General features: G+C 70.7%; 97 protein-coding genes (1 of these 97 cut by a window edge). 43 read left to right on the forward strand and 54 right to left on the reverse strand.

Annotation, left to right across the window (positions count from 1 at the left end; translation table 11 throughout):
- On the forward strand, window positions 1-1,075 hold the 3' portion of the coding sequence (locus tag POL25_RS31425) for an acyl-CoA dehydrogenase family protein (protein WP_272089961.1). It extends 86 nt beyond the left edge of the window; the window shows 1,075 of its 1,161 coding nt (coding positions 87-1,161); the start codon falls outside the window, past its left edge; the stop codon is at window positions 1,073-1,075.
- A 70-nt stretch (window positions 1,076-1,145) separates the two neighbouring features.
- Here the strand turns inward: POL25_RS31425 and map are convergent, their stop codons facing one another.
- Complete coding sequence (map, locus tag POL25_RS31430; RefSeq protein WP_272089962.1) at window positions 1,146-1,907, reverse strand: type I methionyl aminopeptidase; 762 nt, start codon at window positions 1,905-1,907, stop codon at window positions 1,146-1,148.
- A 310-nt stretch (window positions 1,908-2,217) separates the two neighbouring features.
- Between map and POL25_RS31435 the strand changes: the two genes are divergently transcribed.
- Window positions 2,218-2,541 (forward strand): LysR family transcriptional regulator, encoded by a 324-nt coding sequence (locus POL25_RS31435; RefSeq protein WP_272089963.1) that lies wholly within the window; start codon window positions 2,218-2,220, stop codon window positions 2,539-2,541.
- A 76-nt stretch (window positions 2,542-2,617) separates the two neighbouring features.
- Here POL25_RS31435 and POL25_RS31440 read toward each other — a convergent pair whose 3' ends face one another.
- Window positions 2,618-3,388: an EF-hand domain-containing protein gene (locus POL25_RS31440; protein ID WP_272089964.1), complete on the reverse strand. Its 771-nt coding sequence runs from the start codon at window positions 3,386-3,388 to the stop codon at window positions 2,618-2,620.
- A 402-nt stretch (window positions 3,389-3,790) separates the two neighbouring features.
- Window positions 3,791-4,333 (reverse strand): hypothetical protein, encoded by a 543-nt coding sequence (locus tag POL25_RS31445; RefSeq protein ID WP_272089965.1) that lies wholly within the window; start codon window positions 4,331-4,333, stop codon window positions 3,791-3,793.
- Window positions 4,334-5,098: 765 nt separating this feature from the next.
- Between POL25_RS31445 and POL25_RS31450 the strand changes: the two genes are divergently transcribed.
- On the forward strand, window positions 5,099-5,857 hold the full coding sequence (locus tag POL25_RS31450; protein WP_272089966.1) for a lysophospholipid acyltransferase family protein: 759 nt from the start codon (window positions 5,099-5,101) through the stop codon (window positions 5,855-5,857).
- A 63-nt stretch (window positions 5,858-5,920) separates the two neighbouring features.
- On the opposite strand, the gene POL25_RS31455 is transcribed toward POL25_RS31450, so the two are convergent.
- Window positions 5,921-6,799 carry an SDR family NAD(P)-dependent oxidoreductase gene (locus POL25_RS31455; protein WP_272089967.1) on the reverse strand — a complete coding sequence of 293 codons (879 nt, stop codon included), beginning with the start codon at window positions 6,797-6,799 and terminating at the stop codon, window positions 5,921-5,923.
- Between the two features lie 71 nt (window positions 6,800-6,870).
- Between POL25_RS31455 and POL25_RS44615 the strand changes: the two genes are divergently transcribed.
- The gene (locus POL25_RS44615; RefSeq protein WP_272089968.1) at window positions 6,871-7,512 is read left to right on the forward strand and encodes a TetR/AcrR family transcriptional regulator; all 642 of its coding nucleotides are present in this window, start codon (window positions 6,871-6,873) and stop codon (window positions 7,510-7,512) included.
- Window positions 7,513-7,545: 33 nt separating this feature from the next.
- Here the strand turns inward: POL25_RS44615 and POL25_RS31465 are convergent, their stop codons facing one another.
- The 6 genes from POL25_RS31465 to POL25_RS31490 form a co-directional block, all read right to left on the reverse strand.
- Window positions 7,546-10,623, reverse strand: coding sequence for an efflux RND transporter permease subunit (locus tag POL25_RS31465; RefSeq protein WP_272089969.1), 3,078 nt, complete (start codon window positions 10,621-10,623; stop codon window positions 7,546-7,548).
- A complete protein-coding gene (locus POL25_RS31470) occupies window positions 10,623-12,191 on the reverse strand; it encodes an efflux RND transporter periplasmic adaptor subunit (protein ID WP_272089970.1) in 1,569 nt (522 codons plus the stop codon). Before POL25_RS31470 ends, POL25_RS31465 begins: the two co-directional genes overlap by 1 nt.
- Before the next feature lie 143 nt (window positions 12,192-12,334).
- Complete coding sequence (locus POL25_RS31475; protein WP_272089971.1) at window positions 12,335-12,688, reverse strand: hypothetical protein; 354 nt, start codon at window positions 12,686-12,688, stop codon at window positions 12,335-12,337.
- Window positions 12,689-12,812: 124 nt separating this feature from the next.
- Window positions 12,813-13,430, reverse strand: a complete 618-nt coding sequence (locus tag POL25_RS31480; protein ID WP_272089972.1) for a cation efflux transmembrane domain-containing protein — start codon at window positions 13,428-13,430, stop codon at window positions 12,813-12,815.
- 318 nt (window positions 13,431-13,748) lie between these two features.
- Entirely contained in the window at window positions 13,749-14,210 is a 462-nt protein-coding gene (locus POL25_RS31485) for a hypothetical protein (protein ID WP_272089973.1), read from the reverse strand.
- A 187-nt stretch (window positions 14,211-14,397) separates the two neighbouring features.
- A complete protein-coding gene (locus tag POL25_RS31490) occupies window positions 14,398-15,657 on the reverse strand; it encodes a hypothetical protein (protein WP_272089974.1) in 1,260 nt (419 codons plus the stop codon).
- Between the two features lie 185 nt (window positions 15,658-15,842).
- On the opposite strand from POL25_RS31490, the gene POL25_RS31495 reads away from it, so the two are divergent.
- From POL25_RS31495 to POL25_RS31505, 3 genes are all read left to right on the forward strand, one after another.
- A complete protein-coding gene (locus POL25_RS31495) occupies window positions 15,843-17,276 on the forward strand; it encodes a monooxygenase (RefSeq protein WP_272089975.1) in 1,434 nt (477 codons plus the stop codon).
- A gap of 124 nt (window positions 17,277-17,400) precedes the next feature.
- Window positions 17,401-18,009 (forward strand): TetR/AcrR family transcriptional regulator, encoded by a 609-nt coding sequence (locus POL25_RS31500; protein WP_272089976.1) that lies wholly within the window; start codon window positions 17,401-17,403, stop codon window positions 18,007-18,009.
- 179 nt (window positions 18,010-18,188) lie between these two features.
- A complete protein-coding gene (locus POL25_RS31505; protein WP_272089977.1) occupies window positions 18,189-18,659 on the forward strand; it encodes a hypothetical protein in 471 nt (156 codons plus the stop codon).
- Window positions 18,660-18,705: 46 nt separating this feature from the next.
- Here the strand turns inward: POL25_RS31505 and POL25_RS31510 are convergent, their stop codons facing one another.
- Window positions 18,706-20,892: a 3-hydroxyacyl-CoA dehydrogenase NAD-binding domain-containing protein gene (locus POL25_RS31510; protein WP_272089978.1), complete on the reverse strand. Its 2,187-nt coding sequence runs from the start codon at window positions 20,890-20,892 to the stop codon at window positions 18,706-18,708.
- Between the two features lie 22 nt (window positions 20,893-20,914).
- Window positions 20,915-22,126: an acetyl-CoA C-acetyltransferase gene (locus POL25_RS31515; protein ID WP_272089979.1), complete on the reverse strand. Its 1,212-nt coding sequence runs from the start codon at window positions 22,124-22,126 to the stop codon at window positions 20,915-20,917.
- A 112-nt stretch (window positions 22,127-22,238) separates the two neighbouring features.
- Here POL25_RS31515 and POL25_RS31520 point away from each other — a divergent pair, with 112 nt between their 5' ends.
- A complete protein-coding gene (locus POL25_RS31520) occupies window positions 22,239-23,444 on the forward strand; it encodes an acyl-CoA dehydrogenase family protein (protein WP_272089980.1) in 1,206 nt (401 codons plus the stop codon).
- Window positions 23,441-24,457 (forward strand): phosphotransferase family protein, encoded by a 1,017-nt coding sequence (locus POL25_RS31525; protein ID WP_272089981.1) that lies wholly within the window; start codon window positions 23,441-23,443, stop codon window positions 24,455-24,457. The genes POL25_RS31520 and POL25_RS31525 overlap by 4 nt, the downstream gene beginning before the upstream one ends.
- A 3-nt stretch (window positions 24,458-24,460) precedes the next feature.
- Here POL25_RS31525 and POL25_RS31530 read toward each other — a convergent pair whose 3' ends face one another.
- The 11 genes from POL25_RS31530 to roxA form a co-directional block, all read right to left on the reverse strand.
- A complete protein-coding gene (locus POL25_RS31530) occupies window positions 24,461-25,396 on the reverse strand; it encodes a hypothetical protein (protein ID WP_272089982.1) in 936 nt (311 codons plus the stop codon).
- Complete coding sequence (locus POL25_RS31535; RefSeq protein ID WP_272089983.1) at window positions 25,357-25,641, reverse strand: hypothetical protein; 285 nt, start codon at window positions 25,639-25,641, stop codon at window positions 25,357-25,359. The genes POL25_RS31530 and POL25_RS31535 overlap by 40 nt, the downstream gene beginning before the upstream one ends.
- Window positions 25,634-26,602, reverse strand: a complete 969-nt coding sequence (locus POL25_RS31540) for a PD-(D/E)XK nuclease domain-containing protein (RefSeq protein WP_506417453.1) — start codon at window positions 26,600-26,602, stop codon at window positions 25,634-25,636. Before POL25_RS31540 ends, POL25_RS31535 begins: the two co-directional genes overlap by 8 nt.
- Before the next feature lie 89 nt (window positions 26,603-26,691).
- Window positions 26,692-28,140 (reverse strand): coniferyl aldehyde dehydrogenase, encoded by a 1,449-nt coding sequence (locus POL25_RS31545; protein ID WP_272089985.1) that lies wholly within the window; start codon window positions 28,138-28,140, stop codon window positions 26,692-26,694.
- Window positions 28,141-28,264: 124 nt separating this feature from the next.
- Window positions 28,265-29,821, reverse strand: coding sequence for a long-chain-fatty-acid--CoA ligase (locus tag POL25_RS31550; protein ID WP_272089986.1), 1,557 nt, complete (start codon window positions 29,819-29,821; stop codon window positions 28,265-28,267).
- Window positions 29,822-29,834: 13 nt separating this feature from the next.
- Window positions 29,835-30,290, reverse strand: a complete 456-nt coding sequence (locus POL25_RS31555) for a DUF4334 domain-containing protein (protein WP_272089987.1) — start codon at window positions 30,288-30,290, stop codon at window positions 29,835-29,837.
- Between the two features lie 14 nt (window positions 30,291-30,304).
- Window positions 30,305-31,396, reverse strand: a complete 1,092-nt coding sequence (locus POL25_RS31560; protein ID WP_272089988.1) for an NAD(P)-dependent alcohol dehydrogenase — start codon at window positions 31,394-31,396, stop codon at window positions 30,305-30,307.
- Entirely contained in the window at window positions 31,393-32,541 is a 1,149-nt protein-coding gene (locus POL25_RS31565) for an acyl-CoA dehydrogenase family protein (RefSeq protein WP_272089989.1), read from the reverse strand. Before POL25_RS31565 ends, POL25_RS31560 begins: the two co-directional genes overlap by 4 nt.
- Window positions 32,542-32,552: 11 nt before the next feature.
- The gene (locus POL25_RS31570; protein ID WP_272089990.1) at window positions 32,553-33,785 is read right to left on the reverse strand and encodes an acyl-CoA dehydrogenase family protein; all 1,233 of its coding nucleotides are present in this window, start codon (window positions 33,783-33,785) and stop codon (window positions 32,553-32,555) included.
- Window positions 33,782-34,945 carry an acyl-CoA dehydrogenase family protein gene (locus POL25_RS31575; RefSeq protein ID WP_272089991.1) on the reverse strand — a complete coding sequence of 388 codons (1,164 nt, stop codon included), beginning with the start codon at window positions 34,943-34,945 and terminating at the stop codon, window positions 33,782-33,784. Before POL25_RS31575 ends, POL25_RS31570 begins: the two co-directional genes overlap by 4 nt.
- A gap of 10 nt (window positions 34,946-34,955) precedes the next feature.
- The gene (gene roxA / locus POL25_RS31580; RefSeq protein ID WP_444547409.1) at window positions 34,956-36,980 is read right to left on the reverse strand and encodes a rubber dioxygenase RoxA; all 2,025 of its coding nucleotides are present in this window, start codon (window positions 36,978-36,980) and stop codon (window positions 34,956-34,958) included.
- A gap of 370 nt (window positions 36,981-37,350) precedes the next feature.
- Between roxA and POL25_RS31585 the strand changes: the two genes are divergently transcribed.
- The 4 genes from POL25_RS31585 to POL25_RS31600 all read left to right on the forward strand — a co-directional run bounded on the left by POL25_RS31585 (window position 37,351) and on the right by POL25_RS31600 (window position 42,459).
- The gene (locus tag POL25_RS31585) at window positions 37,351-39,033 is read left to right on the forward strand and encodes a DUF3556 domain-containing protein (RefSeq protein ID WP_272089993.1); all 1,683 of its coding nucleotides are present in this window, start codon (window positions 37,351-37,353) and stop codon (window positions 39,031-39,033) included.
- A 215-nt stretch (window positions 39,034-39,248) separates the two neighbouring features.
- Window positions 39,249-40,541, forward strand: a complete 1,293-nt coding sequence (locus POL25_RS31590) for a serine/threonine-protein kinase (protein ID WP_272089994.1) — start codon at window positions 39,249-39,251, stop codon at window positions 40,539-40,541.
- A complete protein-coding gene (locus POL25_RS31595) occupies window positions 40,519-41,529 on the forward strand; it encodes a peptidase associated/transthyretin-like domain-containing protein (RefSeq protein ID WP_272089995.1) in 1,011 nt (336 codons plus the stop codon). The genes POL25_RS31590 and POL25_RS31595 overlap by 23 nt, the downstream gene beginning before the upstream one ends.
- Before the next feature lie 105 nt (window positions 41,530-41,634).
- A complete protein-coding gene (locus POL25_RS31600; RefSeq protein ID WP_272089996.1) occupies window positions 41,635-42,459 on the forward strand; it encodes a formylglycine-generating enzyme family protein in 825 nt (274 codons plus the stop codon).
- A gap of 43 nt (window positions 42,460-42,502) precedes the next feature.
- Here the strand turns inward: POL25_RS31600 and POL25_RS31605 are convergent, their stop codons facing one another.
- The 5 genes from POL25_RS31605 to POL25_RS31625 are packed head-to-tail and all read right to left on the reverse strand — an operon-like array spanning window position 42,503 to window position 48,351.
- Window positions 42,503-43,942 (reverse strand): serine/threonine-protein kinase, encoded by a 1,440-nt coding sequence (locus POL25_RS31605; protein WP_272089997.1) that lies wholly within the window; start codon window positions 43,940-43,942, stop codon window positions 42,503-42,505.
- The gene (locus POL25_RS31610) at window positions 43,939-44,688 is read right to left on the reverse strand and encodes an SMI1/KNR4 family protein (RefSeq protein WP_272089998.1); all 750 of its coding nucleotides are present in this window, start codon (window positions 44,686-44,688) and stop codon (window positions 43,939-43,941) included. Before POL25_RS31610 ends, POL25_RS31605 begins: the two co-directional genes overlap by 4 nt.
- A gap of 47 nt (window positions 44,689-44,735) precedes the next feature.
- Window positions 44,736-46,349, reverse strand: coding sequence for a PAAR-like domain-containing protein (locus POL25_RS31615; protein WP_272089999.1), 1,614 nt, complete (start codon window positions 46,347-46,349; stop codon window positions 44,736-44,738).
- Window positions 46,346-47,383, reverse strand: a complete 1,038-nt coding sequence (locus POL25_RS31620) for a 3-oxoacyl-ACP synthase (protein WP_272090000.1) — start codon at window positions 47,381-47,383, stop codon at window positions 46,346-46,348. Before POL25_RS31620 ends, POL25_RS31615 begins: the two co-directional genes overlap by 4 nt.
- Window positions 47,368-48,351 carry a DUF2169 family type VI secretion system accessory protein gene (locus tag POL25_RS31625; protein ID WP_272090001.1) on the reverse strand — a complete coding sequence of 328 codons (984 nt, stop codon included), beginning with the start codon at window positions 48,349-48,351 and terminating at the stop codon, window positions 47,368-47,370. The genes POL25_RS31620 and POL25_RS31625 overlap by 16 nt, the downstream gene beginning before the upstream one ends.
- Window positions 48,352-48,659: 308 nt before the next feature.
- Between POL25_RS31625 and POL25_RS31630 the strand changes: the two genes are divergently transcribed.
- Both POL25_RS31630 and POL25_RS31635 read left to right on the forward strand, forming a co-directional pair.
- Window positions 48,660-50,834, forward strand: a complete 2,175-nt coding sequence (locus POL25_RS31630; protein WP_272090002.1) for a type VI secretion system Vgr family protein — start codon at window positions 48,660-48,662, stop codon at window positions 50,832-50,834.
- Window positions 50,835-50,851: 17 nt separating this feature from the next.
- Window positions 50,852-52,093, forward strand: a complete 1,242-nt coding sequence (locus tag POL25_RS31635) for a TIGR02270 family protein (RefSeq protein ID WP_272090003.1) — start codon at window positions 50,852-50,854, stop codon at window positions 52,091-52,093.
- 9 nt (window positions 52,094-52,102) lie between these two features.
- Here POL25_RS31635 and POL25_RS44620 read toward each other — a convergent pair whose 3' ends face one another.
- From POL25_RS44620 to POL25_RS31680, 9 genes are all read right to left on the reverse strand, one after another.
- Window positions 52,103-53,221, reverse strand: coding sequence for an STAS domain-containing protein (locus POL25_RS44620; protein WP_272090004.1), 1,119 nt, complete (start codon window positions 53,219-53,221; stop codon window positions 52,103-52,105).
- Window positions 53,222-53,432: 211 nt separating this feature from the next.
- Window positions 53,433-54,533, reverse strand: a complete 1,101-nt coding sequence (locus POL25_RS31645) for a hypothetical protein (protein WP_272090005.1) — start codon at window positions 54,531-54,533, stop codon at window positions 53,433-53,435.
- Between the two features lie 48 nt (window positions 54,534-54,581).
- Window positions 54,582-56,711, reverse strand: coding sequence for a hypothetical protein (locus tag POL25_RS31650; RefSeq protein ID WP_272090006.1), 2,130 nt, complete (start codon window positions 56,709-56,711; stop codon window positions 54,582-54,584).
- A gap of 65 nt (window positions 56,712-56,776) precedes the next feature.
- A complete protein-coding gene (locus POL25_RS31655; RefSeq protein WP_272090007.1) occupies window positions 56,777-57,430 on the reverse strand; it encodes a hypothetical protein in 654 nt (217 codons plus the stop codon).
- A gap of 3 nt (window positions 57,431-57,433) precedes the next feature.
- Complete coding sequence (gene hxsC, locus POL25_RS31660) at window positions 57,434-58,630, reverse strand: His-Xaa-Ser system radical SAM maturase HxsC (RefSeq protein WP_272090008.1); 1,197 nt, start codon at window positions 58,628-58,630, stop codon at window positions 57,434-57,436.
- 4 nt (window positions 58,631-58,634) lie between these two features.
- Window positions 58,635-60,095, reverse strand: coding sequence for a His-Xaa-Ser system radical SAM maturase HxsB (hxsB, locus tag POL25_RS31665; RefSeq protein WP_272090009.1), 1,461 nt, complete (start codon window positions 60,093-60,095; stop codon window positions 58,635-58,637).
- On the reverse strand, window positions 60,095-60,406 hold the full coding sequence (gene hxsD, locus POL25_RS31670) for a His-Xaa-Ser system protein HxsD (RefSeq protein ID WP_272090010.1): 312 nt from the start codon (window positions 60,404-60,406) through the stop codon (window positions 60,095-60,097). Before hxsD ends, hxsB begins: the two co-directional genes overlap by 1 nt.
- Before the next feature lie 280 nt (window positions 60,407-60,686).
- On the reverse strand, window positions 60,687-62,273 hold the full coding sequence (locus POL25_RS31675) for a c-type cytochrome (protein ID WP_272090011.1): 1,587 nt from the start codon (window positions 62,271-62,273) through the stop codon (window positions 60,687-60,689).
- A gap of 289 nt (window positions 62,274-62,562) precedes the next feature.
- Window positions 62,563-63,141: a TetR/AcrR family transcriptional regulator gene (locus tag POL25_RS31680; protein ID WP_272090012.1), complete on the reverse strand. Its 579-nt coding sequence runs from the start codon at window positions 63,139-63,141 to the stop codon at window positions 62,563-62,565.
- A 610-nt stretch (window positions 63,142-63,751) separates the two neighbouring features.
- Between POL25_RS31680 and POL25_RS31685 the strand changes: the two genes are divergently transcribed.
- The 3 genes from POL25_RS31685 to POL25_RS31695 all read left to right on the forward strand — a co-directional run bounded on the left by POL25_RS31685 (window position 63,752) and on the right by POL25_RS31695 (window position 66,398).
- Complete coding sequence (locus POL25_RS31685) at window positions 63,752-64,324, forward strand: superoxide dismutase family protein (RefSeq protein WP_272090013.1); 573 nt, start codon at window positions 63,752-63,754, stop codon at window positions 64,322-64,324.
- 18 nt (window positions 64,325-64,342) lie between these two features.
- Window positions 64,343-64,813, forward strand: a complete 471-nt coding sequence (locus POL25_RS31690; RefSeq protein ID WP_272090014.1) for a hemerythrin domain-containing protein — start codon at window positions 64,343-64,345, stop codon at window positions 64,811-64,813.
- Window positions 64,814-64,892: 79 nt separating this feature from the next.
- A complete protein-coding gene (locus tag POL25_RS31695) occupies window positions 64,893-66,398 on the forward strand; it encodes an FAD-dependent oxidoreductase (RefSeq protein WP_272090015.1) in 1,506 nt (501 codons plus the stop codon).
- 55 nt (window positions 66,399-66,453) lie between these two features.
- Here the strand turns inward: POL25_RS31695 and POL25_RS31700 are convergent, their stop codons facing one another.
- Both POL25_RS31700 and POL25_RS31705 read right to left on the reverse strand, forming a co-directional pair.
- A complete protein-coding gene (locus tag POL25_RS31700) occupies window positions 66,454-68,511 on the reverse strand; it encodes an FUSC family protein (RefSeq protein ID WP_272090016.1) in 2,058 nt (685 codons plus the stop codon).
- Window positions 68,512-68,737: 226 nt separating this feature from the next.
- Window positions 68,738-69,304 carry a prolyl hydroxylase family protein gene (locus POL25_RS31705; protein WP_272090017.1) on the reverse strand — a complete coding sequence of 189 codons (567 nt, stop codon included), beginning with the start codon at window positions 69,302-69,304 and terminating at the stop codon, window positions 68,738-68,740.
- Between the two features lie 231 nt (window positions 69,305-69,535).
- Between POL25_RS31705 and POL25_RS31710 the strand changes: the two genes are divergently transcribed.
- Both POL25_RS31710 and POL25_RS31715 read left to right on the forward strand, forming a co-directional pair.
- Window positions 69,536-71,356 carry a TlpA family protein disulfide reductase gene (locus POL25_RS31710; protein ID WP_272090018.1) on the forward strand — a complete coding sequence of 607 codons (1,821 nt, stop codon included), beginning with the start codon at window positions 69,536-69,538 and terminating at the stop codon, window positions 71,354-71,356.
- 212 nt (window positions 71,357-71,568) lie between these two features.
- Window positions 71,569-72,060, forward strand: a complete 492-nt coding sequence (locus tag POL25_RS31715) for a hypothetical protein (RefSeq protein ID WP_272090019.1) — start codon at window positions 71,569-71,571, stop codon at window positions 72,058-72,060.
- Between the two features lie 24 nt (window positions 72,061-72,084).
- Here POL25_RS31715 and POL25_RS31720 read toward each other — a convergent pair whose 3' ends face one another.
- Window positions 72,085-72,885: a hypothetical protein gene (locus tag POL25_RS31720; RefSeq protein WP_272090020.1), complete on the reverse strand. Its 801-nt coding sequence runs from the start codon at window positions 72,883-72,885 to the stop codon at window positions 72,085-72,087.
- A gap of 243 nt (window positions 72,886-73,128) precedes the next feature.
- Between POL25_RS31720 and POL25_RS44625 the strand changes: the two genes are divergently transcribed.
- The 11 genes from POL25_RS44625 to POL25_RS31775 all read left to right on the forward strand — a co-directional run bounded on the left by POL25_RS44625 (window position 73,129) and on the right by POL25_RS31775 (window position 83,975).
- Entirely contained in the window at window positions 73,129-73,761 is a 633-nt protein-coding gene (locus POL25_RS44625; protein ID WP_272090021.1) for a cytochrome c3 family protein, read from the forward strand.
- Complete coding sequence (locus POL25_RS31730) at window positions 73,758-76,550, forward strand: 4Fe-4S dicluster domain-containing protein (RefSeq protein ID WP_272090022.1); 2,793 nt, start codon at window positions 73,758-73,760, stop codon at window positions 76,548-76,550. Before POL25_RS44625 ends, POL25_RS31730 begins: the two co-directional genes overlap by 4 nt.
- A 1-nt stretch (window position 76,551) precedes the next feature.
- Window positions 76,552-77,904: an NrfD/PsrC family molybdoenzyme membrane anchor subunit gene (nrfD, locus tag POL25_RS31735; RefSeq protein WP_272090023.1), complete on the forward strand. Its 1,353-nt coding sequence runs from the start codon at window positions 76,552-76,554 to the stop codon at window positions 77,902-77,904.
- A complete protein-coding gene (locus tag POL25_RS31740; RefSeq protein ID WP_272090024.1) occupies window positions 77,901-78,428 on the forward strand; it encodes a DUF3341 domain-containing protein in 528 nt (175 codons plus the stop codon). The genes nrfD and POL25_RS31740 overlap by 4 nt, the downstream gene beginning before the upstream one ends.
- Complete coding sequence (locus POL25_RS31745; RefSeq protein WP_272090025.1) at window positions 78,415-78,981, forward strand: c-type cytochrome; 567 nt, start codon at window positions 78,415-78,417, stop codon at window positions 78,979-78,981. The genes POL25_RS31740 and POL25_RS31745 overlap by 14 nt, the downstream gene beginning before the upstream one ends.
- Window positions 78,978-80,048: a hypothetical protein gene (locus POL25_RS31750; RefSeq protein WP_272090026.1), complete on the forward strand. Its 1,071-nt coding sequence runs from the start codon at window positions 78,978-78,980 to the stop codon at window positions 80,046-80,048. The genes POL25_RS31745 and POL25_RS31750 overlap by 4 nt, the downstream gene beginning before the upstream one ends.
- The gene (locus tag POL25_RS31755) at window positions 80,041-80,403 is read left to right on the forward strand and encodes a hypothetical protein (protein WP_272090027.1); all 363 of its coding nucleotides are present in this window, start codon (window positions 80,041-80,043) and stop codon (window positions 80,401-80,403) included. Before POL25_RS31750 ends, POL25_RS31755 begins: the two co-directional genes overlap by 8 nt.
- Entirely contained in the window at window positions 80,400-81,365 is a 966-nt protein-coding gene (locus POL25_RS31760) for a cytochrome c oxidase subunit II (RefSeq protein ID WP_272090028.1), read from the forward strand. The genes POL25_RS31755 and POL25_RS31760 overlap by 4 nt, the downstream gene beginning before the upstream one ends.
- Window positions 81,362-82,945, forward strand: coding sequence for a cytochrome c oxidase subunit I (locus tag POL25_RS31765; RefSeq protein WP_272090029.1), 1,584 nt, complete (start codon window positions 81,362-81,364; stop codon window positions 82,943-82,945). The genes POL25_RS31760 and POL25_RS31765 overlap by 4 nt, the downstream gene beginning before the upstream one ends.
- 92 nt (window positions 82,946-83,037) lie before the next feature.
- Entirely contained in the window at window positions 83,038-83,676 is a 639-nt protein-coding gene (locus POL25_RS31770) for a cytochrome c oxidase subunit 3 (RefSeq protein ID WP_272090030.1), read from the forward strand.
- Window positions 83,673-83,975: a cytochrome C oxidase subunit IV family protein gene (locus tag POL25_RS31775; RefSeq protein ID WP_272090031.1), complete on the forward strand. Its 303-nt coding sequence runs from the start codon at window positions 83,673-83,675 to the stop codon at window positions 83,973-83,975. The genes POL25_RS31770 and POL25_RS31775 overlap by 4 nt, the downstream gene beginning before the upstream one ends.
- 61 nt (window positions 83,976-84,036) lie before the next feature.
- Here POL25_RS31775 and POL25_RS31780 read toward each other — a convergent pair whose 3' ends face one another.
- The gene (locus tag POL25_RS31780; protein WP_272090032.1) at window positions 84,037-84,753 is read right to left on the reverse strand and encodes a hypothetical protein; all 717 of its coding nucleotides are present in this window, start codon (window positions 84,751-84,753) and stop codon (window positions 84,037-84,039) included.
- An 89-nt stretch (window positions 84,754-84,842) separates the two neighbouring features.
- Between POL25_RS31780 and POL25_RS31785 the strand changes: the two genes are divergently transcribed.
- Both POL25_RS31785 and POL25_RS31790 read left to right on the forward strand, forming a co-directional pair.
- Window positions 84,843-85,949: a hypothetical protein gene (locus POL25_RS31785; protein ID WP_272090033.1), complete on the forward strand. Its 1,107-nt coding sequence runs from the start codon at window positions 84,843-84,845 to the stop codon at window positions 85,947-85,949.
- Between the two features lie 112 nt (window positions 85,950-86,061).
- Complete coding sequence (locus POL25_RS31790) at window positions 86,062-87,150, forward strand: hypothetical protein (protein WP_272090034.1); 1,089 nt, start codon at window positions 86,062-86,064, stop codon at window positions 87,148-87,150.
- 3 nt (window positions 87,151-87,153) lie between these two features.
- Here POL25_RS31790 and POL25_RS31795 read toward each other — a convergent pair whose 3' ends face one another.
- From POL25_RS31795 to POL25_RS31825, 7 genes are all read right to left on the reverse strand, one after another.
- On the reverse strand, window positions 87,154-88,803 hold the full coding sequence (locus POL25_RS31795; RefSeq protein WP_272090035.1) for a hypothetical protein: 1,650 nt from the start codon (window positions 88,801-88,803) through the stop codon (window positions 87,154-87,156).
- Window positions 88,804-88,825: 22 nt separating this feature from the next.
- Entirely contained in the window at window positions 88,826-89,821 is a 996-nt protein-coding gene (locus tag POL25_RS31800) for a hypothetical protein (RefSeq protein ID WP_272090036.1), read from the reverse strand.
- Complete coding sequence (locus tag POL25_RS31805; RefSeq protein WP_272090037.1) at window positions 89,818-92,130, reverse strand: protein kinase domain-containing protein; 2,313 nt, start codon at window positions 92,128-92,130, stop codon at window positions 89,818-89,820. Before POL25_RS31805 ends, POL25_RS31800 begins: the two co-directional genes overlap by 4 nt.
- A gap of 154 nt (window positions 92,131-92,284) precedes the next feature.
- A complete protein-coding gene (locus POL25_RS31810; RefSeq protein ID WP_272090038.1) occupies window positions 92,285-92,857 on the reverse strand; it encodes a hypothetical protein in 573 nt (190 codons plus the stop codon).
- Between the two features lie 131 nt (window positions 92,858-92,988).
- Complete coding sequence (locus tag POL25_RS31815) at window positions 92,989-93,672, reverse strand: TetR/AcrR family transcriptional regulator (protein ID WP_272090039.1); 684 nt, start codon at window positions 93,670-93,672, stop codon at window positions 92,989-92,991.
- A gap of 31 nt (window positions 93,673-93,703) precedes the next feature.
- Window positions 93,704-94,339 (reverse strand): NAD(P)-dependent oxidoreductase, encoded by a 636-nt coding sequence (locus POL25_RS31820; protein WP_272090041.1) that lies wholly within the window; start codon window positions 94,337-94,339, stop codon window positions 93,704-93,706.
- Window positions 94,339-94,821, reverse strand: a complete 483-nt coding sequence (locus POL25_RS31825) for an ester cyclase (RefSeq protein WP_272090042.1) — start codon at window positions 94,819-94,821, stop codon at window positions 94,339-94,341. Before POL25_RS31825 ends, POL25_RS31820 begins: the two co-directional genes overlap by 1 nt.
- A gap of 280 nt (window positions 94,822-95,101) precedes the next feature.
- Between POL25_RS31825 and POL25_RS31830 the strand changes: the two genes are divergently transcribed.
- The 5 genes from POL25_RS31830 (at window position 95,102) to POL25_RS31850 (ending at window position 100,319) form a co-directional block, all read left to right on the forward strand.
- Window positions 95,102-95,434 (forward strand): ArsR/SmtB family transcription factor, encoded by a 333-nt coding sequence (locus POL25_RS31830; protein WP_272090043.1) that lies wholly within the window; start codon window positions 95,102-95,104, stop codon window positions 95,432-95,434.
- Complete coding sequence (locus POL25_RS31835) at window positions 95,431-96,462, forward strand: SRPBCC family protein (protein ID WP_272090044.1); 1,032 nt, start codon at window positions 95,431-95,433, stop codon at window positions 96,460-96,462. The genes POL25_RS31830 and POL25_RS31835 overlap by 4 nt, the downstream gene beginning before the upstream one ends.
- Window positions 96,463-96,757: 295 nt before the next feature.
- Entirely contained in the window at window positions 96,758-98,443 is a 1,686-nt protein-coding gene (locus POL25_RS31840) for an IgGFc-binding protein (RefSeq protein WP_272090045.1), read from the forward strand.
- Window positions 98,444-98,598: 155 nt separating this feature from the next.
- Complete coding sequence (locus POL25_RS31845) at window positions 98,599-98,988, forward strand: hypothetical protein (protein ID WP_272090046.1); 390 nt, start codon at window positions 98,599-98,601, stop codon at window positions 98,986-98,988.
- A 65-nt stretch (window positions 98,989-99,053) separates the two neighbouring features.
- Complete coding sequence (locus POL25_RS31850) at window positions 99,054-100,319, forward strand: ferritin-like domain-containing protein (RefSeq protein ID WP_272090047.1); 1,266 nt, start codon at window positions 99,054-99,056, stop codon at window positions 100,317-100,319.
- 185 nt (window positions 100,320-100,504) lie between these two features.
- Here POL25_RS31850 and POL25_RS31855 read toward each other — a convergent pair whose 3' ends face one another.
- Window positions 100,505-101,026 (reverse strand): hypothetical protein, encoded by a 522-nt coding sequence (locus tag POL25_RS31855; protein ID WP_272090048.1) that lies wholly within the window; start codon window positions 101,024-101,026, stop codon window positions 100,505-100,507.
- A gap of 167 nt (window positions 101,027-101,193) precedes the next feature.
- Between POL25_RS31855 and POL25_RS31860 the strand changes: the two genes are divergently transcribed.
- Window positions 101,194-102,927, forward strand: a complete 1,734-nt coding sequence (locus POL25_RS31860; protein ID WP_272090049.1) for an MXAN_6577-like cysteine-rich protein — start codon at window positions 101,194-101,196, stop codon at window positions 102,925-102,927.
- A 120-nt stretch (window positions 102,928-103,047) separates the two neighbouring features.
- Here POL25_RS31860 and POL25_RS31865 read toward each other — a convergent pair whose 3' ends face one another.
- Entirely contained in the window at window positions 103,048-104,070 is a 1,023-nt protein-coding gene (locus POL25_RS31865) for a YdcF family protein (RefSeq protein WP_272090050.1), read from the reverse strand.
- A gap of 265 nt (window positions 104,071-104,335) precedes the next feature.
- Here POL25_RS31865 and POL25_RS31870 point away from each other — a divergent pair, with 265 nt between their 5' ends.
- Window positions 104,336-106,144, forward strand: a complete 1,809-nt coding sequence (locus POL25_RS31870) for an IgGFc-binding protein (protein ID WP_272090051.1) — start codon at window positions 104,336-104,338, stop codon at window positions 106,142-106,144.
- 94 nt (window positions 106,145-106,238) lie between these two features.
- On the opposite strand, the gene POL25_RS31875 is transcribed toward POL25_RS31870, so the two are convergent.
- From POL25_RS31875 to POL25_RS31890, 4 genes are all read right to left on the reverse strand, one after another.
- A complete protein-coding gene (locus tag POL25_RS31875) occupies window positions 106,239-107,597 on the reverse strand; it encodes a hypothetical protein (protein WP_272090052.1) in 1,359 nt (452 codons plus the stop codon).
- On the reverse strand, window positions 107,594-108,469 hold the full coding sequence (locus POL25_RS31880; RefSeq protein WP_272090053.1) for a Kazal-type serine protease inhibitor family protein: 876 nt from the start codon (window positions 108,467-108,469) through the stop codon (window positions 107,594-107,596). The genes POL25_RS31875 and POL25_RS31880 overlap by 4 nt, the downstream gene beginning before the upstream one ends.
- A gap of 31 nt (window positions 108,470-108,500) precedes the next feature.
- On the reverse strand, window positions 108,501-110,495 hold the full coding sequence (locus POL25_RS31885; RefSeq protein ID WP_272091146.1) for a hypothetical protein: 1,995 nt from the start codon (window positions 110,493-110,495) through the stop codon (window positions 108,501-108,503).
- Between the two features lie 388 nt (window positions 110,496-110,883).
- Window positions 110,884-111,297 (reverse strand): sporulation protein, encoded by a 414-nt coding sequence (locus POL25_RS31890; protein WP_272090054.1) that lies wholly within the window; start codon window positions 111,295-111,297, stop codon window positions 110,884-110,886.
- A 138-nt stretch (window positions 111,298-111,435) separates the two neighbouring features.
- Here POL25_RS31890 and POL25_RS31895 point away from each other — a divergent pair, with 138 nt between their 5' ends.
- The 3 genes from POL25_RS31895 (at window position 111,436) to POL25_RS31905 (ending at window position 114,714) form a co-directional block, all read left to right on the forward strand.
- Window positions 111,436-113,010, forward strand: a complete 1,575-nt coding sequence (locus POL25_RS31895) for a SulP family inorganic anion transporter (protein WP_272090055.1) — start codon at window positions 111,436-111,438, stop codon at window positions 113,008-113,010.
- Window positions 113,007-113,624 (forward strand): carbonic anhydrase, encoded by a 618-nt coding sequence (locus tag POL25_RS31900; RefSeq protein ID WP_272090056.1) that lies wholly within the window; start codon window positions 113,007-113,009, stop codon window positions 113,622-113,624. The genes POL25_RS31895 and POL25_RS31900 overlap by 4 nt, the downstream gene beginning before the upstream one ends.
- A 199-nt stretch (window positions 113,625-113,823) precedes the next feature.
- Entirely contained in the window at window positions 113,824-114,714 is an 891-nt protein-coding gene (locus tag POL25_RS31905; protein ID WP_272090057.1) for a hypothetical protein, read from the forward strand.
- Window positions 114,715-114,917: the final 203 nt, after the last annotated feature.

Here is a 114,917-nt window from a genome sequence, read left to right on the forward strand (position 1 = left end):
CGAAGTCGAGCCGCAGGCCGCCGCGCACGATCACAAGGGCGAACTCAACGTCCCGCTGTTCCGCCGCCTCGGCGACCTCGGCCTGCTCGGCATCACCATCCCCGAGGCCGACGGCGGCGCCGGCATGGACGCGGTCGCGGCCGTCATCGTCCACCACGAGCTCGCCAAGCACGACCCCGGCTTCACGCTGGCGTACCTGGCCCACTCGATGTTGTTCGTCAACAACTTCTACCACTGCTCGAACGCCGAGCAGCGCGCGCGCTACCTGCCGCGCGTGCTGTCGGGCGAGTGGGTCGCCGGCATGGGCATGACCGAGCCGGGCGCCGGCACCGACGTGCTCGGCATGACCACCACCGCCGTGCGCGACGGCGACGGCTGGGTCCTGAACGGCACCAAGACGTACATCACCAACGGCTGCGAGGGCCACTGCTTCCTCGTCTACGCCAAGGTCGAGGGCCGGATCACCGCCTTCGTGGTCGACCGCGACTGCCCCGGCTTCCGCAGCAGCAATCACATCGACAAGCTCGGCATGCGCGCGTCGACCATGTCGGAGCTGATCTTCGAGGACTGCAAGGTGCCCGGCGCCAACGTCCTCGGCGAGGTCGGCAGCGGCCTCACGCACATGATGCGCAACCTCGAGATCGAGCGCACCACGCTGGCCGCCATGAGCGTCGGCATCGCCGACCGCTGCGTCGACATCATGGTCCGCTACGCCGAGGAGCGCCACGCATTCCGCCAGAGCCTGAACCGCTTCGGGCAGATCCAGCGCTACCTGGCTGACGGCTACGCGATGACCGAGGCCGCCAAGTGCCTGGTCTACAACGTCGCCCGCGACATCGGCCCCGACGTGCGCAACCGCGTCGGCTCCGACGCCGCCAAGCTGTTCGCCGCCCCCGTCGGCAAGCAGGTCGCCGACTTCGCCATGCAGGTCATGGGCGGCGCCGGCTACTGCAAGGAGTTCCCCGTCGAGCGCCTGTGGCGCGACGCCAAGCTGCTCGAGATCGGCGGCGGCACCATCGAGGCCCACCAGAAGAACCTGACGAAGGACCTCACCGCCCTGCTCGCCCGCGGTTGAGGCTGTCCTGCGGGGCATGTCCCCGAGGACCTGCGCCATCGGGCATGTCCTCACGGACATGCCCCTTCGTTCACGTCAGCACCCGCGACCCGTCGGCCGTCACGCAGAGGGTGTGCTCGAACTGGGCGCTCCACTTGCGGTCGGCGGTGACCACCGTCCAGCCGTCCTTCAGCACCTCGACCTCCGGGGTCCCGACGGTCAGCATCGGCTCGATCGTGAACACCATCCCCTCGCGCAGGCGCAGTCCCGTGCCGGCGCGGCCGACGTGGGCGATGTGCGGCGCCTCGTGCATGTGGCGGCCGATCCCGTGGCCGCCGAAGTCGCTGACCACCCCGTAGCCGCCGCGCCGCGCGACCTCGACGATCGCCGCGCCGATGTCGCCGAGCCGCGCCCCTGGCCGCACCGCCGCGATCCCGGCGTCGCGGGCCGCTCGCGTGGTCGTGACCAGCCGCTCCGCCTCCGCCGAGACCGCGCCGATGCAGAACGTCGCCGAGGTGTCGCCGTGGAACCCGTCGAGCTCGGTCGTCACGTCGACGTTGACGATGTCGCCGTCCTGCAGCACCACGTCGGCCCGCGGCACCCCGTGACACACCACCTCGTTGCGGCTCGTGCACACGCTCGCCGGAAACGGCCCCGGCCCCGCCCCGCGGTAGCCCAGCTGACTCGGCCGCCCGCCCCGCCGCGCGGTGTCCTCGCGCACCCACCCGTCGATCTGCCCCGTCGTCACCCCCGCGCGCAGCCGCTCCGCCACGTACGCCAGCGTACCTGCCGCCGCCGCCCCCGCGCGCTCGATCGCCGCGATCTCCCGCGGCCCGTAAATCGTCACCGACATGCCCGCGAGCCTGCGCCGGACCGCCCGCGGCGGTCCAATACCGTTTCGGTATGACGCGCCGCGAAAGCCCGGCAACGGCGACCCTTTCGCCTCGCCGGCCCCGGCGGTGTTCGTGATCGGATCGCCGACGCGCTCGCGGCCACGCGCGCCAGCATCTCGGCCGCGCCTGACACCCTCGCTCGTCCTCCGCCGACGCCATGCCCCGAGTCCGGGCGACCCGAATGGCAACCCCTGCCTCTGCCACCGGCGCGCAGTCTCCGGCGCTGACCCGGGCTTGCCTGGCGCCGGCGCTCGCGCGTAGCCTGGGCCCGTGAGCCTGACCCAGATCAGCTACTTCGTCGCCGTCGCCGAGGAGCAGCACGTCGGTCGCGCGGCGCAGCGGCTGCACGTCTCGCAGCCGCCCGTGACCCGGCAGATCCACCAGCTCGAGGACGAACTCGGCACTCGCCTGTTCGACCGCACCCCTCGCGGCGTCCGCCTCCTGCCCGCCGGCGAGCGCTTCCTCGCCCACGCCCGGGCGATCCTCGCCCAGGTCGACGCTGCCCGCCGGGCCGTCTCCGGACCTGCCTCGAACGACATGGACGATGGGACATGTGCTTCGAGCCATGTCCCGAACGCTCTCGGCCGTGACTGAGAGCCGACGACGCGAACAGCGCCGCCGCCCGTGAGGGCAGCGGCGCTCCGCGTTCCCGGCCTGCTTGAAGCTCGGCTCACTCGCCGCGCGGGCCCTTGTCGCCGTAGTCACCGCGCGGGCCGTGGCCCCGGTCGCCGTGGTCGCCGCGCGGGCCGTGGCCCCGGTCGCCGTGGTGGGCTTGCTTGAACGCCACCAGCTCCTCGCGGGACAGCTTGCCGTCGCTGTTGCTGTCGGCCTCGGCGAACTTCTCGGCCAGCTTCGGGTGCTGGGCCACCTCGTCGGCGGACAGCGCGTTGTCGCTGTTCGCGTCGAGCTTCGCCATCATCATCGCCGCGCGCTCGGCCGGGTCCTTGTGCGACCCGTCGCCGTGCTTGCCGCGGCCCTTGAGCGCCTTCAGCTCCTCGCGGGTCAGCTTGCCGTCGCTGTCCGCGTCGGCCTCGGCGAACTTGTGCGCCAGCGGCCCCTCGGTCACCTCCTCGCGGGACAGCGCGCCGTCGCTGTTGGCGTCGAACTTGGCCAGCAGCTTGATCGCCCGCTCCTCCGGGTCCTTCGGCCCGCCGTGACCACCGCGGCGGCCCTTCATCGCCTTCAGCTCCTCGCCGCTCAGCTTGCCGTCGCCGTCGACGTCGAGCTCGGCGAACTTGGCCTCGAAGCGGTGACCCTTGGCCTCTTCGCGGGAGATCGAGCCATCGCCGTCGGCGTCGAACTTGGCCATGAACCCGCCCTTGTGGTGCCCGCCCTCGACCTCCGCGAGCTCCTGCTCGGTCGGCTCCGCGGTCTCCTCCTTGTCGCAGGCGACGAACATGAGGGAAAGGGACAGGAAGGCGGCCTTGGTGATGCGTGTCATGGTGTGTCTCCTCGAAACCGGTGGCGGCCATCGCCGCGCAGGTCATGTCCCCGGCTCGCATCCTGATATTGGTCGCCCCCGGGCTCCTTGCACGCCGGATTACCGTCGCTTTACAGAGGCCCCCGCCCGCCCCGGTCGCACGAGCCGCCAGACCCCCCTGCGCGGGCTTCGGAGGCCGTTGCGCGGCTTCGCTCCGAGCCCCCGGTTACGTCCCGCCAACAATCTTTCGGGGCACCTCCGCGCAGACACGACCTCGACTTCGTAACACGCACGCCGCCAGCAGCTCGCGCGCACGATCCCCACGTCCCACCGCGCGAAGTGGCCTCGAGCCTCGCGCATCTCGCTACCCCTGCCGGCGCGGCGGCCGGGACTCGCAGCGAGTCCCAGCAAAAGCCTCGAGGTTCAGGGACCGCAGCCGGTGTCCGCAAAGATGTCGCACTCGACGACGATGATGCCGTCCTCCGCCAGGTGGAAGCCATTCGTTCCGCCGTCGAAGCACACGTTCGCCGCGCACTTCTCGACCGTCGTCGTCGGGCACTGCGCCGGCGCGGCGAAGCATACCATGCACGTCGGGTCGTCCGTCTCGACGCACTCGGTCGACCCGCACGCCGGGATGTCCGAGTCGAACCAGCGGCAGAACTGCCCCGCCCGGCACGTCCCGCACGGGTTCACGCCGCCGGGCTCGGGCGGCTCGGTATCCGAGACGGTCCCGGGCTCGCTCGTGCTGCCCGAGCTCGTGTCGGTCGTCGAGGTCGAAGTCGTGCTCGTGCTCGTCGTCGCGGTGGACGTCGAGGTCGGCTGGTCGGTCTCCGACGACCCGGACGACTCGGTCGCTCCCGTCGGGTCCGTCGCCGTCGCATCCGAATCCGTCTCCTTCGATTTGTCGTGACAGCCGAGCAGTAAGAGCCCGAACAACAAGCAAGGCAAGCGGTGCAAATAAAGCATGCACCCAGCTTACCACCGCCGCGGCGGCTCGAAAAGCTCCTGCGTGCCCCGGCCCGGTGCCCGCCGAGCCGGCCGCGCGTGCTCCCGCTCGGCTCGTCTCTCCTCCCGGGCGACCATGGGAACCCCGCCGATGCGCCCTCGGTCTCGCGCTCACGCCGATGCTCCTGTACTCCCCCGCGCACCGACGCCGGCCATCTCACGCGATTGTCCATTCCCTACACAACTCATAGACATGTCTCAAAGGACATATCATCATTGCTTCAATCACGCGAGCAACCCAGCCGCGCCACGAAGCCCGCCCTCCGGCCAGCTCTCGGCTCGACCTCACGGCCCCGCGGCTCGACGAAGACGGCAGCGTGCACGGACCGGAAGCCCGTCGTCCGTAGCCCGATCTCCCAGGCCGCCGAGCATCCCGTCGTCATGGTTTCTGAGTCGCTCGTCGTCCGCCAGCTGCACCCCGGGGCGCGTCTTCATCCGGCCGAGCCAAAACACACGCCGAGCAGGCGAGCGTGGCGCTCGTGCCGACGCCGTTCGCGCGCACGCGGTCGTCCGCCGTTTCGACGCCATCTTCGCGCTGCGGCGGGCGCGTCGCCGTCACGTCACCTGCCTCAACCTCGCGTTTGCCGCTCTCCTCGCTCACGACCTCGCACCACCCCTTCATCGGTCGACCGCGTTCGCAAGGGCTTCCTCTGGTAAAAGCACGCACCGAGCCCGGGCTCCGCATGCTCGTCCGTCCGGGCCTCGCCTTGCTCTCGACAGGTGCCCATGTCCTTCCCAGCGCGGGTCATCCGCTACATCACCTCGATCCTCGTCTGGACTCTCGGGTTTGCATGGATGACCGTGACCATCCTCTTCCTCGTGGTCTTCGGGCTGGTCCGCGGCGGAGGTCCCGAGCTCAACCGCAGGGCAGCGCAGTGGATGTCGCACGTCACCCGCCTCGCGTACCCGCGCTTTCGCGTGATCTACGACCCTGATTTCGACCCGACGCGGCCGAGCGTGTTCTGTCAGAACCACGTCAACTTCATGGACGCCCACGTCGCCTGTCGCGTGATCCCGGGGCCGTTCTGCGGGTTGATGCTCGCCTCGCACTTCAAGATCCCCGCGTACGGCTGGATCATGCGGATCACCAGCGGGATCCCCGTGCCCTCCGCCAAGGGCGGACGCACGACCGCGCTCATGCTCGCCGCTCGCGATCGCATCGCTCGCGGGATCTCCATCCTCGTGTTTCCGGAGGCCCACCGGACCCTCGATGGCCACCTCCAGCCGTTCAAGCAAGGCGTCTTCTTCATGGCCCGCGACGCCGGCGCCCCGGTGGTCCCGATCGCCGTCCATGGCGCCTACGAGGTCAATCACAAGGGCACCTGGCTGTTCAGGCGCGGGCCCGTGACCGTGTGGGTCGGGCCCCAGGTCGAGACCGAGGGCCTCGACGACGAAGCCCTCGCCGTCGTGATCGAGGAGATGCGGGCGGACATCCACGAGTTCGTCGAGACCGGCTTCGTCCGCGAGCGACCCGCGGCGGCGTGACGGCGGCCCTGCCGCTCGCGGAGCTCCCGCGCAATCCACCGACATGTCCTCGCGGACATGTCCTCATGCATGCGGCGTCGCGGGCAGCACCAGCCCGCGCTCGCGCGCCAGCCGATCGGACAGCTCCCAGGTGCGCCGCGCCAGCTCGGCCTCGAGACATAGCGGCGTCGGCTCGAAGCGCCCGGGGTCGAAGCAGATCGCCCCGTTCGCCGGTCGGGCATCCGCCATCGTCAGCAGCCGCACCACGTTGGCCGCCGAGCGCTCCGTCGAGGCCCCGAACAGGCGATACAGCGCGCGGATGAACCACGGCCACTCGCGCGCCGTGTCGGTGCGGGTCATGCCGACGCAGGCGATGCTCGCGGTGACCGGCAGGTCGCGCCAGCGCTGCGCTGCCGCTTGCACGTGCAGGTAGCCCAGCACCTGCGACGACATCAGCGCCGCCAGCAGCCGCCAGCGGCGGCGCTCGAACTGCAGATCGTCGAGGTCGGGCACCAGCCCTGCCGGCGCCTTCGCCCCCACGTGCACGACGCGCCCGTCGCCCGAGCGGGCCAGCTGCGCCAGCGCTCCGCGGTTGAGCGCGTAGCGGGCCAGGTACTGCAAGGCGAACGCGCGCTCGAACCCGTCGGCCGTGTCGACCCGCCGCATCGACGCCGTCATCGCCGTGTGCACCAGCCCGTGCAGCGCCGGTCGCCACCCCGCGATCGTCTCGATCGCCCGGCCCACTCCCGCCATCGTCGTGAGGTCGGCCGCGCGGTACTCCGCCACCGCAGCCCCCGCCGCGCGTACCGTCGCCGCCGCTCGCTCCCCGCGCTCGCCGTCGCGCCCGAGCAGCAAGATCGCCGCGCCCCGGCGGGCCATCGCCGTGGCCGCCGTCAGCCCGATCCCCGCCGTCCCGCCGCTGAACACGAAGTTGAGGCCACGGACCCGTCGCTCGTCTTTCATCACGTCCATCACATTTTCAAAAATATAAGCAATTGCTTGCCTCGTCAGCTTGCGTTCGCTAGCCCTCTCCGGTGGCCGTCAAGCGTCGCATCGAGCCCCGTCGCCGCCCCGTTCAGGACCGTTCGCAGGCCACCGTCGCCGCCGTCCTCCAAGCTGCAGCTTATATTTTGGTGCGCGAAGGCTACGCCCGCCTCACGACCAACCGGATCGCCGAGCGCGCCGGGGTCAACATCGCCTCGCTCTACCAGTTCTTCCCCAACAAGGAGGCCATCGTCGTCGAGCTCGAGCGGCGCCACGGCGAGCGCACCGACGCGGCGATGAAGGCCGCGCTCGCTCGCCCGCGCGGCGGCGATCTCGAGTCGACCCTGCGCGCGCTGGTCGAGGCCTACGTCGCCGCGCAGACGATCGAGCCGGCCCTGCAGCGGGCCTTCACCGAGGAGGTGCCGCGGCTCCGCGGCCGCCGCTCGGCCACCGGCGGCGAGCGCTGCGGCGCCGACGTCACCCAGCTCCTGGCCGCGTTCGGCGTCCGCTCGCAGCGGCTCGAGCTGGCCGGCTGGATGCTGGCGACGATCTGCCGCGAGGTCGTCTACCACGGCGTGCTCGAGCGCGGCGCCGACACCCGCTCCGGCGCCCTCGTCGACGAGTTGGTCGGCATGCTCGCCGGGTGGCTGCGCGACGGCCGGGACGAAGCCCCGGGACGACCCAAAGCGTGACCTCGGGCGGACTGTCCCGCGACGCGCCTCGCTTCACGCCGTCCCGTCGCGCTCGGGCCGGCGGGCGCCGAACGCCGCGTAGAGCACGGGCAGCACGAACAGCGTGGCGACGGTCGAGGTGAGCACGCCGCCGATGACCACGGTCGCGAGCGGGCGTTGGACCTCCGCGCCCACACCGGTGGCCAGGGCCATCGGCACGAAGCCGACCGCGGCCACCGTCGCGGTCATGAGCACCGGCCGCAGTCGCGTCTCCGCCGCCTCGCGGATCGCCTCGACCGGCGCCCGACCTCGCGCGAGCAGCTGCATGACGCGCGACACCAGCACCATGTCGCCCAGCACGGCGATGCCCGACAGCGCGATGAAGCCGACCCCGGCCGAGATCGAAAACGGCATGTCGCGCACCCACAGCGCGGCGATCCCCCCGACCGCGCCGAAGGGCACGCCGGTGAACACGCGGATCGCATCGATCGCGCGGCCGTAGGTCAGGTAAAGCAGTGAGAACACCAGCAACAGGGCGATCGGCACCACCACCAGCAAGCGGCGCTGGGCTCGTTCGAGGTTCTCGAACTGACCGCCGAGCGTCGTGTAGTAGCCGTCGGGCAGCGTCACGTCCTCGCCCAGCGTTCGCCGCACGTCCGCCACGAACGACCCCAGATCGCGGCCGCGCACGTTCGCTTGCACGATCACCCGCCGCTTGGCCCACTCGCGCTGGATCGTCGAGGGCCCTTCGACCACCTCGATCCGCGCGACCCGTGACAGCGGGATCTGGGCCCCCGACGCCGTGGTGATCAGCACACCGCCGATGCGTTCGGCCGAGCCGCGGGCGTCGTCGCTCAGGCGGAGCACGAGATCGAAGCGCCGCTGACCTTCGACGACCTCGCCCACCTTGCGGGTCCCCAGCGACTCGATGACCTCGAGGATCTCCCCGACCGGGATGCCATGGCGGCCGGCGGCCAGCCGATCGACCTCGATGACGAGCATCGCCTGGCCCGTCAGCTGCTCGACGGTCACGTCGCTGGCGCCCGGCAGCGCCTCGACGGCCCGGCGGATCGCGTCTGCCTGCTCGCGCAGGACCTCGAAGTCGTCGCCGAACAGCTTGATCCCGACATCGGCCCGGACCCCCGCGACCATCTCGTTCACGCGCATCTCGATCGGCTGGGTGAAGACGCTGCGCATCCCCGGCATGCCCTCGAGCTCGGTCGCCATCGCCTGCACGAGCGCGTCCTGGGTCGCGCCGCGGGTCCATCGCTCGCGCGGCGTGAGCGTGATGAACACGTCCGACACCTCGAGGCCCATCGGATCGGTGGCGACCTCGGCGGTGCCGGTGCGTGTCCAGACGTGCTCGACCTCGTCCGGGAACCGCTCGAGCAGCCGCCGCTCGAGCTGCGTCCCGTAGCGGACCGACTCGTCGAGCGAGATGCCGGCCACGCGCACGGTGTTGATCACGACCGCCTGCTCGCCGAGCCGCGGCACGAACTCCGAGCCGAGCCGGGTCGCCGCGGCCGCGGCCAGGAGCACGAGCAAACTCGCGAGCACCAGCACACGCTTGCGCCGGTCGAGCGCCCACCCGAGCGCGCGGCGGTAGCGGCCCTTCAGCCAGCGCACCAGGCGATTGTCATGACCCCCGCCGCCCTTCTTCAGCGCCAGGCTGGCGAGCACCGGCATCAGCGTGACCGAGAGCAGCATCGAGCCGGCCAGGGCGAAGATCACCGTGAGCGCCATCGGCTGGAACAGCTTGCCCTCCACCCCCTCGAGCGCGAGGATCGGCAGATAGACGATCGCGATGATCAGCTCGCCGAACAGCGTCGGCTTTCGGACCTCGACCGCGGCGTCGCGCACGATCTCGCGGACGCTGCGGTCGCTGTCGTCCTCCTCCAATCGCCGGGCCGCGTTCTCGACCAGAATCACCGAGCTGTCGACGACCAGGCCGAAATCGATCGCGCCCAGGCTCATCAGGCTGCCGGCGATCCCGTACTGCAGCATCGCGTTGAACGCGAACAGCATCGACAGCGGGATCGCCAGCGCGACGATCAGCCCCGCGCGGAGGTTGCCGAGGAACACGAACAACACCGCGATGACGAGCAGCGCGCCCTCGAGCAGGTTGTCGCGGACCGTGTGAAGCACCGCGCCGACCAGGTCGGTGCGGCTGTAGACCGGCGTCACCGCGACGTCCTCGGGCAGGCTGTGGCGGACCTGTTCGAGCCGCGCCTCGAGCTGCTGGGTGATCTCGCGGCTGTTCTCGCCCATCAACATGAAGCCGAGCCCGAGCACCGCCTCGCCTCGACCCTCCGCCGTCACCGCCCCGCGACGGATCTCGTGGCCCTCGCGGACCTCCGCGATGTCACTCACCCGGATCACCTTGCCGTCGACGTGGGCGACCACCATCGCCTCGATCTCCGCGACGCTGCCGACGAGCCCCTGCCCCTGGATCAGCTGCGACTCACCGGCTTGCTCGAGCACGCCGCCGCCGGCGTTGCGATTGCTTCGCTCGAGGACGCGGGCGACGTCGTCGAGGGTCAGCCCGTGCTTGACCAGCCGGCGCGGGTCGACGACCACGTGAAACTGCCGCTCGTGGCCGCCCCAGGTGTTGATCTCCGCGACGCCCGGCACCTGCACCATCTGCGGGCGGATCTCCCAGCGATGCAGCGTCCGCAGCTCGGTGGGCGAGCGCGTCTCGCTGTGGACGAGGTACTGGAACACCTCGCCGAGGCCGGTCGCCACCGGGCCCAACGCCGGACGTCCGACGCGGTCCGGCAGATCCGCGGTGGCCAGCCGCTCGCTCACCACCTGGCGCGCGAGATAGATGTTGGTGTCGTCGTCGAAGATCGCGGTGACCTGCGAGAAGCCGAACTTCGAGACCGACCGCACCGTGGTCAGCCCGGGCAAGCCCGAGATCGACTGCTCGATGGGAAACGTGATCTGCCGCTCCACCTCGAGGGGCGAGAGCGCGGGCGCGGTCGTGTTGACCTGGACCTGGACCGGCGTGGTGTCCGGGAACGCGTCGAACGGCAGCCGCTGGAAGCTGACCAGGCCGACGGCGATCAACACCACGGTCGCCAGCACCACGATCGGTCGGTGACGCAGGCAGAGGTCGATCAGCGCGGTCAGCATCAACGACCCCCGGGCGGCTCGACCTCGCAGCAGCCGGCGCCGATGCTGCCCGGCATGATCTCGGTGCGCAGCAGGACCGCGCCGGTGGTGACCACGGCCTCGCCGCTGCGCAGGCGCCCCTTCACGGCGACCACCTCGCCGTCGCCCGACCGCTTCACGACCCGCGGCTCGTACACGCCCGGCCCGGTCCGCACGAACACCACGTCGAGCTTGCCGACCCGCTGCACGGCCTCGCGCGGGACCGAGACCGCGGATTTCGCGGCGCTCGTGTCGATCCGCGCCAGCCCGAATTGATTGGCCCGCAGCTTCCCGCCCGGGTTCGGCATCTCCGCCTGCGCGGTGACGGTGCGGGTGCGCGGATCGACCTCGGCGGCGATCCACGTGATCTCGCCCTCGAAGCTCGACGCGGTGTCGGCGTCGATCGAGAGCTGCAGGGTCTGCCCGAGAGCGATGTCCGACGCCGCCGTCTCCGGCACGTCGCACAGCGCCCACATCACCGAGGTGTCCGCGATCGTCGCCAGCGAAATCTCCTCGGTGGCGAGGATGCCGAGCACGGCCGGACGACGCACCACGGTGCCCGCGAGCGGAGCGACCAGGACGTAGCGGCCCGAGGCGCTCGCCTTGCCGGCGCCGAGCAGCCGCAGGCCGGCCTGAGCGGCGTTGGCGTGCGCCTGGGCGGTGATCAGCTCCTGCTCGGCGAGGTCGACCTGACGCCTCGAGGTGATCTCGCTGGCGAGCAGCTCGCGCTTGCGCTCGAGGTTGGCCTGCGCCGTCCGAATCCCTTCACGCGCGGTCTGCAGCTCGGCCTGGATCTCGCCGACGTGGATGCTCTGGAGCTCGAAGAGATCACCACCCGCCTCCACGCGGTCACCCAGCTCGACGCGAACCTTGCGGACGATGCCCGGCACGACCGCGTGGATCTCCGCCACCCGATCGCCGTGAAACGCCAGCCGCGCCGTGCATGCGACCGACGAGGTCGCGGCCTCGACTCGCTGGACCATGACGGTCGCTATGCCCGCGGCCGCCTCGATGTCCGGCGACTTGAAGCGGACGGTGCGAGCTTCGAGCGCGGCCTCCTCGGCGCCCGCTGGGGGCTTCACCGGCTTGCAGACCGGGCACACCGACTCCGGGAAACCATGCGCGTCGCAGTAGTCGCCCGCGGCCCGATACTCCTGGACGAGCGAGGGATTGCACTTCGTGCACTTCGACTCGGGCAGCCCGTGCTCCACGCACCAATCGCCCGCGGCCGCCGAGGTCGGTGGTGTCTGCGGGTTGCAGATCGGGCACACCGAATCAGGGAACCCGTGCTCCTCGCACCAATCGCCCGCAGCCTTGAATTGCGCGACGAGCGAAGGGTTGCACTTGGTGCATTTCGACTCGGGCAGGCCATGGCCGCCGCACCAGTCGGCCGGCGCGGCCACGGGCGGGCCCACGTCCGGGAGCTTCACGTCGGGCTTGCAGATCGGGCACAGCGACCCGGGGAAGCCGTGCTCGTGGCACCAGTCGCCCTTGGACTGATAGACCGCCGCGAGCGCGGGGTTGCACTTGGGACAGATCGGGCGAGTCATGCCGTGTTCGCACCGGTCCACAGCCGGCGGCGAGACGGCCGAAGGCGCCGTCGCGCTCGCGGCCGACCGCGGAGCCTGGCCGCGCTCGCCGCAGGCCGCGACGAGCATCCCGACCACCGCGCTGACGAGCCCGAGCTTCCGCTTCACGGCTTCGCCTCGCCGGCGGGCGGCGGTCGGACGATCTTCAGCTCGGGGTTGCAGAGCCGGCACTGCGACTCGGGGAGGTCGTGCTCGACGCACCAGTCGTTGCTGGCCTTGAACGCGGCGATCAGGGCGGGATTGCAGCGAGTGCACAACGACTCGGGGACCTCGTGCTCGCCGCACCAGTCCTCGTGAGAACCAGGCTTCACGCCGGCAGCCGCGTGCTCGGGGCCTGACGCCGGAGCCGGGGCGGCAGGTCGGGCCTTCTGCTCCGCGTCCTGCTTCGGCGAATCACAACCAGACGCGAACAGGACGATGAGGGACAGGAAGACGGAGCGAGCCAATGTGTGGACCATGAACGAACCCTCAGGGGCGCTGTGTGCGAGTTGCTGGGAGGTGGATGCGGCCGATCGCCTGCGAGCGACGACGCCACGACGAGGGACTCCAAGGGACGAGGCGCGGCATGGGGTACGTGGGTGGTCAGCCGCTCGCGCGCGACTGTCGCTGCTCGCGGCGCGCCTGGGCGAGGACCTGGACGGCGCTGACGAGCGCGAGCCCGGAGATCAGGACGGCGACCAGCAGGTCGGGCCAGCGCGAGCCGAAGGCGAGCACGCCACCGGCCGCCAGCAACACCGCGAGGTTGCCGAGCGCATCGTTGCGCGTGCACAGCCACACCGAGCGCATGTTGCTGTCGCCGTCGCGATAACGGTACAAAAGCACCGCGACGGCGAGGTTGGCGATCAGCGCGACGACGCCGGTCGCGCCCATCACCTCGGCGTGCGGCAGCTCGCCGCCGGCGAGGCTGAGCACCGCGCGCCCGAGCACCCACAGGCCGAACAGGCCCATCGTCACGCCCTTCACGGTGGCGACGCGGGCTCGCACGCCCAGCGCCCGCGAGGCGGCCCACAGGCTCAGGGCGTAGTTGCCGGCGTCGCCGAGGAAATCGAGCGCGTCCGCCTGCAGCGACAGCGAGCCCGCGAACAGCCCCGCGACCACCTCGACCACGAACATGCCACCGTTGACGGCCAGCGCGATCCACAGCGCCCGGCTGTAGCCAGGCGCGACCTGAATCGGCGTTCCGCAGCACTTTGCGCTCATACCGGTCCTCCGGGGTGACGGTCAACGTAGACCCTGTAGCGACTACAGGGTCAAGCGAGGCCCGTCGGCGGACACGTGCGAGTCCCCGCACGTGTGGGTCTCGGGGAGCGCGAAGGTGCCGTCAGAGCGCCCCCAGCACGGTTCAGCCCCGGCGCCTCGAGCGCCCACACGAGGCCGCGCGCCGACGTGATCGGCCTCATCGCTCGCCGTGGTCCTCGCGCACTCCGGCTGCTCCGACCCGAACCATCGCGGCCGCCCGCGAGGCGTGACTCTCACTCGTGGCGCTCGCGCTGCGAGGCCTCGCAGACGCGACGCTCGCTACAGCCGCTCGATCTCGTGGGCGCGGGCGTCGACCTCGAGCGGCGCATCGCGGTACCCGACGGTGGCGATCTGCTGCAAGTAGCTCCCGAGGAACGCCGCGATCGAGCCCGCCTGCTCATATTGATGGACGTGCCGGCATTCGTGCGACAGCAGCCGGGTGGAGACGGGGCGCTTGCGGACATAGATGCCATGGCCCAGGGTCAGGCCGATCGTCTCGGGACCCAGCATGCCGAGGCTCACTGCTGCCTGGCGGAGCTCGGGATCCTCCGGGAGCGGGATGCGGGCGACCACGGCGATCCGCACCCGCTCCGGCTCTCGGACCCCGACCGAGCGGGCGACCGCTTGCATCTTCGCGTCGAGCGCCAGCCCGTTGCGCAAGATCTCCGCCTCGCGGGCCTCGGCCCAGCGCACTACCGCGGGCCCGAGCGAGGCGAGGCGAGACAGCAGATCGCTGCGCATGCCTGCGAGCATACGACGCCATCCAGGCGAGCACCAGCCGCTCCCTCCGCGAGAGCGACGCCATCGCCGGCGATTCTTCCTGCTCGCCGCGCCCGACCAGCTCGCGCCTGCGGCAGCCCGACCTCGCGGACAGATCGTGCAAACCCCGACCGCCTCGCCTCGGTGGTCGTCGCCGCGAACTCGACGATCACCTCTTGCGCTTCGCGGCCCCGAGTCGCTTCGCCTTCAGCCCTCGCTGCTTGAACCATCCGCCGGCCTCGAGCGCGCTCACGGCCGCGGGCGGCGCGATCAGCAGCGTCACCGTCTGATCGCCGGTGCCGAGCACATACAGCGGCGCGACCCCGGCGACGAGGGCGACCGCGCGGAACAGCAGCGCGACGTCGACCCAATCGTCGACCTCCGCGAGCGGCGACTCGAGCGTGTGCTGCTCCCCTGCCGTGAATACCAGCCGCCAGCCGCGGCCCTCGACGAAACAATCCTCGTCGATCGAGATCGTCCGCCCCAACCTGCCTGCGATCGCCGTCAGCAGGGCACCGTGCTCGCGGTGCGGCGCGAACCCGGTCTCGGCGTCGAACTGCAGCAGCCAGCCGCGACGCTCGAACGGAAACCATGCCGGCCGCCCGTCCAGCGCCGCCTCGTCGATCGCCGTCGGGGTCGCGAACCCGGCCTCCACCAGCGTCGCCTCGAGCGCTGCCGCGGTCGGGTCGCGCTCGCGCAGCTCGATCCGCTCCTGGCGGCGCCGCGCCTGCTCGGCCGCCGCGACCTCGGGCAAACCATTGCGCGCCCTCGCCAGCGCCTCCGAGGCCCCGTCGATCTGCGCCAGCTCGTCGACGATCGCACGCACCCACGCGACCGTCTGCGGCTCTCCGGGCCGCATGTCGCTGACCAGCGTGGCCAGGTCTGCTGCCAGCGCCGCGTAGACGACCCGCCGCCCCCGATCGGCCCCGGCGAACGCTCGCACGCGGGCGAGCTCTTCGCCCAGCGCATCGAACTCTCGATACGCCGTGATCGCCATCGACTCGCCGTAATTGCGAATCACCGCGCCCGCGAACTCCGGCCCGAACCGCTCGGCGAGCCGCTCCGAGCGCGCCAGCAATTCCATCCGACCCGCGCGCGACAGCTTGGCCAGCACCATGCGCACCGCCATCGTCCACGCCACCCCGATCCGCGGCTCCGGGTGACGCACCGCGACCTCCTCGAGGTCGTTCACGACGCTCTCCAGATCGGCGAACTGCGCCTCCGCGGCGAGCGCCACCAGCAAATGCTTGCCGGCGCGCAGCGCCTCGAACGCGAGGTTCGGCGCCGACCGGCCGCCGAGCTCGCCGCGGATCTCCGCATAGTTGCGCAGCGCCGCCGCGATGCGCGAGGAGGAGAGACTGGCTTCGCCGAGCGCGAGCATCGGCGCGACTCTACGCGAGGTCGCGGGCAGGTCGTGGGGGGCGAGCATGAGGACGTCGTACCTCCGAAGTTGCCGGCGTGGCCCCGGACCTTCACCTCGCCCGCAGACGCCTGCGCACCCGGGCGCCGCCTCGCGACCCCGACGGACCGGCCGCCTCGGCGCGTGAGCCTGCCGCTACCGCGCTCGGCTTCGCCATCTCCCGGGTCTGGCCCGCCCGCGATATCCTGGCCGCCATGTCTCGCGCGCGCTCGCTCGTGGTCTCGCTCGTCGCCCTCACCGCCTGCAACGAATCGGCGAGCCCGCCGACGACCGGCACCGACAGCACCACGGCCGCGACCGACCCTGGCACCGCGGCCACCGACGCCAGCACCGACGGCCCCGCGACCGCGACCTCGACCGGCGATGAGCCGACCACCACCTCGCCGACCGGCACCACCGGCGAGCCCGCGGGCCCGACCTACTACCGCGACATCAAGGCGATCCTCGACGCCAAGTGTGCCACTTGCCATCGCCCCGGCGACATCGCCCCGTTCTCGCTGACGAACTACGACGAGGCCGGCATGTTCGCCAAGATCCTCGGCCCCGCGATCGAGGACCGCACCATGCCCCCGTGGCCGCCCGGCGCCGACTGCAATCAGTTCGCCCACGACCGCGGCCTCTCGGACGGAGAGCGCGAGCTGGTGCTCGCGTGGATCGCCGCCGACGCGCCCGCGGGCGACCCGGACGACGCCCCGCCGCCGGTCGACGACGACGCGCCGCCGATCGCCTACGACGTGCAGATCGGGATCTCCGAGCCGTTCACGCCGGCGGAGGGGCTGGCCGACGATTATCGCTGCTTCCTGCTCGACTGGCCCAAAGACCAGGAGACCTACGCGACGGCCTTCACGATCGAGCCGGGGGCGCGGGAGATCGTGCATCACGTGATCGCCTTCATCATCCCGCCGGACGAGCTCGCGGAGTTCGAGGCGCTCGACGCCGCCGACCCCGGGCCCGGTTATCCGTGCTACGGCGGCCCCGGCGGCGAGGCCAGCCCGCGCGCGCAGTGGCTCGGCGCGTGGGTCCCGGGCGCCAGCTCGGGCGCGCTGCCCGAGGGCACCGGCATCCGCGTCAAGCCCGGCTCGAAGATCGCCATGCAGATGCACTACCACCCGAACGGGGTCCCGACCGCCGACCAGTCGACGATCATGGTCCGCACCGCCGACACCGTCGCGCGCCCCGCCCTGCTGCTGCCGGTCGCCCACCCCGGCTGGATGGTCGACGCCCCGCCCATGACGATCCCCGCCGGCGAGGCCGACGTCATGCACTCGTTCACCATCGACCTCGGCTCCATCATTCAGTACCTCTACAAGGACGAGGCGATCGGCGTCGGCAAGCCGATGCTGGCCCACATGGCCGGCGTGCACATGCACACCCGCGGCGCCCGGGCCAGCCTGGCCGTCGAGAGCGGCGGCGCCCCCGAGGCCTGCCTCGTCGACGTACCCCGCTGGGACTTCAACTGGCAGGGCATCTACGAGTTCGCCGCGCCGATCACCGTCGAGCCGTCCGACGTCGTCCGCCTCGAGTGCCACTTCGATAATTCCGCGGGCGACTCCGCGATCAAGTGGGGCGAGGGCACCGGCGACGAGATGTGCCTCGGCATGATCTACGTCAGCACCGACGCCCCGTGACATGTCCCTTTCGACATGCTCCTCGGGGCATGTCGTGAGGGCCAGCCGACCGCCGCGCCCGCGCGCGGACGCACGAGCCCGGCGGCTGCGGCGGCGGGCGCGAGCGGTTATACTCGCCGGCGGCATGGCGAGCGAAGACACCAAGTCGGCCCGGACGCGCGAGCGGATCCTCGACGCGGCCGCGCGCGTGCTCAGCCGCAAGGGCTACGCCGGCACCCGCCTGGCCGACGTGGCCGAGGCCGCCGAGGTCCAGGCGCCGGCGATCTACTACTACTTCGAGTCGCGCGACGCGCTGATCGAGGAGGTCATGTGGGTCGGGGCCCACCGCGTGCGCATGCACGTCGAGGAGGTGCTGGCCGCCCTGCCCGCCGACACCAGCCCGTTCGACAAGCTGCTCGAGGCGGTCGCCGCCCACCTCCGCTACGAGCTCCACATCTCCGATTACACCACCGCGTCGATCCGCAACGCCAACCAGGTCCCCGAGCAGCTGCGCGTGCGCCCGGCCGCCGAGGAGGCCACCTACAGCCGCCTGTGGCGCGACCTGTTCGCCCAGGCCCAGGCCGCCGGCCAGCTGCGCCCGGGCCTCGACATCAACGTCTCGCGCCTGCTCCTGCTCGGCTCGATGAATTGGGCCGCCGAGTGGTGGAACCCGCGCATGCGCTCGCTCGCCGACCTCGTCAAGGCGACGCAAGAATTCGTCCGCTTCGGCATGGGCAACCCGGCGCAGTTCTGACGGGTCACCCCGTCGAGGCCCGGCCCGCTCGCGCGACACACACCGCGACGACAGCGGGAGCGATGCTGCTCCGAACATCGAGCCATCATGCTCCAGGCACCACGGTCCGGACGGCATCTCCTCGCCGCACGCTCGGCCATGGTCGTCGCTGACGGCCGCGGCGATGGTAGAGTGCACGCATGCGCCTCGCCTGCGTGCTCGTCACCGTGCTGGCCGCTTGCCAGGGCATCGAGCCTCCACCGGCCGAGTGCCCGCGCGACAGCCTGCTCGACGACCGCCTTCCGCTCTACCCCGACATGGAGGTGCGGTCGACCGGCGCGACGACCCGCGGCCGGCAGGACCACAACGGCTACGCCGCGACCGTGGCCGCGCCGTTCGCCCGCGTGCGCGAGTTCTACGCCCGCTGCCTGCGCGCCGAGCCGCTCGGCAACGACGACCACGCGCTGTTCCGCCGGACCGTCGTCGGCGCGTGGAGCGACCCGGGCGTCGACATCAAGGGGCCCGTCTTTCGTCCCGAAGACATGACCGACGTCATCCGCCTCCACCGCGCCGACGACGGAACCACTCGCATGACCCTGTCGGTGTCGTTGCCGTGGGGCCGCGGCGACCCGCGCAACGACGCCTACCGCCGCTCGTGGCCCGACTATTGAGGCGGCGAACCGACCGGGAGCGCTCCGCTCCCGGTCGGGCCGCGAATCACTCGTAGCGTTCGCCGCGCTCGGCCTTCGCCACCAGCGACGCCGGCGGCTCGAAGTGCGGCCCGTACGCCGCAGCCAGCGCGCGCGCCCGCTGCACGAACCCGCGCAGCCCGCCCTCGTATTGATTGATGTACTGCAACACCCCGCCGGTCCACGCCGGGAAGCCGATGCCGTAGATCGAGCCGATGTTGGCGTCGGCCGCCGAGGTCAGCACATTGTCGTCGACGCAGCGCACCGTGTCGATCGCCTCGGCGAACAGCATCCGCTCCTGCAAGTCGATGAACGGCAGCTCCTTGCTGCCCGAGGCGAACGCCTCGCGCACCCCCGGCCAGATGCCGACGCGCTTGCCCGCCGCGTCGTACTCGTAGAACCCGCCGCCGGTCGAGCGGCCCTTGCGACCGAGCTCGTCGATCATGCGGTCGACCACCGCCTCGGCCCCGTGCGCGACCCACGTCTTGCCCTGCGCCTCCTCGGCCTTGCGCGTCTCCTGGCGGATCTTCTGCGTCAGCGTGATCGTCAGCTCGTCGAGCAGCTGCAGCGCCCCCGCCGGATAGCCGGCTTGCAGCGCCGCCTGCTCGATCGTCGCCGGCTCCACGCCCTCGCCGACGGCCGCCACCGCCTCGTTGATGAACTTGCCGATCACCCGCGACGTGAAGAACCCGCGCGCGTCGTTGACCACGATCGGCGTCTTGCGGATCTGCAGCACGAAGTCGAACACCTTGGCCAGCACCGCGTCCGACGTGTTCTTGCCGCGCACGATCTCGACCAGCTGCATCTTGTCGACCGGCGAGAAGAAGTGGATCCCGATGAAATCGGCCGGCCGCTGCACCCCCTCGGCCAGCAGCGCGATCGGCAGCGTCGAAGTGTTCGAGCCCAGCACCGCGGTCGGCTCCACGTACGGCTCGATCTCTTTGAAGACTTTGTGCTTGAGCTCGACGCTCTCGAACACCGCCTCGATCACGAAATCGACCCCCGTGAAGTCCTGCGGGTCCTCGGTCGCGTGGATGCGGGCCAGCAGCGCGTCGGCCTTGTCCTGGGTGGTCTTGCCGCGCTCGACCGCCTTCTGCTCGAGCTTGACCGCGTAGCTCTTGCCCTTCTGGGCCCCTGCCAGCGTCACGTCCTTGAGCACCACCTCGATCCCCGCCTTGGCCGCGACGTAGGCGATCGCCGCGCCCATCATGCCGGCGCCGATCACCCCGACCTTCTTGGCCTGGAACTTGGGGAACCCCGCCGGTCGGCTGGCGCCAGCGTTGATCTTCTGCAGGTCGAAGAAGAACGCCCCGATCATGTTCTTCGCCACCTGGCCGGTCGTGAGGCTGACCAGATAGCGGGTCTCGATCAGCGACGCCGTGTCGAAATCGACCAGCGAGCCCTCGACCGCCGCCGCGAGGGCGGCCCGCGGCGCCGGCATCGGCGCGCCCTTGACCTGCTTGCGCAGGTTGGCCGCCATCGCCGGCAGGATGCTCGCCAGCGCCGGGCTGGCCGCGCTGCCGCCGGGGATCTCGAAGCCCTTCCTGTCCCACGGCTTTGCAGCCTCCGGGTTCGCGGCGATCCACGCCTTGGCTTGCGGGATCAGCCGATCGACCGACGGCACCACCGCGTCGACCAGCCCGAGCTCGAGCGCCTCGCGCGGCTTGAACTTGGTGCCCGGCAGGATCACCTGCGTCAGCGCCTTTTGCAGCCCGAGCATGCGGACGATGCGGGTGATGCCGCCGCCGCCGGGCAATAGGCCCAGCGTGACCTCGGGCTGGCCGATCTGGCAGCCCGGCACGTCGGCGGCGATCCGGTGATGCGCGGCCAGGGCGACCTCGAGGCCGCCGCCGAGCGCGGTGCCGTTGATGGCGGCGACCACCGGCCGGCCGAGCTTCTCGAGCCGGCGCAGGTGATCCTTGACGCGCTCGATGTGGGCCGTCTGTTCGGCCGCGCGCGAACCATCGTAGTTGCGCAGGCGGTTGAGGTCGCCGCCGGCGAAGAAGCTCTTCTTGGCGCTGGTCACGATCACCCCGGTGATCGTCGCTCGCTCCGCCTCGAGCCGCTCGACGCTGGCCGCCATCGACTCGGTGTAGGCGTCGTTCATCGTGTTGACGCTCGCGCCCGGGTCGTCGATCGTCAGGATCACGATCCCGTCGTCGTCGCGCTTCCAGTGGATCGCAGGGGCCTTGTGGGTGTTCGAATCGCTCGTCATCTCGGTGCCCTCGGTGAAGCGCTCACACGCGCTCGATGATGGTGGCGATGCCCATGCCCGCGCCGACGCACAGCGTCGCCAGGCCGTAGCGCAGGTTGCGGCGCTCGAGCTCGTCGAGCAGCGTCCCGAGGATGATGCAGCCGGTCGCGCCGAGCGGGTGGCCCATGGCGATCGCCCCGCCGTTGACGTTGACCTTGTCGGCCGGGACCTCGAGGTCGCGCTGCCACTTGAGCACCACCGACGCGAACGCCTCGTTGAGCTCGAACAGGTCGATGTCGCCGATCGTCAGGCCCGCGCGCGCGAGCACCTTTTTGGTCGCCGGCGTCGGCCCCGTCAGCATGATCGTCGGCTCGCTGCCGGTCGCCGCCATCGCCACGATCCGCCCGCGCGGCTTCAGCCCGAGCTGCTTGCCGGCCTCCTCGCTGCCGAGCAGCATCAGCGCCGCGCCGTCGACGATGCCCGACGAGTTGGCCGCCGTGTGCACGTGGTGGATCTTCTCGACCCGGTGGTACTTCTGCAGCGCCACCGCGTCGAAGCCCCCGAGCTCGCCCATCTTGACGAACGACGCCGGCAACGCGCCCAGCGACTGCACCGTCGACTCGGGCCGCCGGTGCTCGTCGTGGTCGAGCACGAGCACCCCGTTCATGTCCTTGACCGGCACCACCGAGCGCGCGAAGTGGCCGCTCTTCCACGCGTGCTCGGCCTTGCGCTGCGAGCCGACCGCGAACGCGTCGACGTCTTCGCGGCTGAAGCCCTCGAGCGTGGCGATGAGGTCGGCGCCGATGCCCTGCGGCACGAAGTAAGCGTCGTACGCGGTGGTCGGGTCCTGATGATAGGCCCCGCCGTCGGCCCCGATCGGCACGCGCGACATCGACTCGACGCCGCCCGCGAGCACGAGGTCGTCCGACCCCCCCGCGATCTTGGCCGCGGCCGTGTTGACGGCCTCGAGCCCCGAGGCGCAGAAGCGGTTGAGCTGCACGCCGGCGACCGTCTCCGGCAGCCCGGCGACCAGCGCCGCGGTGCGGGCGATGCACCCGCCCTGCTCGCCCACCGGCGACACCACCCCGAGGACGATGTCGTCGATGCGACCCAGCTGCAGCCCCGGGTTGCGCGGCACCAGCTCGTGGATCAGGCCGACGACGAGGTCGACCGGCTTGATGCTGTGCAGCGCTCCGCCCTTCAGCTTGCCCCGCGGGGTCCGCATCGCGTCGTAGATGAACGCGCTCTTGGCCATGGCAGCAATCTAGACACGGCCCCAAATTTTTACAACGAATTAAAAAAGAACGCCCGCAGACTTGACTCACGGCCGGTGTACGCGCCATCCTCGATGCGAAGGTAGGCGACCCATGGCCATCCGCTTCGACCTCGATCCGGAGCTCGCCGCGCTGGTCCAGCGCACCCGCGAGTTCGTCCGCGATGTCGTCATCCCCGTCGAGCTCGCGTGCGGCGGCTCGCTCCACGACGCGCGCGACGCCGAGGACATCCGGCGCACGCTGCAGTCGCAGGCGCGCGCCGCCGGCCTGCTCGCGCCGCACGTCGGCGCGCAGTTCGGCGGCCGCGGCCTCGACGTGCGCGGGCAGGCGAGCGTGTTCGAGGAGGCCGGTTACTCCTTGCTCGGCCCGCTCGCGCTCAACATCTCGGCGCCCGACGAGGGCAACATGCACCTGCTCGAGCGCGTGGCCACGCCGGCGCAGCAGGCCAAGTATCTGGCGCCGCTCGCGGCCGGTGAGGTCCGCAGCTGCTTCGCCATGACCGAACCGCCGCCCGGCGCCGGCTCCGACCCACGCGCCCTGAGCACCCGCGCCACCCGCGTCGCCGAGGGCTGGCGCATCGAGGGCCGCAAGTGGTTCATCACCGGCGCGCGCGGGGCCGCGTTCGCCATCGTCATGGCCCGCACCTCCGGCGCGCCCGGCGACCGCGGCGGCGCGACCATGTTCCTGGTCGCCGGCGACAACCCGGGCCTGCAGATCGTCCGCGACCTCGACACCCTCGACCACGCGCTGTTCGCCGGCCACAGCGAGGTCGTGTTCGCCGATTGCATCGTCGGCGACGACGCGATCCTCGGCGAGGTCGACCGCGGCTTCGAATACGCGCAGGTCCGCCTGGCCCCGGCGCGCCTCACCCATTGCATGCGCTGGCTCGGCCTCGCGCGCCGCGCCCACGACCTCGCGCTCGCCCACGTGACCACGCGCGAGGCCTTCGGCGGCCGCCTCGCCGAGCTCGGGATGATCCAGCAGCAGCTCGCCGACAACGAGATCGAGCTCGCGGCCAGCCGCTCGTTGATCCTTCACACCGCGTGGGTCCTCGACACCGGCGGCGACGCCGGCACGGCGTCGTCGATCGCCAAGACCTTCGTGTCGGAGGCGGTCGGGCGGATCGTCGATCGGGCGATGCAGATGACCGGCGCCGTCGGCACGTCCGGCGATCTGCTGCTGTCCCGCTACTGGCGTGAGGTCCGACCGTTCCGCATCTACGACGGCCCGAGCGAGACGCACCGGTGGTCGATCGCCAAGCGCAGCGTGTCGGCCTTCAAGAAGCGAGGCCACGGATGAACCCGCCCGGCCTCGACCTGGCGGCGCTGCACCGCTACTTCGAGCAGCATGTGCCCGACTACGGCGGCCGGCTCGACGCGCAGCTGCTCGCCGGCGGCAAGTCGAACCTCACCTATCGCCTGCGCGACGGCGTGCACGACTGGGTGCTGCGCCGGCCGCCGCTCGGCACGCTCACGCCCAGCGCCCACGACATGGCCCGCGAGTATCGAGTCGTCGCCGCGCTCGGCCCGACGCCCGTGCCCGTCGCCCCGGCCGTGCTGCTGTGCGAGGACACCGCGGTGCTCGGCGTGCCGTTCGCAGTCACCGCCTTCGTCGCGGGCCGCGTGATCCAGAGCGCCGCGGACGCGACTTTATTAAATCCCGACGAGCAGCGACTGTGTGGATTCGAGCTGATCGATCGGCTTTGTCAATTGCACGCGATCGATCCGTCGAACGTCGGTCTCGACAACTTCGGCCGCGCCGCGGGTTACCTCGAGCGGCAGATCCGTCGCTGGACCGACCAGTGGGAGCGCGTGCACACCCGCGACCTCGCCGAGCCCGTCGAGCTGGCCGGCCGCCTGCGCCTGGCCCTGCCCGCGCGCAGCGATCGCAGCATCGTGCACGGTGATTTTCGCCTCGACAACGTCATCCTCGCGCCCGACCGCATCGAGGTGGCCGCGATCGTCGACTGGGAGATGTGCACGCTCGGCGACCCGCTGGCCGACCTCGGCCTGGCGCTGGTCTACTGGGACCCGCTCACCGAGCCCGTGCTCGGCGTGCCGCACATCCGCCGGGATACCGCGAATCATTTTCCAAACGCCGAGGCGCTGGTCGAGCGCTATTCACGGCAGTCCGGCCGCGAGCTCGGCGAGCTCGACTTCTACGTGGCCCTCGGATTTTTTAAACTGGCGGTGATCGCCGAGGGCATCCATCAGCGCTACCGCGCCGGCCTGACCGTCGGGGACGGCTTCGCCACCACCGGCGACGCCGTCCTGCCGCTGCTGCGCGCGGGCATCGAACGCCTCGCGCCGTGAGCATCACTTAGTTCCCCCGCGCCCTCTCTTGCGAGGTGGCGGGGGCGGTGTCTCCGATAAATTGTTACTTGTGGCTCGGTCTACAATGGTATTCGCAGGCCCTAGTGCTGAGAAAATTTGCTGCTGAGCCCGCATCGCGGCCGCTTCCAGTACTTTACTCAATGTTCGCTGTCGATCGCCTTTTGCCCGCTGATAACTCTTCTTAAATTCACCATCCGTACCGCGCTCCCAAAATCTCTTCACAGAATAATAGAAATGCTGAGCAGACTCATCAGCGGCAAACCCAGCCTCAAATTCCACCTTAATCCCGTTCTTGCGCTCATCGATGGCAATCCACGTCATTTCGCTCACAAAAAAACGAGACTCCGTAAAGCGCTTGTACTCCGGGGAGTGGTCAACTTTTCTTCCCGTTAGGATGATCTTCTTTACAGCAGCGGAAAAGTCTTCCTTAATGAGGTCTTCATCGCCCAGTTCATCTTCATTTGTTACGGACATACGGCTCCCTCGCACACTGAGGGTTTCGTGCATGTTGAACCCTTCCATGTTGTGTCCGAGGTTGATGAAGAAGTTGGTACGAGATTCTGGATCCAGGATCGTCGAGAGATCAATAATAGTAGCGTTGACAGGCTCGCCCTTAGATTTCTGCAGACTTGCGACCATACTCTGAAGAATCTCTGTCCCACGATCTTGAGCACTGTGACGCACCTGAAGCCCAGAGCTGCTTTTCTCGATCTCGACCGAGACCTCACGCAAAGTCCTCTGAGCTAGGCGTGTCTTCCCAGGATCCACTTCCATATAGGTTGCGACAACGTGAAAGTGATTTTTGCCGGATTGCGCTACAGACCATTGCTCCCCCGCCGTTTCGGTTCTCTCTTCCTTCAAGAGATCCAGAACCGAACTTACCTCATCGATGGTGAAATCTCCAGCAATTGCCGCCATCGCACGCTTTCGCTACGTTCTAAAGTGCTAGTCTGGTCAAGAATTTCAGACAGCTGAATCCAGCTGTGCGACATGCGAGCAATCGCTGCAATGATCTGTTCGCGGCTATCCTCTTTGGGCAAAATAATTCCACGACCTTGGGCAAGTTGTAGCAGCCGTTGCTTGCCAAGCTTGGAAGAAAGCAAAAGATCCTTGACGTCCTTATCGTCAGCAAAAATCATTCCTTCCGCAACTCGCTTACCCATCGCGCCACCCCAGTTCCGTCTCATCAAACCTGCGCATAACGTCTGGCACAGATCCGTAAGTGACCCGCTCCAGTCGCTCGCGCGGAAAATTATAAAAACGTGACGCGTACTGTACTTTCGCTCGCTCAAAGCGAGAGCGAGCATCCGACATCGGCGACACAACGCGGACATTTATGGATGTCGACTTGTCTACCAAAAGCTGATGACGAAAAAAACTATCGAACAGGTAACCAAACTCTTCAGAAGTCCCTCCGTCTTGGCGGTACCAAAATGTATAGTGCACAGATTCGCCATTTCGAGACCTCATTGCAATCCAAGGCCCTGTCAGCATTTCGATACTTGCCGCTCGTGGTTCTGCGTCTTGAAGGCGAACCGAGACAAGTTCTGGATACCAGAAGCGGCAAAATTCCATACTTGGAAGGCCGCCATCTTGTCGCAACGTCTGCATGTCGCGCGCGATGCCATACAATGCCACGATTGACTGAGGTCCCAGCACCATGACCTTAGTGCGGGGAGGAAGCATAAAATCTGAAGGGTCCACTTCTGAAAACAGACTGGTAAAAAGATCCTTCTCGTAGCTTAGCGAGTGATCATAAACGAACAGCATACCCGCGATGTTATTCTCGGCGATTTCCGCCACGTACTTCTCTTTCCAACCTGAGCCCCGACTCGCACATTTAATCGTATCGCACAGGTTATTCAACGCGCCCTTGATCTTTGCCTTCTGGATCGTTGACGCGGCATAGCTTTTTAGATCCGTAATGACATACACTTCGCGATCTCGATTATAGGGATCATCATATTTGAATACGACATCAGTCGGGTGCTCGTCGCGGTTATGGCTCTCGGTGACACAAGCCCAGTGGCTATCAACGGGTCCAATCCTCTCCCATCCGAATCGCGAAAAAATCTCGGCCGAGATTTTTTCGGCCATGAGAGCGATATTGCTGGTTTCTCCCACCCTGGGGGCGAGATTACCCAGGTTCAGGTCAGCAGGTCAAGACGGTAGGGAGTGGGCCTGATTTCGCACCGCCTCCCCCGTCGAGCTCGCTACCCGCCGATCTCGCGCTTGAGCGTCTTCCGCGTCTTCTCGCCGTACGGCGGCTTCAGCCCTGCCAGCCCCGCGATGTCCAGCTTCGGCTGGCGGTAGATCCCCTTCGCGTGGCTGAATGTTTTAAAGCCGTCGAAGCCGTGGTAGCTGCCCATGCCTGACGGGCCGATGCCGCCGAACGGCAGGTCTTCGGGGACCCCGTGGAAGATGACGTCGTTGAGCGTCACCCCGCCCGAGACCGTGCGCTCGACCACCCGGCGCTCCTCGTCGGCGTCGTCGCCGAAGTAGTAGAGGGCCAGCGGCCGCTCGCCCGCGTTCACGTACGCGATCGCCTCCTCCACGCGGTCGTACGGCACGATCGGCAGGATCGGCCCGAAGATCTCCTCGCGGGTCAGCCGCATCTCCGGCTTCGTGTTGCGGACCAGGTGCAGCGGCATCTTGTTGCTGCCCGCGCTGGCGAAGTCCTCGTTGGCCGGGTTGATGGCGATCACCTCGGCGCCCTGGGCCCTCGCGTCCTCGAGCAGGCCCTGCAGGCGCTCGCGGTGGCGGCCGTCGACGATCGACGTGTAATCGTCGTTGCTGAGCATCGTCGGGTACAGGCGCGCGACCGCCTGCTGCAGCGCGGCGACGATCGCCGGCTCCTTGCTGCGCGGCACCAGCATGTAGTCGGGCGCGAGGCAGACCTGGCCGGCGTTGAGCAGCTTGCCCGTGACCACGCGCTCGCTCGCGCGGGCGACGTCGGCGGTCTCGCCGACGATCACGGGCGACTTGCCGCCCAGCTCGAGCGTCGTCGGCACCAGGTTGTCGGCAGCGGCGTGGAGGATGTGGCGGGCGATGCCGGTGCCGCCGGTGAAGATCAGGTGGTCGAACGGCAGGCCGGCGAACGCCTTGCCGATGTCGGTGCCGCCGAGGATGAACGCGAGCTCGTGCTCGGGGAAGAACTTGGTCGCCAGCTCGCGCATCAGCTCGGCGGTGCGCGGCGTGTGCTCCGACGGCTTGACCATCGCTCGGTTGCCGGCGGCGAAGATCTGCGCCAGCGGATCGAAGGTCAGGTAGACCGGGAAATTCCACGGCGAGATGACGCCGACCACGCCCTTCGGCTGGTGCTCGACGTGGGCCCGCGCGCCCAGCAGGCCGAGCGGGAAGTCGAGCTTGCGCTTCTCCGGCTTCATCCACCGGTCGACGTGGGCCAGCGCGTGCCGCAGCGCCTTCACCGACGCCATGATGTCGGTGATCGTCGACTGCGTGGCCGAGCGGTGGCCGAAGTCGGCCGACAGCGCCTGCGTCAGCCGGTCCTGATTGCCGACCACGAGGTCGATCGCGCGCCGCAGCCGGTCCTTGCGGATCGCCGCGCTCACCGGCAGCTCGGCGGTGAACGCCTCGCGCTGGCGTCGCAGGACGTCGCGCATGTGCGCCAGGATCGTTTCGTCGCTCGAGTGATTCTCCATGGTGCTCTCCTCGCTGCTTCAGGTCCGACGCCCGCGTCGCGCGGTCGGGGTCCCCAGGGTCTCGCGCCGCCGCGACGACTTCAACCACTGTTCACCGCGCCGCGGCGCGTTCGCCTCCGCCACCTCAGCTGACCGCCCGCTCGCGCCCGTGCCAGAACGGCGCCCGCAGCTCGCGCTTGAGCAGCTTGCCGGTCGGCGTGCGCGGCAGCGCGGCGACCACCGACACGCCGACGGGGACCTTGAACTTGGCCAGGTGCTGGCGCGCGAACGCCTGCAGCTCCTGCGGGTCGACCGTCGCGCCGGGCCTGGCGACGACCACCGCGAACGGCGACTCGCCCCACACGTCCGACGGGACGCCGATCACCGCCGCGTCGGCGACGGCCGGGTGCTTCATCAGGATGTTCTCGACCTCGGCCGGATAGATGTTTTCGCCGCCCGAGATGATCATGTCCTTGACGCGGTCGTGGATGTAGACATAACCGTCGTCGTCGAAGTAGCCGATGTCGCCGGTCCGCAGCCAGCCGTCGACGTTGATCGCCGCCGCGGTGCCCTCGGCGTTGCGCCAATAGCCGACCATGTTCTGCTGCGATCGGGTCCAGATCTCCCCCGGCACCCCGACCGGCATCTCGGCCCCGCTGTCGGGCGCGACGATCTTCAGCTCGACCCCGTCGTGCGGCTTGCCGGCCGCGCGCAGGCGGTGGCGATGCGGCCCCTGCGGATCGTGGTCCTCCGGCGGCAGCGTCACGATCGCCCCGGTCGTCTCGGTCAGCCCGTACGCCTGGGCGAACTTGCAGCCCATCCGCCGCACCGCCCCGGCCAGCACCGACTCGCTGATCGGCGACGCGCCGTAGACGATCAGCTCGAGGCTCGAGAAGTCGCCGGTGGCCGCCGCCGGCACCTGCTGCATGAAGTGCAGCAGCACCGGCACGAGGAACGCGTGGCTGATCCTGTGCTCGCCGATCACGCGAATCAGGCCCGTCGGATCGACGTCGCGCACCACCACCGACTTGCAGCCGTGGAACATGCCGACCATCGCCCAGCCGCCGCCGCCGACGTGGAACAGCGGCAGCGCGATCAGGTTGACCGAGCCGGCGTCGACGCCCCACTTCTGCGACGAAGTCGGCAGCAGGCCGAACACGTTGTCGTGGCTGAGCAGCACGCCCTTCGGGTCGCCGGTCGTGCCCGAGGAGTAGAACTGGAACGCGACGTCGCTGCCGCGGATCGTCACATCCGGGTCGACGTCGGCGCCGCCGTCGCGCCAGGCCGCGTACGACGGCTGCGCCGCGTCGCCGCCGATCACCAGCAGCGTGTGCACCGTCTCGAGCGCGCCGGCCAGCTCCGCCGCCAGCGGCAGGAACTCGGCGCCGACCACGAACACCCGCGCCTCGGCGTCGTTGACGATGAAGCCGACCTCGCGCGCGGTCAGGCGAAAGTTGACCGCGACCAGCACCGCCCCGAGCTTGGCGGTGGCGAACAGCAGCTCGAAGTACTCGAGCCCGTTCTTGTCGAGGAAGGCGACGCGGTCGCCGAAGCCGACCCCGACCCGGCGCAAGGCGTCGGCGACCCGGTTCGAGCGCGCGTGCAGCTCGGCCCAGGTCAGGCTCTGCGCGCCGCACACGAGCGCGACCGCGTCGGGGCGCTCGGCGGCGTGGGTACGGATCACGGACGAGATCGTGGTCATGTCGAACCTCCATTCACGGCGACGGCAGCCGGCGCAGGAAGAAGAACAGCGGCGCCGCGTCGCCCTTGCGGTCCATGACGCCGAGCACCCGGCCTTCGTCGATCTTTCGGAAGTGATCGAAGATCGGGTGCCGGTCGTAGATCATGGTAGCGGTCACGACCCCGCGGTAGACCACGCGCCGCAGCGAGGCCTTGCCGAGGACCGCATTGGCCACACGCCGCCCGCCCTCGTCGCGGCTGACGATCGGGTCGACGTCGTTATCATGGTGGAACGTCTTGCCGACCCAGCCGACCGCCGTCAGTTGCTGCTCACCCGGGTGGCCGGTGTGCAGCACCCCGCCCTCCCAGTCGCCGCGCAGGAACGCGGTGTCGTCGATCGGCGGCAGGGCGTCGAACAGCGCGTGCAGGGCGTCGGCGGTGCTATCACCGCCGCCGGCGATCAGCTCGTCGAGCGCGCTCGTGGCATTCATGGCAGTCTCCCTCGTCATGTCATTCGCAGGACCGGCTTGATGACCCGCCCGGCCAGCATGTCGGCCGCGGCCTCGTTGATCTGTTCAAAAGGATAGGTGGTGACGAGCTGCTCGAGCGGCAGCTCGCCGCGCCGGTACCAGTCGTAGAGCCGCGGGATGAAGGTGCGCGGGTCGGCGTCGCCCTCGATGGTGCCGCGCAGGCTGCGGCCGCTGGCCATCAGGCGATTGAGGTCGAGCGTCAGGCTGGCCCCCCGCGCGCTCAACCCGGCCAGCACGATCCGCCCGCGCGGACGCAGCGCCCCGTAAGCGGCCTCGATCACCTCCGGCCGCCCGGTGTTGTCGAACGCCAGCGTCAACCCGCCGAGCCGCTTGAGCGCCGCCACGAGGTCGCCCTGCGCGCTGTCGACGACCTCGGTGGCCCCGAGCGCGCGCGCCGTGTCGAGCCGCCCGGCGCGCACGTCGACGGCGACGATGCGCTCGCAGCCGACGATCCTGGCCGCCATGATCGCCGCCAGGCCGACGGTGCCGCAGCCGAACACGCCGATCGTATCGTCCGGCTCGGCCCTCAGCACGTTGACCACCGCCCCGGCGCCCGTCTGCACGCCGCACCCGAGCGAGGTCATGAGCGGGCCCGGGAGGTCGTCGCCGAGGCTCACGAGGTTGTGCGCGGCCGCGATCGCGTGGCTGGCGAACGCCGACTGGCCGAAAAAATGCCCGGTGAGCGGAAGGCCCGCCTGCGAGGCCGGCGAGGAGCCGTCGAGGCGGCGGCCGAACAGGTTGAAGTCGCGCGAATGTCGACAGTACGCCGGCGCCTCGCTCGCGCAACTGGTGCAGCGACCGCACGCGCCGAAGCTCATCACCACCCGCTCGCCGACGGCGAAGCGGGTGACGCCGTCGCCGAGCGCGACGATCCGGCCGACGCCCTCGTGCCCGAGCACGGCCGGCAGCGGGGTGCCGTAGTCGTGATCCTTGGCAGAGAGGTCGGTGTGGCAGATCCCACAAGCCTCGACCTCGACCAAAACTTCATCGGCGCGCGGCCCGTCGAGCTCGACCTCTTCGATGCGGAACGGCTCGCGCGCACGCGCGACGGCGGCGCGGATCTTCATGCGGTAGCACCGATCCTGCCGAGCAGCCGATCGGCCAGCACGGCCCGCTGATGGGCCGCGTCGCCGTAAAGCACCTCGTTGTGCCGCTGCCGCTTGAACCACAGCTGAACGAAACACTCCCAGGTGAAGCCGATCCCGCCGTGCAGCTGCACCGACCGGTCCGAGCAATACGCCGCCGCGTCGCTCGCCGCCGCCTTGGCCATGCGCGCGCACACCTCCGCGCTCTCGGGCTCGTGGTCGAACGCGCAGGCCGCGTCGTAGACCAGCGAGCGGGCCGCGTCGAGCTGGACCATCATGTCGACGAGCGGGTGCTTGACCGCCTGAAAGAACCCGATCGGCCGCTCGAACTGGACCCGCGTGCGCGCATACTCGGCCGTGGTCTGCAGCTGCCACTCGCCCGCGCCGACCATGTCGGCGGCGATGATCGTCAAGATCGCCGGCTCGGCCGCGACCAGCGCGCGCGCACCATCGCCGGGGCTCGCCAGCACCTGGGCGGGCACGACCTCGCGCAGCACGACGTGGGCCTGATCGCGCGTGAGGTCGAGGATCGCGTCCTGCACGATCGTCACGCCGGTGGCGTCGACCTCGACGAGGTAGAGCCCGAGCCCCTGCGCCGACCTGGCCTTGACGATCAGCGCCCCGACCTTGCCGGCGTCCTGCACGAACCACGCGGTGCCGCTCAATCGACCGTTCGCGTCGACGGTGACCTCGGTGTGCTCCGCCTCCCACGAGCCGCGCCGGTCGGTCCCGGCCAGGCTGACCGAAAGGCCAGCCGCGATCCGCCGCAACAATTCGTCGGCCGCCGGCCCGCAGGCGAGCGCGACGTAGGTGGCGCACAGGGTCACGATCAGGGGCGACGGCGCCGCCGCGCGCCCGAGCTCTTCGACCAGCCCGGCGATCGCCACCAGGCCCATGCCGAACCCGCCGAGGCGCTCGGGCACCGCCACGGCCGTCCAGCCGAGGTCGAGCATGCGGCGCCACAGCGCCTCGTCCCACACGCACTCCGAGGCGCGCGCCGGCCCGGCGTCGAGGGCCACCAGCCGGTGCAGGGCCTCGGGCGCGCAATGGTCTTGCAGCAATCGCCGCGCCGTGCCCTTGAGGATCTGCGCCGTCTCGTCGAAGCCGAAGTCGTGCGGTCGGGTCATCGTGGCTCTTTTCACTTCGACTTGGCCAGGCGGAGCACGCGCTCGCCGAGGATGTTGCGCTGGACCTCGTTCGAGCCGGCGGCGATCGTGAAGCCGAACGAGTTCATGTAGGCGTGCGGCCAGCGACCGCCGGCCGGCGCGTTCGGATCGGTCTGGTGCAGCGTCGCCGCCATGCCCTCGATCTCGCAGGCCAGCCGCGCGGTGTCTTGCAACAATTCGGAGAGCGTCAACTTGTGCTGCAGCGGCAGCCGCAGCGGGTGATCGACCAGCGCCGGCACGGCCGCGCGCCGCTCGTTCTGCGCGAACGCCCGCTCGCGGATCAGCATCTTCACGATCGCGTCGCGCAGCCGCGGATCGTCGCTCGCCGGCTTGCCGTGGCGATACGATCGCTTCGCCAATTCGACCAGCCCCGCCGCGCCGAGCGTCGTCTCACTGTCGTCACCGAGCCCGCCGCCGGCCGACGGCGTCACCAGCGAGCCGGCCCCGCGCTCGTGCAGCAGCGTCGTCATCGCCACCGCCCAGCCGCGCCCGACCTCGTCGAGCCGCAGGTCGTCGGCGATCGGGTAGTCCTCGAAGAAGACCTCGTTGAAGCCGAGCTCGCCGGTCATCTTGACCAGCGGGCGGATCGTGACCCCGCGGCCGACGCCGTCGCGGATCGGCGCAACGAAGTAGGTCATGCCGTCGTGCTTGCGCGCGCGGTCGGTGCGGCACAGCAAGATCATCCACGTGGCAAAGTGCGCCAGCGTCGTCCACACCTTGTGGCCGTTGACGCGCCAGCCCTCGCCGTCGCGTTCGGCCAGCGCCTGCACGTTGGCGAGGTCGGAGCCGGCCCCCGGCTCGCTGAAGCCCTGACACCAGATCTCGTCGGCCGCGAACAGCGGCGGCAACAGGCGCCGCTTCTGCGCCTCGGTGCCGTGGTGGAAGATCGTCGGCGCCGCCATGCCGAGGCCGACGATGTTGGGGAAGAACGGCGCGCCGGCGGCCTTGAGCTCGTGATTGGCGATCCACTGGCAATCGCGCAGGCCACCGCCGCCGTACTCGCGCGGATAGTCGCAGCCGACCAGCCCGGCCGCGTGGGCCGCCTTTTGCCAGGCGCACAGGTACTCGAGCTGCTCGCGCGTGGCGATCTCGAGCGGCCCGAGCGGCAGGCGAAAGCCCGGCCGCGGCGGCAGGCCGCTGGCCAGCCACGCCTTGCAGTGGGCGCGGAAGGCCGCCTGTTCGGAGCTCTCGCTGGATTGGTTCATCGGCTCAGCCTGCGGTCGTCGAGTCCCAGTCGTCGGCCGATGATCTCGGCCATGATCTCGCTGGTGCCGCCGAAGATGCGGGTCACCCGCGCGTCGCGGTACATGCGACTGATGCGGTACTCCTCCATGTAACCGGCGCCGCCGTGCAGCTGCAGGCAGTCGTCGATCACCCGGCCTTCGAGCTCGGTCGCCAGCATCTTCGCCCCGCTGGCGACCTCGGCCGACAGCGCCCCCGCGTTGGCCAGCATCACGCAGTGGTCGACGTGGCTCTGCATCGCGTCGAGCTCGGCGCGCATGCGGGCCATGCGAAACCGCGGGTCCTGGAACGTGCCGATCGGTCGACCGAACGCGGTGCGCTGCTTGACGAACTCGAGCGTCACGTCGAAGGCGACCTGGGCGTGGGCGATCGCGCCGATGGCGATCTGCAGCCGCTCGACCGCCAGCGCCTGCATCAAATAGCGAAAGCCCTGGCCCGGGTCGCCGAGCACGTTGTGCTTCGGCACGACCACGCCTTCAAAGAACATCTCCGCGGTGTCCTGGGCGTCGAGGCCCAGCTTGTCGAGCTTGCGTCCGCGCCCGAACCCCGCCATTCCCTCTTCTACCACGAACAGCCCGATCGCGCGGTCCGAGCCGCGGCCGGTCCTGGCGGCGACGATCACCACGTCCGCCAGCAGCCCGTTCGAGATGTACGTCTTCGAGCCGCTCAGGACCCAGTGGCCTGCGTGCTCCTCGGCGCGGGCCTGCATGCCCGCGAGGTCGGAGCCGGCGGCCGGCTCCGACATCGCCACCGCCAGGATCGTCTCGCCGCGGACCGCCGGCGGCAGCCACCGCGCCTTTTGCTCGGCGGTCCCGTGCTGACCGATGTACGGCGCCACCACCCGCGAGTGCAGCGTCAGACACAGCCCCGGGTCGCCGTGCAGGAAGTTCTCCTCCTGCACGATCTGCTCGTAGCGCATGTCCTCGAGCCCGAGCCCGCCGTACTGCTCGGGCGCCCACATCAGCAAGTAACCCTGTTCACCGGCCTTGTGGAAGATCGCGCGGTCGACCATGCCTTGCCGGCGCCAGCGTTCGACGTGGGGGGTCGCCTCCGCGCGGAAGAACTTGCGGACCGCCGCGCGGAAGATCTCGTGTTCGGGCTCGAAGATCGTTCTTGGGGTCATCGCACCGCACTCACAGCGTCTTCATGTACTCGAGCAGCGCCCACCGCTCGTCGTCGTCCAGCGACTGCGTGAAGTCGTGGCCGTGGTTGCCCATGCCATAGAGGTGGCTGTTGAAGATCATGCGCGAGCGGATCTGCTTCTGCGTGATCGGCGGGGGCGACTGATAGGCCAGCGAGTTGTACTGCGCGACCGCGTTGGCGATGTTGGCGAACAGCACGTCGATCGTCGCCATGTCCTCCGAGCACGGCAGGAACGTGCTGTTGCCCGGCTTGTCCGCGCACTGCAGCGCGGTGTACTTCCACCCGAGCTTGGCGAAGTCGTAGGCGGCGAAGCTGGGGTCGTAGCCGGCGTTGGTGCCGAGGATGTTGGCGGCGGTGTATTGCCGCTTCCACACCGCCGGGCGCGCGTCGGGGTCGAGCACGCCCCACAGGTCGGGCACGCTGCCGTTGTGGAGGAACGGCGCGTTGCCCCACGCCCCGTACAAGGGCGGCGCCATGTAGCCGGTCGGCTCGATCCACTCGTTGGGCCCCAGCGGCGAGTACACCGGGCCCTGGCCGTTGTCGTAGGCCGCGCGCGGGATCCGCCGCAGCGCGCTCGACACCGGGTCGTCGAAGAAACCCTGGTGATCCGGGCTCATGTCGTTGTAGGCCAGGAACGAGGTGTTCCAGGCCCGGCGCTTGCGCTCGTCGGCCATCAGCTCGAAGCGCGACGGGTCGGTGTCGATGATCTCGATCGGCGTGATCACGCCGGCGATGCCCTTGAGCCGCGGGTCGGGCAGATACGCCGGGTCGGCCGCGTATTGCGGCGAGTACACGCCGTGGCAGCTGGCGCACGAGCCGTTGCCCTCCGGCACCGGGATGTCGGGGTTGGCCCCGCCTTCCCACAGGTCGCGCTCGTGGAACAGCTCCGCGCCCCACTCGGCCAGGCCCTCGTCGATCGCGTGCGGGTAGGCCGGCGGCGACATCGACAGGAAGAAGTTGTCGTTGTCCTCGAACTCGGCGGTCAGCGCCCGCCGCTCGGGCGCGCTGCGCAGCAGGTTGGCGATCCCGAACGCCATCTCCGAGCGCACGTTGTCGGACGTGAGCGCGCCGTCCCAGAACTGGCGGGTCTTGAACGCGCGGTACCACCAATTGGGCGCGCGCGACATGCCGCCGGCGTGGGTCGGGAAGTACTCGAGCAGGCTCGGCACCATCGCCAGCGAGTCCATGTCGAACAGCGCCGGCAGCAGGTCGACGATGCCGATCGCGTCGGACGAGCCGCGGCCGACGCTCCACGGGATCGGCGCCAGCAGCAGCAAGTTGAGCAGCTTGTTGGCCTGGAAGAAGTCGGCCTGCAGCAGGCCCGCGTCGTTGGCGTCGCTCGAGCGGCCCCACACGAACGGCAGCTCGGCGCTGGTGCCGAGCCGCGAGTCGTGGCAGCCCGAGCACGACGACGAGATGAGGCCGGTCCAATTGCCGTTGGAGTCCTTGGCCTGGACCAGCCCGAGCGGCAATTGCCCGCTGCCGCCGTTCGTGAAGTTGGGGTTCTCCCACGGGTACGGGTACGGGTTGTCGAACGGCGCCTTGATCATGCCGTAGCGCTTGATCACCTGCTCGTCGAAGTCCGCCGGGCGCAGCAGGTACCCCCATTGCTTGTAGATCTCGTAGTAGTTCTTGGCGGTCGAGAACGACTGGAAGTAAGCCCGCTCCTGGATGTTCTTGCGCCCGCGCTCGACGCTGGCCCGAAACTCGCCGCAGGTGCTCGGATTGGGCGCCAGCGTGGTCTCGAACGGCTCCGGCGGATCGTGAAGGTCGACCCACCAGGCGTTGAACTGCACCGCCGCGCCCGGCGTGTTGACGCCCGGGACCACCAGCGTGCGTGGGTCGAGCGGGATCGGCGTGGCGTCGGGCTTGCCCGCGCAGCCGGCCGCCAGAGGCGAACGGATGGTCGCGGTGTCCAGCAACGGCGGGCTCGCCATTGCCAGGTCCGCCGTACACAGCATTGTCGCCACCGCCAGCGCGCTCGCGCCGACCCTTCGAGATGTCCCCTGCCTCATGCTGCCTCCTGTCTGGCGTCGAATCACCCCTCGCCTCGAAGTCGCTCTACTTCGCGCCCAGGCCCATCCGACGATCTGTGGTTCGTATGTTTCCCAGCAACCTCGGGCTCAAAAGCGCTCCGGCCTGCGCGTCCATGGCTTTGAAATCACTCGAGATTTCGTCGCCGGATCCACTTACTTGCTGGCGACTAGCAAGTATACAGATGGCGCCATGGAGCGTCAAGCGGGCTCCATGGCGCGGTTTCGCCCGCCGAGAGTTCGCCGAGAGGTGCCCCGGTCGAGGCGTCGTGCGACCCCGCCTGAGGCCGCGAATGCGGTGAATCGCCGGCTTCCACCCGGCCCGCGCGCGCGGCTATGATCGCGTGAATCGATGGGCTTGCTCGACCCGATCCCGCCGCCGTACGACCCCCTCGAGTGGGCCACTCGCCCCCTGCCGGACAAGAGCCGCATGGTGTGTCGCTCGTGGGCCCTCCAGGGCTACGGGACCCCGGTCGCGGTCTACTTCGTCTACCTGCTCAAGGTCGGCCTCTACGTCGGCGGCTGGATCTTCTTCTGCGGCTTTTCGCCCGGGCTCGGCGACCCCGCGGCGATCGGGCAATGGTGGCTCGATCCGCTCGCGTTCCAGAAGGCGATCGTGTGGAGCCTGCTGTTCGAGGTGCTCGGCCTCGGCTGCGGCAGCGGGCCGCTGACGGGCCGTTACTTCCCCCCGATCGGCGGCTTCCTCCACTTCTTGATGCCCGGCACCACCAAGCTGCCGCTGCTGCGCGGCCTGCCGCTGGTCGGCGGTCCGAAGCGCGGCGCGATCGACGTCGCCCTCTACGCGGTGCTGCTGATCAGCCTGGTGCGCGCGCTGGTGGCCCCGCAGCTCGACGCATCCCTGTTGCTGCCCTTGGTGGTGCTGGTGCCGCTGTGCGGCCTGCTCGACAAGACCGTGTTCCTGGCCGCGCGCGCCGAGCACTACTGGGTGATGATCGTCGTGTTCGCGTTCGCCAGCCCGTGGCTCGCCGGGGCCAAGGCGGTGCAGGCGGCGCTGTGGTTCTGGGCCGGGGTGTCCAAGCTCAATCATCACTTCCCGGCCGTGGTGTGCGTGATGACCAGCAACTCGCCGGTGACCCGCTTCGCCTGGCTGCGCCGCCTGGTCTATCGCAGCTACCCCGACGACCTGCGGCCGTCGACGCTGGCGACGGTGATGGCCCACCTCGGCACCCTGCTCGAGCTCGCGGTGCCGATCGTGCTGCTGCTCGGCGACGGCGGCACGGTCACCACGGTGGGCCTGGTGCTGATGGTGATGCTGCACGGCTTCATCCTCAGCACGGTGCCGATGGGCGTGCCGATCGAGTGGAACGTGGTCGTGCTGTACGGCGGGTTCTTCCTGTTCGGCGCCCACGCCGAGGTCAGCCTCGCGGGCCTCGCCAGCACGCCGCTGCTGGCCGCGTTCGTGGCCCTGTTCGCGGTGGTGCTGCCGCTGGTGGGCAACCTGGCCCCGCACCGGCTGTCGTTCCTGCTGTCGATGCGCTACTACGCCGGCAACTGGCCCTATTCGGTGTGGCTGTTCCGCGGCGACAGCTACAAAAAGCTGGAGCGCCTGCGCAAGTCGTCGAAGTGGCTGTACGACCAGCTCGACGTGTTCTACGAGCGCAAGGTCTCGGTCGGCCTGGTCGGCAAGGTGATCGCGTTTCGTCTGATGCACCTGGCCGGGCGGGCGCTGTGTCGCTTGGTGCCGCGCGCGGTCGACGACCCGAACAAGTACGAATGGGTCGACGGCGAGCTGGTCGCCGGCCTCGCGCTCGGCTGGAACTTCGGCGACGGCCACCTGCACGACGAGCAGCTGATCGGCGCCCTGCAGGCCCAGTGCGGCTTCGAGCCGGGCGAGCTGCGCTGCATCCTGGTCGAGTCGCAGCCGCTGCACCGCCAGACCATGATGTGGCGAATCCACGACGCCGCCACCGGCGAGCTCGACCGCGGCGAGATCGGCGTCGCCGAGCTGCGGCAGCTGCAGCCGTGGTCGTTCGACGACGCTGCCGACAATCGCGGCAACGCGACGATCGGGTGATTCACGCCACCTCTGGTCCGGAGGCACCTCGGGGGATCGGGCGCAGACGGGCCTGGGCACGGCCCTGAGCGGGCATTGCGCGCGAACCGGCCCGCGGGCCGCATCGTGACTCACGTTCGGTCCGCTGAGCCGATCGCGCCGCCGCAGGCGGGCCGCGCATCGATCGCCCGTCGCGCCGGGTCGAACCGCGCGGGCTCCAGTAGTACGCTCGCCGCGTGCCCGGGCACGAGGCAGGCAACATCATCGCGTCCCGCTACCGCCTCGAGCGCGTATTGGCGCAGGGCGGCATGGGCAGCATTTGGGTCGCCCGCCACCTCCAGCTCGATGTCGAGGTCGCGCTCAAATTCATGGCCCCCGAGTACGCCGATTCGCCGGAGCTGCGGGCCCGCTTCGAGCGCGAGGCCAAGGCCGCGGCGATGCTGAAGAGCCCGCACGCGGTCCAGGTCCACGACTACGGCATCGAGGCTGGCGCGCCGTACATCGTGATGGAGCTGCTCGAGGGCGAGGACCTGGCGGCCCGGCTCGCGCGCGAGCGGCGGCTGCCCCTGGCGGCGACCCGGCGGATCGTCGAGGACGTGGGCAAGGCGCTGCGGCGCGCGCACGAGATCGGCCTCATCCACCGCGACATGAAGCCGGCCAACATCTTCCTCGCCCGTCAGGCCGGCGACGAGGTGATCAAGATCGTCGATTTCGGGATCGCCAAGTCGACCCGCGCCCTCGACGGCGAACAGACCCAGACCAACGCCGTGCTCGGCTCACCGCGCTACATGAGCCCGGAGCAGGTCCGCAGCAGCGCCCATGTCGATCACCGCACCGATCTGTGGTCGCTCGGCGTGATCGCGTTTCGCTGCCTCACCGGTCGCCTGCCGTTCCCCGACGGCGAGGTCGGCGAGGTGTTCGTGGCGATCTGCACTGCCCCCATTCCCCGCGCCTCGGACGTCGCGCCGGACCTCGGCCCCGAGATCGATCGCTTCTTCGAGCGCGCCCTCAGCCGCGCCGTCGATCAGCGGTTCCAGAGCGCGACCGAGCTGGTCGAGGCGTTCGCGGCCCTGCCGGGCGCCCGCGATGCGGCGCTGCAGCCGGCCGCCGCCAGCCGCTCCGACGTCGCGGAGCGCGAGGGCGCCAGCGAATTCCTGCCGACCCTGCCCGCGCGCGGGACCCTGGCGCACGAGCACGAGCGTGCTCCCGGCCGGCGCCGCGCGGCGCTGGTCGTGGCCGGCGGCGTGACGGCGGTGGGGCTGGCGATCGCGCTGTACTGGGGGCTGTCGCCGGCGCGGCCCGAGCCGCAGGCCGCCACGAGCCCCATATCTGACGACATTCCCGCTGCGCCTCCGGCGCCCGAGCCGACGCCGACGCCCGTCGAATCGACGCAGCCGCCCGCCCCGCCGGTCTCGCAGCCGCCCGCGCCCGAGCCCGCGGCCAAGCCGGGGCAGTCGCCCCATAAACCGCGGCGCAACGGCTCTCACCCGCGACCGAATCGAAGCGATGATCTCCTCAAACACATGTGATCGCGCGCGAGCGTGCCGGACGCGCGCCGGGCTGCGCGGGACGCTCGCGCTCGCGCTCTTGCTCGCACCTGGCGTCGCAACGGCCGCGCCCGCGGCGGGCGATCGCGCGGCCGCCGAGGCGCTGTTCAACGAGGGCCGCAAATTGGTCGAGGCCGGCGACGACGCCGGCGGCTGCCCAAAATTCGAGAGCAGCATGGCGCTGTTTCCATCGACGGGCACCGCCCTCAATCTCGCCCAATGCCACGAGCGCGCCGGCAAGCTGGCCTCGGCGTACGCGGCGTACCAGGCGGCGCTCGACTACGTCGACGAGACCCGCGACGCCCGCCGCCGCAAGGGCCTTGAGAAGCTCGCGCGCGACGGCCAGGCCGCGTTAGAGCCCCGGCTGCCGCGGCTGCAGGTCGACGTGAAGAATGCACCGGCAGGGCTCGCGGTCATCCGCGACGGTCAGCCGCTCGCCGCCGACGCGCTCGGCAAGCCGGTGCCGACCGATCCGGGCCCGCACCAGCTCGATGCCACCGCGCCGGGTCATCAGCCGCTGCGACGCGAGATCGAGCTGACCGAAGGCAAGACCGAGACCGTCGAGCTGCAGCTCGAGCCGCTGCACGCCGAAGCGCCCGTCGAAAAAAAGCGCCGCGTGCCCGCGTGGGCGTGGGCCACCGGCGGCGTCGGCCTCGGACTGATGGGCGCCTCGATCTACTTCCTCGTCGACAACCGGGCCGCGGTCGCTGACCTGAAGGCGAATTGCCAGGATGTGCCCGGCGGCACGTTCTGCGATCCCAACTACGACTTCGCCGCCGACAACGCCCGCAAGAACCGCGACCTCGGGCTCTTCATCGGCCTGGGCAGCGTGGGCCTGGTGGCGGTGACGGTGGCGATCGTCGAGATCGCGCGCACGTCGGCGGGCAACCGCAGGGCGGCGCGCAAGGCGATGGCGACCCCGTGGCTGACGCCCGGCGCCGGCGGCCTCTCGATCGTCGGAAGGTTTTAATAAAATAACATGAGAGCCTTCGATCGATCTTCGTGCCTCTCGATGCTCGCGGCCTTACTCGTGGGCGCGGCTTGTTTCCCCGATGTCGAGCCGAACGTAAAATCCTTGCCGCGCTGCCACGCGGTCGCGCCGGTGTGCGGGGACGCGGGCGACGACGATTGCTGCGCCAGCGCGGCGGTCGCCGGCGGCGGGTTCGATCGCATCAACGACCCCGGCTTGCCGGCCACGGTCGCGGACTTCGAGCTCGACCGCTACGAAGTGACGGTGGGCCGCTTCCGCCAGTTCGTGGCCGACTATCCGCGCAATCGCCCGGCGCCCGATGCCGGCGCGCACCCGCGGATCGAGGGCAGCGGCTGGCAGCCCGAGTGGGATGCGCTGCTGCCAGCGGACGCGGCGGCGCTGCAGGTGTCGCTGCAATGCGACGCCAACTTCCGCACCTGGACCGACGCGCCGGGCGAGGCCGAGGAGCTGCCGATCAACTGCGTGTCGTGGTACCTGGCGTTCGCGTTCTGCGCCTGGGACGAGGGCCGCCTGCCGACCGAGACCGAGTGGAACTACGCGGCCGCCGGCGGCAACGAGCAACGCTTGTTCCCGTGGGGCGCGGGCGCAGCGACGGCGGCGCGCGCGAACTTCGGCTGCGACACGGCCACGGAAGCATGCCCGCTGCCCGCGGTCGGCTCGACGCCGCAGGGCGACGGCAAATGGGGGCACGCCGACCTGGCCGGCAACGTGGCCGAATGGGTGCTGGATTTCCACGGGACGCTGACGCCCGAGTGCCGCGACTGCGCGATCTTGCAAGACGAGACGTTCGGCCGCGAGGCCCGCGGCGGCGACTTCGCCCACACCGAGATGGAGATGACGACGACCTTCCGCATCGGCTACGCGGCCGACAGCGGGCAGACGTTCGTCGGCTTCCGCTGCGCCCGGTGATGGTGGATTTTAAGAAGGACATGTCCGAATGGACATGTCTCGGTCAGTCCCAGGCGAACGACCACAGGGCGACGATCGCCAGGCCGAGCGAGAGCAGGCACAGGAGCACGGGCACGATCAGGCCGGAGCGCCGCGCCGGACTCGTGGGCGCCTGAAGCTCCGCCGCAGGCGCGACGACGGGTCTCGCGGTCGCGCTGCGCACCGCCGCCGGAGGGCGAGCGTCTCGCACCATCAACACCGTGCGGTCGTCGTCCTCGCTGCGCACCACGGGGCGCTCGACCTTCGCGCTGCCCCTATTGAGCTCCGCGCGCTCGATGTTCGCTCTGCCACCATTTTCGCCTCCTCCGATCGGCGCTGGCGACAGGACCAGCGTCCCCTCCGCGGCTTGCGGCCGGTCCGGCAGGACCTCGGTGCGATCGACGATCGTCTCGTCGACGATCGCCTCGTTCACCGGCGCCTTTTCAAAGATCTCGGTGCCCTCGCCGACGGTCGCATCGACCGACTCACTCGCCAGCGTCGTCACTCGCGGCGTCACCGGCCTGGCTTCACCCGTCGAGGGCAGGCTGACGATCGTGGTGCGATCCTCGAGGCTCGCCGGCGCCTCGCCCCGCTGCGTCGGCTCGTCCTCGGGCGCCTGCGCGACGGCAGGCGCGGCGTGAGTCCGCGGCGTCAGCCCCGGCGAGCGGCGAATCAGCGCCAGGTGGCGCGTCAGCTCGGCCACGTCCGCGAAGCGATGCGACGGCTGCTGCGCCATCGCGCGGGCGATGAGCGCCTCGACCTGCGCCGGCAGCGGGATCGCCGGTGCCAGCTCGACCGCGCGCGGGGCCAGGGCCGCGCGCGCGGCCTGGAACGTCGTCGGGCCAGTGAATGGGTGCACGCCGGTCGTCAGCTCGAACAGCAGCAGCGCGAGCGTGTACACGTCGGAGCGCGCATCGCCGGGCCCGCCCGTGAGCTGCTCCGGCGCGCGGTACTCGGCGACCATGCCTCCTTCGTCGGCGGGCGCCGGCTGCACGCCGAGCTCCGCGATCGCGCAGTCGAGCACGCGGACCTGCTCGTCGGGCGTGACCCGCACGTTGCCCGGCTTGAGCGCGCGATGCGGCGAGCCGAGCGCGATCAAGCCCTCGGCGCACGCGTGCACGATCGCCAGCGCGCGCTGCCACGGCAGCGCACCGGCGCGACGGAGCAGCGCCCCGAGGTCCTCCCCCGCCACCAGCTCGCCGGCCAGGAATGGCGGGCTCGCGGTCGTGGCGACGGCGATTCGTGGCACCACGATCGCGGGGTGCTCGGTCGCCGCCTGGGTCCGTAGCGCGCTCGCCAGCCGCGTCAATCGATCGACCGCGATCGGCGCGACATCGAGGACCTTGAGCGCGACCTCGCGGCGGGTCTGCAGGTCCCAGGCGACGAACACCTCGCCGAGCCCGCCGCTCCCCAGCCGCGCGCGCAGCTCGAACCGCTCCGCCAGCGTGTCACCGGTCGCGCTCATGCTCCACCTGCCGCCACGTCGTCGAGGTTGTCGCGCATGACTTCGAGGAAGAGCTGGACGGCGCGGGGACTATCGGCGCCGACCTCGATCTCGAGCCGCTCCATGTCCGGCGGCACCTCGAGCATCACCGACAGATCCGCGCGCTCCAGCGTGTGCAGGCCCGGCTGCGACGGCATCACCGGCGTCAGCCCGAGCCGCGCGCAGATCGCCGCGGCCGCGTCGATGCGCCGCGGGTCCACCGGGTCGAACACCTCCTCCCGCCGGAACGAGCGCCTGCCCGCCGCGGCGAACAGGAACGCGTGCCGCTGCAGCATGCCCGTCCACGAGCGCGCGACGACGTGGGCGCGGGCTTCGCGGAAGGCGTCCGGATCACCTTCGTCCTCGAAGCTCACGACGGGCGGGTCGTCCGGATCGCCGCGCTGTAGATCGAGGAACCAGTCCTCGCGGATGTCGCGGCCGATGCCGAGGTCGATGCCGACCTTGAGAAAGCGGTCTGTCGGGTACGACGGCGGCGTGGAAAGCAGGTGCGGCCACAGCTCGGCGGCGCGGCAGTCGGCCACCGGCAGCGCCGAGAAGCTGCCGGTCGAGCCGCCCATCGCCCGCAGGAACTCGACGTACGCGCGCGGCAGCGGCCGCGGACTCAGCTCGGCGAGCCTCTCGATGTCTCCGGACGTGGCGCCGCGGACCTGGGCGCGCAGGTCGGGCACGCGGGCGACGAGGAAGGCGAAGATCGCGGGAAACGACATGAGGGCACCTGTTCAGGGGGCGGCGTCGATCGTGCTCGCCCTCCAGCTCATGGAGTCGAGGACGAACCCGCCGTGTTCGCTGCGGTCGCCGGGTCCGGTTGGCTTTCGGCTTGCGTGTCGGACGTGCTCGCCGGCGGTTGTGTCTGCTTCCCTTTGGGGCACGTGCGCTTTTGATGGAGGCAGAGGGTCATCGGTACCATGGACTGGCACGAGAGGCAGGAGGGCACGGTCGTCGCGTCCGTGAAGGCCTGCTCGCGCCCGAGCGGGTCGCTCCGCCCGAACGACAGGTGGAGCTGCGCGACCCGCCACGGGTCCCAGGCGTCGTCGTTATAGTGACGGTAGCGGAGTCGAAGCTCATGCGGCGGGACCGGCGCGAAGAACATCTCGGTCATGGCCTTGGGGATGTGCCCGTCTTTGTGCGTCACCAGCTTCGAGGCGGCGCACTTTCCCGGGGGGTTGTAAAAGGCCTGACGGCGGTCGTTCCGGCGTTGCGCATCGTTCCAGCGGCGCACGAAGGTCCATCGGTTCAGAGCGCCGATCCGCGGGTTCGCGTCGGCGTAAGTCTTGATTGTCGGTACTTCGACGCACGGCGTCCATCCCTGCTGCTCGACGACCGCCTTGAAGCCGGGCAGCGTCTCTCCCGACATCGCGGCGAAGATCTGGTTGCACTTGCAGATCATGACCCCGACCATGTACCCGCTGTTTTCGTTCTTGTGCACGGCCGCCTTGTTGTTCGCCACGCCGATGTTGCGGATCTTTTCGATGGCGGCCTTGTGCTTGGCGTCGAGCTTCTTTCGCTCTTCCTTCTGCTTCTTCTCCTCCGCCTTCCGCGCCTTCCTTTGCGCCTGTAGCTGCGCTTTCGTGGGCGCCGCCGAACCGTCCGACCGCCCCTCCTGGTTCGCTCCTGCCGCTGGTGGATCGGCGAACGGGTCGGCCTGCGACGAACTGCTCCCGCCCGGTGCTGCTCCCGGCGGATCGACGAACGGATCGGCCTGCGACGAACCACTCGCGGCCTTCTGCCTGGCGTCGAACTCGTCCTTCTCTTTTTTGGCCTGCTCCTCCTCGGCCTTGGCTTGATCGAGCGCCGTCTTCACTCCCGGCTGTCTCTCCATGTATTCGTCGTAGGCCCGCCGAAGCGCGACGATGAGTTGCTGCACGTATTGCTGGCTGTCCGCGGTCTCGTGGATCCGGTGGCTGGCCGGGCCGCGGAAGCAGATCGGGCACGGCCAGAAAGAGTCGTCGCCGTAGGCCCAGCCGGTGCCGCCGGCCTGCACGAACGCGGTGTTGAAGGTGTTGCCGTTGTGGCCGACCGCGTCGCTGAAGCGCGCCACGCCCTTGCCCTCGACGCGCACGTCGAGGCTGGTCGACTGCCAGCGCAGCTTGCCGCGGATCCTGCTCGAGATGACGCCACCACCGGCGATGCCGGGCTCGTCGCCAGTGCTGGTGACGATGAAGGACGCGGCGGTGGCGATCGCCCCGCCGCCGATGCGCGTGCGCCGGGCCCCCTGCGCGAGGTCGGCGGTGCGCGCCGCGTTGACGTAGGGCACCGGCGCCGGCCCGGCCGGCGTCGGCGTCTTGCAAACGTCGGGCGGACCGGCGACGTCGACGAGGCCGTCGCGCTGATGCACGATCGTGCGACCATTGGCGAAGGTGCGTGTCATCGGCTCGCGCCTCCTCGCGCGGGAGTGACTTCGAAGATGCAGGCGCCGAGCGCCCCGTCGTCGTCGCTGCCGTACAGCAGCGCGCGACCGCGGCCGCTTCGCAGGTGGTGCAGCGCCAGCGCGAGGGCCAGCGCCGGCGCGGCGGCCCCGGTGTCGCCGAAGCTCTCGCACGCCCGCAGGTGCACCAGCGGCTCGGGCATCAGCGGCGCCTGACGCAGCGCAGCGTAGCTGAAGGCCCGCGCCTCGGCGACCTCGCCGGTCTGACTGCTGGCGACGCAGCGCGGCCGCTCGTCGCCGACGCCGGGCGCGCGCGCGAGGCGAGTGAACACGTCGGCGAGCCCGTCGGCCAGCGCCCGCACGCGCCCGCCGTCATCGTTCATATGTCCCAAAGTACATGCGATGATTCGCCCCAGCGGCGCACCCTCGACCTTCGCGCCGCCGGGACCCCGCGCGAGCAGCAGCGCCACCGCGGCCTCGCCGGGGACAATGCCGTCGCGATGCGAGGCCAGCACGCGGTCGCGCAGCCCGAGCTGCTCCAGCGTCGCAGCGTCACACAGGCTGTCGGCCGCGAGCACCAGCGCGAGCGGCTCGGCGTCGGCCGCAGTAAGTCGCTCGAGCAGCTGGAACAGCCCGGCGCGACCGCCCCGCATCACCTCGCGCAGCTCGAGCGGCGTGGGCACCTCGGCCTGCAGCGCCGCCACGATCTCCGCCTCGTCGACGGGCGCCCCGCTCCGCTGCGGCGCCGCCAAATACAGCGGCAGCGGCGTCACCGGCAACCCGGCCAGACAGTCGCGCACGGCCCAGCCGGCCAGGGCCGCGATCCGCCCGCTGCGCCCGCATGTTGCTTCGAGCCGCGACGACCGCGAGGCCCGGATCGGCTCACCGCTGCGATCCTCGAGCTCGGTCTCGGCGAAGCGCACCACGCCCGCGCGCACGGCCGCCAGGGTCGTCGGCGCCGACAGCCCGAGCGGCGTGCCCATGCCGACGCGCAGGACCGCCAGCCCGCCGTCGCCCGCGTTCACGTCGCCTCCCACGGCTCGAGCGCGCGCACCGTCACGCCCTCGAGCTCGAGCCAGTCGTCCTCGACCGCGAACGCGGTCCGCCAGATCATCGTGAAGCGGCGATCCTCGGCTTGCAGCGCCAGCGCGTCGAGCACCATGGCTTGCCGCCGTCGACCGCGTCGCCGCTGCAGCGTCGCGCGCAGGTGCAGGCGCGGCAGGCGAAACGCCAGCGGTCCGTCCGGGCTCACGCCCTCGAGCTGCACCACCTCGTCGCCGACGAGCCCCTCGCTCGCCACCAGCGCAGGCGCCGCGGCGTTGAAGAAGCGCGGGTCGAGATCTCCCGGCCAAAGCGGCGCGCGCGACTCCACCCATTGCGAATCGTAGGTGCCGGCGAAGCCCAATCGGGGCTGCCACGGACGGGCGATCGGCCCGAACCCGACCGGCGGCGGGCGATCCTCCCAGCGCTCGCACGGCGAATCCACCGCCTCGATCGCCGGCAGCGGCTGGCCCTCGGCCGCCTGCGCCGAACCATAGCCGCGACCCACCGGGTTGCGCGGATCGTCGGGGCCGCCGGCGCTGAACTCGTAACGCAGCGGCAATTGCGTGAAGGGCCGCGGCGGCGACGGGCGCAGCCCGGCCAGTCCGCGCGTCCACGTGCGCTCGCCGGTGATCGTCGCGGTGACGCGGCACGGCCCGATCCGAACGTCGACCCGTGAACGCTCGGCAGGTCGCCCACCCGGGGTCCAGGCGAAACCCTCGAGATAAATATCCGTCCCCGGGCGGTAATACGTGGTCTGCCCGGCGATTCGCAGGCTCGAGGCTCCGGGCTCCCCCCAATAGACGTCCTCGAGCGGCGGCGCGACCTGCTCGTGAGCGACACGCGGCGGCTCCTCCATGACGAAGGTCCCCGCGACGCACACGACCAGCACGTCGCGCCCCTCGCCATTCACCGACGGGCTGGCCTGGGCCGCGAAGGGCGTCCAGTTGTGGACGATCGTCATCGTCCTGCCCGTCGTCCCGTCCGCGCTCGAATGTGCACACGCATGCGGTCACTCGTGGTCTGCCGCGTGTTCCTGGCACATCGAGCGCCGCTCCGCACGGCCCGGCCGCGATGATGCATGCAATTCGCCCTGGAGCGACCGCGGCGGCTCGCGCTCGCGAGGAGAGCAACCCGCGCAGGCCGCCGTCGTCCGACCTCATTGTGCATTCGCCAGCCCCCACGCGCGACCCTGCCCGCGGGCCGGCGAACTCGAGCGAGGGTCCGCACGATCGGCTTGCCGCACCAGCGATCCATGTCACGTTGTCGGCCGTGTCCTCCGATGGCCTGCCGGCGATCCTCGGCAACCGTGCGCTCTTCACGTTCGCGGTCGAGGGTTGCGCGGAGGAGCTGCGCGTCGTCCGCTTCACCGGCCGCGAGGCGCTCTCGTCGCTGTTCGAGTTCCGCATCGAGCTCGCCGCGGCGACGATGCCGCTCGACGAGCTGGTCGGCAAGCCCGCAGTTTTGACGATCGAGGGCCTGCACGCCACGCGCCACGTCCACGGCCACGTGTGCGAGGCCGGCTACATCGGCGAGAGCTCGAGCTACACGCTCTACGAGCTGACGCTGGTGCCGGCGATCTGGCGCCTGCAGCAGCGCAGCGACTGCCGGATCTTCCAGAAGCAGACCACCCCGCAGATCTTGACCCGCGTGCTCGAGGCCGCGGGCCTGCCCCGCTCCGAGTTTCGCCTCGACCTGCAGGCCGCCTACGCGCCGCACGACTACTGCGTGCAATACCGCGAGAGTGACCTCGAGTTCGTCAGCCGACTGATGGAGGACGCGGGCATCTTCTATTATTACGAGCACGCCGAGGATCGCCACGTGCTGGTGATGACGGACCGCGCCGGCAGCTGCGACCCGATCGAGGGCGACCCGACGCTGCGCTTCAACTTCGAGCACGACCGCGAGCACATCGACACGTTCCGCCTGAGCGAGGGCCTGCGGCCGCAGCGGGTCTCGCTGCGCGACCGCAACCTCCACCAGCCCGATCGATCGATGGAGGCGAGCGAGGGCGACGGCCGCGAGCGCGAGGTCTTCGACTACCCCGGCGGCTTTCAAGAGCCGGGCGCCGGCGCGCCGCACCACGGTGGGCTCAAGGCGCGCGTGCGGCTCGAGGCGCTGCAGGCCGACCGCCGGCGCGGCCTCGGCACCAGCGACAGCCCGCGCCTCGTGCCCGGCTTCTCGTTCACCTTCTCGGCCCCGGCGCGCGGCCACCTCGAGGGCGACTATCGCCTCGTCCGCGTGCGCCACCGCGGCGAGCAGCCGCAGGCGCTCGACGAGGGCGCCGCGGGCGAGTTCAGCTACTCGAACGAGTTCGAGTGCACCGACAAGCGGCTGCCGTACCGCCCCCCGCGGCAGACCGCGCGCCCGCAGATCCGCGGGGCCCAGACGGCGACGGTGGTCGGACCGCCCGGCGAAGAGGTGCACGTCGACGAGCACGGCCGCGTGAAGGTCCAGTTCCACTGGGACCGCAAGGGCCAGCGCGACGACGACAGCTCGTGCTGGGTCCGCGTCGGCCAGGCGTGGGCCGGCAACGGCTTCGGCGCGCTGTTCATCCCGCGGGTCGGCCACGAGGTGCTCGTCGAATTCCTCGAGGGCGACCCCGACCGCCCGATCGTCACCGGCAGCGTGTACACCGGCCTCAACACCCCGCCGTACCCGCTGCCGGCCGACAAGACGCGCAGCACGCTCAAGTCCGAGTCGACGCCAGGCGGCGGCGGTTACAACGAGCTGCGCTTCGAGGACGCGAAGGGCCGCGAGGAGATCTTCCTCCACGGGCAGCGCGACTGGAGCGTGATCATCGAGCACGACGCGTCGCACCAGATCGGCCACGACGAGGCGCGCACGATCGCCAACGATCGCAGCAAATCGGTGGGCCACGATCAGAGCGAGTCGATCGGCCACGACAAGACGATCGCGGTCGGCAACGACCACGCCGAGACGATCGCCCGCGACATGACGCTCGCGGTCGGCAGCAACCTGACCGCGGCCGTCGGCGCCAACAAGGCCGAGTCGGTCGCCCTGGCCAGCGCGCTGACGATCGGCGCCGTGTATCAGGTCAGCGTCGGCGGGGCGATGAACGAGACCGTCGGCCTCGGCAAGGCGGAGCAGGTCGGCCTGGCCCGGAGCGTGACTGTCGGCGCCGACAGCTCGGAGACCATCGGCGGCGGCAAGTCGGTGACCGCGGCCGACAACATCACCGCGACCGCCGGCAACAACCTCGTGTTCGCCGGCGGCCGGCACGTCAACGTCACCGCCGGGAACAACCTCAACGTCGCCGTCGGCAAGCAGGCCAGCGTGATCGTCGCCGACAAGCTGACGTTCCAGTGCGGCGGCGCGACGATCGTCGTCAAGAAGAACGGCGAGCTCTCGATCCAGGCCGACAACCTCGACGTTCAGGCGCGCGGGCGGATCACCGTGCGCGGCGCCATGATCAAGCTCAACTGAGCAGCGCAGGAGATTCGATGGCCGCGCGCGAGGTCGATCCGCTGTGGGACATCGTCGAGGAGCACTTCGACGAGGGCGAATTCCTGTGGCACGTCTGGCAGCAGAGCCTGATCGCCCCCGACTACAATCTCGACGAGGTCGCCGAGGGCCCCGAGGAGCGGTTGCTCGCGCACGTCGAGGGCCTGATCGTCAACGGGCCCCTGGTCGCCAGCCGACTGCTGCTGCCTGCGCTCGTCAGCGCCGCTCCGGCCCGCGTCAGCGTCGCCGCGCTGGCGCTGCTGCACGGTCCGCGCGGCGAGGCGGCGCTCGCCAACATCGTCGACGTCGTGCGCCGAAGGCCGCAGCAGCGCGGGCCTCTGGTGCGCGCCATGGCCTGCGTCGATGCGCCGTGGCTGCGGGCGCGCCTCCGCGAATTGCTGGCCGACGACGACCTCGGCGTTGTCGCCACCGCGGCTGCGGTGTTGACATTGCATCACGAGCCGCTCGGCGACGCCCTGGGGCTGCTGCTCGCCGACGACCAGAGCGCGACGCGAGCGCTGGCGCTGCGGGCCCTCGCCGACGAGCCCGATCCGGGGAGATACGCGCGCGCCGTGCAGGCTGGCTTGCAGGAGCTCGACCCGATCGTGCTCGACGCGGCGATCGACGCCGGCGTGCGCCTCGGCCTCGCCCCCGCGTGGGCCCGCGCGCGCGAGCGCATGGCCGAGCCCGACGGCGGCGCCTCGATGTTGCTGTTGGCCTTGCGCGGCGAAGCGAGCGACCTCGACGCGCTCGTCGCAGCCCTGCGCGACCGCAAGCGACGGCTGCCCGCCTTGTGGGCGCTCGGTTTTCGCGGCACGCCCGAGGTCGTCGACGCCGCGCTCGCATGGCTCGACGATCTCTCCGCGGGTCCGCTGGCCGGCGAGGTCTTCACCGCCGCGACCGGCATCGACCTCGCCGCCGCCGGCATGTCGCTGCCGCGCGACGACGATCACGAATCCTTCGACCATCGCCCCGAGGACGACCTGCCGCGGCCGGACCCGATGCTCGTCCTGCAGTGGTGGGCCCGGCACCGCCCGCAATTCATCGACGGCCAGCGCTACCTCGCCGGTGCCCCGCGCTCGCACGCATCGCTGCTCCGCGAGCTGCGGTTCGGCGCCATGCGCCGGCGCCCCGGGCACCTCCTCGACCTCGCGCTCGACCTGCCGCCGCAGCGCCGCCCGCGGCTACCGCTCGGCGCGCCCACGGCCCAGCAGCTGCGCGCGCTTGCCTCGCTGAAGTGACGCGCGGGGCTACGACCCCGGCGTCGCCTGCTTGCGCGCCGCGCCGCTGCGAATGCAGTGCTTGAGGGCGTCGCGCAGCCTGGCGTGCACCGAGACGTGCGAAAGATCGATCCCCAGCGCCACGATCGTCTGCGCGATCGTCGGGTGGATACCGGTGAGGATCCCTTCCGCGCCCAGCAGCCGGATCGCCTGGATCATCCGGATCAGGTGGCTCGCCGTCCCCGTGTCGACCACCTCGACCCCGGTCAGATCGAGGATGGCGAATCGGGCCCGCGTCTGCGTCACCGCCTGCAGCAGGCTGTCCATGATCTCGGCGGTGCGCGCGGTGTCGATGAGGCCGACGATCGGCATCGTCAGCACCCCGTCCCACACCTCGATGATCGGCGTCGCTAGCACGCGGATCACCTCCTGCTGGCGCTCGACCAGCTCGAGCTTGCTGCGCAGCTCGAGCTCGGCGCGCTTGGCCTCCGACACGTTGACCGTCACGCCCACCACGCGCACTTCGCCCGGAGCGCCGTTCACCGGGATGTACCAGGTGTCGAAGAACTCGCCGTACAGCTCGACGCCGCCGGTGAACTCCGGCCGCCCACCGATCGCCGAGGCCACGACGTCGTTGTTGCCGGCCGAGCCGTACATCTCGAAGATATTCTTGCCGACGAACTGGTCCATCGACATCCCGAGCGCCCGCATCGACTTGCCGTCCATGTAGAGGAACGTGCCCCGCTCGTCGGTCGCCCACAGCGAAATCTCGAGGTTGTCCTTGATCGCCGTCAGCATCGTCGCCTCGAGCGCCGCCGCGGCCTCCGCCTCCACGCGGGCCGTGACGTCGTGGCCGTAAACGACCGTGCCGGACCTGTCCGCGAGGCTCTGCGTCCACACCTCGATCGAAAGCGTCGCCTCGCCCTGGCGGATCTGCATCACCCTCGACGCGGGCCCGGGCTCGTCGGCCAGCGCGCGCCACGAGCCGCCCACGAGCGGCAGTACCTCGGCGACGTCGCGGCCGATCGCCGCCGCAGCACCTGTCCCGAAGACCAGCTCTGCTCGCCGGTTCCAGCCGACCACCCCGAGCGCGGCGTCGACCTCGATCACGATCAACGGGGCGTCCTGCAAGATACTCGCGTCGCTCACGGAACCCTGTGTATCCGAGGTTCCGCCGCCTGTCCTGCCCCTCGTCCGCGCACTGCCGCGCGCCCTGTGCATCGGTCTCGTCGCTCGCGCCGGGTGTCCGTGTGATGCATCCCTCGGCCACTCTCCCGCGGCGCGAAGTCGCGTCGGCGCTCCGCGCTTCGTGAGAGATCGGGCACACCGGCGGCCCCTGCGAACGAGCATGCCGTCCGCGTCAGCCCGATGCTTCCAGCAGCTGCCGACCGAGCGCCTCCGGACAGCGCCACAGATCGGCCACCGGCTCATACGGACACACCGTCGTGCGCGCGCCCGATCGCGGCGCGGCTGGCGGCGCATCGTCCGCCGCGATGTCCGTGAGCCTGGTGGTCTCGCGCAGCTGCAGGTCCGCGTGCCCGTCGCCGTCGACATCGCGGGCCAGCCACACCGTCTCCGCCGTCGACTCGCTGCCGCCGACATCCTCCGCGCGCATCGCATACCGACGCGTCGCCGAGAACTGCACGTGCATGTCGGCCACCTCGAGGATGAACCCGACCTCCCCGCTCTCGTGGTCCATCGCCTGATCGTGCTGCGGCCGCTCGACCGGCACGATCACCGTCAGCTCCGAGCGCCCGTCGCCGTCGATGTCGTACGCCTTGAACTTGTGCGGCACGTCGTCGACCCGCAGCGAAGTCTCGAACAGCCGCCTCCGCCCCAGCACCGCCCCGTCACGCACCCGCGCGACCTCCCACGCGAACACCTCGCGCCCGGCTGCCGACCACATCACGTGCCGATCGGCGATGACCCCTTCAAGGCACACGCTGAGCTCCCCCGGGGTCGCTTCACACGCGTCCACCTGCGCCTCCAACCCCGCCAGCGCGGCCTCGAGCCGGCCCGCTCGCCGCTCCTGCGCCCGCCAGGCCCGCGCGCCGTACCAGCGCAGCAGCACCAGCTCCTCGCGCCCGACGGCCCGCCGCTCGACGACCTCGACCACCTCCGCGTCCTCACCCGCGAGCACCCGCGCGAGCACCTCGAGCTCGGCCGTATTCGTCGTCGTCACCCCATGCTTCGCCGCTTCGACCTTCGTCGTCTCGGGTCCAACTACCTTCCCCGCTTCAACCTTCGTCCCCGGTCCAACATCCTTCGCGGCTTCAGCCTCCGCCTCCGCGACCTTCCCCATCACCTTGTCCGTCGCCACCACCGCGACCTCCTTCGTCGGCGGAGCCACGACCTCGACCACAGGCCCGCCGGCCTCGGCATCACTCCCGCGACCGGTGCAGCCCATCGCACCGCCCAGCGCGACGATCGACAGGAGCGCGCGCAGCCTCGAGATCGACATGCGGCCAGTCAGCCACGTTCGCCCCCGCCGCGTCAACCGTGCCTCGCCTCATGGACTCGCATCACCGATTCGCAACTCCATCAGATGTTCGTCCCGCCAGCGGGCGACCACTTTGACTCCCCCCTCCTTCCACGTCACCGACGAAGCTCCGGTCTTCTCCGGATGTTTCACGGTTGCGGGGTGCCCGACAGCCTGCGACAGAATCCTGTCCGCTGGCCACGACGGTGAGTGCAGCGCCCGCCGCCCGACCGGGCCGACGGCGTAGATTCCGTCACAGTTGCCCGCTGCATCGAAACTGAAGAAGACCTCGGATCCCTCGAGCAAGGCGACCGAGAGCTTCTTGCTTCGCGAATGCAGCGGGGGGAACAGCGCGCGCAAGGTCGCCTCGTCGGCACCGATCGCAGCAACCTTGGCGTGTTCGTCGTTCACCCAGGTCTTCGCTTCCTTCGCCAGCGCCTGCAGCTCCTCGTCGTCCTTCAAGACAGCAAGCGTCTGTTCGGCCAGGGTTCCGACCTGCCCGAGCGCTTGAAGTCGCTCACCGGAGGCTTCTGCACCCAGCTCGCGGCGCACGAGCACATCGACGATCTTCCCTTTTGCCCGCTCGACTGCGGCGGCCCTCGCGGTGCTCCCCTGCGCAGCGTTGGCAGCCCTGGCGATCGTCAAACGACAGGGCTCGTCGGTGCACTGGCTGCTCCGCGAATCAATCGCGCGTGCCCGCTCCTCCGCGAGCTCTGGATCGCCGCGCCAGCTCTCGGCAAACCACCGATCGATCGCGCCTTCGGCGTCCGTCGCATGACCATCCGCCACGAGCCTGCGGATCTCCGTCAGGCGCTCGGCTCGCGCGATCGTGGCCGCCGTCGCGGAGCGTTCCCTCCCGTGAGCAGCGATCTGATCCAGTCGCTTGAGCCGCTCCTCCCCCGCGGCCTCGTTCGCCTCGGCCAAAAGGATGGTGTCCTCGGCCTCGACGAAGGTCTGGTCGCTCGTCTCGCGCAGCGCCGCCAGCACCACGCGGGCCCGTCGTGTATCGCCGACGGCGAGCGCCTGATCGATCTCTTCGGCGGAGGGGCGAGCCACCACCCCGACGATGGCCATTGCCAGCAACGCGGCCGCCCAGAGCCCGAGGCACACCTGCTCGACTCGCTTCAGCCCCTTGAATCCCTTGCCGGTGCCCCATATTCGGAGGACTCCGCCTATCCATAATACCGCCAGCACCGTCGCCCCGAGCCATAACAGGCTCGTCGCACCGGCGGCATCTTTGAAGTACTCCGAGCGCCCGGTCGTGGAGCTCGGCATTGCGCTGCATACACTGACGAAGAGGGCGAGGATCGGCCACACGAAGAGCCGGCGACGAATCGGTCGCTTGGCTTCGGGCGTGCTGGCACCGACGAGCTGGTGGCCGGAGAGTACGAGCACGCCCGAGGTGCCGCACATGGCGTAAGATACGTCTCGTCGCGGCACCCGCAGCTGGATATAGTGCTGCTGCGCGACCCGCTCGAGGCGCGGGTCGACCCCCGCCGTCGCCCCCTGGACCGCCGAACGGCCATCCAGCTCCAGATCCGCGAGCGGCAAGGGGCCGGGAGCTTTCCGGTCGACGGCCACCGTGAACGCGGCGACGTCGTTCTCCCTCAGCAATCGAGGTTCGGTGAGCTGGCGATGAGCCAACGCGACGGGGGACTGAGGCTGGACCACGACGCTCACGCGTCTGGTCTCCACGAACGTGAGCCACGCCCGCTGATGGCCCGAGCCGTTGCAAGTCGTGCACGGAACGTTGCCGCGTCCCGCACAATTTCCACAACTGGCCTGCCCCGTTCCCTTGCACTGCTTGCACTTGTTGAGGCGGTTCGTGCTCGGGTTGCGGAACCGCCCGGCGCCGCCACAGTTCGAACAGGAGACGCTCGCGCGGCCGCTGCACACCGAACAAGAGGCGGTGCCGGAGGCTCGACAGATCATGCAGCGCACCACATGGGTCGTGCGTGCCTTCAAATCCTGAGCCGGGTAGGCGAACGGATCGAGCCGGGCGGGATCGACGCTCGGCTGCGTCACACCACGTTCGCTCGTCGTCGTGCGCTCTTCCCGAAGATCTCGGCGAATGATCTCGGTCAGCACCCGGTGGAGCACCTCGTCTTTGTTCTCGACCCCCGAGATCAACGATGCGAGCGCTCGCGGAGCGCCGAACACACTCCGAGCCCAAAGGTTGGCCGCTTCTGCGACATCGGGAGTGACAGGGGGGCTCGCGGGTCGGTCTACCATTCGATCTTCACCGTGCCGGTCTGGCCATCGAGGATCTCGATCGTGACCTCATGATCACCGAGAAACCGGTTCTGAACGCGTACCGTATGAGAGCCGGGTTTCAGCACGTGCTTGCCCGTCGCGTCAGTCCCCAGCTCCTTGCCATCAACGAAGATCTTTCCGCCCGGGAAGGCCTCGAACGACACGTTTGCCGGCTTGGGCGGCTTCGGCTTGACGGGCTTCGGCGCCGGCTCCGGCGGCGGATGGACGGCCTTGCTCCCTCCGTGGCCGCTGCTGCTGCTGCTGCTTCCGCTGCTGCTGCCGCCGCTGCTGCTGCTGCTGCTGCTGCCGCCGCCCCCACCACCGCCGTAGCCGGAGGAGGGAGGCATCGCCGACATGTGCGAGGCGTGCGATCGATGGTACGAGCCGGACGAGTGGCTGCTGTGGGAACGATGCGACGAATGAGACCGATGCGATCGATGTGCCAGGAGCGGCAGCTCGACGTCGGAGGGCGCCAGGAGCAGCGCCGGCGCGAGCTCTTCCTCCGGATCTTCCGTCCGCTTGCCGATCCGCGCCGCAGCGTCGGGGACGAGCAGGCCAGTCCCGGCTGCAGCCCCGAGCACGGCGAGAAGCGCGGCACCCAACGTCTTCAGTTTCCCCGATGCCATGCCTCAATCCTCCCTCTGTGCGACCATCGGTCCGCTCTGCTCCGCGATTGCGAACGGAGCGATCCCGCGGCTCCGCCGCACCACCGATGAAGCGAAGAACCCTCCGCACCGGGCTCGCGCCTCACATCGGGCGCACTCTTCGAGATATAGGTTCTTCCAGTCCGAGATCGACGCTCGTGCGAATCGGTGCAAGACCGGGTCCAGGACGCAGAGCTGATGGTTGTAAATGGACACGTGCATCCGCGCCCTGTCGAGGATCTCTACCGCCTCGGCCAGCTCGCGCTGGTAATCCAGCGGATCGATCCATATTGCGTCGAGGTTGGAGCGAGCAAACCCCATGAGCTCGAGGCCCATCAGCGCGACGTGGTCGACGAACAGGAGGTTCCTCGCCACGAAACGGGCGAAGGCCGGGAGCCTCTCGACCGTGTCGCGCTGGACGACGAAGCGTAGCTCGACGCGCACCCGGTGCCGCTTGAGGTTCAAGATCCCTCGGATCGTCTGATCGAACGCGCCTCGGGCCTGGACCACGAAGTCGTGGACCTCGGGTAGATCGCCGTACAGCGGGATCCCCAGCATCAGATCTGGATGGCCGACCTTCGCCAACGCGAGGGCGAACTTCTCGTCCGCGAAGGCACGTCCGTTCGAGAGGATGTGGAGCGCCGTTCGTGGCAAGAACCGACGAAATCGATCCACCAGGTCCACCAGACGACTCCCGAGGAGGCCAGGCTCACCGCCGGTGATCCCGATCTCGGGCGTCTCCGGCGACATCATCGGGATGATCTCGAACAGCTCGTCGACCAGCCAGCCGTCGTCGCGCTCCTTCGGCGGTTGCGAGCACATGACGCAGTAGTTGTCGCATCGCTCGGTGACGAGCATGGAGTTGAAGGCCGAAGAGCGCCGGTACAGCACCGTCAACCCACTACGCTCGGGATGAATCCGGATGATGTCGCCGTCACCGAGGAAAGGAAATTCGGCGCCGATGAAGAAGACATTCGGCTGCCGGGCAACGCCTGTCTCGCTCCGCGTCAAGTAGGCTCGAAAACCGCCGGGGAGCTCGCATGGACCCTCGACGAGCAAGATTTCACGAGAACGTGCGGCTGCAGGGAGCGCCGGGTTGGTGCATACGCGCCCGAGGAACGGCTCGGGCGACCGCTCGGGCGACAGAGCGCGAAGGCTTCGTCCGTGGAGCTTGATCAGCATGGGTTCAGATCCAGCTCTGCAGGACTCGGCGGGCGGACGCGTCGTCCTCCATGAGGGCGATCAGGTGGCGGAGCACGGCCATCTGCTTTTTACAGAAGGACGAGAACGCCTTGTGGCCGATCACGTCTCCCTGCGTCGCCTTGTGAAAGACGGGGTCAGACCCGCAGTAGGGCATGAAGGCACAGTCGCTGCACATCGGCAGGCCCTCGAGCATCGAATCCTTCAACAGGTCGACGAGGGTATCGCTCGTCATGACCTCCTCGAAGGAGTCCTCGTCGAGATGCCCGAGTCTGAAGGTGTGATCGCCCATCTCCGCGAGCATTCTCCCCTCGTCGGAGGCATAGATCGCCCCATCATAGTTGTAGATGATGCCCGCGATCCCGAGCCCCGCCGGCGATTGCAAGTCGACGTAGCCGTTGCCGACAGGCGCGAACATCTTCTGCAGCAGGATGGCCGCGAATTCCTCGCGCATGGGATAGCCGCTGAGGTTGAGGTCGATGATATGCCGGAGCCCTTCGACGTAGAACTTCACCCAGTCGTCCACGTCGTAGCGGCGGACCAGACTCGTGCGCACCGCGAAACCGTAAGGGCTCAGGCTGCGCAGGAATATCGAGTGAAAGCCCTGCTTGACGTACTCGTCGACGATCTCCCGCACCCGCGGCAGGCTCCCGGGCGAGGTCGTCATCAGGGCTGCTACCGCGTCAGGCCCGAGCGCTTCTCGGATGCGCTGGATCCCGTCGACCGCGGCGCGGTAGCTGCTACCTCGCGGCAAAGCCCGGCGCTCGTCGTGCAGATCCGCGGGACCGTCGAGGGACGTCGAGAAGTAGATCCGGTGCCCCTTGCAGAAATCCAGGATCTCGTCGTTCAAGCGGGTCAGGTTCGAGGCGATGACGAACACGAGGTCGCGTCCGTGCTCCCGATTGAGGGACTCGGCCCGAAGTACGACGTGGCGGATCAAGTCGAAGTTGAGCAGGGGCTCTCCGCCTTGAAACTCGATCTTGATCGCGGGCGAGGGGCTGCGGAACACGAACTCGACTGCCCGGTCGGCGTGAGCCTGGCTCATGTCGAAGCGGCTCTTCTCCTCCATCTGGCGCGAGACCTGGCAGTAGCTGCAGGTGTGGTCGCAGCGCAGCGTGACCACGAACATGTGCAGCGCCGTGAAGTCGGCGATCCGATCCGCCCGGCTTCGGTACTTGAGCGCGAGCAGATCGAGCGCGACCCTGGATTCGCCGTCGAACAGGAAGTGTCGGCTCTTGAGGTCGGCGTACAGCGGTGTGCCCGGCTGCAGTTCGTGCCGGAGCAGCGCCTGCAGCGCGGGCCGCTCCAGGACGACGTACTCCCCCACGTCGTTGGTGATCACGTAACGCCTGTCGTCGAGCCGAGAAAATCTGGCCGGCAGCAGCCGATAGGGGCCGCTCGGCGCGAAGGCGGAACGATCGCGGAAAGTGTCGGCGAGCTGGTTCATCAGCGCTGCAGCAGGTCGGTGCGCGAGAACGCGTGCGCCAGGATCAGGGACCGCAACGCGTCCGTCTCCTCGTGAAGCTGAGCGCGAAGCTCCTCGTCGAGCAACTCTTGGTAGAAGACTCGGACGGCCTCCGCAGCGGCGGTATCGCTCGTCCGCGGCGGAAACGTGAAGCGCAGGATCGGCTCGTCCGAGTCCGATGGTTCGAGGCGGACCGTGCACCGCTCCGCTACCCGATAGGCGGCCTTCTTGATCGCCGCTGGCCTGTATGTCTGTACGTCGATCCTCGTGTCGAACCTGTCATCGGCCGTCATGCCCGCTCCCAATACATGCGTCCCGCGACGCACTGGCTATGGCCCGAGGATAGAGGTTTCTTCGCCGATCTTCCAGCGCGCGCCAGGCGAGCATAGGTGGCACACAAACGCTGTTATCGAAGACAGTGGAAGTACGCTTCTCGGGTCGGATGAGCGTCAGCCTCGCCGGCTGGGTCTTCATCTGCGGAGATGATGCGGGTGGACACGTATGACACTTCCACCCGCCGGCTCGCGCATGGGCTCCCGCCTCGTGAGGCGCGAGCCCGCCGCTGCTGCCGTCTCACAGCGTCTTCAGGTACTCGATCACCGCCCGTCGCTCCTGCGCATCGAGGTGGTCACCGAACGGGTGCCCCGTGTTCCAGTGGCCCGTGATGGTCGTATCGTACACGTGCTTGCGTTCGTCGGCCGGCGCCCCGTCCTGGCCGTACGGCAGCTCGACCCATGGCCAGCCGACCGCCTCGGGGTCGTAGTTCGTGCTGTCGTAGTCTTCGCGGCGCCACCATTTCGGCCGGGCCTTGCTGTTCAGCACCAGCTCGATCGTCGGCACCGACGCATTGTGAAGGTACGGCGCGCTCGCCCAGATGCCGTCGAGCGGCGGCGCCACGTAGCCGACGAACGGGTCGCCGGTGGTGAGCTGGCCGACGTCGCCGTACCACGATGAATTGAACCAATCGGCGAACGGGCGCGCGTCGGCCTCGAAGGCCAGCAGCGGGTCGGTGCCGATCGTCGCCAGCGGCAGCAACATGTTCGGGTACGTCTCGAGCGCTGGATCGTCCGAATACGTGCCGTGGCAGCACGAGCAGTCGCGCACGAAGATCTCCTGGCCCTGGGCGGCCAGCTCCGCGTCGATCGCAAACGGGTACTTCGGCGCCTCGACCGACTCGATGAACGCGCGGATGTTGTTGAAGTAGGAGAAGATGCCCTCCGCCTCCTCGACCGAATCGGTGCACAGGGCGCTGGCGTAGATCATCGTCGCCCGGTGGTCGCCGCGCGACATCCCGTTCCAGAACAGCCCGTGCTTCTTCTTGGTGTGCCACCACGGCGGCGTGTCGACCGGCAAGATGACCTCGGGCACCACCGTGTTCGGCTCGTCGAGCCACTCGAGCGTGTTGGCGTCATGGCGCGTCGAGAGCACCGCCGCCAGCGAGTCCGCCGGGTTGGTGCCGACCACCAGCATGCGCGTGTAGTCGCCGACGGCCTGGTAGCGCTGGGCCATGCGCGTCAGCTCCTCGAGCCCCGGGATCGGGATGCCGGGGATCGGGATCTCGGCCAGAAATCCGCCGATCTGCTCGGTGTAATCGGCGTCGGCCTTGCCGAGGCCGATGACCAGCTCGCCGTTGAATTTGCCGGCGTGACACTCGAGGCAATTGAGCGAGACGATCTCGGCGCCGCTGCTCTTCGAGGTGTGCACGGTCCAGTTGTAGGGCACCTGGGCGTTCTTGCCGGTGCGGCCGGGGAGCGACTCGCCCTCGCCGAACGACCCGAGGAGCGGGGCGGCCAGCGGAAACAAAACGAAGGGGATCCCGCACGAGACGTAGCCCTCGTTGAGGAGGGCGTGATAGCCCGCGGCGGCGTCGCCCTGGACCTGCTCGCTGCCGGGGATCGGGTAGCCCATAGCGCAGGCGGCCGGCGGCGGGTCGTCGCCGTCGGTGGTCGCCTCGCCGTGCGACGAGCCGGTCGTCGGCGGGTCGACCCCCGAATCACTGGCCTCGGTCGGGCCCGGGCCGGCGGTGTCCGCCGTCGTGCTCGCGCTGCCACCATTCGTGCCGTCGCTGCCGTCGCCGTCGCTGCCCTGGGCCGGCGGGTCGCCGTCGCCGCAGGCGGCCAGGGCCAGACATGTCGCTGCAATCCACGTTCTCTGCGTCATCGATGCCATCGCGTACTCCTCCTCCTGGACCGTCGCGCCGCCGCTCGCAGCGACGGCGGGCCCACCCGCTCGCCGGCGCTCCGCTGCGTACCTCGGTCCGGACCTCTGCGCCCCCGCGCCACGTCGCGCTCCCACGCCGCCACGGCGGGCGCCGGGCGCACGGGCCCGATTGCATGGAGCTGACGAGAACACTGTACATGGGCGGACTATCGTCATTCCGGCGCGCCGGAATGGGCATTGGGGGGCTCATGCCCCGAGCGCGTCGCCCGGGCGGGCGACGCCGCGAATGTCAGGCCTGGGCGGCTCGCAGGGCGCGGGAGATGTGCGCCCGCATCAGCGCGTGCAGCTCCTTGACGGGGATGTCGGGGTTGACGAGCCAGCGGTAGAGGAGGCCGTCGACGACGCTGGCGAACAGCTCGGCAGCGAGCCCCGGCGCGACGCCGGCCGCGATCTCGCCGTGGGCCTGGCCCTCCTCGATCCACCGGGTGAGGGCGCGGACGTGGGCCTTGTTCAGCTTGGCGACGTTGGCCCGGTATTCGGCGCTCGGATCGATGCTGGCGTAGCGCAGCAGGTACATCGCCCGCAGCCCCTGCGGCTCGTCGACGATGAATTTGTAGAGCGCGTCGGTGACCCGCTGCAGCGCAGCGACGCCGGTGGCGCGACCGACCACCCCCTGCACCCGTCGCAGCCACTCGGCGGCGATGCTGTCGTGCACGTGGGCCAGGAGCCCCGCCTTCGAGCCGAAGCGATGCGTGACCAGCCCGCGCGAATAACCCGAGCGCTCGCCGATGCCGGCGAGCGTGGTGCCGGCGATGCCTCGCTCCACCAGCAGGCTCACGGCGGCCTCCGTCATCAATTGCTCGGACATCGCAGTGCGCTCCTCCTGGGTCCGCCGTCTTGCCTCGGAAATCATCGAGCGTTTTTTCTCTTGTCAAAGGCGGGACTTGTCAAAGCCTTCGTCGCTCATCTCACCTTACTTGCTGGCGACTAGCAAGTTATAAAACAGCGCGCTCCGCGTCAAGTCCCCGGCGCCGGGCTCCTGCGGGGCTTTCGGGGTGCGACAGGGTGGGCCTGCCCATTCCCCTGGTGCCCGGCGCGGACAGGACGGCGAACGCAGGCGAGCGCGCGTCCGCGCGGGCGGCCCGGGGCGACGTTTGCGGCGAGTGATGCGATTTACGGCGCAAGTTCCACGGCTGAGTCCGTCGCCGAATCACCGGTCATGGCGGCGGCGGGCCCGCCTCGACGCGAGTTGCGCAACGGCGGACCGTGGCGGCCGAATTGCGGCACTCCGGAGATCCGCGACTTCACCTCCGGCCCGCGCGATTCGCCCGCAAGCGCCGCCGCGGTGCTTCGGGTCGGTGGCGCGGGGCGAGCCGCGGGCGGGCGCGTGATCATAGTTGCCGGCGTCACCCGTCGCTGTCGCCCGTCCGGGCTCGACGGTGTTTCGATTCCCTCTTCGACCCGGCCTCAGGTGAATCATGTCACGAGACTTCGCCACAGCCTCGCTCGTATCCCTCCTCTCGCTCGTCCTCGCCGGCCCGACCGGCTGCAACGCCTCGAAGTCCGACGAGGTCGTGGCCGTCGCCGAGCTCGCCCCGCTCGGCGCCAGCGCCGTCGGCGGGACCGTCACCTTCACCGCGAAGAACGGCAAGATCCACGTCGAGGCGCGCATCGACGGCCTCCAGACCGGCGACCACGGGTTTCATATCCACGAGTTCGGCGACTGCTCGGCGCCCGACGGCAAGTCGGCGGGCGAGCACTTCAACCCCGATAGCAGCGATCACGGCGCGCCCAAGGCCCCGAAGCACCACGCCGGCGACCTCGGCAACCTGGCCGGCGCGGGCAGCGGCAAGCAGACCACGCTCGACATGAACCTCGAAGGCTTCACCCTCGACACCGGCGCGCGGGGCATCCTCGGCCGCTCGGTGGTGGTCCACGCGGCGCCCGACGATTACACCTCACAGCCGGCCGGCAACTCGGGGGCGCGCATCGCCTGTGGCGTCATTCGCCCGCGCGGCGGCGACACCCAGCCGGTCACCGCGGCCAAATAGCGGCAGCAGGAGGGCCCCATGCAAAGCCCCGAGATCTACGAGCTGCTCGCGCGCGAGCACGAGGAGATCGTCGAATTGCTGCACCACCTCGCGCCGGCCCGCGGCCGCATCGCCGCTGACCTCTTGATGCGCATCCGCCTCAAGCTGGTGCCGCACGCCCGCGCCGAGGAGGCGGTGCTCTACCGGCGCCTGGCCGAGGACCCACGCACCGCCGCGCAGGCCCGAGACAGCGCCGGCGAGCACGGCCAGGTCGACGCGCTGCTCGACGAGATGGCCGCCATGGTCCCGCGCGGCGACGCCTGGGCCGCCCGCGCCCGCGTGCTCGCCGACCTGGTCGGCCGTCACGTCGAGGACGAGCAGCGCCAGCTGTTCCCGCTGGCGCGCCGCGTGCTCGACCCGCAGGAGGCTCAGCGGCTCGGCGCCGCCTTCGAGACCGAGCGCGACCGCGTATGGGCGTCCATCCTCGGCGAGCAGCGCGGCGCCGCGTGACGCGACGAATGGCGCTTGACCATCGCGCGCATCCGGCAACATTCCGGGCATGACGCGCGAACAATCCATGGAAGGTACGATGTCTTCGTGGCAGGCCACCTGCGACCTGCCGAGCTTCGCCCCGCTCACGCAAGACATCGAGGCCGACGTGTGCATCGTCGGCGCCGGCATCGTCGGGCTGACGGCCGCGCTGCGGCTGGTCCGCGCCGGCCGTCGCGTCGTCGTCCTCGACAGCCAGCAGCCGGGCCGCGGCAACACCGGGCGGACCACGGCGCACCTGGCGAGCGCGCTCGACGACCGCTTCAGCGAGCTCGCCCGCGTGCACGGACTCGACGCCGCGCGCATGGCGTGGGAGAGCCACGCGACGGCCATCGATCTCATCGCGGCGATCGCCAACGACGAGGCGATCGACTGCGAGTTCGCCCGCCGCGACGGCTACCTGTGGCTCGCGCCCGAGCACGACTCCGACATCCTCCGCCGCGAGCTCGAGACGGTCCACGCGTTCGGCTGGCGCGACGTGGAGGCGCTCGACGAGGCCCCGGTGTTCGGCGGCCCGTGCCTGCGCTTCCCCGGCCAGGCCCAGTTCCACCCGCTCAAGTACCTCGCCGGCCTGTGCGCCGCGCTGGTGCGCAGCGGCGTCGCTATCTTCGGCAACACCCGCGTCGAGGGCGTCGCCGGCGGCGAGGAGGTCGTCGTCACCACCGCGCAGGGCCACCGCGTGCGCAGCGGCGCCGCCATCGTCGCCACCTGCTCGCCGATCTGCGACCTGTTCGCGATCCACAGCAAGCAGGCGTCCTACACCACCTATGCGATCGGCCTCGAGATCGCCGCCGGCATCGTCCCGCCCGGGCTCTACTGGGACACCGCGGACCCCTATCATTACATCCGCCTCCAGCCCGGCGCGGACGGCCGCGACATCCTGATCGTCGGCGGCGAAGATCACAAGACCGGCCAGGCCGACGACGGCGAGCGCCGCTTCGACGCGCTCGAGGCGTGGACCCGCGCCCGCGTGCCGGCGGTGCAGCAGCGGCGGTACCAGTGGTCGGGCCAGGTGTTCGAGACGCTCGACGGCCTGGCCCACATCGGCCCCGATCCGGGCGGCGCCGCCAACGTCTACATCGCCACCGGCGACTCCGGCATGGGCATGACGCACGGGACGATCGCCGCGATGATGCTGTCTGCCCGGATCTGCGGCGAGGCCAGCGAATGGCAGCAGCTCTACGCCCCCGGCCGGCACCCGCTGCGGGCCGCCGGCGAGTTCCTGCGCGAGAACGCCAACGTCGCCGCGCAGTACGCCGATTGGCTGCGCCCCGGCGAGGTCTCGTCGGTCGCCGAGGTCGCCCCCGGCGCGGGCGCGATCCTCCGCTCGGGCCTGTCGCGCATCGCCGTGTACCGCGAGGACACCGGCGAGCTGCACGCCTGCAACGCCGCCTGCCCCCACCTGCTCGGCTCGGTGGCGTGGAATCACCTCGAGAAGACCTGGGATTGCCCGTGTCACGGCTCACGCTTCGATCGCCGCGGAGAGGTGATCGCCGGCCCGGCCCACACCGGCCTGCGCGTGGTCGACCCGCGCACGCTGCGGTGATTGAGAGCATTCGCGGCACCCGTCGCCGCGCCCCGCGATTCATGGCACCGCTCGTTCAGCGCGGCGGGGCCACGGCGGGGCGCGGCTCGTGGGCCTTCGTCCGCGGCGCTCGCGTCTCGCGGGCCACCCGGGCGAACTTCGACATCGCGTGGTCGAGGCGGGCCAGCCCGCGCAGGGCCGGGTCCGACGCATCGGCGGACCCCATGGCTCGCGGCGCGGCCGGGGGCCGACCGGCGGCCAGGTCGTCGGCGAGGCCGCGGGCGCGGTCCGCCAGGCGCAGCGCGACCGCGTGCGCGCGGGCGATCGCCACCTCGTCGAGCGCGCGTGGGTCGAACAGCAGCAGCGGCCGCGCGTGGAAGCACACCGTCGCGAACGCGAAGAACAGCCGGCTCGTCTCGCGGCCGGCCCGCAGCGACACCGCCCCGGCGGCGTTCTGCACCTCCGTCCGCACGTCTCGCAGCTTGCGGTCGAGCGCGCGGGCGGCCGCGCGCCGGCTCGCGCGCTCGGGCCCCGGCAATGTGTAGACCACCGCCAGGTCGTCGGCGAGCAGGCCCAGCGCTTCGACCATGAGGGCGCGGATCGTCGCGCGCGTCGACACCGGGAACACCAGCATCGCCACCGCCGCGCCGACGCTGGCCCCGACCAGCGTCTCGATCACCCGCAGATACAGCAGCTCGTCGGAGAACAGCCCGAGCAGGCTGTAGAGCACCGCGATCAGCGTCGTCAGGGCCGCCACCATCCATGTGTAGGCGAACTGCAGCGTGTAATAGGCGACGAACATGCACACGAACAGGACCCCCAGCTCGAGCCCGACCATGCCCTGGATCGCGTGCGCCACCAGCAGGCCGACGATCACCCCGACGATCGTGCCGATCGCCCGCTGCCACGCGCGCACCAGCACCGCGCCGCGGGTGTTGGCGCGGCTGAACACCATGAACGCCGCCATCACCGCCCAGTAAGCCCGCTCGCTGGCGATCGCGTGCCCGGCCGCCAGCGCCAGCCCGGCCGCCAGAGTCGCCTGCGCCGCCTGTCTCAAAGACCAGGTCCACGTCGGCCTCGGCGTCGGCGCGGCCGGCCCGGGCTCGTCGCTCCCGCGCGGGCTCGGCACGCGCGCGTCGAGCTGCAGCGCCGCCAGCAGCGAGCGCAGCGCCTTCTCGAGCTCGCAGCTCGCGCGCGTCGCCCTCGTCAGCGCCGCGATCGCCTGGCCCGCCGCCGCCGGGTCGCCCGCGTGCACCGCCGCGCGCGCGGCCATCAACGCCGCCGCTGCGGCCTCGCGCGCCGGCGGTCCGAGCACGGTCGCCGCCACCGCCGCCGCCGCGACCTCCTGCAGCCCGAGCTCGAGCGCGAACACCTGCTCGCGCAGCGCCGCCGACGTCGGGCTCGCCGGATCGACGCGATCGATCTGCTCGTCGATCGCCAGCGCCGACTCGTTGATCGCCCCCAGCGTGCGCCGCAGCGCCCGGATCGCCCGCGGCCCCTCGCGGCCCTCGGCGACGATCGCCGCCAGCTGCCGCAGCGCCACCGCGATCGTGCGCCGCAGCGCCGCCAGGCGCAGCCGCAGCCGCGTCTCCGGCCGCTCGCGCACCACCCAGAAGCGCGCCGCGTAGCCCAGCGCCGCGGCGATGCCGACGCTCGTGAGCATCAGCGGCAGGCGGCTCGGCGCGGCGCGGAAGAACAGGGCGAAGAAGTAGGCGAGGAATGCGATCATCCCGAGCGCCAGCCCGCGCGGGCCGAACCGCCGCACCAGCACCGCGACGAACGCGATCGCCAGGAACAGCCCGTCGCGCAGCCACGCGTGGCCGTGGACCAGCGAGCCGAGCACCAGCGCCGCGCAGGCCACCGGCGCCACCAGGGCGGTCGTGATCCGCTGGGCCCGCGGGCTCGGATCGTTGACCACCGCCAATCCCATCACCGCCACGTTGATGCCGACCAGGGCGACGCTGGTCGGCTGGCCGAGCGCGCTCGCCAGCCAGTGCAGCAGCGCCGCCGCGGCGATCGCCGTCAAGGTCACGCGCGCGGCCTGCCGCAGGCGCACGAGCTCGGCGTCGGCGATGACCACGACGTCGGCGAGGTGGGCCGCATCGAACCCGCGCCCGGTGTCCGCCTGCGCCATGGCCGGGTCGATCTAGGGCCCGAGGCGCCCGTGCGCAACCCGGACCCGCGCGCCGGCCGCGACGCCGGACGCGGCCCCGCTGCCCGGCCGTGCCCCGCTGCCCGGCGCAGGTCGCGGCCGTGACGCCCGCTTCAAGGACATGTTCTCACGAACATGCCTCATCGAGCATGACCCAATGCACATGCCCGTTACGACATGCCCCGTAGAACATGTTCATTCGAACATCTCACTCGGCCGGTCGGTACAGCACGTCGGTGCGTAGCACGAACTTCTCGCCGCGCTTCACCTCGCAGGCGCGGTGCAGCACCCGGTGCTGGAACAGCAGCGCGCGGCCGGTCTGCGGCGTCACGACGGCGTCGAGCTCGACAAAATCGGTGGCCCCGCCCTCGAAGCCCTCGTTCAAATAAAACACCAGCGTCAGCAGGCTGCGCACCCCGTCGGCGAGCTCGACGATCGTGTCCCAGTGGGCCCCGTGGCGCTCGCCGGGCCCGTAGCGGTACAGCCGCAGCCGCGGGTTGGCGCCCGCCAGCACCTGCCCCGACAGCCGCGTCGGCACCTGCGCGCGCACCCGGTCGAGCAGCGCCTCCGCCTCGTCGGCGTCGTCCCACATCACCCGGGTGTTGTTGCGGGTCTCCGGCTCGACCACCGGCCCGCCGCCGGCCCCGACGATCGGCGCCACCTCGGCCTGGCCCGCGCGCATCCTCGCCACGTACCCCGCGCAATCGTCCGCCGAGAGCGCCCCGTCGACGGTCCAGTGCAGCGGGCAGGTGAGGTCGAGGAAGCCGGCGTACATCGCCGGGGATCGTAGCATCCTGGCCGCCCGCGCTACCGGCTCGATCGCGCTCCTCCGTGGCGACCGTGCCCGCGACGTCCGGCGCTTCTCCAGTGCCGCTTTGGCACCGCCAGGACGGCGCCCGCGTCACGATGGCCTGCCACCCGGTCGCGCCAACATGCGATCTCTTGCGGCTGGCCCCGGCCGTGCGCTGGCACGCCCTGTGCTCGGTCTTTCCGCATGGCCGGATCCATGAGTCTCGCATTCGCCACCAGTTGGGCCCGAGCCGGCATCGCTGCATGGGGGCTGGTGCTCGGAGGGTGCGGCGCGGCGGCCGACTTGTCGGTCGGCCCGACGCCGTCGACCGTCGCTGCACCGGTCAAGGAAGTCGGCGAGGCGCGGGCCGCTGTCACGGTCGGCGGACGCCTGCGCGCTCACGACGGCCGGCCGTTGCGGGCGGCCGAGTTCACGATTCAGCGCATGGGTTTCATCGAGCCGACCGCGAAGGGGACGCTGGCGGAGGACGGCAGCTTCCGCGTCGAGGTCGAGCCCGGCATCTACATGTTCAGCATCGCCGCGATCGATCACGCAGGATTCGCGCAGACGATCCTGGTCGAACGTGCTGTCGAGGTCCGCGGCAACCTCGGCACCTACAAGCGCGCCGACCCCGGCGACGCGCTGCTGCTGAGGACCGAGCTGCTCGCGGCCGACGGCAAACCGATCGCCACGGGCAACAAGACCGCCGTACGCGAGGCCGACGGCACCTACCGGCTCGATCTGTCGGACAAGCCGAAGCACGCCGTGAAGCTCCGCTATCAGCTCCGAGGCGGCAACGGGCGGACCTACAACGGCCCGCTCGCCGACACCTACGAGAGCGACGGCGGCGGCGACTACTGGTCGGTGGTCGCCCTCGCGGGTCGTGACGCGCTCGCGCTCGATCTCACCGCGCTGCCGCCCGCCGGAGAGGCAGCAGCGCTGACGTGGAGCGGTGAGCCGCCCGAGCTCCTCGCGCTGCGGGCGTACCGGGACCGCTGGCGTGTCCGTGAGGCACGGCTGCGCGACACCATGCTGCAAGAGGACGGCAAGATCCTCGCCCCGACCGAGAATGAGAAGGCGGCGATGGCCGCGCTCGCGGCCGAGGCCGACGCCGACGCCGACGCCGCCGAGTCCGCCGACGCACAGATGCTGCTGCGCCTCGCGCACCTCGAGCTGTTCACGGCGTACGACGACGACGCGGCCGCACGGACGCGCGCCGAGTGGCTCCTGGAGCGCGTCGTCCCGGATGATCCGCGCCTCGGACTGTTCAGGAACGTGAACTCCCTGCTCGGTCGCGTGCTCCAGTCCGCCGACGCGGCATTCTCGGCGCGCGTCGAGGCGTGGTTCGGCCGCATGCAGGCCAACCCGGACCCGAACACGGCGCTTCGTGCGATCTCCTTCCTCATCCACCGCGCCGACCAGCGGAATGACGACGCGCGGATCGCCGAGCTGTACGCCCTCGCTCGCGGCCCCCGCTTCTCCGGCATGCACGAGCCGAAGTCCCTCGCGCAGCGCTTCGACCCCGACCGCATCCTTCAGCGGGGCAAACCATTCCCCGAATTCGAGTTCCCGGCGCTCGCCGCAGACGGCCGTCCGGTCACGCGAGCCGGGCGCGAGGGTCGGCTCTACCTCGTCGAATTCTGGGCGACCTGGTGCGCCCCTTGCGTGAGCGAGATACCGGGCCTGCACGCCGCATACGCGCACGTGAACGGCGCCAGGCCTGGAAAGGGCAAGGATGGCATGCGCCGGCTCGGGCCGGTCGAGCGGCCGAAGATCGAGTTCGTGTTCGTCTCGCTCGACGAGAGCCCCGGCGATGTCGAAGCCTTCCGCGAGAAGCACTGGTCGATGCCGTGGACGCACGCATTCGTCGGACGCGGGCGCGAGAAGGAGGTCATGGAGCGCTTCGGATTCTCCGGCGTCCCCACCGCGGTCCTCGTCGACGGCAACGGCACGATCGTCGAGGTCGGCGGTGCGCTCCGGCGCGAGCGCCTGCTGCCCACCCTCGAGCGGGCGCTGGAGCGATCGTCGGCCCGCTGACGATCGTGTGCCCCTCACGGCCGAGCTCGACGCATGGCGAGCCCGACCGTGAATGCGAGCAGCGCGAACCGCGAGGTCGCCCCTGCCGAGCCCGCCGGGACCGCCCGCGCCGGCGCCCTGCGGACCCTCCGCGGGCACGACCTTCGCCTGCCCCGCCGATCGACTCCATACATTGTTGCACTCCCACGAAAGGCCGGCGCATGACCATGGGCATGAAGACGGTGATCGCGCTGTTCGACACGGCAGCCGACGCCAAGTACGCGGTCGACGCTCTGCTCCTCCGCAAGTACGACCACAGCGACATCAGCGTGGTCGCCAACGACCTCGCCACCCTTCACGAGGCCCCGCCGCACGCCGGGCAGATCGCCGCGGGCGCCCTCAGCACCGTCCTCGGTCTGGCCGCGTTCGGCGTCCCCTACGCCGGCCCCGTGCTGGCCGCCGGCCCGATCCTCGGCGCGCTCGGCAGCGTCGGCGCCGAGGACGTCGACAAGAGCGACTGGCTGGCCCCCGCGCTCGTCAAGATGGGCATCCCCCAGGGCGAGGCCAGCAAGTTCTCCGAGGCCTTCAACCGCGGCGGTGCGGTCGTCACCGTGCGCACGCGGGAGATCGACGCTCCCAACATCGCCAGCTTGCTGGCCGCCTGCGGCGCCGTCGACGTCGACGAGCGCGTGCGCCCCGAGACCCGCCGGCGCTCGACCGGCTGAGCCACTCCCGCGCGTCTGCGCGACTCAGGGCTGCGGCTCGCGGTGCGAGCGGTCGTACGGGAAGCGCTCGTCGTGCCGCTCGGCGCAGCGGACGAAGCAGCGGTGCCGCACCAGCTCGCGCCAGTCCGCGGGCGCCAGCCCGTCCTCGTCCGGCGGCCGCGAGGGGTCGGCGTCGACGTTGTAATGGAGCTCGCCGGCGATCGCATAATCGCGGCGGAGCGCCGTGCGCCACTGTGAATTGCTGCCCCAGCCTTGCGACAGATCGTGCACCGGGCGATTGTTGCGAGCATACGCCCAATACAGCGTCGACCCCTCCGCGATGTCTTTGACGAGATGCCGCCGCCCGGCCGCCACATGACAGCCGGCGCGGGCGAACAGCAGCGGCCCCAGCATGTGCCCCGGCCACGCCTCGGCCAGCACCCCCGGCGGCGCGTCCTCGTCGGCGGCCTGCGCGACCGTCACGACCTCGTGGAAGAACGGGTGAAACTCGGCCTGCGTCACCCGCTCGAACCCGAACGCCGCCATGAACTCGGCGTAGGCCGCCGCGGGCACCGAGAGCTGCCAGCCGGCGTCGTGGCCCGCCCGGCGGGTGAAGCCGAGGCGCAGCAGCTCGCAGATCCGCCCCATCGCATAGAGGCGCCAGCGGTCCTCGATCGCCATCGCCGGCACCGTCGTCGCCCGCACCGCCGCCAGCGCCGCGAACCACCGCCGCTCCTCCGCGTGCGCGCGGGCCCACGGCAGCACCACGTCCTCGGCCAGGCCCGATCCCTCGTAATCGAACATCGCCTGGTGAAGCTCGCGGTACGGCTCCTGATCGCGGTGCATCGCCGGCGAGCATACGCCCTCCGCCGCTCGCTCGCGCGGATCCTCGGCGCCGCGGCGGTTGCCCCGCGCCGATCTTCGCCGCGGTGACGTGGGTCATGCCATTCGCGGCCCGCGGTCCGCCGAACGCGGCGTCCCGGCCAGCCGCGTCCGCCGGGCCCGGGCGAACGCTTGCGGCGCCCGAATCCGCCGACATAGCCAGGGCTGCTCGCAATCGAGCGGGGCCGCCGCAGCGCCGGGACCATCGTGGCACAGCTCTTTCGTCCATCCGCGGACCGCCGCATCCGCCTGGTCCTGTGGGGCCTCCCGCTGGGCCTCGGCCTCGCGGGCGGCCTCGGCTACGCCCTCTCGCGCGCCGGCTGGACCACCGGCGTCGGCCGCTCGCCCGCCCAGCCGGTCCCGTTCAGCCATGACCACCACGTCGGCGGCCTCGGCCTCGACTGCCGCTATTGCCACGAGTCCGTCGAGATCGCCGCGTTCGCCGGCCTGCCCGCGACCGAGACCTGCATGCATTGCCACGCCCACCTGTTCGCCGACGCCCCCCTGCTCGCCGCCGTGCGTGACAGTTGGTCCGGCGAGCGACCGATCCGCTGGCGCCGCGTCCACGACCTGCCCGACTTCGTCTTCTTCGATCACAGCATTCACCTGCACGCCGGCGTCGGCTGCGAGACCTGCCACGGCCGCGTCGACCGCATGCCGCGGATCCACCCGGTCGCCGACCTCTCGATGCTGTGGTGCATCGATTGCCACCGAGATCCGGCCCCGCACCTGCGCCCGCCCGCCGACGTGTTCGTCATGGGCTGGCGGCCCGACCCCGCCGACCCGCCCGCCCCGGGCCACGTCGAGGCCCACGTCAGCTGCTCGGAGTGCCATCGATGAGCGACGAACTCGGCCGCCGCGCCTTCCTCGAGCGCATGGCCGCCGGCCTCGCCGCCGCCGGCCTCGGCGGTTGCCTGGGCCGCGATCCGCCCGAGCGCATCGTCCCCTACGCGCGCCAGCCCGAGTACGTCGTGCCCGGCGTCCCGCTGTTCTTCGCCTCGGCCTTCGTGCGCGACGCCTACGCCCACGGCGTGCTCGTCGAGACCCATGAAGGTCGCCCGACCAAGATCGAGGGCCACCCCGAGCACCGCGCCAGCCTCGGCGCGACCTGTCCTTTCGGCCAGGCCATGGTCCGCGAGCTGTACGACCCGCGGCGCTCGACCGGCGTGCGCCGCGGGCCCGAGCCGAGCAGCTGGCCCGCGTTCCTGCGCGCCGCCCGACCGCAGCTCGGCCCCGGCCGGCGCCTCGGCGTGCTCACCGGCCCCACCACCTCGCGCATGCTCGCGGACGGCCTCGCCCGGCTCGCCGCGCGCAGCCCCGGCCTCCGGTGGTTCGCATGGAGCCCGGTCGGCCGCGACAACCTCCACGCCGGCCTGCAGCGGCTGCTCGGCGCCCCGCTCGCCTGTCACGCCCGCCTCGATCGCGCCCGCGTGGTCCTCAGCCTCGACGACGACTTCCTGTTCCTCGACCCCGGCCGCCTGCGCCACGCTCGCGCGCTCGCGCAGCGGCGCCGGGCCGAGCTCGCCTCCGCCGAGGCCCTGCGGCTGTACGCGCTCGAGAGCTTCCCCGGCCTCACCGGCGCCGCCGCCGATCACCGCCGCGCCGCCCGCGTCCACGACGTGCCCGGCCTCGCCCGCGACGTCCTGCGCGGCGTGCTCGGCGATCCCGTCGACGACCCGTGGCTCGCCGCTGCGCTCGCCGACCTCAAGATCGCCGGCGAGACCGGCCTCGTGCTCGCCGGCCCGCACCAGCCGCCGCAGGTCCACGCCATGGTCCACGCCACCAACCATGTGCTCGGCGCCGCCGGTCGCACGGTCGTCTACGGCCAGCGGCTCGAGCGGCAGCCCTTCGGCCCCGCGCACTCGCTCGCCGCGCTCGTCACCGCCATCGCCCGGCGCGAGCTCGACGCCCTGCTCATCCTCGACGAAAACCCCGTGTACACCGCCCCGGCCGCGCTCGGGTTCGCCGACGCTCTCGCCGAGGTCCCCTTCACCGCCCACCTCGGCCTCTACTGCGACGAGACCGGCGAGCGCTGTCACTGGCACCTCCCGCTCGCCCACCCGCTCGAGGCCTGGGGCGACGCCGCCAGCGACGAGGGCGAGGTCACCCTGTCGCAGCCGACCATCCGCCCGCTCTACGACGGCCTCACCGCGCCCGAGCTGCTGGCCGCGCTCGCCGACGACCCCGCGCGCGGGCGCGACCTGCTCGAAAGGACCTATCAAGACACCGTCCCGGCCGCCGCCGACCGCGAATCGTGGTGGCGCGCCGCCATCCACGACGGCCGCCTGCCCGCGCCCGCAACCCCCGTCACCACCGCGGTCGCAAGCGACGTCCTCACCACATTTCTCTCGGAACATGTCCCATCGGACATATCTTCCCCCGACCTCGTGCTCGCCTTCCGCCCCGACCCTGCCGCCTGGGACGGCCGGTTCTCGCTCGACCCGTGGCTGCAGGAGCTGCCGCGGCCGATCACCCGGCTCATGTGGGGCAACGCCGCCTTCGTCGCCCCCGACACCGCCCGCGCCCTCGGACTCGTGCACGACGCCTGCGTGCGCCTGCGCGTCGGCGACCGCAGCGTCGACGCCCCCGTCCACGTGCTCGCTGGCCACCCGCCCGACCAGCTCACCGTCCACCTCGGCTACGGTCGTCGCGCCCCCGTCGCCGGCGTCGGCTTCGACGCCCAGCAGCTGCGCGGCAGCGACGACGCCTGGTCCGTCGCCGTGATCGCCGAGCCGCTCGCGCGCCCCGGCGGCCTCGTCGTCGACCGTCACCGCGGCGGCGAAGATCAGCCCGGCGACGCTCACGCCCGCTGGCTGCTGCGCGGCGAGCCCCACCCGCGCCTGCCCTCGCCCGCGCTGCGGCCCGAATCGTTGCACCCGACCCGGCCGTTCGCCGAGCACGCCTGGGCCATGACCATCGACCTCAACGCCTGCATCGGCTGCAACGCCTGCGTCATCGCCTGTCAGGCCGAGAACAACATCCCCAGCGTCGGCCCCGTCGAGTCCGCGCGCGACCGGGCCCTGCACTGGATCCGCATCGACACCTACGCCGACGACCGCGGCGACGGCCCGCGCTGGCGGTTCCAGCCGGTGCCCTGCATGCAATGCGAGCACGCCCCGTGCGAGGTCGTGTGCCCCACCGGCGCCACCCAGCACAGCCACGACGGGCTCAACGACATGACCTACAACCGCTGCTTCGGCACCCGCTATTGCGCCAACAACTGCCCGTACAAGGTCCGGCGCTTCAATTTCTTCGACTACCCCAAGCGCGACGAGGCCACCCTCCCGCTCCAGCGCAACCCCGACGTCACCGTGCGCACCCGCGGGGTCATGGAGAAGTGCACCTATTGCGTGCAGCGGATCCGCGGGGCCGAGATCGCCGCCCACCGCGAGGGCCGCAGCATGGCCGCCGGCGCCGTCGTCACCGCCTGTCAGGGCGCGTGCCCGGCCCGCGCCATCGAGTTCGGCGACCTCGCGCGGCCCGACGATCCGGTGCTCGCCCTGCGCCGGGACCCTCGCGCCTACGCCCTCCTGGCCGAGTTCGGCACCCGCCCGCGCACCACGTACCTCGCGCGCCTGATCGACCCCAACCCGGCCCTGCGCCCCGCGGCGCCGCCCGAGGAGGACTGACGTGGCGAGCGAGCGCGACGCATCGTGGATCGACGGCGACGCCGACCTCGCCGCGATCAACGACCTCGTGGTCGCCACCGTGCAGTCGCCGCGGACCCGGCGCAGCTGGCTCCGCGCCCTCGCGCTCACCGGCGGAGGCGTGCTCGCCTTGCTCGTCGCCGTGTTCGCCGTGTTCTGGTGGTACGTCGGCATCTGGGGCGTCGACACGCCCGTCTACTGGGGCATCGCCATCACCAACTTCGTCTGGTGGGTCGGCATCGCCCACGCCGGCACCCTCATCAGCGCCATCCTCCTGCTCGCCGGTCAGCCGTGGCGGCGCGCGATCAACCGCTTCGCCGAGGCGATGACCCTGATCGCCATCGCCTGCGCCGGCATGTACCCGCTGCTGCACCTCGGCCGGCCCGAGTTCTTCTACTGGCTGTTGCCGTACCCCAACACCTACGGCTACTGGCCGCAATTCCTCAGCCCGCTGGTGTGGGACTTCTTCGCCGTCGCCACCTACGGCGTCACCTCGCTGATGTTCTGGTACATCGGCCTCGTCCCCGATCTGGCGACCATGCGCGACCGCTCGACCGGCATGCGCGCCCGGATCTACGGCGTCTTCGCGCTCGGCTGGCGCGGCTCGGCGCGCCACTGGGAGCGCCACCAGACCGCCTATCTGCTGCTCGCCGGCCTCGCCACCGCCCTGGTCGTCTCGGTCCACACGGTCGTCAGCTTCGACTTTGCGATCGCGCAATTGCCCGGCTGGCACACCACCGTGTTCCCGCCCTACTTCGTCGCCGGCGCGATCTTCAGCGGCTTCGCCATGGTGCTCACCTTGCTGATCCCCGTGCGCGCCTGGCTCGGCCTGCGCGCCCTCGTCACCGACCGCCACTTCGACCTGTGCGCCCGGCTCATGCTCACCGCCGGCCTCGTCGTCGCCTACGGCTACGCCGCCGAGCTGTTCTTCGCCTGGTACAGCGGCGACCCGCACGAGCGCGAGCTGCTCGCCAGCCACCTCCACGGCCGCTCCGCCCCGCTGTTCTGGACCCTCATCAGCCTCAACGTCGTCCTCCCGCAATCGCTGTGGTGGCCGGCCGCCCGGCGCAGCGTCGGCTGGTTGTTCGTGCTGTCGATCCTCATCAACGTCGGCATGTGGCTCGAGCGCTACTTCATCGTCATCGGCGCGCTCGAGCACGGCCTGTTGCCGACCACGGGCGGCGCTTACTGGCCGACCTTCTGGGACTGGCTCACGTTCGTCGGCACGCTCGGCTTCTTCGCCTTCTTCATGCTGCTGTTCCTCCGCTTCGTGCCCGCGCTCGCCATGTCCGAGCTGCGCGAGCTCGTCCCCGATCGCCCGCGGGGGGCCACGTGAGCCCGCTGCGCGGCCTCCTGGCCGAGTTCTCGTCCGCCGGCGAAGTCCTCGCCGCCGTGCGCGCGGCCCGGCGCGCCGGCTACGTCGCGCTCGAGGTCTTCAGCCCGTTTCCGATCGAAGGCGTCGCCGCGGCGCTGATGTTTCGCACCCGGCTGTCGCGCCTCACCTTCATCGCCGGCCTGCTCGGCGGCGCGGCGATCTTCCTGTTCCAGGCGTGGGTGCACGCGATCGACTGGCACCTCGACATCGGCGGTCGGCGGGCCCTCGCCGCCCCTGCCTTCATCGTCCCGACCTTCGAGGTCACCATCCTCGCCGCCGCGCTCGTCACAGTGTTCGCCATGTTCGTGCGCAACGGCCTGCCGCGCCTGCATCACCCGCTGTTCGCCGTGCCCGCGTTCGCCCGCGCCAGCCAGGATCGCTTCTTCCTGCTCGTCGGCGCCGAGGACCCACGATTCGACGCCGCCGTGGTGCGCACATTCCTCGCCGGCCTCGCCCCGCTGGAGGTCCACGATGTCCCGCGCTAGCGCTGCCCTCCTGCTGCTCGCCGCGCTCGGCTGCCGCCAGCAGATGCGCGAGCAGGCGCGGCTCGATCCATACGAAGAGGCCCCGTTCTTCGCCGACGACATGGAGGCCCGCCGCCTGCCCGACGGCGTCGTGCCGCGCGGCCAGGCCCGCCTCGATCGCCACCTGTGGCAGGGCCGCGCCGCTGACGGTTCGCTCGTCACCGTCTATCCGTTCGCCATCACCCGCGCCGACCTCGTGCGCGGCGAGCAGCGCTACGCCATTCATTGCACCCCCTGTCACGGTCGGCTCGGCGAGGGCGACGGCCTCGCCGTCCGGCGCGGCTACCCTGCCCCCATCGCGTTCACCGCCGCCCGCCTGCGCGACGCCCCCGTCGGTCACATCTTCGAAGTCATCAGCCAGGGCCGCGCCACCATGCCCGACTACGATCACCTCGAGATCCACGACCGCTGGCGCATCGTCGCCTGGGTGCAGGTGCTGCAATTGAGCCAGCACGCCCCCGCCGCCGTGCTGGGCGCCGACGACCGCACCCACCTCGTGGAGGCCCTGCCATGACCCTGCTGCTCGGCGCCACCCTCGTGCTCGCCGCCCTCGCCGCCTTCCTCGGTCGCGCCGCGCCGGTCTTCCTCCACGCCTACCTGCTCGCCTGGCTGCTGTGGCTCGGCGTCGCGCTCGGCGGCTTCGTCTTCCTCTGCGTGCACCACCTCGTGCGCGGTCGCTGGGGCGACATCGTGCGCCCGCTGCTGTCGGCGATGACGCGCACGATCCCGCTGCTGGCGCTCCTCTTCCTCCCGATCGTCCTCGACCTCGCGGTCCTCTATCCGTGGACCGACCTCGCGTGGTTGCACGCCGCCCCGCTGCGCGCCGCCAAGGCCGCCTACTTCGACGCTGCCTTCTTCCTCGCCCGCGCCGTCGTCATCCTCGTCGCCTGGAGCGCCCTCGCCCTGCGCCTCGCCAGGCCGGGACGGCGGCCCGGGCTCGCCGCGTTCGCCCTGGTCGTCTTCTTCGTCACCGTCACCTTCGCCGCCGTCGACTGGGTGCTCTCCCTCGACCCCGACACCAGCACCAGCGCCTTCGGCCTCGCCCTCGCCACCGGCCACGCCGTCGCCGGCTGGAGCGTCGTCCTCATCGCCGCCGCCTGCCTCCAAGGCCGCAGCGCCCGAGCCGCCCACATCGCCCCCGAGCGCGCGCAGGAGCTCGGGACCCTGTTGTTCGCCGCCCTGATGCTGTGGGGCTACATCGCCTTCAGCCAGTACCTGCTGGTGTGGGGCGCCGACCTCCCGCGCGAGGTCGGGTGGTTCTTGCCGCGGCTGCGCGGCACCTGGGGCCTCGTCGCCTGGTCGCTCGTCGGCCTGCACTTCGCGGTCCCGTTCGTGCTCCTCTTGCAGCGGCCGATCAAGCGCGCCCCCGGCCGCCTCGCCGCCGTCGCGGCCCTGCTGCTGGCCATGCATTACGTCGAGCTGCTGTGGCTCGTCGTGCCCTCGCGCGCGCTCGCGTTCGGCTGGCTCGACCTCGCCGTGCCGCTCGGCCTCGGCGCGCTGTGGGCCCTCGCCTGTGTGCGGCTGCTCGGGCGCAGCGGACCGATCGTGGCGGCGCCCGAGGAGGACACCCTGCATGTCTGAAGCTCGCCGCGAATGTGAGGACCTCACCGATCACCGCCGCGGCTTGCGGAGCGCCGGCGGCATCGTCCTATTGTTGCTCATCGCCGCGTTCATCGTCGCCGGCGCCGCCGCGCGGGTGTTCGGCCCCGCCCCGAGCGAGGGCCGCGAGGGCGCCCTGCCCATCGACCCGCTGCGTCGACTGCGAGCCGGCGCCGAGGCCGAATGGTCGGCCCGCGCCCATGCCTGGCAATGGCTCGACCCGGGTCACAAGGTCGCGCAGATCCCCGTCGAGCGGGCCGCCGACCTCATGCTCGAGCGCGGCTTCCCCATCCGGCGCCGACCCGCCGGGCCCGTGACTGCGAGGACCTGGCCATGAGCCTCCCGTTCGAACTGATGCCCGCGGCCGCCAGCACCACCAGCGACGCCGTCGACCTCGTCGCCCTCCTGGTCTTCGCGATCATCGGCCTCGTCAGCCTCGGCGTCATCGTGGCGATGGTGTGGATCGTCGTGCGCGACCGTCGCAGGCCTGGCAACCTCACCGGCCGCGGTCACCACACTGCCACCATTTGGCGGACCGAGTTCCTCTTTTGTGGCCTCACCGGCGCCGTGTTCCTCGGCCTCTTCACCCTCGGCGCCGTCGTCTTCGACGGCCTCGCCCGCGTCCCCGCCGACGCCGACGCGCTCGACGTCAGCGTCACCGCCAAGCGGTGGATGTGGTCCTTTCAGCACCCTGGCGGCCGCCGCGAGCTCTCGCAATTGCACGTCCCCGCCGGTCGCGCCGTCCGCCTCCACCTCGCCAGCGAGGACGTGATCCACAGCTTCTACGTCCCGGCCTTCCGGCTCAAGCAGGACGTCGTGCCCGGCTGGCAGCGCACCGCCTGGTTCCGCGCCACCGCCCCCGGCACCTACGCCCTCGCGTGCGCCGAGTACTGCGGCACCGAGCACGCCCTCATGCGCGCCGAGGTCGTGGTGATGCCGCCGCACGTCTACGATCATTGGCTCGCCCAGGGCGACGACGAGCGCCCGCCGCTGGTCGCCGCCGGTCGGGCGCTGTTCGAGCGCCTCGACTGCGGCGCCTGTCACGAATCACACCAGCGCCGCCGCGCCCCGCCGCTCGAGGGCCTCTACGGCCGCACCGTGGCCCTGCGCGACGGCGGCAGCGTGCTCGCCGACGACGATTATATCCGCCGCAGCATCCTCCGCCCCGACGCCGACATCGTCGCCGACTACCAGAGCGGCGTCATGCCGACCTACGCCGGCCTCGTCGACGACGACGAGCTGTTGCTGCTCGTCGCCTACGTCCGCTCGCTCGCCGCGGCCGAAGGAGTGAGCCCATGAAGTCGTGGCTGACCACCACCGATCACAAGCGCATCGCCCTGCTCTACCTCGGCACGATGACGCTCTTCTTCACCCTCGGCGGCCTGCTCGCCACCGTCCTGCGCGTCGAGCTCGCCACCCCCGCCTCCGACCTCGTCGCCGCCGACACCTACAACCGCCTATTCACGCTGCACGGCGTGATCATGGTGTTCTTCTTCCTGATCCCCTCGATCCCGACCTTCCTCGGCAACTACCTCCTGCCGCTGATGCTCGGCGCGCCCGACCTCGCCTTCCCGCGGCTCAACCTCGCCAGCTGGTACGTGTTCGTCGCCGGCGGCTTGCTCACCTTGACCGCCATGATCGCCGGCGGCCTCGACACCGGCTGGACCTTCTACACCCCCTATTCGACCGTCTTCAGCGACTCGCACGTCGTGCTCGCCGTGCTCGGGGTGTTCCTCGCCGGCCTCTCGTCGGTGTTCACCGGCATCAACTTCATCGTCACGATCCACCGCCTGCGCGCCCCCGGCCTGACCTGGCTGCGCCTGCCGCTGTTCGTCTGGTCGCTCTACGCCACCTCGCTGATCCTCGTGCTGGCGACCCCGGTGCTGGCGATGACCCTGCTGCTGGTGGCGATCGAGCGCGGCCTGCAGATCGGCATCTTCGACCCCGCGACCGGCGGCAGCCCGCTGCTGTTCCAGCATTTCTTCTGGTTCTACTCGCACCCCGCCGTCTACATCATGATCTTGCCGGGCATGGGCGTGATCAGCGAGGTCATCCCCTGCTTCTCGCGCAACCGCCCGTTCGGCTACGCCTTCGTGGCCGCCTCGAGCCTGGCGATCGCCGTGTTCGGCTTCCTCGTGTGGGGCCACCACATGTTCGTCGCCGGCCAGTCGTACTTCGCCAGCGTGGTGTTCTCGTTCCTGTCGTTCGCCGTCGCCGTCCCGAGCGGCGTCAAGGTGTTCAGCTGGCTCGGCACCATGCACCGCGGCGCGATCTGGCTGACCACGCCGATGATCTACGCGCTCGGCTTCATCGCCCTGTTCACCGTCGGCGGCGGCACCGGCCTCGCGCTCGCCACCCTCGCTCTCGACGTCCACCTCCACGACACTTACTTCGTCGTCGCTCACTTTCACACGATCATGGTCGGCGGCATGCTCATGGCTTACCTCGGCGGCCTGCATTTCTGGTGGCCGAAGATCAGCGGCCGCCTCTACTCCGAGCGCTGGGGCCGGATCGCCGCCTACATCCTGCTCGTCGGCTTCCTGCTGACCTTCTTGCCGCAATTCATCCTCGGCACCCAGGGCCTGCCGCGGCGCACCGCCTCGTATCCGCCCGAGTATCAATTTTTACAGGGCCTGTCGTCCGCCGGCGCGACCATCCTCGCCGTCGGCTACGTGCTGCCCGCGATCTACCTGCTCGCGTCCCTGGTCCGCGGAAGGCCCGCCGGCGACAACCCGTGGGGGGCGACCGGCCTCGAATGGCAGACCACCTCCCCGCCGCCTCCGCACAATTTCCTCGATCAGGGCACCCTCGTCGTCGGCGACCCCTACGATTATCCCAACGCCCCGCAACCGACGATCGCCGGAGCCGGCGATGTCTAACTCGCGCGCCCCCTCGGCCCCCGCGAGCGGAGCCGGCGATGTCGAGAGCTCCCGCGATACCTCGCGGTTGCCCACCGCGAGCGGAGCCGGCCATGCCTGAGGCCGTGCGCGAGCCCTTCACCGACCTCGCCCACCAGCGCGACGCCGTCGCGCTCGGCATGTGGGCCTTCCTCGGCCAGGAGGTGCTGTTCTTCGGCGTTTTATTCGTGCTCTACACCAGCCTGCGCGTGCGCCACCCCGAGCTGTTCGCCGCCTTCGGCCCGCTCCTCGACTGGCGCCTGGCCACGGTCATGACCGTCGCGCTGTTGCTCAGCAGCTTCACCATGGCGCTCGCGGTCCGCTTCGCCTTCACCCGCGTGCGCGGCCGGCTGGTCTTCACATTGCTCGCGACGATGATCCTCGGCGCCGCCTTCCTGACCATGAAGGGCTGGGAATACGCGCACCACCTCGCCCGCGGCGAGACGCCGATCGTCGACCTCGCTGACACCCTCGCCGCCGGCCCCGGCATGGCGACCTTCTTCGGCCTCTACTTCGTGCTGACCGGCTTCCACGCCCTGCACGTGCTCGGCGGCCTGGTCGCGCTCGCCTGGCTGACCCTCGCCGCCTGGCGCACGCCCGCGAGCGACCTGCGCGGCTCCCCCGTCATGGCAGTCGGCCTCTACTGGCACTTCGTCGACATCGTGTGGCTGTTCCTGTTCCCGGCCCTGTACCTGGCGGCGAGGCCGACATGAACCACCACCACCAAGACATCCCCGCCCCGACCCTCGGCGCCGCGTCGCTCGTCCTGCTCGCCCTGCTGGCCCTGACCGCCGCCACCGTCGGCCTCGCGCTGCTCGAGCTCTCGCCGGCCGTGCACGTCGCCACCGCGATGACGATCGCCGCCCTCAAGGCGGCCCTCGTCGCCGCCGTGTTCATGCACCTGCCGCGCGAGGCCGCCGCGACCCGCCTGCTGGCGCTGGTCGCCGCGGCCCTGCTGGCGATCCTGCTGATGATGGTGACCGTCGACATCCGCCACCTGGGCGGCGGGTGAACACCTGCACGATGTCGAACACGTCGATGAACGATTCGCCGTCTCGAGCTCGCGGTCGTCCTCAGCGCCCCGACTCCGCGAGCGTGAGCGCGAGCGCGTACAGGTCGTTATCCGACAGGGTTACGAACGACAACAGCTGCTGCAGCGCCTCCCCGCGGGTGAACCCGAGGACAGCCAGCGAACCCAGCACCGCGACCTCTGGACTCACCGTGAACACCGAGAACGCGATGTAGATCCCCTCGATCGGCCCCTGCAGCTCGCGCAGGGTCAGCTCGTGGCGGTGTGCGTCGATCCACGCGACCACGCGACCCGGCACCTCGCGCAGCTGCGCCTCGTCCTGGCGCACCGCCTGGCCGATGAGGCGCGCCAGGTGCAGCTCGCCGTGGGTCAGCTCGCGGACCAGCTGGCGCTGGCGGCGGAGGCTCTCGTAGCTGTCGCGGACCACGTAGTCCGGGCTTCGCACCACCCGCTGCGGCAGCGCGTCCGTGCCGTCCACTGCCAGCGCCGGGACCCCGAATTCCGCCGCCAGATCGACGATGTGCGGGCGCATCCGCGGCCGCTCGCCGATGAGCTCGACGAAAAATTCGCGGTCGATGAGGCCGTTCCGGCTCAGCACCGTGACGACCCCGTGCGACAGCAATTCGTGCGTGATGCCCTCGCCCGGCAATTGCGAAGTGACCCGCTTGCCGTACAAATTGGTGACGAAGCGGCGCAGCTCGGCGGAGTCCATCACCTCCTGGAACAGTCCTTCGAGGCGCTTCAACAGACTGGGTTGCATGAGTTCCTCCGCACCAAGGTGCGGACCGCCACCCGCGACGATCACCTCGACCAATATCTTGGAGACGGCAGCCCCAGATGACTCCCGCGGTGCGCCGCGCTATTCTGCGCCTCGTGCCGCGCCTCGCCAGCCTCGCCGCCCTCCTCGCCCTCGCCGCGTGCAACGGCGGCGGCGGCCAGGAGATGGTCTTCGGCACGAGCATCACCGCGACCCCGATGGGGACCACCTCGAGCGGCTCGAGCACCTCGACCTCGACCACCTCGGCCGAGTCCTCGACTTCGACGAGCGCCGACATCTCGAGCAGCTCCGCCAGCTCGACCGGCACCAGCGGCGCCATCCCCGACCTCGGCCTGATCCCCGACGGCGGCGACGGCCCGCCGCCCGGCTGCAAGGGCAAGGTCGACTTCCTGTTCACCATCAGCAGCCATCCGACGATGGAGATCAAGCAAGCGCGGCTGAAGGCCAGCTTCCCGGGCTTCATGGCCACCCTCGAGAGCGAGTTCGCGGACTTCGACTATCACATCCTCTCTTCCAACACGTCGGGCCTCTGGGGTTATCCGAGCTGTGTAGGCTGCCAGGACGTCTGCGCCGAACTGCCCGAGTACCCGTGCGGGACTTCGCCGGAGCCCTGCGACTCCATCCGCGGCGCGGGCGTCACCTACCCGATCGGCAAGCACGCCAGCAACCAGCGCTGCGAGCTCGCCAGCGGCCTCCGCTACATCACCGCCGGTCAGCCGATGATCGAGGATGCCTTCACCTGCATCGCGTCGATGGGCACCAACGGCGCCGACGGCGTCGCCGAGACCACCGTCCTCGCGCTCGCGGACGACCTCGACGCGCCCGGCGCCTGCAATGAAGGCTTCCTCCGCGAGGATGCGCTGCTCGTCGTCGTCGCCATCCAGGACACCTATGACCAGGGCAGCCAGGGCACCGCGGAGGACTGGCGCGACGCGCTTGTCGAGGCGAAGGGCGGTGACGCCGACGCGGTGGTCCTGCTCGTGATCTCGACCGACAAGGACGAGCCTCAGGGACTGTGCGGATACCATCCAGGCACTGAACACGAGCTCCGCACGTGGACCGAACTCATGCAGCCGAATGCCCTGTTCGGCTCGATCTGTGCCGAAGGTTACGACGACTACTTCGCCACCGTGGCTAAGATGATCAAGTCGCAGTGTGACGTGTTCGTGCCCCAGTGACAGCCAAGGGGCTGCTCGTCCTCCGGCCCACCAGTGGACGTGGGCTCACCAACACAATGGTATCGTGGCGTGGAGCATGACACGTTCGGCGGGCTACGCTATCTTTCGCTTCATGCCGCGCCTCACCAGCCTCGCCGCCGTCCTGCTCGCTGCCGCGTGCAACGGGGGCGACGGCCAGGAGACGGTCTTCAGCACGAGCATCACCACGGCCCCGATGGGGAGCAGCTCGAGCACCTCGAGCACCTCGACGTCGACAACCTCAAGCGAGGCTTCGACGTCAGCTAGCTCCGAGAACTCGACCAGTTCGACCAGCTCCACCTCGGGCTCGACCGGCGCCATCCCCGACCTCGGCCTGATCCCCGACGGCGGCGACGGCCCGCCTCCCGGCTGCAAGGGCAAGGTCGACCTCCTGTTCACCATCAGCAGCCATCCGACGATGGAGATCAAGCAAGCGCGGCTCAAGGCCAGCTTCCCGGGCTTCATGGCCACCCTGGAGAGCGAGTTCGCGGACTTCGACTATCACATCCTCTCCTCGAACACGTCCGGCTTCTGGGGTTATCCGAGCTGCGTCGGCTGCCAGGACATCTGCGCCGACCTGCCCGAGTACCCGTGCGGGACCTCGCCGGAGCCCTGCGACTCCATCCGCGGCGCGGGCGTCACCTACCCGATCGGCAAGCACGCCAGCAACCAGCGCTGCGAGCTCGCCAGCGGCCTCCGCTACATCACCGCCGGCCAGCCCATGACCGAGGACGCCTTCACCTGCATCGCCTCGATGGGCACCAACGGCGCTGACGGCGTCGCCGAGACCACCGTCCTCGCGCTCGCCGACGACCTCGACGCGCCCGGCGCCTGCAATGAAGGCTTCCTCCGCGACGACGCGCTGCTCGTCGTCGTCGCCATCCAGGACACCTACGATCCGTTCAGTGAGGGCACCGCGAAGGACTGGCGCGACGCGCTCGTGGAAGCAAAGGGAGGTGACGCAGACGCGGTGGTCCTGCTCGTGATCTCGACCGACGTCGACGAGCCCGTGGGACTGTGCGGCTACAAACCCAACAACTCCGAGCACAAACTCCGCACATGGACCGAACTCATGCAACCGAACGCCCTGTTCGGCTCGATCTGTGCCGAAGGTTACGACGACTACTTCGCCACCGTGGCGAAGATGATCAAGTCGCAGTGTGACGTGTTCGTGCCTCAGTGACGGCTAAGGGTAGAGACGTAGAGCGAACGCCCGTGGCTGCAAGGCGTCGAACTCGCTGCCCGTGATGTACGCGTACCCCCACGCGTCGAGCGCCAGACCCGCGGCCTCGTCGGGCCCCTGGCCGGGACCATTACGGACGACCTCCCATGCCCTCGCGCCGAACGGTCCGGGCACTGCGAAGATCCAGGCGTTCGCGTCGGTCTTGGGCTGTTGCCGGGTCCCGGCGATGATGATCTTGCCCTCGCGGTCCTCGCCGAGCGCCAAGCCGACCGCCTCACTCGAGGGCGTCGGTTCGATGCGCATGGCGCCGGCTTCTCCTTGTGCCGAGAACCAGCGCGTCACGACCTGACGGATCGATTCTTTGTTGCGACCCCATCCGGTCATCACGAAGCCGCCCGCACGCAGAGGGGCGATCGCCATCCCCGCGTCCTCGTCCAACAATTCGCCCGTCGAAGTCCACTCTGCAACGGGAACGCCGTCGAGCGTGTAGTGCAGAACGGTCGCCCGTCGAACGGGGTCGTTTTCTGCGTTCGTGGTATCGCGCTCACCAACCACCACGACCTCGTCACCCACCACCGCGACTCCGCGCGCAACTTCATCCCGCTCGTTGAACTTGTCTTCTCCCGGCGGCGCCGCGAACGAACTCGCGGAGATCACCTCGCCCGTCTCCGCCGACACCCACCACACCCAAAGGTCATGCGTGTTTGGCCCTTGCGCGACCGCCCCGCCCAGCACCAGTACATCGCCCACCACCGCGATCGCGTTCACCGACGAATCGAGCGGCCCTGTCCACGTCTGCCCCTTCGCCTCCCCGAATTTCACCCACGACACTGCCCACCGCGTCGTCGCCTCTGCCGGCTCCGTCCACGCCACGAACACCTTCTCATCGCTCGCCGCCGCGATCGCCGGCCCGCGCCCCGCGCCCGTCACTGCCACCGCTCCGAGCAGCACCGGCGCGCCCTCCGGTTGGCCCGTCGTACCGTCGATCCGCACTGCCACCGCCTCGAGCCCGTCCTTCGTCTCGAAGAAGCCTGCTGCCCCGATCCCGTTGCCCAGCAGGGCCGCCCCGCAGAACCCGTTGATCGGCCCCGCCTTCACGTACGGCGGCCACACGTCCGTGCCTCCGGGCTGCACATCGATCAGCAGCTCCTTCTCCGCCTCGCCGCTCCCCCCGTCGGCCGCGTGCACCACCGCCCGGATCGTGTGCGAGCCGTCGCCCGGCACCGCCTCCGAAGTCACCTCGAACACGTGCACCGGGCTCGCCGGCACCGCGGCGAGCACCAGCGCCACGTCATCATCGAACAGATCGATCGACGTCACCGGCCGCGACGTCCACACCGACACCTGCACCTCGCCGGCCGCGATCGTCGGCGACGGATCGAGGAACAGCTCGACCTCGACCGGCAGCGGCGCCTCACCGCTCGTCCCCGAACCGGTGCTCGAGCCCGGCTCCTCGACCGCCGTGGTGCCGGGGTTCTCGTCGGGTCCGGTCACTGTCTGGATCTCCCCGCCGCTGCTCGCCTCCTCACCGCCCGAAGATCCGGTCGTGCACGCATCGACCTCGGCGCAGCCCACAAGCGCCGGCCACGGCGCCGTGCAGGCGAGGTTCGACGCGAACGCGAGGGAGAGCGAAACGCGGAGAGCGGTGGACATCTGGGGCCTCGCGGGCATTGGCTCAAAATCGAGCACGGAAAGCAACACCGCCAGGAACGGGAATTACGGCCGTCTGCGACGCCCTCCGCGCCATGCGACGGCCGCCCACGGCCAGCAGCACCGCCCCCACCACCGTCGCCGCCCCGCCCGCCAGCGCGAGCACCAGCGTTGGCGTCCCCAGGCGCTCGTAGTCCCGCCGCAGCGCGGCGTCCTGCGCGAGTTGAGCGTCCGTTGCATGGCCATCGACCCGCTCGTGGAGCTCGCGCGCCTGTCGTCGAACCCCCAGCATGCTCGCGCCGGTGTACGTCGCCACGCCCGCGAGCACGAGACCCAGCCCCAGAGTCACGCCACCGCCGACGATCAGCTCGCGATCATGATCGCGGCGCGACGAAGCATCGGTCTCACGCGCAGGCTCGGCCCGCCGCGACTCCGCAGCGCGAGCCGTCCCGGCCCGCCGCGACACCGGGAGCAGCTCACCCACCGCTCGGCCCTCCGGCATCGGCTGCCTCCGCGCGACATTGTCCGCAGCCGCAGGCGAGCTCGCAGGGCTCGGAGGCGCATCCACGGCCCCCGTCACGGCCTCGGACGGCCCCTCTCCTCGCTGCACCTCGCCCCTGGCCACCAGCAGCGGCGGATCGGCCCGCGACGGCTTCACCGGCCGCTCGCAGCGCACCCCCGCCTTCTGCTCGCGCGCTCTCAGATCGCCCAGCGACCGCTCGATGCTCGCGCGCTGCTCCGGCGGCTGATCCTTGATCGCCACGCTCCGATCGTAGAGGCGACGCGCCGCGCACAGGTGCTGCGGATCACCTGACCGATCGAACAGGGCCAGCCACGAGCGGTGCGCCACGCTCAGGTAGAGCGCCCGCTGGCCGTCGTTCTTCGCCTCCCTGGCGCGGCGCGTGAACAGCTCCGCCTTGCAGCGGTTGTCGGTGAGCTCGCACGCCTTCGCAGCGCCCGCGGGCGCCGACGCGGCTTCGAACGCGAGCAAGCCCGCGAGTGACCAGGACATCAGGTTCATGGCGTGTACTCCTCGGTGAACGTCTGCGCCTCCGTCGGCGCGAAGCGGATCGTCCGGACTGCCTCACGCACGCAGCGCTCGCTCGCATCGTCGCTGCCGTGCGCCTGCACCCGCACGAACTCGCTGCGACCGGCCGCCGCCTCGAACTCGACCAGCAACAGCCCGCCCGCCAGCGCCGAGCAGCGCCGCAGCTCGGCCGTCGCCCGCGAGACCGCGTCACGCATCGTCGGCAGCGGCGGCGGCGGCGACGAGGCGGGCTCCACGACCTGCTCCGGCTCCTGGGCCTTGATCGGCTGCGGCGCCTCTACCGGCTGCGCGGCGGGCAGCGAGACAGGCAATGCAATCACCGGCGGCTCGCGCGTCGCCTGCCACACCACCATTCCACCGAGCACCGCCCCGATCGCCGCGGCCACCGCCACTCGCCCCAACGCCCCGCCGAAGCCCCCACGCTCGGCCACCGGCGCGGCCACGGCGACCCGGTCATCGTGCGCGTCGGCCCTCTCGCTCTCCCCCACCGCCTCGTCACATGTCTCTTCGGCCATCTCGTCGGCGGCCGCCTCCAGCTTGGCCAGCAACCCGCGCATGTCGACTCGCGCGCCCGGCTCGTCCGCGAGCGTGTTCAGTAGCGCGTTCGCCAGCGCGGGCGGGCACGCCGGCACGTGCGAGCGCGGCGACACCAGCTCCCCGCGCTCGTCTCGGATCGGCCGCCGCCCCGTGAGCAGCTGGTACAGCAGCAGCCCGAGCGAGTACACGTCGCTCTTCGCGGTCCAGCCCTTGCCCGCGCGGGCCTCGGGCGCCGTCCAGTCGAGCCGCTCGAGCCCGCCGGTCCCCAGCTTCACCCGCGCCTCCGGCGGCGTCGGGTAGCGCTGCTCGAACGCCGCGTAGAACTTCGCCTCGAGCTCGACCATCCCGCAGTCGATCAGCGCCGCCTTCGGCTCACCCGACAGATCGATCAGCACGTTGTGCCCGTGCACGTCGCGGTGCACGACGCCGTGCGCGTGCAGGGCCGCCAGCGCGCCCGCCAGTTGCTGGCCGACCGTGAGCACCTGCCCGGGCTCCAGCTTGCCGCCGAGGTAGATGCTGCGCGCCGAGACGCCGCGCATCAGCGACATGGCGATGTAAGGCCGCCTGCGCGTCATCGCCGTGCGACAGTCGTGCAGCTCCGGCAGCGCGGGATGACGGACCGCTCGCAGCGCCCGCGCCTCCCGGGCGAAGCGCACCCGCTCCTCGGGCTCCTGGCTCGCTCGCTCGCGCAAGATCTTGAGCGCCACGTAGCGCATCGCGTCGCGGTGATACGCCCGATGCACCTCCGCCTTCGCGCCGGCCCCCAGCAGCTCGATCAGCTCGTAGCAGCCCTCGAACAGGAACGGCGAATCATCCTCGACATGCTCGACCCGCACCCGCTCCAAGCGACGCTGAAACTCCGCGACCGTGGCGAGCCGATCCTCCGGCGCTGGCGCGAGCGCGTCGGCGACCAGCCTCTCGAGCTCGGGCGGGACGCCGCTGCCGGGCCGGGCCTCGCCCATCGGCCGATAATCCCCTGGATCCGGCAGACGGCCGGTGCAGAGCAGATAGATCGTCGCGCCGAGCCCGAACACGTCGAACCTCGGGTTCGGACGCTCGAGCGGCGCCTCGGGCGGATAGAAGCCGTCGGTCCCGAGCACCTTGCCGACGTCCGTCTGGTGCCGCGGCGGCACCCCGGCCGAGCTCTGCACGCGCTGCCACGCGTCGACCTTGGCGATCCCCAGATCGATCAACTTCACGAAGGGCCGGCTGGTCGCGCTGCCGACCACGACGATGTTGCTCGGCTTCACGTCACGATGGACCACACCGACGTGATGCAGCGCCTCGAGCGCGGCCGCGACCTGGGCGACCATCTCCACCACCTCGAGCCACGGCAACGGCCCCTCTCGCACCAGCCGCTCGTCGAGGTTCTGCCCCGGCAACCGCTCGAGCACCATGAACGGCGCGCCGCTGTCGGTCTCGCCGACCGCGAGGACCTGCACGAGGTGTGGGTGCCGTAGGTGCGTGAGGATCCGTCCCTCGTCGACGAAGCGACGCCGAGCGTCCTCGTCCGCGACCATGAGGATCTTGACCGCGGCGTTGAGGTTCTTGCACGCCCACACGCACGACATGCCGCCGGAGCCGAGCAGCTCGCCCAGCTCGAAGTACCCGCCGACAACTCGCGCGCCAGCGGCTGCGCGGAGGCCGGCGGGGCCATCCCCCGTGGGCGTGACATCGTCCTCGCCAGCGACGGCGAACAGAGTCCAGCCTCGGACATTGGGACGCGGCGGTGCAGGACCCTTCATTCCGGGTCAGGGTGCCACACGCGCCTCATCGCCAGTCAGGCCCTCACGTTCCGGCGTGTCGACAGATGCGCCGCGACGCAATCACGTAGCGCACCACCAACAATATAGCGAGTCCGTGCCGCGTCGCCGCCACCGCGACGCAGCACTCGCGCGCTCACTCGGCGACGGTCACCTCGTAGCTCGTGAACGACGGCACCGTCCCGCAGTCGGGGTTGTCCAGCATCGGCCCTGCCTCGAGGTCGAACTGGAAGCTCCCCGCCTCCGTCGGCGTCCCGGCGAGGATGCCCGACTCCACCGTGAACTCGAGCCCTGGCGGCAGCGTGCCCGTCAGCGTCCAGGCCGTGTTGTCCTCGAGCCCCGGCACCACGAACGCGATCTCGACCGCCGTCCCGACCGTCAGCGGCTCGATCTCACCCGGCTCGATCGGCGGCAGGAAGTTCTCGCAGTCCACCCCCGTCGTCGTCGTCAGCGGCGGATCCTCGGTCGTGCTGGCATCCTCCGTCGTCGCGCTCTCGGTCGTGCTCTCGGTCGTCTCGCCGGTGCTCGTGGGCTCGCCGGTGCTCGTGGGCCCGCTCGTGCCGGTCGGTTCGTCCGTCGTCCCGGTGCTCGTGCCGGTGGTCGAGTCGGAGTCCGTCTCGCCGCTTTCGGGCTTGCAGGCGACCAGCGCCAGACCCAGCAGCCATGCGCTCGCCCGCGGGTTTGCGAAGTTCAAGGAAATTCGAAGCATGCGGAGCGTCTAGCACGTGCGCACCGGAGCGTCGAGCCGCACCCGTTCCCGGGCGCGCCGTCCTCGGTGAACGCCCCCCATGTTCACCGCGACCGCGCAAACGCGGCGCGAGCGAGCGCTGTGGTCACGCGCTATCGCTGCTGCTTCTTCGTCGAATTGCGCACGACCTCGCCGTCATGCACGACACCGCTGTCACGCAGCAGCGCCGACTTCAGCATCCCTGCCAACCATTGCTCGTAGCGCTCCCCCGGCCAGCCGCGCCCCGATACCAGCAGGCGGAACAGCTCCCGATTGGTCATCGCCCACAGCACGTCGCGCGCCGCTTCGACGTCGAGGTCCTCGCGCAGCTGCCCCGCGCTCGCCATCGCCTCGACCAGCCCGCGTTGTGCCTCGCGGCGACCGAGCTCGCCCTCGCGCTCGAGCGCCGCCAGCTCGGGCGCCACCACACCGACCCCGCGCAACAGCTCGAGCTCGACGCGCTCGCCCTCGTAGACCGTCCTCGCGACCTTCGCCGCCAGCGCCAATCGCTGCACCGGATCGTCGGTCGCCAGGGCGGCCGTCACCGCCGTCTCGTACGCCTCTCCGAACCGCGCCTGGTGGATCAGCTCCGCCACGATCCCGCGCTTCGATCCGTACGCCGCGTACACCGTCGGCGCCGCCACCCCCGCCGCGCGGGCGATCGCGTCGATCGTCGTGTCTTCATAACCGTGCGTCCCCAGCAGCGTGCGCGCCGCGGCCAGGATCTGCTGCCGCGTCGCGTCGGCCTGGCGACGGCGCGCGGGCGAGTGATACGGGCGGGCTTCGGGCTTGGCCATCGCGGGCGCGCACCATACCGCAGCCGCGGCGTCAGTACGCGATCTCGACCAACGCGCGCACGGTCGCCGGGTCGTCGAGGTGCGCGAGCACGTAGTCCGCCACATCCGCGCGGGAGATCGTCGCGGCCCGCGCCAGCGGCGTATCGATCGCCACCCGGTAGCGACCCCGGCGGCGCCCGTTCGTCAGCCGCGGCGGCCGCACGATCGTCCACTCGCGCGAGCTCTCGCGCAGCCGCACCTCCATCGCCCGCAAGTCGTCGAACGGGTGGCGCAGCAGCGGCTGCAGCACGTGCCGCATGAACATGCGCAGCGGCCACGGCTGCAACTCTCCATCCCCGAGCCCTGCCGCCGACACGCAGACGATCCGCCGCACCTCGCAGCGCTCCATCGCGGTCAGCATGTGGCCCACCCCGTCGCGGCAGATCGTCGTCGGCGCGCGCGACGTCCCGGACCCGAGCGCCGACAGCACCGCGTCGTGCCCGGCGATCGCCGCCTCGACGCTGCTCGCGTCGAACACATCACCGCGCCGCACCGTGAGCCGCGCGTGCTTCGCCGTCACCGCCTCCGGCCGGCGCGCCACCGCCGTCACCGTGTGCCCGGCCGCCAGCGCCTGCGCCACCAATTGCTCGCCGGTCCCACCCGTCGCGCCGAAGACGACGAGCCGCATCACGACCCCCTCGCCTGCGGCGGCCCGCTCTGCACCCACGATTCGGCGATCTTGCCGTCGACCATGCGAAACATCGACATCGCCGGCATCACCACCGCGTCGCCGCTCGGCGGCGTCCCGCGGAACGCCCCCACGTGGCGCCCGAACAGCTTCCACCGCACCGCCACGCGGTCGCCCTCGGCCATCGCGTCTTCGACGACGAACCGCGGCGCCTCGAACGTCTTGCGCAGGAACGCCGCCCCCGACGCCATCCCTTCCGGCCCGGCGATCCCGGTATTGATATTGACGAACTCGTCCGCGACGAGCTCGCGCAGCACATGGTCCCGCCCGCCGTTGAACACCTCGTCGAACAAACGAAGCACCGCCGCCTTGTTGGCAGCCGCCACTCGAGCCTCGGACATCACACCCCCCTCGCCGCAGGCCGACAGACACAGCACGACCGCGAGGGCCTGCAGCCGGGCGGTCTTGATGGAGCTGAGCATGCGCAACGATATTCAATATTGTTTCATTAAGTCAAATACAAAATCATATTGATAAATCAATAACTTGAGATTCACACCCGGGCTCCAGTCCAAAACCTGACCGCGCGACCAACTCTGACCTCCAAGCGTATCTTTGGACATGTCCCAGGGGACAGAAATACTCATCTCGCCCCTCGCTCGTTTCCGCCCTTTAATCGCCCTGGACGCTCTGAGACCCACTCTGCGCCCTCTATACTTTCGCCCTTCCAAAACTCACCCATCCGGGTGAACATCATCGCGCATGAGCCTCGACCACACCTTGTCGGCCCTCGCCGACCCGACGCGCCGGGCCATCTTTCAGCGCCTGAGCGGCGGCGAGGCGCGCGTCACCGACATCGCCGGGCGGTTCCCGATCTCGCTGAACTCGGTCTCGAAGCACATCCGCGTGCTCGAGCGCGCCGGCCTCGTGCGTCGGCGCGTCGCCGGGCGCGAGCACCTCCTCACCGCCGACCGGCGGCCGCTCGACGAGCTGGCGGTGTGGGTCGAGCAGACGCGCGCCTTCTGGTCCGATCGACTCGACGCGCTCGCCGCCCTGCTCGCGCAAGAAGACCACGATTGCAAGGAGCAACCATGAACGACCACGGACAGATCCTCGACCCTGGCACCGTACGCCTCGAGCGGGTGCTCCCCGGACCGATCGAGCGGGTCTGGCGATACCTCACCGACTCCGACAAGCGCGCCCGCTGGCTCGCCGCTGGCCAGTTCGAGCTGCGCCCTGGCGGCCGCGCCGAGTTCCGCTTCGACCACGCCTCGCTCTCGTCCGAAAAGACCTACCCCGAGCGTCACAAGGGCGCCGAGGGTGCGCAGGGCTTCGAGAAAGTGCTCGAGTGCGACCCGCCGCGACTGCTGCGAATGACCTGGGGCGGCCCTGACGAGCCCGCCGAGGTCTGCTTCGAGCTCACCCCCGAGGGCGATCGGGTCCGCCTCGTCTTGACCACCCGCCGCCTGCCCACGCGCGACGAAGTGGTCGGCACCGCCTCCGGCTGGCACGCCCACCTCGCGATCCTCGCCGACACCCTCGCCGAGCGGCCTCCGCGCGGCTTCTGGTCGACCCTCGCCGACGCCGAGCGCGACTACCAGCAGCGCATGCAGGTCATGGACGACCATTTCCGGTGGGCCGCGGGCAACGAGCGCGAGATCCACGATCACGGCGGCACCTGGTCCTCGCTGCTGCGCCGCCGCCTCGACGCGCCGATCGATCGCGTGTGGGCCGCGTGGACCGACCCCGACGCGCTCCGCAATTGGTTCGGCCGGCCCTCGGGCAGCTTCGAGGTCGGCGGCACCGTCGTGCTCGAGCTCTCGCAGCCGCACCCGACCACGGTGAAGATCCTCGCTTGCGAGCCGCCGACCCGCCTGCGCACCACCTGGCGCTACGGTGATTTCGCCGACAGCGAGGTCGAGCTCCGCCTCACTCGCGACGGCGCCGGCACCTCGCTCGAGCTCCAGCACTTCGCCTGCCCCGACGCCGACGACGCTCGCGGCGGCGGCGGCGGCTGGGAGGCCGCGCTGCTCCAGCTCGAGAGTTTCCTCGGCGGACTGCCGCCACCCGCCGAATTCGTGTTCCCGGCGATGGACCACGCGTGGTCGCGCGTGACCGCGTAACCTGTCTCTTCGACCATCCTGCTCGCGCCCCGCGGCGTCGCCTCGCGCGAGCCCGCGGCGCGCGACTCGGGTGAGCGCCGACGCCTCGCCCATGTTTCCACGCCGCCGCCGTTCGCGGCCGCCGCCGGCCCGTCCCGCGCCCGCAGCGACCGGGCCGCGTCCGCCCTCGTGGCATCGGCCACGCATGCCCGCCACGCCGGCCCGCCGCGCTCGTCCGCGCACACGAACCTCGCTTCGGATGGACCCATGCGCGCGGGCGATCGCCTCGCGGCGGCGTTCGGCCTACCATCTTCACATGCGCCGCAGCTTACCTCCTGGCCTATGCCTCCTCGTCTACGCCTGCGCCGGCCCGCCCGCCGTCACCACCGACAGCGCCACGTCCACCGGCACCTCCGCGCTGCCGGTCACCACCGACACCGCCGCGGGCCCCGGCACCACCGACACCGCCACCACCACCGCCGCCAGCGCGCCCACGACCTCGACCACGCTCGCCCCGACCGGCGCCGACACCACCAGCAGCAGCGCCAAGTTCGACCTCGGGGCCATGCCCGACCTCGGTGACACCGGGCCCCTCGACGAGAGCACCTGTGAGCTCGCGGCGATGAACCTCACCAGCGCCGGCTGCCTGTTCGCCCCGACTGTCGGCGACAGCGGCATCGACCTGCCGTGGGCCGTCGTCGCCGCCAACACCAGCGGCAACGTCGACGCCAACGTCACCCTGTTCGGCGCCACCGGCGAGGTCCTCGAGGCCGCCGTCGTCGCGCCCAAACAATTGCACACCTTCATCCTCGCGCCCCTCTCGGACGCGCTGTCGCAGCACGCCATGCCGGTGCAGACCGGCGTGCTCGAGCAGGTCCTGCGGCTCGAGAGCGACGTCCCGGTGGTGGCCTATCAGTTCAGCCCCTATTCGTCGTCCCAGGTCGCCACCGCCGACGCCTCGCTGCTGCTGCCGGCGCACGCGTGGGGCCAGGACTACCTGGTCCCGAGCTATCACAACACCGACTTCTCCGCGAGCTGGGTCAGCATCCTCAGCATGGTCGACGGCAACCAGGTGACCGTGGAGATGCCGGCCGCGATGCAGGGTGGTACGGACGCCGGCGGCGGCGTCCCGGCGCTGGTCGCCGGCGGCAGCTCCACGCACACCGTCGACGCCCAGCAGGCGCTGCGCATCGTCTCGCCGAGCGGCAGCGTCGCCGACTTCACCGGCATGCGCGTCAGCAGCACCGCCCCCGTCGCCGTCATGACCGGCTCGCCGGCGATGAGCCTGCCCGGCCCCGGCATGAACTATTACAAGGACTACCTCGAGGAGCAGGTCCCGCCGCGCACCGCGTGGGGCAAGGACTACGCGGTCGTCAAGTTCCGCCCGCGCAGCGACGAGCCCGACCTCTACCGCTTCATCGCCGACAAGGACGGCACCGTCCTCACCTTCACCGGCGATCATCAAGGCCAGGCCATGCTCGACGAGGGCCAGTTCCACGAGCTGCTCACCGCCGCCTCGTTCCGCGTCGAGGGCACCGAGGCGTTCATGGTCGCCCATTACATGCTGAGTCAGGACCAATCGCACGGGCCCAAGGACGACGTCGCGTACCCCGGCGCTTTCATCTCGAAGAATTGCGACATCCCCTCGCTAGACACAACCGAGCTCGGCGACCCCGCGATCACCTTCATCCCGCCGACCGCCCAGCACCGCAGCAGCTACACCTTCCTGACCCCCGAGACCTACGGCTGGGACATGCTCACGGTGGTCGGCCCCGAGGCCGGCTGGGACACGATCGAGCTCGACGGCGCTGCCCTGCCGGCACCGACCCCGCTCGGCGTCGGCGGTCTGGCCTACGCCCGCTTCCTGATCCCCGACGGCCCGCACGACATCCGCAGCCAGGCGGTCAAGTTCGGCATCGAGGTCTACGGCTACGATTGCCGGATCAGCTACGCCTACCCCGGCGGCCTCAGCCTCGGCGAGATCAACCAACCGCCGGGCTGAGCGATCGCTCGCGGGCTCGCTCGCGCGATCGAGACGCACGCCCGCTCGCGTCCTGCAGCAGTGACGGCGCGGTCGCGCGGTCGCTCGCTGCGACGCCATCGCCAGCCAGCAGCGCCTCCGCCCCGCGACGCCGGACCGGCGCTACACTGCGCTGCATGGTCCCGACCGCCCTCAGCCCGCGCTGGCTCGTCGTCCTCGTCGTCACCGCCGCGCTGTGGACCGGCCTGGCGATGCTCGCCGCCAATTTCAACACCGGCCAGGGCCCGACCCTCGAGACCCTGCGCGGCGCGGCGCTGTCCCTGTCGCTGATCGCCGCGGTGCCGGTGGTGTTCGGTTTTTTCGGCGCCCGCCTCGGCTTCATCCTGGCCCAGGTCGGCCTGCTGATCGGCTACCTGCTGCTGCTGAGCGCCTTCGCCGGGCCCCGCACCGGCGGCTTCGAGGACCTGGCGGCCGTCGCCACCTTCCTGCTGCTCGGCGCGATCGGCCTCGGCGTCGGCACGGTGATCGACATCGTCCGCTGGTTCCTCGCCAGGCGCCGCCGGTGAGCCCGCGGCCCGGCGACGCCGACGCTGCGTGCAATCGCCCGCGCGACCGCGATACATTCGCTCGCATGATCCGCGATGTCCTCGCGCTCCGCTCGCGCCTGCAGGTCGCCTCGCTCTCGCTCCTCACCGCGGCCGGCTGCGCGCCTCCCAGCGCCCCGCAAGTCGCCCCCGTCGCGGTCACCAAGCAGGTCGCGCCCGTCGCCGACACGAAGCAGGTCGCGCCCGTCGCCGCCGACCCACCGAAGCCCGAGCAACCGCCGACGACCCCGGAAACGGCTCCGCCGACCCCGCCCGAGGCCGAGCCGCGCATCGCTCAGTATCCGCGCGCCACCTGTCCGACGCACACCTGGTCGAACACCGTGGACGAGGCCAACAAGCGCGCCAGCGACGGCGAGCGCCGGCTCGACTGCCCGATCCAGATCCACGCCCTCCCGCGCGCCCCGGGCCAGACCGGCCCCACCGACGGGTTCCCCGGCAGCGCCTACCTCGACGACGACGCCACGCGGGCGCTCGGCGCCGGTCACTGCAGCTACACCTGGACGACGCCGTGCCCCGGCGGTCGCCCGCTGTTGACCGACGACGGCCCGCGCGTCGCCGACATCGTCCCGGATGCTGCCTGGCTCGCCGAGCTCGCGCCGGCCGATCCGCTGCCCGCGCCCCTGCGCGCCGCGATCGCCGACGCATGGCTGCAGGACGCCCGCAGCGAGCACGCGTCGATCGCCTCGTTCGCGCGCGCGACCCTCGAGCTGCTGGCGCTCGCGGCCCCGCCGGCGCTGGTCGCCGCGAGTCAAAAGGCGAGCCTCGAGGAGATCGATCACGCGCAACGATGCTTCGCGCTGGCGTCCCATTACGCCGGCGCGCCGCTCGGCCCGGGCCCGCTGCATGCTGTCCCGATCCGCGACGCCGACCTCGTGCGCCTCGCCTGCGACACTTTTGTGGAGGGCTGCGTCGGCGAGACGATCGCCGCGCTGATCGCCACCCGCGCGGCCCGTCGCTGCGCCGACACCACCGTCGCCGCCACGCTGACGAAGATCGCCGACGACGAGGCCGAGCACGCCGCCCTCGCCTGGGCCACCGTCGCCTGGGCCATCACCCGCGGCGGCGAGGACGTGCGCGCAGCCGTGCGCGCGCTCGCCGGCCGCCTGCACGCCGAGGTCGTCGCGGCCGCCGCTCCGCCGGCCCATCCGTCGGCAGCCGTGCTCGCCCACCACGGCCGCCTCGACGCCGCGGCCGAGCACGCCTGTCGCGTCGAAGCCTGGCAGCACCTGATCGGCGGCGCCCTCGAAGAACTCTGCGCCTGCCCGACCCCCGACGCGCACGCGCCCGCGTGATCACTTGACACCAGGAATCGCCGACGCCCTCCACGCTCTCTGCGCTCACGCGCAAGCGTGAGCGCGCCGCAGCGACTCACAGCATCGAGGCCAGAGAGCGCCGACTCCCTTCACGCTCTCTGCGCCCGCCCGCGCACCGACGCGCAAGCGTGAGCGCGCAGCATCGACTCGCTAATTCGTCGGCATCACGCCGCACGAGCCTGCCGCTCGCGCCGAATCACCGCACGTCGCCGTCGCACCAGTTCCAGCCCCAGCAGCGCCACCGCCAGCAGGCCCGTGCCGTCCCCCGTCCCCGCGAACGCACAGCCGCTGCTCTTCGCCTCGGTCTGTGGCGTCGTCGCCGGCGTCGCCTTCGCCTCGACCGCCGGCGTCGTCTTCGTCTCGACCGGCGCCGTCTTCGCCTCGACCACCGGCGTCGAACTCGCAACCTCGCAGCGCAGACAGGGACTGCACACCTCGCGCGGATTCACGATGTCCATGTCTTGCTGGTCGAGCGGCTTCATCGACTCGTAGTGCTGCAGCGTCGCCGACACGTGGGCCCGCTTGCAGCACTCGCCCTCCTTGCACACTCCCGACGGGCTGCAGCTGTCGCCCGCCTGCTTGTCCGCGCACGGGTTCGGCGGCTCTGGCGGCGGCGGCACGTCCGCGCGGGCCACCGCGGGCAGCAGGAGTTCGAGCAGCACAGTCATCGTGAGCGCGCGACGCATCCCCCCGATGCAAGCCGTCGAGCGCGGGCCTGTCAATGGCCACAGGATTCCGGCGAGGGCGCCACCCGATGCGCTGTTGTGGGCAAGCAGAGGCCACGTCGACCTCGCGCGCAGCGCTCGTGTGTGGACGTCGACGCCGCTCGTGCCGGCGCCCTACCCTCGCGGCGATGACACCTCGCTTGCGCACGATCACGCTCTCTCTGATTTGCGGGACCCCATGGCTCTCCGCGTGCGGCGACGACGGCACCGCCACCACCGAGAGCACGGCCTCCGGAGCCACCACCGACACCACCACCGGCGACGGCACGACGAGCCCCTCGACCACCACGGGCACGACCGAGCCGCAGCCGACCACCACCACGCCGACCACCACCGACGCGACCCCCGACCCCACCGGGGTCACCACCTCGACCTCGAGCGACACCACCACCTCCTCGACCACCGACCCGGTCGACACCGAGTCGACCACCGCCGCCGGCTGCGAGCCGCTGGTCGACTGCGGCGGCGCGTGTGTCGACATTCAGACCGACGCCGACCACTGCGGCGGCTGTGATGCCCCGTGTGGCGCCATGGAGGCCTGCGTCGACGCGGCCTGCGTCATCACATGTCCCCCGGGACAGGAGCTCTGCGACGGCGTCTGCGTCGACACCGGCGCCGATCCCGAGCACTGCGGCGGCTGCGGTCAGCCGTGCCTCGACAGCGAGGTGTGCGGCGACGGGGTCTGCGCGCTTGAATGTCCCATGGGACAGGCGGACTGCGACGGCGCCTGCGTCGACACCGACACCGATCCCTCGCACTGCGGAGGTTGCGGCCAGGCCTGCGACGCCTGCCAGATCTGCAGCGACGCCCAGTGCGAGGCCCCGCCCGACCTGCCCCCGGCCGGGGCCATCGAGGGCCCGACCGACCTGTGCGCCGGCGCCGAGGCCATGTTCACCGTGCCCGAGGTGCCCGGCGCCGTCAGCTACACGTGGAGCGGGCCCGTCGGTGCGACCGTCATCGCTGGCCAGGACACCGCCGCGGCGACCGTGAAGTTCGGCGCGACCGCCGGCCAGGTCTGCGTCAGCTACAGCGACGGCTGCGCGACCTCGACGCCGAGCTGCATCGCCATCGCGCTGACCGGTGGCACGCCCGGGCAGCAGGTGTTCGCGGCGACCGGCGCGATCCAGCCGTTCGTCGTGCCCCAGTGCATCAAGACCCTCAAGATCACCGCCTTCGGCGCCCAGGGTGGCTCGGACGCCGGCGGGCTCGGGGCCAAGATGAGCGGCACCTTCAACGTCACGCCCGGCGACCAGCTCGGCGTGGTCGTCGGCGAGCGCGGGGTCGCCAACAACTGCGGCAGCGCGCCGGCGACCGGCGGCGGCGGCGGCGGCTCGTTCGTGTGGCGGATCGCCGACGCCACCGAGCCATTGCTCGCAGCCGGCGGCGGCGGCGGCGGCAACACCAATTGGGATGACCTCAATTGCCGCAAGGGCCTCGACGGCGTGGTCGGCACGGCCGGCACCAGCGGCAACGGAGCCCCGAGCGCCGCGGGAGGCACCAACGGCAACGGCGGCGCCGGCAATGCCCCCTCGGGCACCGGCTCCGGCGGCGCCGGCTGGAAGAGCGCCGGCCAGGACTCGACCTATGGCACCGGCTGCACCGGCGGCAAACCGCCGCTCTTGTTCACCGGCGGCGCCGGCAGCAACACCTTCGGCCCCGGCGGCCAGGGCGGCTTCGGCGGCGGCGGCGGGGCCGTGTGCGGCGCAGGCGGCGGCGGCGGCTACTCGGGCGGCGGCGCCGGCGAGGGCTCGACGTGCCGCGCCGGCGGCGGCGGCGGCGGCTCGTTCAACGCCGGCACCGCTCAGGACAATCAACCCGGCGCCCGCGCTGGCGCCGGCGAGGTGACGATCTCCTGGCCCTGACCGCGCCCGCGTGACGCGTGTTCGGCGATCCCCGGGGTCGCCGAACACACGGATATGTCCCGAAGGACATCTCGCCGGATCGCCCCCGCCCGACCTGCCCCGAAGGACAGATCCAGCCTGCTACCGCCCCGGCAGCAGCGGCGCCAGCCAGGCCGCGTAGTATGCCAGCACCTCGCGGCCGATGAACCACGGCTCCTTCAGCAGACGCCGGCTCATCCTCGCCGGCACCGTGTATGCCAGCATGCCCGCCCGCTGGAACAGCAGCTTCACCCGCGGCTCATGATAATAGTGGCTCACCGCCAGCACCCGTCGCGCCCCGCGCTGCTGCAGCCATTCGCTCGTCACCGCCACCGTCGCGGCCGTATCGACCCCCAGCTCGTCGAGCACGATCGCCTCCGCCGGCACCCCTGCTGCGATCGCCCGCGCCTGCATCGCCACCGGCTCCGACACCCCGTGGTCCTCGTCGATCGCCCCGCTCATGATCACCGTCGGAGCCAGCCCCGCGTGGTAGAGGCGGATCCCCTCGTCGACCCGATCGGCCAGCGCCAGCGACGGCCTCCCGTCCGAGTACACCCGCGCCCCGAACACCACGATCGCGTCCGCCTCGCGGGCGTAGCGGGTCGGTCCGAACGTCAGCATCAGCACCAGCGGCAGCGCCAGCGCCACCCCCGCCGCCGTCGCCAGGCTGCGCACGACCTGTCCCCAAGACCATGTCCTCGCCGGCCCCGGCCGCCCCGCCGAACTCGCCAGCGCCAGCGACAGCGGCAGCACCAGCGCCGACCCTGGCAGCGGCAGCGGCGTGGCGATGCGGCCCTCGATCAGCAGCGCGAAGTACACCAGCGTGTCCCAGGCTGCCGCCGCCGCCACTGCCAGCAGGCAGACCACCCCCGCCGCTCTCACCCAGCCGCGGCGCAGCGGCCCGAGCCCGCGGGCGATCAGCGTCGCCGCCAACATGGCCTTGAAGACAGCCGCACCTGTCCCTCCGGGCAGGCTGATCCACGCCCCCGTCGCGTCGAAGCGCGGCCCTGCGATCAGCCGCCCGACCACGTTGAGGGCCACGAACACCCCCAGCGCCAGCCCCACGTCCGGCAGCAGCGCGCGGACGCGAGCCCCGGACCCCGCTGCGTGCTCGTCTGCGATCATCCTCGGCGGAGGCACGCGCCAGCGCGCCCCGGTATTCCCGGCCCTGCCCGATCGGGTGGAACCCCTCGTCTGCGCCCGCCGGCCTCGATCTTCGCGCTCCCCGCGAGACCCGGCAAACCTGCTGGATCTGCATGGTCTTTGTCACATGTCCTCATGGACATGTGACCACAATCGCCCGCCGCCCGCGCTCGAACGCCCTCAGGTCCCCCGCGCGCGCGGCGAAAACTGCTTTACGGGCGCGCGCGGGAGCTTCTACGCTGCCGTCATGAATCCTCGCCTGTGTATGAACTTGTGCACCTCGGCTGCCCTCGCGGCCGCGCTCTTCACCGCCTGCGGCGACAACGGCCAGGTAACTGCCTCCGAGGTCGCCACGATGTCGGGCGGGCCGACCGTCGTGACGACTGACCCGGGGACGACAGCCGGCAGCACCGACGCCCCGACCACGACCCCCACGTCGACCGACGGCACCGGCACCCAGGGCATGACCGACACCGGCACCACCCAGGGGCCGACCTCGACTGGACCGGGCACCACCGACACCCCCGTGACCAGCACCACCGGTCCGGACACCACCGGCACGCCTGGCACCACCACTGTCGACACCACCGGCCTCCCGGGCACCACCACCGTCGACACCGACACCACCACCGACTCCACCACCGGCGAGGACCCCTTCTTCGGCGAGATCCCCGAGACCTGTGATCAGGCCGAGCTGTCGAAGAGCACCGTCGGCTGTGCCTTCTACGCCCTCGACATGGACTCGCACGACTTCTCCGAGACCAGCCAGTTCGCGGTCGCCGTCGCCAACGTGCAGAAGGACCAGCAGGCCACCGTCACCGTCGAGCGCAAGCAGGGCGGCGTGTGGAACATGATCGCCGGCCCGGTCCAGATCAACGCGCTCGGGCTGCAGACCTTCAACCTGCCTGACCAGCACACCGACGACAGCCAGCTCGCGGCCGGCTTCGCCTACCGCGTCAAGTCGTCGGTGCCCGTCATCGCCTACCAGTTCAATCCGGTCGACGGCTCGTCCTCGTTCCTCTCGGACGCCTCGATGCTCTACCCCGTCACCGGCCTCGACTCGATCAACCACGTGATCGCGTGGACGTCGATGATGGACAACACCAACACCTTCCAGCACAGCTACGCCAGCGCGGTCGCGGTGATGGACAACACCAAGATCAAGGTCACGCCGAGCACCGTCACCGCCGCCGGCGCCGGCGTCCCGGCCGGCCAGCCTGGCGTCCCGTTCGAGATCACCCTCAACGAGGGCGACGTGCTCAGCGTCGCCGTGCAGGGCCTCGGCACCTCGATGACCGGCACGATCTTCGAGAGCGCCAAGGAGACCCCGTTCATGCTGTTCGCCGGCCAGGAGTGCGCCCTCATCCCGGCGGGCACCTGCTGCTGCGACCACATGGAGGAGCAGATCAGCGGCGTGCGCCTGTGGGGCAAGCACTTCATCGGCGCGCGCACGGCCGTGCGCAGCGCCAACGCCCCCGAGCCCTCGCTGTGGCAGATCTACGGCGCCGAGGACGGTACCACCGTCACCCTCAACGCCGACGCTCAGGTCACCGGCTTGCCGGCCAACCCGATCATCCTCGACAAGGGTCAGGTGGTCGAGTTCTACGCCGGCGGTCCCACCGGCGAGCCGGGCGACTTCGAGATCACCGCCGACAAGCCGATCGGCGTGATGAACTACATGACCGGCGCCGAGAACCTGCCGCCCCAGTTCTTCAGCGTCGGCGACCCCGCCGCCGTGCAGATCCCCTCGGTCGAGCAGTTCCTGCCGCGCTACGTCGTCCTCGTGCCCGGGACGTGGGTCAACGACGTCGGCGTGTTCACCCGCCAGGCCGGCGCGGTCGTCACCATCGACGGCGTGGCGATCGCCGACTCCGCCTGGAACCCGGTCGCCGACAGCGACTACGAGGTCGCCCGCGTCCCGCTCGGCGACGGCGTCCACGTGCTCGAGGGCGGCGACGTCCCGTTCAGCGTCATCATCGTCGGCTGGGACCAGCACGACAGCTACTCGTACCTCGGCGGCACCGGCACCAAGATCGTCAACCCGACGCCGATGTGATCGCATCGGACATGTCCTGAACGACATGTCCATTTGAAAATGACCCATCGGACATGCTCTTCAGGGCATGTCCGATGGGCCATCCTTCATCCGCTCAGCCGCCGCACAGGCGGCCCAGCCACGGCTGCTGCGTCCCGCCGTCCTCGCCGAGGAACGCCCCGCTGACGATCACCGCCCCGTCCGACGTGAACGCCGCGGTGTTGGCGTCGCCCCAGCTGTACGGCAGCCCGAACTCGTGCTCGAAGCTCCACAGCAGCGCCCCGTCGGCCGCCATCAGCCCCACCCACAGGTCCTTGCGCTGGCCCCACTCGTTGCCCGGCTGCGGCGGCTTCTCGACCCCGCCGACCAGCAGCAGCGCCCCGTCCTGGCGGAGCCCGTCGCCGAAGCGCAGGCTCTCGGCGCTCGCGTCCGGCAGCGGCATCGTCCACGCCACCGCCCCGTCGCTGGCGAACTTGCGCAGCGACAGCGGGCTCGGCTTCGCGTCGGGCGTCTCGAGCAGGTAGGCCGCGCCCGCCTCGCCGACCAGCACCGCGCGCGGCTCCGTGGGATCTCCCTCGAGCGCGTGCTCCCAGCTCGGCGCCCCATGGTCGTCGAAGCGGGCGATCCACAGCCCCTCGGGGCTCTCGGTGCGGGCGGCCAGCACCACCGACCCGTCGGCCCCGAGGTCGTGGCGGACCTTGTAATCGGCGTTGTCCGGCGGCGCCAGGATCGCCTCGCCCAGCACGTTGCCGGCCGTATCGAGGCGCACGTGCTTGAACGGCTCCTCGTACGATCCCGCCAGCACGAAGATCGTCGCGCCGTCGGTCGCCAGCTGACCCAGCGGTGAGTACGAGGTCCACGGCTGGGCCGGCGGCCGCGCGAGCTCCCAGCGCCACACGTGGGCGCCATCGGGCGCGAAGCGGAGCACCACCAGGCGCGCGTCGTAGGTCCCCATCATCTCGCCCTCGACCGCGAGGATCGTCTCTTCCACCAGCACGTGGACGAACCCCGACGCATCGATCGCCACGTCGACCGCCCCGTCCTGGAGGCCGTTGGCGCCGGCGTAGGAGTCGCTCCAGACCGCCGCGCCCTCGGCGTCGCGCAGCTCGACGAACGCGTCGCCGTCGTCGCCGACCGCCGTCCGGCCGGCGACCACCGCCGCGCCGTCGCGCGCGCCCGCGAGCCCGGGCATGAATCCCGGCAGCTCCGCCGCGCTGCGCGCCCACTGCAGCGCGCCGCCGACCTCCCCCGGCCGGCACACCGGCGCCGGCGGGTCGCCCGTGCTCGGGTCGCCTGACGGATCGCCCGTGGTCGTGGTCTCGAGCTCGCCGCTGGTGCCCGTCGGCGGCGGACCGCCGGTCGGCGCCTCGGTCCCGCTGCTGCTGCTCGTGCTGCCGTCGGTCCCGGCGCTCGAATCATTGCACGCGAGCAGCAGCGACCACGAAGTCAGCGCCGCGATCGTCGCCCGCGTCACGACCGGGCCCTCCGCCGCCGCGCCCCCAGCAGCAGCAGCAGCGCCAGCGCCGGGGCGCCCGCGCGCTCCTGTCCCAAAGAGCAGCCGCCCTTGCGCTCGCCCGCGGGCGGCTCGCCCTCGCTGCCCGACCCGCTCGAGCCGGACTCCTCGCTCGCCGTGTCACTGCCGGTCGTGTCACTGCCGGTCGTCTCGCTGCCGGTCGTCTCACTCGAAGTAGTGCCACCCGTCGTCTCACTGCCCGTCGTCTCGCTCGCGGTCGTGCCGCCCGTCGTCTCGCCCGCGCTGCTGGTGCCCGGCTCTGGCCAGTCGCTGGTGCTCTCCTCGCCCTTGCACACGCCCTCGTGGGCGATCTTCACGCCCGCGCAGGTCTCCGCGTAGCAGGCGTTGGCGTAGGACACCCCGTCCTCGCCGCACACCGGCGCGTACTCGTCGCCGCAGCCGCAGTACTCCGGCTGGATGCGCGCGCACTCCTCCGCGGTCAGGCCGCTCCCGGCGATCCACCCCGTCAGCGCGGGATGCGTCATGCCGAGCAGGCGGGCGTTGTTCTCGCGCTCGGCGATCTCGCTGGCCACCGCGGCGAAGCCTGACTCGATGACCAGGTGACCGACCGCGCAAGCGACCCCGTCCTCGTCGATGAAGAACGGCACGCGCTCGCCCATGAACTCCGGGTTCTTCGGGAACAGCCCGGCCACGCGATACGTGTGCAGTCGGTCGAGGTTGCGCGCCCGCTCGGCTCGCAGCGCGGGCGGCAGGTGCGACGCATCGCGCGCCCGCAGCTCCGTCTCGACCGTCTCCAGGTGTCTCTGAATACGGGCCCGGTCGGCGTCGACCTGGCCCACCAATTCCATCGCCAACAAGCAAAATCCAAGCATGCTTGCAGGGAAGCACCGCGGACCGGTCGCGTCAAGGCGACGGCGCGCCGGCCCCCGCGAGCGCGGCCTCGGTGGCGCGCAGCAGCGGCTCGGCGGCCACCGGCGCACCGGTCGCTTGCGTCATCCATAGATCCGGCGTCAGCGTCCCGAGCGAGGCCATGCGCTCGAACTCCGGGCCGAGCTTGCCCGTCTTGTGGATGTGCTCCTCGATCTGGAACGCGATCAGGTGACCCAGCGGATAATCGGCGAGGTACAGCGGGTACGAGATCATGTGGCTGTAGATGCCGAGCAATGGCGTGCCCGGGCTGCCGAGCACCGGCGCGTAATAGCGGTCCCACGTGTCCTGGGCGATCTTCACGGTCGCCTCGCGCAGCTCGGCCGCGGTCGCCTCGGGGTGGTCGTACATCCAGTGCCAGGTGGCGACGTCGACCAGGGCCACGCCGGCGATCTCGAAGGTCGCCCAGAAATCGGCCAGCACCCGCTCGCGCTCGCTCGCCGCGTCGGGCTCGCCGACGCCGAGCAGCTCCAGGTCGCGGGCCTGGAACACGAACGCCAGCGCCTCGGTGAACGCGCTGTTGGGCACGCCGGCGAGCAGCGTGTGATCGACGCCGTACAGCGAGAACACCTGCTCGACGTTGTGGCCGAGCTCGTGCACGGCGATGTTGTAGCCCTTGTAGTCCATGCCATCGGCGCCGACGCGGGTGCGCAGGTGCGGGAAATCGCCGCGCCGCAGCGACTGCAGCGCGTGCCCGGCCCCGCGCGACGGATCGACGAGGATGCGCTCGGCCAGGAACTTCGCCTTCGCCGGCGCGAACCCGAGGCCCTGCAGCAGCCGCGGCATGTCGCGCGCGAACGCGTCGGCCGTCGGATAGCGGGCCTTCGTACGCCGGTCGAGCTCGGCCTCGGCGTGGGCCGCGTTGCCGCGGAAGCCAGCGTACCACAGGTCCTGCGGCCCGAGCTCGCGACCGAGGCGCTGGCGCATCAGCGCGGCCGTGCGGCCCACCAGCGGCGATGTCAGCACCTGCTCGAGCAACGCCTTGACGCGCGCCTCCGGCAGCTCGCGCGCGATCTCGAAGCTGCGGGCGATCGCCGTCGGGGCGATCGGCACATACCTGTCCTCCTGGCGCGCCGCGTGGAAGTTGGCCAGCAACTTGCGGTAGCGGACATCGTCCTCGCGCGCGCCGTCGACGACGACCTCGCGCGGCGGCGCGTCGGCCTCGACCTCGCTCGCGGGCGCGGCCGTCACCGCGTTGGTGAACGGGTCCCAGTCGACCCGCGGGTTGTCGATCACCGCCGCCGGGATCGTCTGGGTCACGATCCGCTCCATCACCTTGACGATCATCCGCTGCTTCTTCAGCCCGTCGGGGTCGGCGTAGCGGCCCTTGAGCTCGTCGCGCAGGTTCCAGTGGCTGATGAGGCGCAGGCCGGACGGGAAAAGGCGCGCACCTGTCTCATCGACCAGGTGGTGCATCCAGATGTTGTACTGCGAGATGTAGAGGTCGGCGTCGGCGGTCGCGCGCGTCACCGCCTGGCGCACCTCGGCCGGCACGCGGCGGCCGAAGCGAGCCCCGAGGCGGGCCTCGGCCCACTCCTGCCGGCTGTACTTCGGGCCATGTTCGCTGCGCTCCGCCAGAGTCGTCAGCGGGAAGTTGAGCAGGACCACGAAGCCGACCCTGCTCTGGAACAGGTCCTCGGTGACGTGGGCGAACGGGTCGTAGGTGGCGAACAGCGGATCGATCGCCAGCAGGGGGCCGTCCTCGACGTCGCTGGCGCGCCGGACCTCGCGGCCGACCTCGTGGGTGTGGCCGTCGATCTGCTCGAACACCGACTCGAGGCGGGCGAACGTGGCCGCCAGCTGGACCGGATCGCTGATGAATTGCTCGCGCACGAACGCCGCCAGGTCGCCGTCCTCCGGCCGCCACAGCGCCGCGACCTGCGACAGGCCGCGATCGATGCGGGCGCGCTGGCCCTCGCCGTGGCCGCGCAGCAGTTCGGAACCGAGGGCCGTAAGGTCGGGCGGGGTCATCGGCGGACTCTCCGGCGTCGCGGGGCTCACGGCCGGCACCGCGGCGACGGGCGTCGGTGCGGCGGTCGTCGGTGCAGAGGTCGTCGCTGGCGGCGGACCCGCCGCGGGCCCGCGGTCACACGCGAGCGCGAGCACGAACGGGGCGAGGGACCGGAGGTTGCGGCGACGAAAGCTTGCAGGCGCGGACACGACCGGACGAGTGTATCTGGACCCGCCGGGAGCGCGCCTGTCCGAAGAGACATCTGCAGCCGGCGGCGCCGGCGAGCTCGACGATGCGAGACGGCGATGGCACTGCGTTCACCCCGGTGCCGGAGTCGCAACGCAAAAGGGGCCGGGCGGGCGCCAGACGCCCCGCACGGCCCCGGGGGGCGCACCGCGAGCGCGTCGCTCAGGTGACGACGTCGACCACCGCGCTGGCCTTGGGATGGCGGCCGGTGGCCTGCAGCTTGGCGGTGACGCGGTAGCGGCGGTGATTGGCCGTCGGCTCGAGGTCCTCGGGCAGGTGCAGCACCAGCGGCACCTGCAGGCGCTCGCCGGGGGCCAGCGAGCGGCCGAGCGGGATCGTCACGGCGGCGGCCTCGCGCCAGAAATCGAAGTCGCCGTGCCGGGGGTTGTCATAGATGAGGCGCTCCTCATCCAGCCGGAGCAGCACGCCCTCGAGGTTCACGTCATGCTCGCCGCCGACCAACTCCAGCGTCGCGCGGAGGTCCTCACCGGCGCGAACAGCGGCCTGGAGGTCGCGGAGGGCGATCCCCTCGCCGTTGCTGACGATCGCGTGCTTGATCCGTTCGATAAAACTCATGGGGCCCCATGGCTCTGTAGCACCGCATGATGCACCCTTCATCTGAACGAATCTTCGGGTATTTCTTATCGGTGGACGCTTCTCCTGATTCTTGCCATCACATCGCCCTCGCCGCCGATTAAGCCAGCTTCATTCTCGATGCCACCATTGACTCCAGACAAGCAGCCCTGGCACGCGCACCTGGCCGCCGACATTCCGGCCTCGCTCGTCGTCTTCCTCGTGGCCTTGCCGCTGTGCCTGGGTATCGCCCTGGCGTCCGGAGCGCCGCTGCTCTCGGGCCTGTTCGCGGGGTTCGTCGGCGGCCTCGTCGTCGGCGCCCTCAGTGGTTCGCCGCTCAGCGTCAGCGGGCCGGCCGCCGGCCTCACCGTGGTCGTGGCCGCCGGCATCGCCGAGCTCGGCGCCTATCCGGTCTTCATCCTCGCGGTCGTGCTGGCCGGGGCGATGCAGCTCGTGTTCGGCATGCTGCGGGCCGGCGTGGTCGCCCACTTCGTCCCGGTCGCGGTGGTCCACGGCATGCTGGCGGCGATCGGCTGCATCCTGGTGCTCAAGCAGATCCCGCACGCGCTCGGCTACGACGTCGACTTCGAGGGCGACGAGAGCTTCGTCGGCCAGAGCGGCGGCAACACCTTCACCGACATCCTCGCCGCCGTGCAGCACGTCGAGCTCGGCGCCTTCATCGTCTTCTCCGCGGCGCTGGCGGCCCTGCTGCTGTGGCAGAAGGTCGGCCGCAAGCTGGTCGGCTCGTGGATGCCGCCGGCGCTGGCAGCGGTGGTCGTCGGCGCCGCCACCAACGAGCTGTTCCGCCACTACGCGCCCGGCCTGTACCTGACCGACGCCACCCACCTGGTCGCCATCCCCGACCTCAGCGGCCTCTACGGCATCCTGTTCGCGCTGCCGTTCCCCGACTTCTCGCGCATCGGCGACCCCGCGGTGTGGCGCATCGCCGCCACCATCGCCGTCATCGCCAGCGTCGAGTCGCTGCTGTCGGTCGGCGCCTCCGACAAGCTCGACCCGTTCCACCGCATCACCCCGACCGACCGCGAGCTCAAGGCCCAGGGCGCCGGCAACATCGTCTCCGGCCTGCTCGGCGGCCTGCCGATCACCGCCGTCATCGTCCGCTCCTCGGCCAACATCGACGCCGGCGCGCGCACCCGCGTGTCAGCGATCCTCCACGGCGTCCTGCTGCTGCTCAGCGTCCTGGTGCTGGCGCCGATCCTCAACCACATCCCGCTGTCGGCCCTGGCCGCGGTGCTGATCGTCATGGGCCTGCGGCTGGCCAGCGTGCGGGTGTTCCACGAGCAGTTCCGCCGCGGCAAGAACCAGTTCGTGCCGTTCGTCGTCACCATCGCGGCGATCCTGCTGACCGACCTGCTGGTCGGGGTCGCCATCGGCGTCGGCGTCGGCGTCTTCTACGTCATCCGCGGCAACTTCAAGTCGGCGATCGTGGTCGCCCACGACGATCACGAGTACCTGATCCGGTTCGCCAAGGACGTCTCGTTCCTCAACAAGCCGGCGCTGCTGCGCGCCTTCTCGACCATCCCGAGCGGCGCCACCGTGCTCATCGACGGCACCAAGGCCCAGTTCATCGACCCGGACATCGTCGACGCGATCGACGACTTCCTGCTGTCGGCCAAGGCCCGCAACATCACCGTGGAGCTGCGCCGCAGCGCCACCAGCCTCAACGTCCACTTCAAGCAAGAGGCCGCCGCATGAACCCCGCTCGTCGCCTGCTCCTCGCCAACAAGTCGTGGGCCCAGGAGCGCCGGTCCATCGACCCCGAGTTCTTCGCCCGCCTGGCCAACGGCCAGCAGCCCGAGTTCTTGTGGATCTCCTGCTCCGACAGCCGGGTCCCCGAGACCCAGCTGACCGTCACCGACGCCGGCGAGCTGTTCGTCCACCGCAACGTCGCCAACCTCGTGCGCGCCGACGACCGCAACGTCCTGTGCGTGCTGCAGTACGCGATCGAGGCCCTCAAGGTCCACCACGTCATCGTCTGCGGCCACTACGGCTGCGGCGGCGTCAAGGCGGCGATGACCGGGCCCCCGCCCGGCCGCCTCACCGAGTGGCTCGAGCCGGTCGCCGACATCTACCAGCGCCACCGCGCCGAGCTCGACCTGCTGCCCGAGGACGAGCGCTGGGCCAAGCTGGTCGAGCTCAACTCGGTCGCCCAGGTCAACCGCCTGGCCGAGACCGACGTGATCCAGAACGCCTGGGCCCGCGGCCAGTACCCGTACCTGCACGCGTGGGTCTACTCGCTGCCCGACGGCCTGATCCAGCCGCTGCTGACCCTGAGCCCCAAGGGGCCGCAGGACCTGCTCGGCACGTAGACGCGGCCGCCGGGCCGGCGACGATCCAAAATGTCTCTCGGGACATGCCTCTTCAGGCATGTCCCGAGAGATATCATGCCTCCCATGGGGTCGCCGGCACCCGTGATCTCGCGCCGTGAGGTCGCGGGCGGACGCGCGTCATCGGCGATCGACCGAGACGACGACGATGTCATGACGGTCCTCATGACAGCGGCGCAATGTGGAGAAAATCCGCGATGAACCGGTGGAGCGGGCCGTGCACGGCGACGCCGCCATGACGACCTGCGACTCGATCCTCGCCACGACCATGACCCTGTGTGCCGCGCTCGCGCTCGCTTGCGGCCCCGGCACCAAAGAGACCGCGAGCGACGGCGACCCGTCGACCACGAGCACCACGGACGCGCTCACGACCGGCCCGACGACCACCGAGGCGACCGCCGCCACCGAGCCCGGCACCACCACCGTCGAGCCCGGGACCACCACCGAGGCCACCACCCTCGAGCCCGGCACCACCACCGAGGCCACCACCGACGAGCCCGTGATGGCCTGCGAGATCGACGCCTGCCTGACGCGCTTCACCTTCGATTGCGAGGACTTCAACCCCAGCGGCTGCGTCCCGCCCTGCGACTTCCGCGGCTGGGACTGCGGGCTCCCGCAGGCCTGCAAGCCGATCAAGCTGCAGAACACCCCGGACTCGCTGGAGCTGCTGACCCTCCACTCCCCGGTCGAGGACGCCGTGTGCGTGCTCCAGCAATTGCGCGATCGCGCCATCGGCCGCGTGACGATCGAGTGGGGCGACATCCAGGGCTTCGAGGCCGACGCGGCCGTCAGCGTGCTGGCGAACGTCGACATCGTCGGCGACGAGGGCGTGCTGATGACCTGGAGCTGGGACTACAAGGCCTGCTGCATCGACACCCTGGCCCAGTCGCAGCGGGTCCTGCTGCAGCCGCCGGCGTTCTTCGACGACTGCCTGGCCGACCCGACCCCCGAGAAGCTGACGGCGTGCCTCATCGGCGCGACGCCGACCCCGTACGAGCCGGCGCCCGACGACTACTTGCCGCCGTGGACCCTGGGCATGTGCGACGCGACCCCGCCCGCCTGCCCCGCGTGACCTCGTGAACCGGGCCGCGACGAGCGGCTGCCCGACCGTGTCGCCGCTCGCGGGCTCGCGTGCCCTCGTGAACCGGGCCGCGATGAGCGGGCAGCCCGACGGTGTCGCCGCTCGCCTGCCCCGCGTGACCTCGTGAACCGGGCCGCGACGAGCGGCTGCCCGTCAATGCAGCCGCTCGCGGGGTCGCGGGTGCCGCGGCGCAG

Source organism: Nannocystis bainbridge (assembly GCF_028368995.1).
Taxonomy (GTDB): Bacteria; Myxococcota_A; Polyangia; order Nannocystales; family Nannocystaceae; genus Nannocystis; species Nannocystis bainbridge.

Coding starts and splice junctions, on each gene's coding strand:
- map (WP_272089962.1), bottom strand. CDS start 1,907: ATGTCGGTGACGATTTACGGGCCGCGGGAGATCGCGGCGATCGAGCGC.
- POL25_RS31440 (WP_272089964.1), bottom strand. CDS start 3,388: ATGACACGCATCACCAAGGCCGCCTTCCTGTCCCTTTCCCTCATGTTC.
- POL25_RS31445 (WP_272089965.1), bottom strand. CDS start 4,333: ATGCTTTATTTGCACCGCTTGCCTTGCTTGTTGTTCGGGCTCTTACTG.
- POL25_RS31450 (WP_272089966.1), top strand. CDS start 5,099: ATGTCCTTCCCAGCGCGGGTCATCCGCTACATCACCTCGATCCTCGTC.
- POL25_RS31455 (WP_272089967.1), bottom strand. CDS start 6,799: ATGAAAGACGAGCGACGGGTCCGTGGCCTCAACTTCGTGTTCAGCGGC.
- POL25_RS31465 (WP_272089969.1), bottom strand. CDS start 10,623: ATGCTGACCGCGCTGATCGACCTCTGCCTGCGTCACCGACCGATCGTG.
- POL25_RS31470 (WP_272089970.1), bottom strand. CDS start 12,191: ATGACTCGCCCGATCTGTCCCAAGTGCAACCCCGCGCTCGCGGCGGTC.
- POL25_RS31475 (WP_272089971.1), bottom strand. CDS start 12,688: ATGGTCCACACATTGGCTCGCTCCGTCTTCCTGTCCCTCATCGTCCTG.
- POL25_RS31480 (WP_272089972.1), bottom strand. CDS start 13,430: ATGAGCGCAAAGTGCTGCGGAACGCCGATTCAGGTCGCGCCTGGCTAC.
- POL25_RS31485 (WP_272089973.1), bottom strand. CDS start 14,210: ATGCGCAGCGATCTGCTGTCTCGCCTCGCCTCGCTCGGGCCCGCGGTA.
- POL25_RS31490 (WP_272089974.1), bottom strand. CDS start 15,657: ATGCTCGCCCCCCACGACCTGCCCGCGACCTCGCGTAGAGTCGCGCCG.
- POL25_RS31495 (WP_272089975.1), top strand. CDS start 15,843: ATGTCTCGCGCGCGCTCGCTCGTGGTCTCGCTCGTCGCCCTCACCGCC.
- POL25_RS31500 (WP_272089976.1), top strand. CDS start 17,401: ATGGCGAGCGAAGACACCAAGTCGGCCCGGACGCGCGAGCGGATCCTC.
- POL25_RS31505 (WP_272089977.1), top strand. CDS start 18,189: ATGCGCCTCGCCTGCGTGCTCGTCACCGTGCTGGCCGCTTGCCAGGGC.
- POL25_RS31510 (WP_272089978.1), bottom strand. CDS start 20,892: ATGACGAGCGATTCGAACACCCACAAGGCCCCTGCGATCCACTGGAAG.
- POL25_RS31515 (WP_272089979.1), bottom strand. CDS start 22,126: ATGGCCAAGAGCGCGTTCATCTACGACGCGATGCGGACCCCGCGGGGC.
- POL25_RS31520 (WP_272089980.1), top strand. CDS start 22,239: ATGGCCATCCGCTTCGACCTCGATCCGGAGCTCGCCGCGCTGGTCCAG.
- POL25_RS31525 (WP_272089981.1), top strand. CDS start 23,441: ATGAACCCGCCCGGCCTCGACCTGGCGGCGCTGCACCGCTACTTCGAG.
- POL25_RS31530 (WP_272089982.1), bottom strand. CDS start 25,396: ATGGCGGCAATTGCTGGAGATTTCACCATCGATGAGGTAAGTTCGGTT.
- POL25_RS31535 (WP_272089983.1), bottom strand. CDS start 25,641: ATGGGTAAGCGAGTTGCGGAAGGAATGATTTTTGCTGACGATAAGGAC.
- POL25_RS31545 (WP_272089985.1), bottom strand. CDS start 28,140: ATGGAGAATCACTCGAGCGACGAAACGATCCTGGCGCACATGCGCGAC.
- POL25_RS31550 (WP_272089986.1), bottom strand. CDS start 29,821: ATGACCACGATCTCGTCCGTGATCCGTACCCACGCCGCCGAGCGCCCC.
- POL25_RS31555 (WP_272089987.1), bottom strand. CDS start 30,290: ATGAATGCCACGAGCGCGCTCGACGAGCTGATCGCCGGCGGCGGTGAT.
- POL25_RS31560 (WP_272089988.1), bottom strand. CDS start 31,396: ATGAAGATCCGCGCCGCCGTCGCGCGTGCGCGCGAGCCGTTCCGCATC.
- POL25_RS31565 (WP_272089989.1), bottom strand. CDS start 32,541: ATGACCCGACCGCACGACTTCGGCTTCGACGAGACGGCGCAGATCCTC.
- POL25_RS31570 (WP_272089990.1), bottom strand. CDS start 33,785: ATGAACCAATCCAGCGAGAGCTCCGAACAGGCGGCCTTCCGCGCCCAC.
- POL25_RS31575 (WP_272089991.1), bottom strand. CDS start 34,945: ATGACCCCAAGAACGATCTTCGAGCCCGAACACGAGATCTTCCGCGCG.
- roxA (WP_444547409.1), bottom strand. CDS start 36,980: ATGAGGCAGGGGACATCTCGAAGGGTCGGCGCGAGCGCGCTGGCGGTG.
- POL25_RS31585 (WP_272089993.1), top strand. CDS start 37,351: ATGGGCTTGCTCGACCCGATCCCGCCGCCGTACGACCCCCTCGAGTGG.
- POL25_RS31595 (WP_272089995.1), top strand. CDS start 40,519: ATGATCTCCTCAAACACATGTGATCGCGCGCGAGCGTGCCGGACGCGC.
- POL25_RS31605 (WP_272089997.1), bottom strand. CDS start 43,942: ATGAGCGCGACCGGTGACACGCTGGCGGAGCGGTTCGAGCTGCGCGCG.
- POL25_RS31610 (WP_272089998.1), bottom strand. CDS start 44,688: ATGTCGTTTCCCGCGATCTTCGCCTTCCTCGTCGCCCGCGTGCCCGAC.
- POL25_RS31615 (WP_272089999.1), bottom strand. CDS start 46,349: ATGACACGCACCTTCGCCAATGGTCGCACGATCGTGCATCAGCGCGAC.
- POL25_RS31625 (WP_272090001.1), bottom strand. CDS start 48,351: ATGACGATCGTCCACAACTGGACGCCCTTCGCGGCCCAGGCCAGCCCG.
- POL25_RS31635 (WP_272090003.1), top strand. CDS start 50,852: ATGGCCGCGCGCGAGGTCGATCCGCTGTGGGACATCGTCGAGGAGCAC.
- POL25_RS31645 (WP_272090005.1), bottom strand. CDS start 54,533: ATGTCGATCTCGAGGCTGCGCGCGCTCCTGTCGATCGTCGCGCTGGGC.
- POL25_RS31655 (WP_272090007.1), bottom strand. CDS start 57,430: ATGGCATCGGGGAAACTGAAGACGTTGGGTGCCGCGCTTCTCGCCGTG.
- hxsC (WP_272090008.1), bottom strand. CDS start 58,630: ATGCTGATCAAGCTCCACGGACGAAGCCTTCGCGCTCTGTCGCCCGAG.
- hxsB (WP_272090009.1), bottom strand. CDS start 60,095: ATGAACCAGCTCGCCGACACTTTCCGCGATCGTTCCGCCTTCGCGCCG.
- hxsD (WP_272090010.1), bottom strand. CDS start 60,406: ATGACGGCCGATGACAGGTTCGACACGAGGATCGACGTACAGACATAC.
- POL25_RS31675 (WP_272090011.1), bottom strand. CDS start 62,273: ATGACGCAGAGAACGTGGATTGCAGCGACATGTCTGGCCCTGGCCGCC.
- POL25_RS31680 (WP_272090012.1), bottom strand. CDS start 63,141: ATGTCCGAGCAATTGATGACGGAGGCCGCCGTGAGCCTGCTGGTGGAG.
- POL25_RS31685 (WP_272090013.1), top strand. CDS start 63,752: ATGTCACGAGACTTCGCCACAGCCTCGCTCGTATCCCTCCTCTCGCTC.
- POL25_RS31690 (WP_272090014.1), top strand. CDS start 64,343: ATGCAAAGCCCCGAGATCTACGAGCTGCTCGCGCGCGAGCACGAGGAG.
- POL25_RS31695 (WP_272090015.1), top strand. CDS start 64,893: ATGTCTTCGTGGCAGGCCACCTGCGACCTGCCGAGCTTCGCCCCGCTC.
- POL25_RS31700 (WP_272090016.1), bottom strand. CDS start 68,511: ATGGCGCAGGCGGACACCGGGCGCGGGTTCGATGCGGCCCACCTCGCC.
- POL25_RS31705 (WP_272090017.1), bottom strand. CDS start 69,304: ATGTACGCCGGCTTCCTCGACCTCACCTGCCCGCTGCACTGGACCGTC.
- POL25_RS31710 (WP_272090018.1), top strand. CDS start 69,536: ATGAGTCTCGCATTCGCCACCAGTTGGGCCCGAGCCGGCATCGCTGCA.
- POL25_RS31715 (WP_272090019.1), top strand. CDS start 71,569: ATGAAGACGGTGATCGCGCTGTTCGACACGGCAGCCGACGCCAAGTAC.
- POL25_RS31720 (WP_272090020.1), bottom strand. CDS start 72,885: ATGCACCGCGATCAGGAGCCGTACCGCGAGCTTCACCAGGCGATGTTC.
- POL25_RS31730 (WP_272090022.1), top strand. CDS start 73,758: ATGAGCGACGAACTCGGCCGCCGCGCCTTCCTCGAGCGCATGGCCGCC.
- POL25_RS31745 (WP_272090025.1), top strand. CDS start 78,415: ATGTCCCGCGCTAGCGCTGCCCTCCTGCTGCTCGCCGCGCTCGGCTGC.
- POL25_RS31750 (WP_272090026.1), top strand. CDS start 78,978: ATGACCCTGCTGCTCGGCGCCACCCTCGTGCTCGCCGCCCTCGCCGCC.
- POL25_RS31755 (WP_272090027.1), top strand. CDS start 80,041: ATGTCTGAAGCTCGCCGCGAATGTGAGGACCTCACCGATCACCGCCGC.
- POL25_RS31760 (WP_272090028.1), top strand. CDS start 80,400: ATGAGCCTCCCGTTCGAACTGATGCCCGCGGCCGCCAGCACCACCAGC.
- POL25_RS31765 (WP_272090029.1), top strand. CDS start 81,362: ATGAAGTCGTGGCTGACCACCACCGATCACAAGCGCATCGCCCTGCTC.
- POL25_RS31770 (WP_272090030.1), top strand. CDS start 83,038: ATGCCTGAGGCCGTGCGCGAGCCCTTCACCGACCTCGCCCACCAGCGC.
- POL25_RS31775 (WP_272090031.1), top strand. CDS start 83,673: ATGAACCACCACCACCAAGACATCCCCGCCCCGACCCTCGGCGCCGCG.
- POL25_RS31780 (WP_272090032.1), bottom strand. CDS start 84,753: ATGCAACCCAGTCTGTTGAAGCGCCTCGAAGGACTGTTCCAGGAGGTG.
- POL25_RS31790 (WP_272090034.1), top strand. CDS start 86,062: ATGCCGCGCCTCACCAGCCTCGCCGCCGTCCTGCTCGCTGCCGCGTGC.
- POL25_RS31795 (WP_272090035.1), bottom strand. CDS start 88,803: ATGTCCACCGCTCTCCGCGTTTCGCTCTCCCTCGCGTTCGCGTCGAAC.
- POL25_RS31800 (WP_272090036.1), bottom strand. CDS start 89,821: ATGAACCTGATGTCCTGGTCACTCGCGGGCTTGCTCGCGTTCGAAGCC.
- POL25_RS31805 (WP_272090037.1), bottom strand. CDS start 92,130: ATGAAGGGTCCTGCACCGCCGCGTCCCAATGTCCGAGGCTGGACTCTG.
- POL25_RS31810 (WP_272090038.1), bottom strand. CDS start 92,857: ATGCTTCGAATTTCCTTGAACTTCGCAAACCCGCGGGCGAGCGCATGG.
- POL25_RS31815 (WP_272090039.1), bottom strand. CDS start 93,672: ATGGCCAAGCCCGAAGCCCGCCCGTATCACTCGCCCGCGCGCCGTCGC.
- POL25_RS31820 (WP_272090041.1), bottom strand. CDS start 94,339: ATGCGGCTCGTCGTCTTCGGCGCGACGGGTGGGACCGGCGAGCAATTG.
- POL25_RS31825 (WP_272090042.1), bottom strand. CDS start 94,821: ATGCTCAGCTCCATCAAGACCGCCCGGCTGCAGGCCCTCGCGGTCGTG.
- POL25_RS31830 (WP_272090043.1), top strand. CDS start 95,102: ATGAGCCTCGACCACACCTTGTCGGCCCTCGCCGACCCGACGCGCCGG.
- POL25_RS31835 (WP_272090044.1), top strand. CDS start 95,431: ATGAACGACCACGGACAGATCCTCGACCCTGGCACCGTACGCCTCGAG.
- POL25_RS31840 (WP_272090045.1), top strand. CDS start 96,758: ATGCGCCGCAGCTTACCTCCTGGCCTATGCCTCCTCGTCTACGCCTGC.
- POL25_RS31845 (WP_272090046.1), top strand. CDS start 98,599: ATGGTCCCGACCGCCCTCAGCCCGCGCTGGCTCGTCGTCCTCGTCGTC.
- POL25_RS31850 (WP_272090047.1), top strand. CDS start 99,054: ATGATCCGCGATGTCCTCGCGCTCCGCTCGCGCCTGCAGGTCGCCTCG.
- POL25_RS31855 (WP_272090048.1), bottom strand. CDS start 101,026: ATGCGTCGCGCGCTCACGATGACTGTGCTGCTCGAACTCCTGCTGCCC.
- POL25_RS31860 (WP_272090049.1), top strand. CDS start 101,194: ATGACACCTCGCTTGCGCACGATCACGCTCTCTCTGATTTGCGGGACC.
- POL25_RS31865 (WP_272090050.1), bottom strand. CDS start 104,070: ATGATCGCAGACGAGCACGCAGCGGGGTCCGGGGCTCGCGTCCGCGCG.
- POL25_RS31870 (WP_272090051.1), top strand. CDS start 104,336: ATGAATCCTCGCCTGTGTATGAACTTGTGCACCTCGGCTGCCCTCGCG.
- POL25_RS31880 (WP_272090053.1), bottom strand. CDS start 108,469: ATGCTTGGATTTTGCTTGTTGGCGATGGAATTGGTGGGCCAGGTCGAC.
- POL25_RS31885 (WP_272091146.1), bottom strand. CDS start 110,495: ATGACCCCGCCCGACCTTACGGCCCTCGGTTCCGAACTGCTGCGCGGC.
- POL25_RS31890 (WP_272090054.1), bottom strand. CDS start 111,297: ATGAGTTTTATCGAACGGATCAAGCACGCGATCGTCAGCAACGGCGAG.
- POL25_RS31895 (WP_272090055.1), top strand. CDS start 111,436: ATGCCACCATTGACTCCAGACAAGCAGCCCTGGCACGCGCACCTGGCC.
- POL25_RS31900 (WP_272090056.1), top strand. CDS start 113,007: ATGAACCCCGCTCGTCGCCTGCTCCTCGCCAACAAGTCGTGGGCCCAG.